At 68.0% G+C, this 111,688-nt stretch carries 118 protein-coding genes, 3 tRNA genes and 2 pseudogenes (1 of these 123 running past the window's edge); 88 read left to right on the top strand and 35 right to left on the bottom strand.

What is annotated here, in order from left to right:
- The 4 genes from paaC (DFQ14_RS01650) to DFQ14_RS01635 all read left to right on the top strand — a co-directional run.
- Positions 1–49, top strand: partial view of a 1,2-phenylacetyl-CoA epoxidase subunit PaaC gene (gene paaC / locus DFQ14_RS01650; protein WP_114451214.1) — the end only. Its footprint begins 842 nt before the window's first position; 49 of the gene's 891 nt are visible here — the last part of the coding sequence; its start codon lies beyond the left edge, outside the window; it ends in the stop codon at positions 47–49.
- A complete protein-coding gene (gene paaD, locus DFQ14_RS01645; RefSeq protein ID WP_114451213.1) occupies positions 43–567 on the top strand; it encodes a 1,2-phenylacetyl-CoA epoxidase subunit PaaD in 525 nt (174 codons plus the stop codon). The genes paaC (DFQ14_RS01650) and paaD overlap by 7 nt, the downstream gene beginning before the upstream one ends.
- A gap of 3 nt (positions 568–570) precedes the next feature.
- Complete coding sequence (paaE, locus tag DFQ14_RS01640) at positions 571–1,659, top strand: 1,2-phenylacetyl-CoA epoxidase subunit PaaE (RefSeq protein ID WP_114451212.1); 1,089 nt, start codon at positions 571–573, stop codon at positions 1,657–1,659.
- An 88-nt stretch (positions 1,660–1,747) separates the two neighbouring features.
- Positions 1,748–3,055, top strand: coding sequence for a hemolysin family protein (locus tag DFQ14_RS01635; protein WP_114451211.1), 1,308 nt, complete (start codon positions 1,748–1,750; stop codon positions 3,053–3,055).
- Between the two features lie 7 nt (positions 3,056–3,062).
- On the opposite strand, the gene DFQ14_RS01630 is transcribed toward DFQ14_RS01635, so the two are convergent.
- Positions 3,063–3,692, bottom strand: a complete 630-nt coding sequence (locus tag DFQ14_RS01630; protein WP_114451210.1) for a YigZ family protein — start codon at positions 3,690–3,692, stop codon at positions 3,063–3,065.
- Positions 3,693–3,904: 212 nt separating this feature from the next.
- Between DFQ14_RS01630 and DFQ14_RS01625 the strand changes: the two genes are divergently transcribed.
- Entirely contained in the window at positions 3,905–4,105 is a 201-nt protein-coding gene (locus DFQ14_RS01625) for a hypothetical protein (RefSeq protein ID WP_114451209.1), read from the top strand.
- Positions 4,106–4,177: 72 nt separating this feature from the next.
- On the opposite strand, the gene DFQ14_RS01620 is transcribed toward DFQ14_RS01625, so the two are convergent.
- The gene (locus tag DFQ14_RS01620) at positions 4,178–5,299 is read right to left on the bottom strand and encodes a 5-methyltetrahydropteroyltriglutamate--homocysteine S-methyltransferase (RefSeq protein ID WP_114451208.1); all 1,122 of its coding nucleotides are present in this window, start codon (positions 5,297–5,299) and stop codon (positions 4,178–4,180) included.
- A 220-nt stretch (positions 5,300–5,519) separates the two neighbouring features.
- Here DFQ14_RS01620 and DFQ14_RS01615 point away from each other — a divergent pair, with 220 nt between their 5' ends.
- Entirely contained in the window at positions 5,520–6,659 is a 1,140-nt protein-coding gene (locus DFQ14_RS01615; RefSeq protein WP_114451525.1) for an FAD-dependent monooxygenase, read from the top strand.
- Between the two features lie 36 nt (positions 6,660–6,695).
- Here DFQ14_RS01615 and DFQ14_RS01610 read toward each other — a convergent pair whose 3' ends face one another.
- From DFQ14_RS01610 to ctaD, 3 genes are all read right to left on the bottom strand, one after another.
- Positions 6,696–7,526 (bottom strand): aldo/keto reductase, encoded by an 831-nt coding sequence (locus tag DFQ14_RS01610; RefSeq protein WP_114451207.1) that lies wholly within the window; start codon positions 7,524–7,526, stop codon positions 6,696–6,698.
- 130 nt (positions 7,527–7,656) lie between these two features.
- Entirely contained in the window at positions 7,657–8,883 is a 1,227-nt protein-coding gene (locus DFQ14_RS01605) for an MFS transporter (RefSeq protein ID WP_114451206.1), read from the bottom strand.
- A 270-nt stretch (positions 8,884–9,153) separates the two neighbouring features.
- Positions 9,154–10,914, bottom strand: a complete 1,761-nt coding sequence (gene ctaD / locus DFQ14_RS01600; RefSeq protein ID WP_114451205.1) for an aa3-type cytochrome oxidase subunit I — start codon at positions 10,912–10,914, stop codon at positions 9,154–9,156.
- A 132-nt stretch (positions 10,915–11,046) separates the two neighbouring features.
- Here ctaD and DFQ14_RS01595 point away from each other — a divergent pair, with 132 nt between their 5' ends.
- Positions 11,047–11,862, top strand: coding sequence for a DUF427 domain-containing protein (locus DFQ14_RS01595; protein WP_114451204.1), 816 nt, complete (start codon positions 11,047–11,049; stop codon positions 11,860–11,862).
- Positions 11,863–11,907: 45 nt separating this feature from the next.
- On the opposite strand, the gene DFQ14_RS01590 is transcribed toward DFQ14_RS01595, so the two are convergent.
- Positions 11,908–12,513, bottom strand: coding sequence for an SACE_7040 family transcriptional regulator (locus tag DFQ14_RS01590; RefSeq protein ID WP_114451203.1), 606 nt, complete (start codon positions 12,511–12,513; stop codon positions 11,908–11,910).
- A 107-nt stretch (positions 12,514–12,620) separates the two neighbouring features.
- On the opposite strand from DFQ14_RS01590, the gene DFQ14_RS01585 reads away from it, so the two are divergent.
- From DFQ14_RS01585 to DFQ14_RS01575, 3 genes are all read left to right on the top strand, one after another.
- Entirely contained in the window at positions 12,621–14,234 is a 1,614-nt protein-coding gene (locus tag DFQ14_RS01585) for a carboxyl transferase domain-containing protein (RefSeq protein WP_114451202.1), read from the top strand.
- Positions 14,235–14,343: 109 nt separating this feature from the next.
- On the top strand, positions 14,344–16,410 hold the full coding sequence (locus DFQ14_RS01580) for an acetyl-CoA carboxylase biotin carboxylase subunit (protein WP_246195737.1): 2,067 nt from the start codon (positions 14,344–14,346) through the stop codon (positions 16,408–16,410).
- Positions 16,411–16,455: 45 nt separating this feature from the next.
- A complete protein-coding gene (locus DFQ14_RS01575; protein WP_114451200.1) occupies positions 16,456–17,616 on the top strand; it encodes an acyl-CoA dehydrogenase family protein in 1,161 nt (386 codons plus the stop codon).
- A gap of 118 nt (positions 17,617–17,734) precedes the next feature.
- Here DFQ14_RS01575 and DFQ14_RS01570 read toward each other — a convergent pair whose 3' ends face one another.
- Positions 17,735–18,214: a hypothetical protein gene (locus tag DFQ14_RS01570; RefSeq protein WP_114451524.1), complete on the bottom strand. Its 480-nt coding sequence runs from the start codon at positions 18,212–18,214 to the stop codon at positions 17,735–17,737.
- 557 nt (positions 18,215–18,771) lie between these two features.
- On the opposite strand from DFQ14_RS01570, the gene DFQ14_RS01565 reads away from it, so the two are divergent.
- From DFQ14_RS01565 to DFQ14_RS01540, 6 genes and pseudogenes are all read left to right on the top strand, one after another.
- Entirely contained in the window at positions 18,772–19,011 is a 240-nt protein-coding gene (locus DFQ14_RS01565) for a hypothetical protein (protein WP_114451199.1), read from the top strand.
- 314 nt (positions 19,012–19,325) lie between these two features.
- The gene (locus DFQ14_RS01560) at positions 19,326–19,958 is read left to right on the top strand and encodes a ScbR family autoregulator-binding transcription factor (protein WP_114451523.1); all 633 of its coding nucleotides are present in this window, start codon (positions 19,326–19,328) and stop codon (positions 19,956–19,958) included.
- Between the two features lie 373 nt (positions 19,959–20,331).
- Positions 20,332–20,404, top strand: a tRNA-Glu gene (locus DFQ14_RS01555).
- Between the two features lie 15 nt (positions 20,405–20,419).
- Positions 20,420–20,496, top strand: a tRNA-Asp gene (locus tag DFQ14_RS01550).
- A gap of 29 nt (positions 20,497–20,525) precedes the next feature.
- A tRNA-Phe gene (locus DFQ14_RS01545) sits at positions 20,526–20,599 on the top strand.
- 163 nt (positions 20,600–20,762) lie between these two features.
- Positions 20,763–21,128: pseudogene (locus DFQ14_RS01540) on the top strand (formylglycine-generating enzyme family protein); the annotation flags it as partial.
- A 304-nt stretch (positions 21,129–21,432) separates the two neighbouring features.
- On the opposite strand, the gene DFQ14_RS01535 reads toward DFQ14_RS01540, so the two are convergent.
- Entirely contained in the window at positions 21,433–22,704 is a 1,272-nt protein-coding gene (locus DFQ14_RS01535; protein WP_114451198.1) for a flavin monoamine oxidase family protein, read from the bottom strand.
- Between the two features lie 68 nt (positions 22,705–22,772).
- Between DFQ14_RS01535 and DFQ14_RS01530 the strand changes: the two genes are divergently transcribed.
- From DFQ14_RS01530 to DFQ14_RS01520, 3 genes are all read left to right on the top strand, one after another.
- Positions 22,773–23,354: a TetR/AcrR family transcriptional regulator gene (locus DFQ14_RS01530; protein ID WP_114451197.1), complete on the top strand. Its 582-nt coding sequence runs from the start codon at positions 22,773–22,775 to the stop codon at positions 23,352–23,354.
- A gap of 165 nt (positions 23,355–23,519) precedes the next feature.
- Complete coding sequence (locus DFQ14_RS01525; protein WP_114451196.1) at positions 23,520–24,083, top strand: dihydrofolate reductase family protein; 564 nt, start codon at positions 23,520–23,522, stop codon at positions 24,081–24,083.
- Between the two features lie 391 nt (positions 24,084–24,474).
- Positions 24,475–25,638 (top strand): GtrA domain-containing protein, encoded by a 1,164-nt coding sequence (locus DFQ14_RS01520; protein ID WP_179951458.1) that lies wholly within the window; start codon positions 24,475–24,477, stop codon positions 25,636–25,638.
- A gap of 486 nt (positions 25,639–26,124) precedes the next feature.
- Here the strand turns inward: DFQ14_RS01520 and DFQ14_RS01515 are convergent, their stop codons facing one another.
- Together DFQ14_RS01515 and DFQ14_RS01510 are read right to left on the bottom strand one after the other, a co-directional pair.
- Positions 26,125–26,886 (bottom strand): metallophosphoesterase family protein, encoded by a 762-nt coding sequence (locus tag DFQ14_RS01515; protein WP_114451195.1) that lies wholly within the window; start codon positions 26,884–26,886, stop codon positions 26,125–26,127.
- A gap of 381 nt (positions 26,887–27,267) precedes the next feature.
- Positions 27,268–28,083 (bottom strand): DUF899 domain-containing protein, encoded by an 816-nt coding sequence (locus tag DFQ14_RS01510; RefSeq protein ID WP_114451194.1) that lies wholly within the window; start codon positions 28,081–28,083, stop codon positions 27,268–27,270.
- On the opposite strand from DFQ14_RS01510, the gene DFQ14_RS22525 reads away from it, so the two are divergent.
- On the top strand, positions 27,970–28,536 hold the full coding sequence (locus tag DFQ14_RS22525; RefSeq protein WP_338072556.1) for a GNAT family N-acetyltransferase: 567 nt from the start codon (positions 27,970–27,972) through the stop codon (positions 28,534–28,536). The two genes, DFQ14_RS01510 and DFQ14_RS22525, sit on opposite strands and share 114 nt — an antisense overlap.
- A pseudogene (locus DFQ14_RS01500) lies at positions 28,437–28,667 on the top strand (transposase); the annotation flags it as partial. The gene DFQ14_RS22525 and the pseudogene DFQ14_RS01500, both read left to right, overlap by 100 nt.
- Positions 28,668–28,719: 52 nt before the next feature.
- On the opposite strand, the gene DFQ14_RS01495 reads toward DFQ14_RS01500, so the two are convergent.
- On the bottom strand, positions 28,720–29,100 hold the full coding sequence (locus DFQ14_RS01495) for a VOC family protein (protein WP_114451192.1): 381 nt from the start codon (positions 29,098–29,100) through the stop codon (positions 28,720–28,722).
- Between the two features lie 281 nt (positions 29,101–29,381).
- On the opposite strand from DFQ14_RS01495, the gene DFQ14_RS01490 reads away from it, so the two are divergent.
- On the top strand, positions 29,382–29,816 hold the full coding sequence (locus tag DFQ14_RS01490) for a VOC family protein (RefSeq protein WP_114451191.1): 435 nt from the start codon (positions 29,382–29,384) through the stop codon (positions 29,814–29,816).
- Positions 29,817–30,371: 555 nt separating this feature from the next.
- Here the strand turns inward: DFQ14_RS01490 and DFQ14_RS01485 are convergent.
- Positions 30,372–31,046, bottom strand: a complete 675-nt coding sequence (locus DFQ14_RS01485) for a haloacid dehalogenase type II (protein ID WP_114451190.1) — start codon at positions 31,044–31,046, stop codon at positions 30,372–30,374.
- Between the two features lie 89 nt (positions 31,047–31,135).
- Between DFQ14_RS01485 and DFQ14_RS01480 the strand changes: the two genes are divergently transcribed.
- Entirely contained in the window at positions 31,136–31,726 is a 591-nt protein-coding gene (locus DFQ14_RS01480) for a TetR/AcrR family transcriptional regulator (protein WP_114451189.1), read from the top strand.
- A gap of 686 nt (positions 31,727–32,412) precedes the next feature.
- Here DFQ14_RS01480 and DFQ14_RS01475 read toward each other — a convergent pair.
- Positions 32,413–33,279 (bottom strand): NAD(P)-binding domain-containing protein, encoded by an 867-nt coding sequence (locus DFQ14_RS01475; RefSeq protein ID WP_114451188.1) that lies wholly within the window; start codon positions 33,277–33,279, stop codon positions 32,413–32,415.
- A gap of 192 nt (positions 33,280–33,471) precedes the next feature.
- Here DFQ14_RS01475 and DFQ14_RS01470 point away from each other — a divergent pair, with 192 nt between their 5' ends.
- The 4 genes from DFQ14_RS01470 (at position 33,472) to DFQ14_RS01450 (ending at position 36,170) form a co-directional block, all read left to right on the top strand.
- Positions 33,472–34,311: an amidohydrolase family protein gene (locus DFQ14_RS01470; RefSeq protein WP_114451187.1), complete on the top strand. Its 840-nt coding sequence runs from the start codon at positions 33,472–33,474 to the stop codon at positions 34,309–34,311.
- 41 nt (positions 34,312–34,352) lie between these two features.
- The gene (locus tag DFQ14_RS01465; RefSeq protein ID WP_114451186.1) at positions 34,353–34,544 is read left to right on the top strand and encodes a hypothetical protein; all 192 of its coding nucleotides are present in this window, start codon (positions 34,353–34,355) and stop codon (positions 34,542–34,544) included.
- Positions 34,545–34,896: 352 nt separating this feature from the next.
- The gene (locus DFQ14_RS01455) at positions 34,897–35,421 is read left to right on the top strand and encodes a GNAT family N-acetyltransferase (protein ID WP_114451521.1); all 525 of its coding nucleotides are present in this window, start codon (positions 34,897–34,899) and stop codon (positions 35,419–35,421) included.
- Between the two features lie 170 nt (positions 35,422–35,591).
- Entirely contained in the window at positions 35,592–36,170 is a 579-nt protein-coding gene (locus tag DFQ14_RS01450; protein ID WP_114451184.1) for a dihydrofolate reductase family protein, read from the top strand.
- Here DFQ14_RS01450 and DFQ14_RS21980 read toward each other — a convergent pair.
- Entirely contained in the window at positions 36,167–36,871 is a 705-nt protein-coding gene (locus DFQ14_RS21980) for a hypothetical protein (RefSeq protein ID WP_170206371.1), read from the bottom strand. The genes DFQ14_RS01450 and DFQ14_RS21980 overlap by 4 nt on opposite strands.
- A 298-nt stretch (positions 36,872–37,169) precedes the next feature.
- On the opposite strand from DFQ14_RS21980, the gene DFQ14_RS01440 reads away from it, so the two are divergent.
- Positions 37,170–37,460 carry a hypothetical protein gene (locus DFQ14_RS01440; protein WP_141921377.1) on the top strand — a complete coding sequence of 97 codons (291 nt, stop codon included), beginning with the start codon at positions 37,170–37,172 and terminating at the stop codon, positions 37,458–37,460.
- 141 nt (positions 37,461–37,601) lie between these two features.
- Here the strand turns inward: DFQ14_RS01440 and DFQ14_RS01435 are convergent, their stop codons facing one another.
- From DFQ14_RS01435 to yczE, 5 genes are all read right to left on the bottom strand, one after another.
- Positions 37,602–38,042: an acyl-CoA thioesterase gene (locus tag DFQ14_RS01435; protein ID WP_114451182.1), complete on the bottom strand. Its 441-nt coding sequence runs from the start codon at positions 38,040–38,042 to the stop codon at positions 37,602–37,604.
- A gap of 432 nt (positions 38,043–38,474) precedes the next feature.
- Positions 38,475–38,723 (bottom strand): hypothetical protein, encoded by a 249-nt coding sequence (locus DFQ14_RS01430; protein WP_246195766.1) that lies wholly within the window; start codon positions 38,721–38,723, stop codon positions 38,475–38,477.
- Positions 38,724–39,108: 385 nt separating this feature from the next.
- Positions 39,109–40,137: a magnesium/cobalt transporter CorA gene (gene corA, locus DFQ14_RS01425; RefSeq protein WP_246195736.1), complete on the bottom strand. Its 1,029-nt coding sequence runs from the start codon at positions 40,135–40,137 to the stop codon at positions 39,109–39,111.
- Between the two features lie 58 nt (positions 40,138–40,195).
- Positions 40,196–41,032: a hypothetical protein gene (locus DFQ14_RS01420; protein WP_114451180.1), complete on the bottom strand. Its 837-nt coding sequence runs from the start codon at positions 41,030–41,032 to the stop codon at positions 40,196–40,198.
- A 7-nt stretch (positions 41,033–41,039) separates the two neighbouring features.
- Positions 41,040–41,681 carry a membrane protein YczE gene (yczE, locus tag DFQ14_RS01415; protein WP_114451179.1) on the bottom strand — a complete coding sequence of 214 codons (642 nt, stop codon included), beginning with the start codon at positions 41,679–41,681 and terminating at the stop codon, positions 41,040–41,042.
- A gap of 61 nt (positions 41,682–41,742) precedes the next feature.
- Here yczE and yczR point away from each other — a divergent pair, with 61 nt between their 5' ends.
- The 4 genes from yczR to DFQ14_RS01390 all read left to right on the top strand — a co-directional run bounded on the left by yczR (position 41,743) and on the right by DFQ14_RS01390 (position 46,348).
- Entirely contained in the window at positions 41,743–43,188 is a 1,446-nt protein-coding gene (gene yczR / locus DFQ14_RS01410) for a MocR-like transcription factor YczR (RefSeq protein WP_114451178.1), read from the top strand.
- 790 nt (positions 43,189–43,978) lie between these two features.
- The gene (locus DFQ14_RS01400) at positions 43,979–44,563 is read left to right on the top strand and encodes an RNA polymerase sigma factor (RefSeq protein WP_246195735.1); all 585 of its coding nucleotides are present in this window, start codon (positions 43,979–43,981) and stop codon (positions 44,561–44,563) included.
- Between the two features lie 133 nt (positions 44,564–44,696).
- Complete coding sequence (locus DFQ14_RS01395; protein ID WP_246195734.1) at positions 44,697–45,050, top strand: hypothetical protein; 354 nt, start codon at positions 44,697–44,699, stop codon at positions 45,048–45,050.
- Positions 45,051–45,058: 8 nt separating this feature from the next.
- The gene (locus tag DFQ14_RS01390; RefSeq protein ID WP_170206369.1) at positions 45,059–46,348 is read left to right on the top strand and encodes a CHAT domain-containing protein; all 1,290 of its coding nucleotides are present in this window, start codon (positions 45,059–45,061) and stop codon (positions 46,346–46,348) included.
- Between the two features lie 191 nt (positions 46,349–46,539).
- Here the strand turns inward: DFQ14_RS01390 and DFQ14_RS01385 are convergent, their stop codons facing one another.
- On the bottom strand, positions 46,540–46,731 hold the full coding sequence (locus DFQ14_RS01385) for a DUF397 domain-containing protein (RefSeq protein ID WP_114451176.1): 192 nt from the start codon (positions 46,729–46,731) through the stop codon (positions 46,540–46,542).
- Complete coding sequence (locus DFQ14_RS01380; RefSeq protein WP_114451175.1) at positions 46,728–47,582, bottom strand: helix-turn-helix domain-containing protein; 855 nt, start codon at positions 47,580–47,582, stop codon at positions 46,728–46,730. The genes DFQ14_RS01385 and DFQ14_RS01380 overlap by 4 nt, the downstream gene beginning before the upstream one ends.
- Before the next feature lie 117 nt (positions 47,583–47,699).
- On the opposite strand from DFQ14_RS01380, the gene DFQ14_RS01375 reads away from it, so the two are divergent.
- The 8 genes from DFQ14_RS01375 (at position 47,700) to DFQ14_RS01350 (ending at position 51,993) form a co-directional block, all read left to right on the top strand.
- Positions 47,700–47,927, top strand: coding sequence for a hypothetical protein (locus tag DFQ14_RS01375; protein WP_114451174.1), 228 nt, complete (start codon positions 47,700–47,702; stop codon positions 47,925–47,927).
- Positions 47,924–48,106, top strand: a complete 183-nt coding sequence (locus DFQ14_RS01370; protein WP_114451173.1) for a hypothetical protein — start codon at positions 47,924–47,926, stop codon at positions 48,104–48,106. Before DFQ14_RS01375 ends, DFQ14_RS01370 begins: the two co-directional genes overlap by 4 nt.
- Positions 48,103–48,225, top strand: coding sequence for a hypothetical protein (locus DFQ14_RS22140; protein ID WP_257233535.1), 123 nt, complete (start codon positions 48,103–48,105; stop codon positions 48,223–48,225). Before DFQ14_RS01370 ends, DFQ14_RS22140 begins: the two co-directional genes overlap by 4 nt.
- Positions 48,222–48,500 carry a hypothetical protein gene (locus DFQ14_RS01365; protein WP_114451172.1) on the top strand — a complete coding sequence of 93 codons (279 nt, stop codon included), beginning with the start codon at positions 48,222–48,224 and terminating at the stop codon, positions 48,498–48,500. Before DFQ14_RS22140 ends, DFQ14_RS01365 begins: the two co-directional genes overlap by 4 nt.
- 578 nt (positions 48,501–49,078) lie before the next feature.
- Positions 49,079–49,216: a hypothetical protein gene (locus DFQ14_RS21975; protein ID WP_170206368.1), complete on the top strand. Its 138-nt coding sequence runs from the start codon at positions 49,079–49,081 to the stop codon at positions 49,214–49,216.
- Between the two features lie 12 nt (positions 49,217–49,228).
- Positions 49,229–49,573 carry a hypothetical protein gene (locus tag DFQ14_RS01355; protein WP_114451170.1) on the top strand — a complete coding sequence of 115 codons (345 nt, stop codon included), beginning with the start codon at positions 49,229–49,231 and terminating at the stop codon, positions 49,571–49,573.
- A gap of 675 nt (positions 49,574–50,248) precedes the next feature.
- Positions 50,249–50,878 carry a hypothetical protein gene (locus DFQ14_RS21615; RefSeq protein WP_141921374.1) on the top strand — a complete coding sequence of 210 codons (630 nt, stop codon included), beginning with the start codon at positions 50,249–50,251 and terminating at the stop codon, positions 50,876–50,878.
- Positions 50,869–51,993: a helix-turn-helix domain-containing protein gene (locus DFQ14_RS01350; protein ID WP_246195733.1), complete on the top strand. Its 1,125-nt coding sequence runs from the start codon at positions 50,869–50,871 to the stop codon at positions 51,991–51,993. The genes DFQ14_RS21615 and DFQ14_RS01350 overlap by 10 nt, the downstream gene beginning before the upstream one ends.
- 368 nt (positions 51,994–52,361) lie before the next feature.
- On the opposite strand, the gene DFQ14_RS01345 is transcribed toward DFQ14_RS01350, so the two are convergent.
- Positions 52,362–53,531 carry a pyridoxal phosphate-dependent aminotransferase gene (locus DFQ14_RS01345; RefSeq protein ID WP_114451515.1) on the bottom strand — a complete coding sequence of 390 codons (1,170 nt, stop codon included), beginning with the start codon at positions 53,529–53,531 and terminating at the stop codon, positions 52,362–52,364.
- 179 nt (positions 53,532–53,710) lie between these two features.
- Between DFQ14_RS01345 and DFQ14_RS01340 the strand changes: the two genes are divergently transcribed.
- Positions 53,711–54,919, top strand: a complete 1,209-nt coding sequence (locus DFQ14_RS01340; protein ID WP_114451514.1) for a DUF445 domain-containing protein — start codon at positions 53,711–53,713, stop codon at positions 54,917–54,919.
- Between the two features lie 35 nt (positions 54,920–54,954).
- Here the strand turns inward: DFQ14_RS01340 and DFQ14_RS01335 are convergent, their stop codons facing one another.
- Positions 54,955–55,548, bottom strand: a complete 594-nt coding sequence (locus tag DFQ14_RS01335; protein ID WP_246195732.1) for a CGNR zinc finger domain-containing protein — start codon at positions 55,546–55,548, stop codon at positions 54,955–54,957.
- A gap of 115 nt (positions 55,549–55,663) precedes the next feature.
- Between DFQ14_RS01335 and DFQ14_RS01330 the strand changes: the two genes are divergently transcribed.
- The 6 genes from DFQ14_RS01330 to DFQ14_RS01305 all read left to right on the top strand — a co-directional run bounded on the left by DFQ14_RS01330 (position 55,664) and on the right by DFQ14_RS01305 (position 59,069).
- Positions 55,664–56,068, top strand: a complete 405-nt coding sequence (locus DFQ14_RS01330) for a VOC family protein (protein ID WP_114451168.1) — start codon at positions 55,664–55,666, stop codon at positions 56,066–56,068.
- Between the two features lie 126 nt (positions 56,069–56,194).
- Complete coding sequence (locus DFQ14_RS01325) at positions 56,195–56,623, top strand: helix-turn-helix domain-containing protein (protein ID WP_179951479.1); 429 nt, start codon at positions 56,195–56,197, stop codon at positions 56,621–56,623.
- A gap of 4 nt (positions 56,624–56,627) precedes the next feature.
- Positions 56,628–57,338 carry a hypothetical protein gene (locus DFQ14_RS01320; RefSeq protein WP_114451167.1) on the top strand — a complete coding sequence of 237 codons (711 nt, stop codon included), beginning with the start codon at positions 56,628–56,630 and terminating at the stop codon, positions 57,336–57,338.
- Between the two features lie 77 nt (positions 57,339–57,415).
- Positions 57,416–57,709, top strand: a complete 294-nt coding sequence (locus DFQ14_RS01315; RefSeq protein WP_114451513.1) for a DUF2516 family protein — start codon at positions 57,416–57,418, stop codon at positions 57,707–57,709.
- Positions 57,709–58,467: an alpha/beta fold hydrolase gene (locus DFQ14_RS01310; protein ID WP_246195731.1), complete on the top strand. Its 759-nt coding sequence runs from the start codon at positions 57,709–57,711 to the stop codon at positions 58,465–58,467. The genes DFQ14_RS01315 and DFQ14_RS01310 overlap by 1 nt, the downstream gene beginning before the upstream one ends.
- A 44-nt stretch (positions 58,468–58,511) precedes the next feature.
- Entirely contained in the window at positions 58,512–59,069 is a 558-nt protein-coding gene (locus DFQ14_RS01305; RefSeq protein ID WP_114451166.1) for a YbaK/EbsC family protein, read from the top strand.
- Between the two features lie 47 nt (positions 59,070–59,116).
- Here DFQ14_RS01305 and purU read toward each other — a convergent pair whose 3' ends face one another.
- From purU to DFQ14_RS01290, 3 genes are all read right to left on the bottom strand, one after another.
- Positions 59,117–59,995, bottom strand: a complete 879-nt coding sequence (purU, locus tag DFQ14_RS01300) for a formyltetrahydrofolate deformylase (RefSeq protein WP_114451165.1) — start codon at positions 59,993–59,995, stop codon at positions 59,117–59,119.
- Positions 59,996–60,058: 63 nt separating this feature from the next.
- Entirely contained in the window at positions 60,059–60,811 is a 753-nt protein-coding gene (locus DFQ14_RS01295) for a maleylpyruvate isomerase family mycothiol-dependent enzyme (RefSeq protein ID WP_246195730.1), read from the bottom strand.
- Positions 60,812–61,089: 278 nt separating this feature from the next.
- Positions 61,090–61,620, bottom strand: a complete 531-nt coding sequence (locus DFQ14_RS01290) for a DUF2505 domain-containing protein (protein ID WP_114451164.1) — start codon at positions 61,618–61,620, stop codon at positions 61,090–61,092.
- A 37-nt stretch (positions 61,621–61,657) separates the two neighbouring features.
- On the opposite strand from DFQ14_RS01290, the gene DFQ14_RS01285 reads away from it, so the two are divergent.
- Both DFQ14_RS01285 and DFQ14_RS01280 read left to right on the top strand, forming a co-directional pair.
- Positions 61,658–62,773: a UDP-N-acetylmuramate dehydrogenase gene (locus DFQ14_RS01285; RefSeq protein WP_114451163.1), complete on the top strand. Its 1,116-nt coding sequence runs from the start codon at positions 61,658–61,660 to the stop codon at positions 62,771–62,773.
- A gap of 77 nt (positions 62,774–62,850) precedes the next feature.
- A complete protein-coding gene (locus DFQ14_RS01280; protein WP_114451162.1) occupies positions 62,851–63,864 on the top strand; it encodes a hypothetical protein in 1,014 nt (337 codons plus the stop codon).
- A 45-nt stretch (positions 63,865–63,909) separates the two neighbouring features.
- Here the strand turns inward: DFQ14_RS01280 and DFQ14_RS01275 are convergent, their stop codons facing one another.
- Positions 63,910–64,626, bottom strand: a complete 717-nt coding sequence (locus tag DFQ14_RS01275) for an SDR family NAD(P)-dependent oxidoreductase (RefSeq protein WP_246195765.1) — start codon at positions 64,624–64,626, stop codon at positions 63,910–63,912.
- 271 nt (positions 64,627–64,897) lie between these two features.
- On the opposite strand from DFQ14_RS01275, the gene DFQ14_RS01270 reads away from it, so the two are divergent.
- From DFQ14_RS01270 to DFQ14_RS01215, 12 genes are all read left to right on the top strand, one after another.
- Complete coding sequence (locus tag DFQ14_RS01270; RefSeq protein WP_246195729.1) at positions 64,898–66,049, top strand: L,D-transpeptidase; 1,152 nt, start codon at positions 64,898–64,900, stop codon at positions 66,047–66,049.
- A gap of 311 nt (positions 66,050–66,360) precedes the next feature.
- A complete protein-coding gene (mshA, locus tag DFQ14_RS01265) occupies positions 66,361–67,656 on the top strand; it encodes a D-inositol-3-phosphate glycosyltransferase (protein WP_114451160.1) in 1,296 nt (431 codons plus the stop codon).
- The gene (locus tag DFQ14_RS01260) at positions 67,653–68,171 is read left to right on the top strand and encodes a type III secretion system chaperone family protein (protein ID WP_114451159.1); all 519 of its coding nucleotides are present in this window, start codon (positions 67,653–67,655) and stop codon (positions 68,169–68,171) included. The genes mshA and DFQ14_RS01260 overlap by 4 nt, the downstream gene beginning before the upstream one ends.
- Positions 68,172–68,687: 516 nt before the next feature.
- Complete coding sequence (locus tag DFQ14_RS01255) at positions 68,688–69,119, top strand: OsmC family protein (RefSeq protein ID WP_114451158.1); 432 nt, start codon at positions 68,688–68,690, stop codon at positions 69,117–69,119.
- A gap of 275 nt (positions 69,120–69,394) precedes the next feature.
- A complete protein-coding gene (locus tag DFQ14_RS01250) occupies positions 69,395–70,144 on the top strand; it encodes a phosphoglyceromutase (protein WP_114451157.1) in 750 nt (249 codons plus the stop codon).
- 270 nt (positions 70,145–70,414) lie between these two features.
- On the top strand, positions 70,415–71,683 hold the full coding sequence (locus tag DFQ14_RS01245; RefSeq protein ID WP_420810115.1) for a sensor histidine kinase: 1,269 nt from the start codon (positions 70,415–70,417) through the stop codon (positions 71,681–71,683).
- Positions 71,680–72,360, top strand: a complete 681-nt coding sequence (locus tag DFQ14_RS01240; protein WP_114451155.1) for a response regulator transcription factor — start codon at positions 71,680–71,682, stop codon at positions 72,358–72,360. The genes DFQ14_RS01245 and DFQ14_RS01240 overlap by 4 nt, the downstream gene beginning before the upstream one ends.
- 292 nt (positions 72,361–72,652) lie before the next feature.
- Positions 72,653–73,783 carry a hypothetical protein gene (locus DFQ14_RS01235; protein WP_141921373.1) on the top strand — a complete coding sequence of 377 codons (1,131 nt, stop codon included), beginning with the start codon at positions 72,653–72,655 and terminating at the stop codon, positions 73,781–73,783.
- 108 nt (positions 73,784–73,891) lie between these two features.
- On the top strand, positions 73,892–74,755 hold the full coding sequence (locus DFQ14_RS01230; protein ID WP_114451153.1) for a sugar phosphate isomerase/epimerase family protein: 864 nt from the start codon (positions 73,892–73,894) through the stop codon (positions 74,753–74,755).
- 77 nt (positions 74,756–74,832) lie between these two features.
- Entirely contained in the window at positions 74,833–75,648 is an 816-nt protein-coding gene (gene proC, locus DFQ14_RS01225; protein ID WP_114451509.1) for a pyrroline-5-carboxylate reductase, read from the top strand.
- Positions 75,649–75,829: 181 nt separating this feature from the next.
- A complete protein-coding gene (locus DFQ14_RS01220; RefSeq protein WP_114451152.1) occupies positions 75,830–76,864 on the top strand; it encodes an NAD-dependent epimerase/dehydratase family protein in 1,035 nt (344 codons plus the stop codon).
- An 11-nt stretch (positions 76,865–76,875) separates the two neighbouring features.
- Positions 76,876–77,859, top strand: coding sequence for a lysophospholipid acyltransferase family protein (locus DFQ14_RS01215; protein WP_114451151.1), 984 nt, complete (start codon positions 76,876–76,878; stop codon positions 77,857–77,859).
- 63 nt (positions 77,860–77,922) lie between these two features.
- Here the strand turns inward: DFQ14_RS01215 and DFQ14_RS01210 are convergent, their stop codons facing one another.
- Both DFQ14_RS01210 and DFQ14_RS01205 read right to left on the bottom strand, forming a co-directional pair.
- Complete coding sequence (locus tag DFQ14_RS01210; RefSeq protein ID WP_246195728.1) at positions 77,923–78,810, bottom strand: HAD family hydrolase; 888 nt, start codon at positions 78,808–78,810, stop codon at positions 77,923–77,925.
- A 344-nt stretch (positions 78,811–79,154) separates the two neighbouring features.
- Complete coding sequence (locus DFQ14_RS01205; RefSeq protein ID WP_170206370.1) at positions 79,155–79,856, bottom strand: sigma-70 family RNA polymerase sigma factor; 702 nt, start codon at positions 79,854–79,856, stop codon at positions 79,155–79,157.
- A 401-nt stretch (positions 79,857–80,257) separates the two neighbouring features.
- Between DFQ14_RS01205 and DFQ14_RS01200 the strand changes: the two genes are divergently transcribed.
- From DFQ14_RS01200 to DFQ14_RS01120, 17 genes are all read left to right on the top strand, one after another.
- Positions 80,258–80,503: a glutaredoxin family protein gene (locus tag DFQ14_RS01200; protein ID WP_114451507.1), complete on the top strand. Its 246-nt coding sequence runs from the start codon at positions 80,258–80,260 to the stop codon at positions 80,501–80,503.
- Between the two features lie 320 nt (positions 80,504–80,823).
- Positions 80,824–81,696 carry a redox-sensing transcriptional repressor Rex gene (locus tag DFQ14_RS01195; RefSeq protein ID WP_114451150.1) on the top strand — a complete coding sequence of 291 codons (873 nt, stop codon included), beginning with the start codon at positions 80,824–80,826 and terminating at the stop codon, positions 81,694–81,696.
- The gene (locus tag DFQ14_RS01190) at positions 81,693–83,114 is read left to right on the top strand and encodes a glutamyl-tRNA reductase (protein WP_114451149.1); all 1,422 of its coding nucleotides are present in this window, start codon (positions 81,693–81,695) and stop codon (positions 83,112–83,114) included. The genes DFQ14_RS01195 and DFQ14_RS01190 overlap by 4 nt, the downstream gene beginning before the upstream one ends.
- Positions 83,111–84,046, top strand: a complete 936-nt coding sequence (gene hemC / locus DFQ14_RS01185) for a hydroxymethylbilane synthase (RefSeq protein ID WP_114451148.1) — start codon at positions 83,111–83,113, stop codon at positions 84,044–84,046. Before DFQ14_RS01190 ends, hemC begins: the two co-directional genes overlap by 4 nt.
- Positions 84,047–84,064: 18 nt before the next feature.
- Entirely contained in the window at positions 84,065–85,597 is a 1,533-nt protein-coding gene (locus DFQ14_RS01180; RefSeq protein ID WP_114451147.1) for a bifunctional uroporphyrinogen-III C-methyltransferase/uroporphyrinogen-III synthase, read from the top strand.
- Between the two features lie 246 nt (positions 85,598–85,843).
- Entirely contained in the window at positions 85,844–86,845 is a 1,002-nt protein-coding gene (gene hemB / locus DFQ14_RS01175; protein WP_114451146.1) for a porphobilinogen synthase, read from the top strand.
- Position 86,846: 1 nt separating this feature from the next.
- The gene (locus DFQ14_RS01170; RefSeq protein WP_246195727.1) at positions 86,847–87,434 is read left to right on the top strand and encodes a hypothetical protein; all 588 of its coding nucleotides are present in this window, start codon (positions 86,847–86,849) and stop codon (positions 87,432–87,434) included.
- 94 nt (positions 87,435–87,528) lie between these two features.
- Positions 87,529–88,227: a hypothetical protein gene (locus DFQ14_RS01165; RefSeq protein ID WP_141921372.1), complete on the top strand. Its 699-nt coding sequence runs from the start codon at positions 87,529–87,531 to the stop codon at positions 88,225–88,227.
- 29 nt (positions 88,228–88,256) lie between these two features.
- Positions 88,257–88,712 carry a hypothetical protein gene (locus DFQ14_RS01160; protein WP_114451144.1) on the top strand — a complete coding sequence of 152 codons (456 nt, stop codon included), beginning with the start codon at positions 88,257–88,259 and terminating at the stop codon, positions 88,710–88,712.
- Positions 88,691–89,185: a hypothetical protein gene (locus tag DFQ14_RS01155; protein ID WP_246195726.1), complete on the top strand. Its 495-nt coding sequence runs from the start codon at positions 88,691–88,693 to the stop codon at positions 89,183–89,185. Before DFQ14_RS01160 ends, DFQ14_RS01155 begins: the two co-directional genes overlap by 22 nt.
- 576 nt (positions 89,186–89,761) lie before the next feature.
- Complete coding sequence (gene hemL / locus DFQ14_RS01150; protein WP_246195764.1) at positions 89,762–91,105, top strand: glutamate-1-semialdehyde 2,1-aminomutase; 1,344 nt, start codon at positions 89,762–89,764, stop codon at positions 91,103–91,105.
- Positions 91,102–91,737, top strand: coding sequence for a histidine phosphatase family protein (locus DFQ14_RS01145; protein ID WP_114451142.1), 636 nt, complete (start codon positions 91,102–91,104; stop codon positions 91,735–91,737). Before hemL ends, DFQ14_RS01145 begins: the two co-directional genes overlap by 4 nt.
- Positions 91,734–92,330, top strand: a complete 597-nt coding sequence (locus tag DFQ14_RS01140) for a TlpA disulfide reductase family protein (protein ID WP_179951457.1) — start codon at positions 91,734–91,736, stop codon at positions 92,328–92,330. The genes DFQ14_RS01145 and DFQ14_RS01140 overlap by 4 nt, the downstream gene beginning before the upstream one ends.
- A gap of 77 nt (positions 92,331–92,407) precedes the next feature.
- Positions 92,408–93,190: a cytochrome c biogenesis CcdA family protein gene (locus DFQ14_RS01135; RefSeq protein WP_114451141.1), complete on the top strand. Its 783-nt coding sequence runs from the start codon at positions 92,408–92,410 to the stop codon at positions 93,188–93,190.
- Positions 93,190–94,836 carry a cytochrome c biogenesis protein ResB gene (resB, locus tag DFQ14_RS01130; RefSeq protein ID WP_114451140.1) on the top strand — a complete coding sequence of 549 codons (1,647 nt, stop codon included), beginning with the start codon at positions 93,190–93,192 and terminating at the stop codon, positions 94,834–94,836. Before DFQ14_RS01135 ends, resB begins: the two co-directional genes overlap by 1 nt.
- Complete coding sequence (ccsB, locus tag DFQ14_RS01125) at positions 94,836–95,852, top strand: c-type cytochrome biogenesis protein CcsB (RefSeq protein WP_114451139.1); 1,017 nt, start codon at positions 94,836–94,838, stop codon at positions 95,850–95,852. Before resB ends, ccsB begins: the two co-directional genes overlap by 1 nt.
- Positions 95,853–96,106: 254 nt before the next feature.
- Positions 96,107–97,525 carry an AAA family ATPase gene (locus DFQ14_RS01120; RefSeq protein ID WP_420810125.1) on the top strand — a complete coding sequence of 473 codons (1,419 nt, stop codon included), beginning with the start codon at positions 96,107–96,109 and terminating at the stop codon, positions 97,523–97,525.
- Between the two features lie 17 nt (positions 97,526–97,542).
- On the opposite strand, the gene DFQ14_RS01115 is transcribed toward DFQ14_RS01120, so the two are convergent.
- Together DFQ14_RS01115 and DFQ14_RS01110 are read right to left on the bottom strand one after the other, a co-directional pair.
- A complete protein-coding gene (locus DFQ14_RS01115) occupies positions 97,543–97,731 on the bottom strand; it encodes a hypothetical protein (RefSeq protein WP_114451137.1) in 189 nt (62 codons plus the stop codon).
- A gap of 122 nt (positions 97,732–97,853) precedes the next feature.
- On the bottom strand, positions 97,854–98,078 hold the full coding sequence (locus DFQ14_RS01110) for a BldC family transcriptional regulator (protein ID WP_246195724.1): 225 nt from the start codon (positions 98,076–98,078) through the stop codon (positions 97,854–97,856).
- Positions 98,079–98,302: 224 nt separating this feature from the next.
- Between DFQ14_RS01110 and DFQ14_RS22135 the strand changes: the two genes are divergently transcribed.
- The 3 genes from DFQ14_RS22135 to DFQ14_RS01095 all read left to right on the top strand — a co-directional run bounded on the left by DFQ14_RS22135 (position 98,303) and on the right by DFQ14_RS01095 (position 100,454).
- Positions 98,303–98,647 carry a DUF4229 domain-containing protein gene (locus DFQ14_RS22135; RefSeq protein WP_338072554.1) on the top strand — a complete coding sequence of 115 codons (345 nt, stop codon included), beginning with the start codon at positions 98,303–98,305 and terminating at the stop codon, positions 98,645–98,647.
- Entirely contained in the window at positions 98,644–99,747 is a 1,104-nt protein-coding gene (gene cds1 / locus DFQ14_RS01100; protein WP_420810114.1) for an L-cysteine desulfhydrase Cds1, read from the top strand. The genes DFQ14_RS22135 and cds1 overlap by 4 nt, the downstream gene beginning before the upstream one ends.
- Positions 99,748–99,896: 149 nt before the next feature.
- Positions 99,897–100,454, top strand: coding sequence for a DUF3558 family protein (locus DFQ14_RS01095; protein WP_114451134.1), 558 nt, complete (start codon positions 99,897–99,899; stop codon positions 100,452–100,454).
- A gap of 79 nt (positions 100,455–100,533) precedes the next feature.
- On the opposite strand, the gene DFQ14_RS01090 is transcribed toward DFQ14_RS01095, so the two are convergent.
- The 3 genes from DFQ14_RS01090 to DFQ14_RS01080 form a co-directional block, all read right to left on the bottom strand.
- Positions 100,534–101,406 carry a 1,4-dihydroxy-2-naphthoate polyprenyltransferase gene (locus DFQ14_RS01090; RefSeq protein ID WP_114451133.1) on the bottom strand — a complete coding sequence of 291 codons (873 nt, stop codon included), beginning with the start codon at positions 101,404–101,406 and terminating at the stop codon, positions 100,534–100,536.
- A 28-nt stretch (positions 101,407–101,434) separates the two neighbouring features.
- A complete protein-coding gene (gene menE, locus DFQ14_RS01085; protein WP_114451132.1) occupies positions 101,435–102,664 on the bottom strand; it encodes an o-succinylbenzoate--CoA ligase in 1,230 nt (409 codons plus the stop codon).
- A 161-nt stretch (positions 102,665–102,825) separates the two neighbouring features.
- Positions 102,826–103,749 carry a 1,4-dihydroxy-2-naphthoyl-CoA synthase gene (locus DFQ14_RS01080; RefSeq protein ID WP_114451131.1) on the bottom strand — a complete coding sequence of 308 codons (924 nt, stop codon included), beginning with the start codon at positions 103,747–103,749 and terminating at the stop codon, positions 102,826–102,828.
- Between the two features lie 79 nt (positions 103,750–103,828).
- On the opposite strand from DFQ14_RS01080, the gene menD reads away from it, so the two are divergent.
- Complete coding sequence (gene menD / locus DFQ14_RS01075; protein WP_114451130.1) at positions 103,829–105,508, top strand: 2-succinyl-5-enolpyruvyl-6-hydroxy-3-cyclohexene-1-carboxylic-acid synthase; 1,680 nt, start codon at positions 103,829–103,831, stop codon at positions 105,506–105,508.
- A gap of 76 nt (positions 105,509–105,584) precedes the next feature.
- Here the strand turns inward: menD and DFQ14_RS01070 are convergent, their stop codons facing one another.
- Positions 105,585–106,991 (bottom strand): isochorismate synthase, encoded by a 1,407-nt coding sequence (locus DFQ14_RS01070; protein ID WP_246195723.1) that lies wholly within the window; start codon positions 106,989–106,991, stop codon positions 105,585–105,587.
- A gap of 223 nt (positions 106,992–107,214) precedes the next feature.
- Between DFQ14_RS01070 and DFQ14_RS01065 the strand changes: the two genes are divergently transcribed.
- The 6 genes from DFQ14_RS01065 (at position 107,215) to DFQ14_RS01040 (ending at position 111,564) form a co-directional block, all read left to right on the top strand.
- A complete protein-coding gene (locus DFQ14_RS01065; protein WP_246195722.1) occupies positions 107,215–107,622 on the top strand; it encodes a DUF3592 domain-containing protein in 408 nt (135 codons plus the stop codon).
- Positions 107,623–107,836: 214 nt separating this feature from the next.
- A complete protein-coding gene (gene paaC / locus DFQ14_RS01060; RefSeq protein WP_114451128.1) occupies positions 107,837–108,778 on the top strand; it encodes a 1,2-phenylacetyl-CoA epoxidase subunit PaaC in 942 nt (313 codons plus the stop codon).
- 94 nt (positions 108,779–108,872) lie between these two features.
- Positions 108,873–109,586 (top strand): hypothetical protein, encoded by a 714-nt coding sequence (locus tag DFQ14_RS01055; RefSeq protein ID WP_179951456.1) that lies wholly within the window; start codon positions 108,873–108,875, stop codon positions 109,584–109,586.
- Between the two features lie 9 nt (positions 109,587–109,595).
- Entirely contained in the window at positions 109,596–110,288 is a 693-nt protein-coding gene (locus tag DFQ14_RS01050) for a demethylmenaquinone methyltransferase (protein WP_114451127.1), read from the top strand.
- A 256-nt stretch (positions 110,289–110,544) separates the two neighbouring features.
- Positions 110,545–111,009, top strand: coding sequence for a helix-turn-helix domain-containing protein (locus DFQ14_RS01045; RefSeq protein WP_114451126.1), 465 nt, complete (start codon positions 110,545–110,547; stop codon positions 111,007–111,009).
- 3 nt (positions 111,010–111,012) lie between these two features.
- Positions 111,013–111,564: a PIN domain-containing protein gene (locus DFQ14_RS01040; protein WP_114451125.1), complete on the top strand. Its 552-nt coding sequence runs from the start codon at positions 111,013–111,015 to the stop codon at positions 111,562–111,564.
- Positions 111,565–111,688 lie beyond the last annotated feature (124 nt).

The raw sequence follows: 111,688 nt of genomic DNA, 5'->3' as shown, positions 1-111,688 counted from the left end.
CGCCGAGATGCAGAGCCTCGCCCGTGCGCACCCGGAGGCGACATGGTGACCGCGTTCGATACCGGTGTCCGGGCCGATACCGCCCGCAGCGTTGCCGAGACGGTGACCGACCCGGAACTGCCCATGCTCACGCTGGCCGATCTCGGTGTCCTGCGCGACGTCGAGACTCCCGAGCCGGGCCGGGTGATCGTGACCGTCACCCCCACCTACTCGGGCTGCCCGGCCATCAGCGAGATGCGTGCCGATCTGCACCGCACGCTCACCGAGGCCGGCTACACCCGCGTGGAGGTGCGCACCGCACTGGACCCGCCGTGGACCACCGACTGGATCAGTGACGCGGGCCGCCGCAAGCTGGCCGAGCACGGCATCGCCCCACCCGGCCGGGCACCGCACACGCAGCAGGGGCCGGTGCCGCTGACGTTGGGACCACCGCGCAGGCACGCACACTGCCCGAACTGCGGGTCGGAGGCCACCGACGAGCTTTCGGAGTTCAGCGCGACCGCGTGCAAGGCGCTGCGGCGCTGCCGCTCGTGCTCCGAACCGTTCGAGCACATGAAGGAGATCTGAGCAGTGACGTCTACAGTGGAGCTTCCGGCCAGGAGGCGCTCCGGATTCCACACCCTGCGCGTCGCGGACGTTCAGCGGCTGTGTGACGACGCCGTCGCCGTGACCTTCGACGTTCCCGAGGCCCTCGCCGAGGAATTCGCCTTCCGGCCCGGCCAGTCGCTGACGCTGCGGCGGCGGGAGGAGCACGGAGAACAGCGGCGGTCCTATTCGATCTGTGCGGCGTGGGGACACAAGCCCCGCATCGGTGTGCGGCTGGTCCCGGACGGGCTGTTCTCCGGCTGGCTGACCGGCGAGGTTTCGGCGGGGGACGAGGTCGACGTGCTCCCACCCACCGGTTCGTTCACGCCCGATCTCACCCGCTCCGGGCGCCACGTACTCGTCGCCGCCGGGTCGGGGATCACACCGGTGCTGTCCATCGCGGCGTCGCTGCTGGCCGAGACCGACTCGCAGGTGACCCTGATCTACGGCAACCGGCGCAGCGACACCGTGATGTTCGCCGACGAGCTCGCCGATCTCAAGGACACCTATCCCGCACGGCTGGAGCTGGTGCACGTGCTGTCGCGGGAGCCCCGCGAGTCGGAGCTGGTTTCCGGTCGCCTCGACGCCGACAAGCTGCGAGGACTGCTGGGCACGCTCGTGCCGTTCGAGGGCGACGAGCACTGGTGGTTGTGCGGGCCGTACGGAATGGTCACCGGGGCGCAGGAGGTTCTCGACGAGCTCGGGGTGCCCGACGGGAACGTGCACCGCGAGCTGTTCTACGTCGACGACGTTCCGCCCGAGCCGGTCCGGCACGAGGAATCCGGTATCGACGGCCCCTCCAGCGAGGTCACCGTGACACTGGACGGGCGCTCGACGCCGCTGTCGCTGCCGCGCGACACCCCCGTGCTCGATGCCGCGCAGAAGATCCGCTCGGACCTGCCGTTCGCGTGCAAGGGCGGGGTGTGCGGGACCTGCCGCGCCAAGGTCACCGAGGGCGAGGTGCGCATGCGGCGCAACTTCGCGCTCGAGCAGTCCGAGGTCGATGCCGGATTCGTGCTCACCTGCCAGTCCCTGCCGGTTTCCGAGACCGTCACCGTCGACTACGACGCCTGAGGTGCGGGGCCGCGCGGGTGGCGGCTTCCCGGCAGGAGGACCTGCGTAACCCGTGCGGGAACGCGCGTGAATGTGACAATCCCGGGTTGTGGACAGCGTCGCGGTGAACCTTGCCCTGGTACTGCTTTTCGTGCTGATCGGAGGATTCTTCGCCTCGTCGGAGATCGCGCTGGTCTCGCTGCGGGAAGGGCAGGTGCGCAAGCTCGCCGAGCAGGGCCGCCGGGGTGCCCGGGTGACTCACCTGCGTGAGGACTCCAACCGGTTCCTGTCGGCCGTGCAGATCGGGGTCACCTTCGCCGGTTTCTTCGCCTCCAGCTACGGCGGAGCCACCCTCGCCGTGCGCCTCGAACCACTGCTGGAGGATTGGGGCGTTCCGGCCGGGGTGGCTGCCACGCTGGCCCTGGTGCTGGTGACCGTGCTCGTCTCCTACCTGTCGCTGGTGCTGGGCGAACTGGCACCGAAGCGACTGGCGCTGCAGAAGCCCGAGGGCGTGTCCCTGTTCTCCGCCGGTGTCCTCGACAGGATCGCCACCGTGTTCCGGCCGCTCATCTGGCTGCTGTCGAAGTCCACGAACGCGGTGGTCCGCATGCTGGGAGTCAGTCCGACCACCGATCAGGGCTCGGTCAGCGAAGAGGAACTCCGCGACATGGTCCGCACGAACGAGCAGCTCACCGTCGAGGAACGCCAGCTGGTCACCGACGCTTTCGAGGCCGGTGATCGGGTCTTGAGCGAGGTCATGGTTCCCCGCACCGAGGTGCACTTTCTGGATGCCACGATGTCGTTGTCCGACGCGGCCACCGAGCTCGCGGGCAAACCGCACTCGCGGTACCCGGTGGCCCGGGACTCCGCCGACGACGTGATCGGTTTCGTGCATGTGCGGGACCTGTTCGCCGCCACTCACGGCAGCCACCAGGACTCGCGCACGGTCGGCGACCTCGCCCGGCCCATCGTCGCGCTGCCGGGGAGCAAACCCATGCTCGCCGCGCTGGGCCGGATGCGCCGGGGCGGGGGTCACCTGGTCCTCGTCGTCGACGAATACGGTGGCACCGACGGCATCGTCACCATCGAGGACCTCGTGGAAGAAGTCGTCGGCGAGATCTACGACGAGTACGACCCTCGTGCCACACCACCGAAGACCTCCGGTGACGGCCTCTTCGAGGTCGACGGGCTCCTGCATCTCAACGATGTCGAGGAGCAGACCGGTATCGCGCTGCCCGAAGGGCCCTACGACACTCTCGCCGGTTTCGTGCTCAGTCGGTTCGGACGCACCCCCGCCGAAGGGGACTCGATCGAAGCTCTCGGGTACCGCTTCACGGTGCTGGAGATGGACGGGCGTCGCATCGCCCGGCTGCGTATCGAACGGCTCGACGGCAGCGGTGGGAACCGGGTGCAATAGCGTGGAACTACGTCCCGGTGACGGGTACTTCGGTGTGGACGGACCCGCCGAGACCGATCGTGGCGGCACCGCCGGTGGCTTCGGCCAGCCATGTCTCGAACCCGGCCACGTCGGTTTCCGGGATGTGCAGATCGAAACGGACTCGGGCTCCGTAGTGCACGTCGGCGACGAGGTAGTCCGAACGGCGCAGATCGTTCTCCAGCTTTCCCGCGACACCGTGGTCCACCGTCGTCGACACGACCCGCATCTCGCGCCGCTCGACGAGTCCGACGTGCTCGAGAGCCTCGGACACCGCACCACCGTAGGCTCGGATCAGTCCACCGGCGCCGAGCAGCACTCCACCGAAGTGGCGCGATACCACCGCCACGGTGTTCGTGATGTCGTTGCGCCGCAGCACTTCCAGCATCGGGACTCCGGCCGTGCCCGCGGGTTCACCGTCGTCGCTGGACTTCTGTGTCTGTCCGTCGTCACCGAGGACGTAGGCGGAGCAGTGATGCCGGGCTTCATGATGCAGCCTGCGCCGGTGCCGCACGAACTCCCGGGCCTGTTCTTCGGTCGTCACGCGAGCCAGCGCGCACAGAAAGCGCGACTTCTTCACCTCGAGCTGGTACTCACCCGGCTGCCCGATCGTGCGCATGCGCCTCCCTCCTGCCGCCGAAGCCTGCTGAGCCGACGACCACGGTGTGTAATATTTGCGGAATCAAGTGAGTTCGACCACTCCGGCTTGCGAGCACGCCGCTCGCTGGCTCCGTACGCACCGAGAACGGACATCCCTGGGCACAAGATCAACACGAACATCACTCGGATGCGGTTTTCCGTTCGAACCACGCGACACGTACCGTCCACCTTATGGAGCAGTCATCGAGTCCGTTGGAGCCCGGCACGAGGGTGCGCGCCTCGTTCGGTCGGTTTCAGGATCAGATCGGCACAGTGGTCGAAACCGCTCAGGGGCTACCGGACGTGTTCGACGGGCCCGTGCTGTGGGTCCGCTTCGATGGCGACGAGGAGCCCGGCCTGGTGGCCGGCCGGTTTCTCGAGCCCACCGTCTGATCAACCGGAAACAGGGCGAACCGGTGGCCTGCCGGGGCGAAGCGGCCCCGGCAGTGCCACCCGGCCCCGGCGTCACCCCCAGACTTCGCGGGCGGTTTCGGTGACCAGACGCAACTTGGCGATCTCCTGCTCCACGGTGAGCGCGTTGCCCTCATGGGTGGAGGCGAACCCGCACTGCGGTGACAGGCAGAGCTGATCGAGATCGATGTAGCGCGTGGCCTCCTCGATCCGGCGCTTGAGAGCATCTTTGGACTCCAGCTCACCGCGCTTGGTCGTGACCAGTCCCAGCACCACGACCTTGTCCCGGGGGACGAACCGCAGAGGCTCGAAGCCGCCGGATCGCTCGTCGTCGAACTCCAGGAAGAAGCCCTCTACGTCGAGCTCGCCGAACAGCGCCTCGGCCACGAATTCGTAGCTGCCTTCGGCGGCCCACGACGAGCGGTAGTTGCCCCGGCACATGTGTGTGGTCACCGCCATGCCGTCCGGGCGGCCCGCCAGTGCGGCATTCATGAGCTCGATCGTGCGCAGATGTTGCGTCTGCGGATCACCACCTCGCGCGGCGAACTGCGCTCGCTGATCCGGGTCGTTGAGGTAGGCGAGGCTGGTGTCGTCGAGCTGCAGGTAACGGCAGCCCAGTTCGCCCAGTGCGCGGATCTCGGCGGCGTAGGCCGCTGCCAGGTCCGCGCGGAACGCGTCGAGGTCCGGATAGACGCTCTCGTCGATGGCGGCCCGGCCGCTGCGGTATTCCACCATGCCGGGCGAGGGCAGCGTCAGCTTCGGTACGGCGGTCGTGGTCCGCTGGGCCAGAGCGGTGAAGTCGTCGGTGAAGATGGTGCGGCCCAGGCCGATCCTGCCGGAAATCCGCATCTCGGGTGTGGTGAACTCGATGTCACCGTCGGCATTGTGGAACCGCACGGTCAGCCGGGAGTCGTCGTTCCTGCTGATCCCGTCGAGCTGGTAAAGGAAATCCATGTGCCAGGCGCTGCGGCGGAACTCTCCGTCGGTGGCGCTGGACAGGCCGATCTCCTCCTGCATGGCCACCACGTCGGTGATGGCCTCGTCCTCGAACTCCCGCAGCTGCTGTCGCGTGATCTCGCCTTCGGCGAGTCGTTTGCGGGCATCGAGAAGTGCGGGCGGCCGTAGCAGGCTTCCGACGTGATCGGCGCGGAAGGGAGGCGTCGTGCGTCGACTCATGCCGCTCGAACATACGAGCTTCGTGCCGGTTCGGCCAGGATCGCCGTGCGCCGCCGGCCGTGGTCCGGGAAGGCCCCTTTCCCCGATGGGTGTGAGCAAGGACAATTCGGGATCGCCCGATAGGGGTGGCTAAAATCGCCGTGCGCAGCCCGCAACTCCAGCGAGGCAGGCTGTGAGAAGAATCACCTGGCGAGTGCGCAGTACCGGATGGATGGAGACGATGCGAGTTCTGGTTATCGGGGGTGGTATAGGAGGACTCGCCGTTGCCAAGGGATTGCTCGGCCGGGGACATCACGTCCGTGTCTACGAGCACGCCGACGCTCTCCGCGAAGGTGGGGCCGGGGTCACGATCTGGAGCAACGGAACTGCCGCGCTGCGCGATCTGGGAGTCTCGCTGGAGGGAATCGGCCGCCGGCTGCACAGCTTGCGCTCACTGACCGGGAACGGCCGCCTGCTGTGGGAAGCCGATCTCGACGAGGTCACCGAGCGTCTCGGTGCCCCGACCGTGGAAACCCCGCGCCGCGCTCTGATCACGCGGTTGGCGGACACCCTTCCTGCCGGGACGGTCCGATTCGGACGCCGTTGCGTCGATGTGCGCGAGTACCCGGACCGGGTCGTCGCGGACTTCGCCGATGGCTCCTCGGCCGAGGGCGACGTTCTCGTCGGTGCCGACGGGCAGCGCTCGGTGGTCCGGCGCAAGGTGCTCGGCGGGGAGCCGGCGAGGCTGACCGGTTGGGCGAGTTGGCAAGGCCTCACCTACAGCGACCTCCCCCTCGCGCACGGTTACCAAACGCTCAACATCGCAGGTCGTGACGGCCACTGCGGTCTCATTCCGGCCGGAAACGGGTTGCTGCACTGGTGGTTCGACACCCCCTGGAGTGAAGGGCACCCGGACCTGTCCGTGGCCGATCTGCGCAACCTGTTCGACGGGTGGCCGGAGCCGGTCGGTGCTCTGCTGTCCACGGTCACCGACAACGACCTGGGTTTCTTCCCGCACATTCGCCACCAGGTGCCGAGAGTGTGGGGTGGCCCGCGCACGACGTTGCTCGGTGACGCCGTCCACGCGATGCCGCCCGCGGTGGCTCAGGCCGCCAACCAGACCCTGGAAGATGCCTGGCTGCTGTCGAGCCTGCTCACCGACGTGGAGGGGATTCCCACGTCGAGGTTGCGCCGGTACGAGCGGGAACGGCGACCCAGGGTCGCGAAGGTCTCCCGGCAGGCCGCACTGACCTCCGCGCAGCGTCGTACCCCGCTGCAGCGGCTCGGCCGGTTCCCGAAGTGGGTGGCCACCCGTACTCAGGTGGTCTCTCTGCGCTCGGGCAGCAACGTGCTGACACCGGCACGGGTCGGAATCGCGTGAGCCTTGCGGGCTCGGAACCCGCAAGGCTCGTCGCTGTCACGCCCCGAACACGTCCGGGTCGGGGCCGACCCTGGTGCCGGTTTCCAGGCCGGCGATGACCTTCATGTCGTCCTCGGCGATTTCGAAGTCGAAGACGTCGAGATTCTCCCGCACGCGGGACGGCGTGACCGACTTCGGGATCGCCACGTTTCCCAACTGCATGTGCCAGCGCAGCACGATTTGAGCCGGAGTTTTGCCGTACTTGTCGGCCAGGGAGGTCAGCGTGGTGTCCTCCAGCAGACCCTTGCCCTGACCGATCGGGCTCCAGGCCTCGGTGGTGATGCCGTGTTCGGTGTGGAACGCGCGCAGGTCGGGCTGCTGCAGGTTCGGGTGCAACTCGATCTGATTGACGGCGGGCACCACGTCGGTCTCCTCCAGGACCCTGCGCAGGTGCGGGATCTGGAAGTTCGACACGCCGATCGACTTCGCCCTGCCGTCGGCGTGCAGCTTCTCGAACGCCTTCCACGTGTCGATGTAGAGGTCCTGGCCCGGCGCGGGCCAGTGGATCAGGTAGAGATCCACGTAATCGAGACCGAGCTTGTTCAGACTCGCGTCGAAGGCGCGCAGGGTCTCGTCGTAGCCCTGCTGGTCGTTCCACAGCTTGGTGGTGACGAACAGCTCCTGGCGAGCCACGCCCGATTCGGCGATGGCCCTGCCGACGCCCTCTTCGTTGCCGTACGCGGCGGCGGTGTCGATGCTGCGGTAGCCGGCCTCGATGGCCGTGCGCACCGGTTCGAACACCTCGTCGGGCGGAACCTGGAAAACCCCGAAACCGAGCTGCGGAATCCGGGCGCCGGAGTTCAACGTGACGGTCGGAGTCTGGCTCATGTGTTCGTTCCTCCCAGGGGTATTGCTGGAGCTGCCTCGATGATCAACCACCGCAGTCGATCGCGGATTCCGACCTGTGCTCCCCATCACAGCACGGCCGCACCGCGTGGGCGAGCCGGGCGGGCGAGTCTCAGTCGACCGAGCTCGGTTCCGTCCGTTGCTGTGCCGGGGCGTGTTCCTGCCGATGGGTGGCCACGATCTCCGATCCGTGCGGGGAACGGTGATCGAGCCGCCCCGACAGCAGTGCGAAACCGAGTCCGATCAATGCCAGGATCGCACCCGTCCAGCTCGGTGCCACGAAGCCGAAGCCTGCGGCGACGACCGCACCACCGAGGTAGGCACCCAGCGAGTTCGCGATGTTGAACGTGGACTGGATGCTCGCCGAGCCCAGTGCGGGCGCCTCCTTGGCCTGATCGAGGATCCGTGCCTGGATGCTGGGGATCGCGGCGAAGCCGGCCACACCGACCAGGAACACGTTGATCGCGGCGAGCACCATGCTGTCCGCGGTGACCAGGAACAGCGTCAGTGTCCCCGCCAGCGCGGTCAAAAACACGTACAGGGTGCGCATCGGCGCGCGGTCGGCGAGCCGCCCGCCGATCACCGTGCCGGTGGTCATGCCGATACCGAACAGGGCCAGCAGGCCGGTGGTGGCCGTCGGGGTGTATCCCGCGACCTGGGTCAGCAACGGCTTGATGTAGCTGTAGAAGGAGAAGGTCGCGGCGAATCCGAAAACCACCACGGCGAACGCCAGCCACACCTGGGGGCGTTTGAAAGCCGTGAGCTCGCCGCGCAAGCTGACTTCGGTGGGCTTGGGTTGCTGCGGTACCAGCGCGGCCACGGCCACCAGGGCGACCAGACCGATCACGGCCACCAGCCCGAACGTCCAGCGCCAGCCCAGCTGCTGCCCGAGCAGGGTGCCTGCCGGAACACCGACGATGTTGGCCACGGTGAGACCCACGAACATCAGCGAGATGGCGCGAGCGCGCTTGTCGTGCGCGACCAGGCTCGCGGCGACGACGGCGCCGATGCCGAAGAAAGTCCCGTGCGGCAGCCCGGCGAGAAACCGTGCGGCCAGCAGTGATTCGTGGGTGGGAGCCAGGGCCGTGAGCGCGTTGCCGACGGCGAACAACCCCATCATGCTCAACAGCATGGTCTTGCGGCGCACGCGCATTCCCGCCGCGGTCAGCACCGGCGCCCCCACGACGACGCCCAGCGCGTAGAGGGAAATGTAGCCGCTTGCCGTGGAGATCGGCGTGTTCAACGCGGAGGCCACTTCGGGCAGCAGCCCCATCATCACGAATTCGGTGGTACCGATGCCGAACGCTGCGATGGCCAGTGCCAGCAGGGCAACAGGCAAGAGGTATCTCCTCCGGTGGGGGCCGTGGACGTTCGAAAGGTGGGCCGCATCTCGCCCGGGAGCACGTGAGGCGGTGGCTGCGCCGGCACGCGCCTCTGACATCGAAACGGTAGCCCGCACGCGGTTGTTCCTGTATCGGTTATGAACAGCGCCACTCGATGCGTGGCGAAAGAGGACCCGTTCGGACCAGTGCGAGGGGCGGGCAGCGTCCTCGCCCGGGGTGGTGTCCGGCCGTGCTCGTCCTGAACGCGGTGCCGGCGCCGAACACGGTTACGACGAAGGGCCGCGTTCGCCGGATCCGCCCTGTCCCGGATCCCCGCTGGGGGTGGTCGTGGTCGGCGTGTGGCCCACCGTCACGTGCGCCTCGGCCGCCAGCCGCTCGCTCATGTGCGGATAGTGCAGCTCGAAAGCCGGGCGGGTCGAGCGGATGCGGGGCAGCTCGGTGAAGTTGTGCCGCGGCGGCGGGCAGGAGGTGGCCCACTCCAGGGAGTTGCTGTGCCCCCACGGGTCGTCGACATTGGCCACGACGCCGTAGCGGTAGCTTTTGAACACGTTCCACAAGAACGGCAGCATCGAGGCGCCCAGGATGAACGCGCCTGCCGAGGAAGCCATGTTCATGGCCGTGAAGTTGTCCGTGGGCAGGTAGTCGGCGTAGCGCCGGGGCATGCCCGCGTTGCCCAGCCAGTGCTGGACGAGGAACGTGGTGTGAAAGCCGATGAACGTCAACCAGAAGTGCAGCTTGCCGAGGGTGTCGTCCATCATCCGGCCGGTCATCTTCGGGAACCAGAAGTAGAGCCCGGCGAAAACCGCGAACACGATCGTGCCGAACAGCACGTAGTGGAAGTGCGCGACCACGAAATAGGTGTCGTGGACGTGGAAGTCCAGCGGTGGTGAGGCCAGCAGAATTCCGGTGAGCCCGCCGAGCAGGAAGGTCACCATGAAACCGACGGACCACAGCATGGGGGACTCGAAGGTGAGCTGGCCGCGCCACATGGTGCCGGTCCAGTTGAAGAACTTGATTCCGGTCGGGATCGCGATCAAGAACGTGGTGAAGGCGAAGAACGGCAGCAGCACCGCACCGGTGGCGAACATGTGGTGGGCCCACACCACCACCGACAGGCCGGTGATACCGAGCGTGGCGAACACCATCCCGGTGTAGCCGAACAGCGGCTTGCGGCTGAACACGGGGATGATCTCGGTGATGATGCCGAAGAACGGCAGCGCCACGATGTAGACCTCGGGGTGGCCGAAGAACCAGAACAGGTGCTGCCACAGGATCGCGCCGCCGTTGGCGGGATCGAACACGTGCGCCCCCAACGTCCGGTCGGCCAGCAGGCCGAACAGCGCGGCCGTCAGGATCGGGAACGCCAGGAGGATGAGCACGCTCGTCAGCAGGATGTTCCACGTGAAGATCGGCATCCGCCACATCGTCATGCCCGGTGCGCGCAGGCACACCACCGAGGTGATCATGTTGACGGCACCGAGAATCGTGCCCAGACCGCTGACGAGCAGCCCGGTGATCCACAGGTTGCCGCCGTAGCCCTCGCTGTACTGGGCGCGCGACAGCGGCGGGTAGGCGGTCCATCCGAAGTCGGCCGATCCTCCCGGCATGATGAAGGCGCTGATCACGATCAGCCCGCCGAACAGGAACAGCCAGTACGAGAACGCGTTGAGCCGGGGGAAGGCGACGTCGGGTGCGCCGATCTGCAGCGGCAGGATGACGTTGGCGAAACCGAACACGATCGGCGTCGCGAACAGCAGCAGCATGACCGTGCCGTGCATGGTGAACAGCTGGTTGTACTGCTCCTCCGAGAGGAACTGCATCCCCGGCACCGCCAGCTCACCGCGGATCAGCAGGGCCATCGCGCCGCCGATGATGAAAAACGCGAACGCCGTGACGAGGTAGAGCGCACCGATCTGCTTGGGGTCCGTCGTGCGCGTCAGGGCGACCAGACGCGCTCCCTTGGAGGTGTGCGCTACCTCGGACGCCCGCGTCGGAACCGGCGTCGGACGGGTGCCGAGCGTGGTCATGCTGCCTCCCTCGTTGCGGGACCCGACCGCTCCAGTCTTGCGCCGTCACCGTGTCGGCGCAAAGTGTGTCCGCCTCTTGAGTGATCTTGTGTGCGTGGTGACGATGAGAGGCACCGACCAACGGAGGCGCTCGTGGCACTGACGCTCGGCGGCGGACCGCTGGCCACCCGGCCACCCGGGACCGCCAACTACCGCATCGACGGCCCCGCACATCGCCTGCTCCGGCACGATTTCCCCCGCCGGGTCCGCGCGCTGTTCGGCGGCGAAGTCGTCGTCGACAGCGACAGCGCGACTCTGCTGCACGAGAGCAACCTGCTGCCCCAGTTGTACGTGCCGTTCACGGATGTGCGGACCGACCTGCTCGAAAGCACCACGCACCACACGCACTGCCCGTTCAAGGGCGACGCGAGCTACTGCTCCGTCCGGGTCGGTGACCGTCTGGCCGAGAACGCCGTGTGGAGCTACCCCGCACCGACCGCGGAAGCCTCCTGGTTGAGCGGCTATGCGGCGGTGTACTGGGCGTCGATGGACGCGTGGTTCGACGAGGACGAGGAAGTCTTCGGCCACATCCGCGACCCGTACCACCGGGTGGACATCCGCAGCACCAGCCGCCTCGTGCAGGTCCTCGCCGACGATCTCGTCGTCGCCGAGAGCAGACGGGCGAAAGTGCTTTCCGAGACCGGCCTGCCGAATCGGTACTACGTGCCCGCCGAGGACGTGCGTCCGGAGCTGCTGGGACCCAGTGCGACCCACACCGTCTGCCCGTACAAGGGCACCGCCTCGTACCGCTCGCTGTACCGGTCGCCGGGCGATGCCGATGGCGGCGTCATCGGCGACGCCGCCTGGAGCTATCCGGACCCGCTCGACGGGGCCGGGGCGATCGCCGGGTATCTCTGCTTCGTCGCCGAGGGGGTCGAGACCAGGGTCGACGGTGTGCGGGTGAGCTGAGGTGGGTGCTCGCTCGAGAGGCGAAAGCCGTGCGGGACCCGTGTCTCACGTCCCCGATCCGGCGGAGAGCGCTCCCAGGGCCATCCGGTGCAGGAGCGCGGACATGGCCGTGGTGTCCAGGTGGGTGCTGTAGGGCGTCGAGTTGATCAAACCGATCACGGCGTGTGCGGCGGCTCGCGCGGTGTGCTCGTCCAGATCGGCCCGGACCGCGCGCAGCACCCGGACCCACACCTCGACATAGGCGCGCTGCGACTCCCGGACCCGGTGCTGGTCCGGTTCGGAGAGGCTGTCGAGGTCGCGCAGGTGCACGGTGATCAAGGCCGGATTCGTCAGGGCGAACTCGACGTGCCAACGCACCAGTTCCTCCAGCGCGGCATCCGGTCCTGCGGCCGCATCGACCCGGCTGTGTCCTCCCAGGAGCAGTTTGTCGCTGATCTCGGTGAGCATCTCCGCGAGCATGGCTTCCTTGCTGCGGAAATGCCGGTACAGCGCGGGGCCGGAAACACCGACGGCCCCTCCGATGTCGTCGATGCCCACACCGTGAAAGCCGTACCGGGCGAACAGCTCGGCCGCGGCTTGCAGGATCTGCTCGCGGCGCGACAGCGCCGAACCGGCCGGGCCGGGCTCCGTGGCGGCGACTTCCTCGGTCATCGCGGGCCATGCTAGACGAAGTGGGTTAGCCAGCGTTAACATCGCCCTTGCGGTTAACGATGACTAACACAACTGGGGAATCCGGAACGGAAGGTGCGGTGAAACGAATGGATGCGCCGGTCCTGTCCACAGCCGTCGACCCGGCCTCGGAGACCTACGCGCGCTACGCCGAGCACCATGCCCAGCTCGTCGACGACCTCGACGCCGAGCACGACCGCGCTCGCCTCGGTGGCCCGGAAAAGGCCCGGCAGCGCCACGTCGAGCGCGGCAAACTGCTGCCCCGTGACCGCGTGGACGCGCTGCTCGACCGAGGGTCTCCGTTCCTGGAGCTGTCCACTCTGGCCGGGCACGGGCTCTACGACGACGAAGCGCCGTCGGCCGGGATCATCGCCGGAATCGGCAGGGTCAACGGGCGCGAATGCGTCATCGTCGCCAACGACGCCACGGTCAAGGGCGGCACCTACTACCCGATGACGGTGAAAAAGCACCTCCGGGCCCAGGAAGTCGCCCTGCACAACAACCTGCCGTGCCTCTACCTGGTCGACTCCGGAGGGGCCTTCCTGCCCCGCCAGGACGAGGTGTTCCCCGACCGCGAGCACTTCGGGCGGATCTTCTACAACCAGGCCACCATGTCCGCGCGCGGCATCCCGCAGATCGCCGCCGTGCTCGGTTCCTGCACCGCGGGCGGGGCCTACGTCCCGGCGATGAGCGACGAGGCCGTGATCGTGCGCGAGCAGGGCACCATCTTCCTCGGCGGGCCGCCGCTGGTGAAGGCCGCGACCGGGGCCGAGGTCAGCGCCGAGGAACTCGGCGGGGGCGAGCTGCACGCACGCACCTCCGGGGTCACCGACCACCTCGCCACCGACGACGCCGACGCGCTGCGCATCGTGCGCTCCATCGTCAGCACCTTCGGGCCGCGATCCGAACGCCCGTGGGAGGTCGCACCGGTCGAGGAACCGGCCGTGGACCCCGATCAGCTCTACGGGGTGGTGCCGCCGGACAGCCGCACCCCCTACGACGTGCGCGAGGTGATCGCGCGCATCGTCGACGGCAGCAGGTTCGCCGAGTTCAAGCAGGACTACGGCCAGACCCTGGTCACCGGTTTCGCCCGGATCCACGGCCATCCGGTGGGGATCGTGGCCAACAACGGCATCCTGTTCGGCGAGTCGGCACAGAAGGGTGCGCACTTCATCGAACTCTGCGACCGGCGCAGCATCCCGCTGGTGTTCCTGCAGAACATCTCGGGCTTCATGGTCGGCAAGGACTACGAGGCCGGCGGGATCGCCAAGCACGGCGCGAAGATGGTCACCGCCGTGGCCTGCGCGCGTGTTCCGAAGTTCACCGTCGTCATCGGCGGCTCGTTCGGGGCGGGCAACTACTCCATGTGCGGCCGCGCCTACTCGCCCCGGTTCCTGTGGATGTGGCCCAACGCCCGCATCTCGGTGATGGGGGGTGAACAGGCGGCATCGGTGCTGGCCACCGTGCGCCGCGACCAGCACGAGGCCAAGGGGGAGACCTGGTCGGCCGAGGACGAGGAAGCGTTCAAACAACCCGTGCGCGACCAGTACGAGCACCAGGGCCACCCGTACTACTCGACCGCCCGGCTGTGGGACGACGGGGTGATCGACCCGAAGCAGACCCGAAGCGTCCTCGGCCTGGCGCTCGCGACCTCGGCGAACGCCCCGCTGGAGCCGGTGAACAACGGTGTCTTCCGGATGTGAGAAGTGGGCGCGAGGGCACTGTCGCGGGACATCGACGTGCCCTCGCGGGGCGGCCCGCCACCCCGTGCGAAACCGCACGACCGACAGGTGAGAGGACGAGGAGACCACGATGCAGCCGTCGACAATGCGGCGCCCGGACACGGTGCTGGTCGCCAACCGCGGTGAGATCGCGGTACGCGTGATCCGAACCCTGCGGCGGCTCGGCATCCATTCGGTCGCGGTCCACAGCGATGCCGACACGCACGCACGACACGTCACCGAAGCCGATACCGCCATCCGGATCGGCCCGCGCAATGCCGCCGAGAGCTACCTGTCCGTCGAGCGGATCCTCGATGCCGCACAACGCTCGGGCGCCCAGGCGATCCACCCCGGATACGGCTTCCTGTCGGAAAACGCCGCGTTCGCCCGCGCCTGCGCCGCCTCCGGTATCGCGTTCATCGGCCCGTCGCCGGAGGCCATCGACGCGATGGGCGACAAGATCCGCGCGAAGCAGACCGTGCGGGACGCGGGAGTCCCACTGGTCCCCGGACGCAGCGACCCCGGTATGTCCGATGCGGACGTTCGCGAGGCGGCCCTCGAGGCCGGTCTCCCCGTCCTGCTCAAACCCTCGGCCGGTGGCGGTGGCAAGGGAATGCGTGCCGTCGCCGATCACTCCGCACTGGACGAGCAGATCACCTCGGCCCGCCGGGAAGCACGTGCCGCCTTCGGCGACGACACGTTGCTCGTCGAGCGCTACGTCACACGGCCGCGGCATATCGAGGTCCAGATCCTCGCCGACACCCACGGCAACGTGGTGCATCTCGGCGAGCGCGAGTGCAGCCTCCAGCGCAGGCACCAGAAGATCATCGAGGAGGCCCCCTCGGCACTGCTCGACGGGGATACCCGGCGCCGGATCGGCGCCGCCGCCGTGGAAGCCGCACGCTCGGTCGGCTACGTCGGGGCGGGCACCGTCGAGTTCATCGTCTCGGCCGAGAAGCCCGAGGAGTTCTTCTTCATGGAGATGAACACGCGGCTTCAGGTGGAGCACCCGGTCACCGAACTCGTGACCTCGGTCGGCGGGCAGCGGGGCATCGACCTCGTCGAGTGGCAGGTGCGGGTCGCCTCCGGGGAGGTGCTGCCGTTCACCCAGGACGATCTCGCACTCGACGGGCACGCGGTGGAGGCTCGCGTCTACGCCGAAGACCCCGCTCGCAACTTCCTGCCCACCGGAGGAACCCTCCTGGCCGTGCACGAGCCCTCCGGCCCGGGAGTGCGGGTGGACTCCGGGGTGACCGCCGGAACCGAGGTGGGCTCGGACTACGACCCGATGCTGGCCAAGGTCATCGGCCGGGGAACGGATCGTCCGGAGGCCCTGCGTCGGCTCGATGCCGCGCTGGCCGATACCGCGATCCTGGGGATCGGCAGCAACATCGCCTTCCTGCGCGCCCTGCTCGGCCACCCGGAGGTGCGCGAGGGGACCTTGGACACCGGGCTGGTCGAGCGGGACCTGGAATCGCTCGTCGCCGCGAACCGGACACCCCCGGACGAGATCTACATCGCCGCCGCTCTGCAACGCCTGCTCGCCTCGGAACCCGACGGGCCCGTGGTGGATCCGTGGGATGTGCCCGGCGGGTGGCGAATGGGGAAACCGGCCTGGAGCGTGTGGCGGTTCGCCGCTTCCGGCGAGGAAAGGGAAGTGCGGATACGCGGGCGCGCAGCAGATGCCGACGTGTCCGTGTGCTCACCGCCTCGTGAGGCCACGCAGGGCGAAAGCGAGCCCGCCGGGACCGCACCCCCGCCGAGCCGGGCGAGCGTCCACGCCGACGGTGACCTCCTCACCGTCACCGTCGACGGGCGCACCCGGCGCTACCGCTACGCACATGCCGACGGCATCACCTGGCTGGCCGTCGACGGGCAGGCCTGGGCCCTGACCGAGCATCGGTTGCTGGCCGACCGCGCCGACTCCGCAGCGGGCTCCGGCGGTGTCGTGACCAGCCCCATGCCCGGAACCGTGCTCGTCGCCGATGTCGAGCCCGGGCAGCAGGTGCGGGTCGGGCAGACCCTGTTCGTCGTCGAGGCCATGAAGATGGAGCACACCATCACCGCGTCCGTGGACGGCACCGTCACCGAAGTCCATGCCACCAAGGGGCAGTCGGTCGGTCTCGATCAGACGCTGGCCGTTCTCTCCGAGGAATAGAGCTGTCCACAAGACGGTCGTGAAACGGATGCTTGGAGGTCCGAGATGGTCGATCACCGGCTCAGCGAGGAACACGAAGCACTGCGCCAGAGCGTGGAAGCCTTCGCCCGCAAGGAGGTCGCCCCGGTCATCGGTGAGTACTACGAGCGCGCGGAGTTCCCGTATCCGCTGGTGCGCGGTATGGCGAACATGGGCCTGTTCGGGCTTCCCGTGGCCGAGGAGCAGGGCGGGATGGGAGGCGATTACTTCGCGCTGTGCCTGGCCCTGGAGGAACTCGCCCGCGTGGATTCCTCCGTGGCCATCACTCTCGAGGCGGGGGTGTCCCTCGGCGTGATGCCGATCAGCCGATTCGGCAACGAGCAGCAGAAGCGGCAGTGGCTGCCGCGATTGGCCTCCGGCGAGGTCCTCGGCGCCTTCGGGCTGACCGAGCCCGGCGGCGGTTCCGACGCCGGTGCGACCCGGACCACGGCGGTGCTCGACGGGGACGAGTGGGTCGTCAACGGTTCCAAGTCGTTCATCACGAACTCGGGCACCGACATCACCGCACTCGTCACGGTCACCGCCGTCACCGGCGAGAAACCCGACGGCGGCAAGGAGATCTCCACGATCCTCGTTCCCGCGGGCACTCCCGGCTTCACCGTGGCGCCGAAGTATTCCAAGGTCGGTTGGAACGCCTCGGACACCCACGAACTCTCCTTCGACAATTGCCGTGTACCGGCGGAGAACCTGCTCGGCGAGCGTGGGCGCGGGTACGCGCAGTTCCTGTCGATTCTGACCGAAGGGCGGGTGGCGATCGCCGCGCTCGGTGTCGGACTCGCGCAGGGCTGTGTCGACGAGTGCCTACGCTACGCCGGTGAGCGGGAAGCGTTCGGCCACAGGATCGGCGGCTACCAGGCGATCCAGTTCAAGCTCGCCGATATGGAACTGCGCACGCATACCGCGCGTCTGGCCTACTACGACGCCGCGTCGCGGATGTTGCGCGGTGAGTCGTACCGGAAGCAGGCGGCCGCGGCCAAGCTCGCCTCCTCCAACGCCGCCATGGACAACGCCCGGGATGCCACGCAGATCTTCGGCGGGTACGGGTTCATGAACGAGACACCGGTCGGCCGCTTCTACCGGGATGCCAAGATTCTCGAGATCGGAGAGGGCACCAGCGAGGTGCAGCGCATGCTCATCGCCCGCGAACTCGGGCTGCCCTCGGCCTAGCAGGGGTTGTCTGACCTCGCGGGGATCACCGGCCCGGCGAGCTGCACGGCCGGGATACGTCCCGGGCCTTGGTGAATGCTGTGGAGCACAGCCTTCATCAAGGCCCGGAATCGTCGGTCTAGTAGTACCGGTGCTGGCCGTGCGGAATGGTGATCTCGGTGTCCGCCTCGGCCGGGCGGGGCGGGGCCGCGTGTCCCGGCGGCTGTGGGGCGGACTGTTCGGGGTAGAGATCGCCCGTGTACTGCTGATCCGGTGAGGGGCGTGCCTGCTGATCGTTCTGCGGCCACGTCGGGGCCTGCACCGGGCCGCCTTCGTCGGACAGGTGCTGCATGATCCAGTCCTTGGCCAACGCGTCCGGTGACGTTCCCCGCTGTGCCGCGAGTTCCTTGAGCCGTTCGTTGGCCATCAGCGGCAGGCGGAGCTGGTAAACCTGTGACGAACCGAAGCGGCGGCCGGTACCGGTGGTCTCGAGTTCCTCCTCCGGTGCGAGTGCCGCGAGGTAGGATTCGAGCTCACGATCCGGTGTTTCCGCCTCCTGCTGGTCCGCGAACGTCTCCGCCCGCTGCCGGCGTCCGATCTTCGTTCGTCCTAGAGCCACGCAGCCACGATAACGGTTGTATTGAGAACCGGCAGTTTCTGTGGTTTCCGTCACGCCGTGCGTCCGGAGGTCGGCAGCGGCGGCGGTGATGGTGTGGAGTGCTCCCGCGCCGGGGGAGCGCGGGAGCACGGAGGGATCTCCACAATGCTGACCGGGGGGATGTCAGCGGTTCGATTGTGGCAGCTGCCACGGGGATTTGTGGAGAGCACGCGAGACGGGATTCGACGCTGCGGACTCGCCGGAGACTTGCCCGCGATGGCCGCACCGCTGCCTGCGGGCGGGGATGAGCTGCCCCGGTCGGCCGGGACGGCCGTGCTCGTGACCACGCACCGTGCCGGTACAGTTGCTCCGAGACACGGATCCACGGCATGTATAGTGATGAACATCACAGTGCGTCTCGGTCGAGTTGTAGGCACGGAATGGCCGCTTATGGCTCGTGCAGCGGATCAAGGACGTGCCTGTGATTACTCTGCGTTGGATCAAATCACTCTCCAGGGGGCTTTGGGTCCTGGGGGAGGGTGGATAACCTGCGGCCACATTCGAGCCGGGGAGGCGCCATGTACGGGTCGCTCGACGTACGAAAGTTCCTGGGACAGCAGGAAGAAGAGTCCATGCGGTCCTCGGGTGGTGTTCCTGCGCCACGGGCCGGCGAGCCCGGCCGGGTTTCACCGGAGCAGGTGCATCGCGCACGGCTGGCGGTCGCGCGCAGTGCGGACAACGCCGAGGACTGCAAACTGCTGCTCGACATGCTCGGTCTGACGCCGGACGAGGACGGAGAACCGCCGGTCGCGCGCTGAAGTGGCTCTCCCCCGAGACGCACACCCCCCGTGGAGCGTCTCGAGGGAGGGCCGAGCCCGCCGCAACGGGATCATCGAAAACATACCGCCCGGTCTTTTTTCGTGTGCATGAGGTCTCCTGTGGAAGTGCTTCACCAGGGAGAACGTGTGCAGGGGCGGTCGTCGGGATGATCATCGGATAGCCGAACACGAGCGCTGCACGGTAACTTCCGCGACGGAGATGATCATCTGTCCGTGGGGCGGTGTGGCTCGTGCGCGGTGCTCGTGGCACCGGGCGGGGCGCCGTCCGCATGTCACCTGTCGGAGCCGTGCACATGCCTCAGCAGCGCCGGGCGCAAGCCACTCGTCGTGCCATCGTCGTGGCTGCTGCCGAGGAGTTCGAAGACGCCGGCTATGACGGCACACCGCTGAGCGCGATCCTGCGCCGCAGCGGTGCCACCAAGGGCGCCTTCTACTTCCACTTCTCCTCGAAGGAGGCGCTGGCGGTCACGCTCGTTCGGCTCCAGGGTCGGCATTGGCCTCGCCTGCGGCAGCGCTGGCTCCGGCGCAGGCTCGATCCGCTGTCCATCGCGGTCGGGATGGCCGACGAGGCCAGCCGCCTGTTGGAGAACGACGTGGTGATCCGAGCCGGGACCAGGCTGGCACGGCACCGCATCGGACGTAACCTGGCGGCCCATCGAGCCGCGGCGGAGTGGGAACAGGTGCTCACCGAGCTTCTGCAGCGCTCCGCCGAACACGGCCTGCTCCGGGCGGGGGTGAATCCCGTCGAGGTCGCCCGGGTGATCCATGCGGCCATGGTCGGTGTCCGAGTGGTCGGTGCCGATGTGTCCCCCGGGCCTGGGGTGGGCGCGCGAGCCGCGGAGGTCTGGCAGGTCATCCTGCAGGGGATCGCCACCGCGGAGTGGCTGCGGAGCAATCGGTTCCTACGTACGGTGCACCTGCCCTGACTCGGCTCGATCGGGTGAACGAGCCGTGGGGGTGACCGGACGGCCGAATGCCGTGTCGGGTGTCACAGTTCCCGTTCTGTGGGGTCTCGTGCCTCCGCCGGCCCCGGATGCGGGTGCCGGCGGAGGGCCCTCGGTTGCTTGGCCGAGGCCTGCAGAGGCTTTGAAAGTCCTGTTCAGGGCGGTATGATCGTGTTGCGGAGCGCCTGAACGCCCGGGCGGGAGGGTGCTGCGAAGGTCGTACGCGGCCTTGAGGACCCCCCCGTTTGGGTGCCGCTGAAGGCATGACGTAAGCTTTTAATCGCTCCCAACGGGGCGCCCCCGAAAAGGGAAAGCCGGTTGGAGGCAAGGCCGGGTCGGTTGGCTGATCGGCCAAGCCCCCATCGTCTAGAGGCCTAGGACGCCGCCCTTTCAAGGCGGTAACGCGGGTTCGAATCCCGTTGGGGGTACGCACAACAACACATGGCCCAGTGGCGCAGTTGGTTAGCGCGCCGCCCTGTCACGGCGGAGGTCGCGGGTTCGAGTCCCGTCTGGGTCGCCAGAGCGATCGGCCACGAGCCGGGCGCGAACGGCCAGGTAGCTCAGTTGGTACGAGCGTCCGCCTGAAAAGCGGAAGGTCGGCGGTTCGACCCCGCCCCTGGCCACCGCTCAGAGCTGCAAGAACGGCCCCTGCCGGAGACGGCGGGGGCCGTTTTGTATCGGGGCAGTCTCAGTTCGTCTCAGTGCGAACCTTTCACCACTGTTGCAGCCGTCTCGCCAGCCACTACGTGAGCAGCGGGAACGAGACCGTGAACAGTGAACCGCCGATCTGCACAGCAATGGGAGAAGACCGCCCGCGGCACCAGAGGGAACGTCTATCCCTGGGGTGGCCAGCCCACACCCGCGAAGTGCAACGTCCGAGAGAACGGAGTCGGTGCCACCACTCCCGGCGACCGGTACCAGAGTGGCGTCAGCCCGTACGGGGTGTACGACCTCTGCGGCAACGTTTGGGAGTGGTGCTCGACGGAGTCGAAGCCAGGTAGGTACGAGCTGAAGGGTGGCGCTTGGACGAGCCCGTTCAACCGAGCGACCCCGTCCTCGTTCAACGACGCGGCGGCGACCATGTGTGATGACGACACGGGGTTCCGTTGTGCCGTCTCGGCTGACGCGCTGGAAACGCTGCTCAAACGTTGAAGCCCTGCCCCCGCTGCCCCCGCTGTCCCCGCTGTCCCCGGAGTCCACAAACCTGTTCTGACCTGCTCAAATGGACATCACCTGCGGGGGCACCCTGTCCCCGCAGGTGTCCCCGCTGTCCCCGAGTGGATGCGGCATGCTGACGTCTTCAACAAGAGCTGTAACAGTGGGGGGCGCGAGCGTACGGTTAGCCCCCGCTCAGTGAGAATTTCACCGTACGGGGTTACTGAGACATCGCAGGTCATGGACACCACATACTCGGCCTCAGGAGGAGTCGCATCCAGTTGGGGTTCCTTCGCGGACTTTAGCCGCTGAGGATGGTGCGTGCTGCGTTGATGCCGCTTTCCACGGCGCCTTCCATGTTGTTGGGCCAGCTGCTGCGTTCTGCTCCAGCGAAGTGGATGTGTCCGTGGGATCGAGTGAGATGAGGGCCGTGGCGGCGGAGTTGCCCAGGAGAGAATCCGATATCGCAAGCGGGGATATGGGGGTGCTCGCTCCACCGGTACACGGTGCGGGCTCGCAGGTTCTCCGGAGTGATATGGAACAGCGCGGCGAGGTCAGCGGTCAGGATGGCCTCGTCGGCTTCGGCGTAGTCGGGTGCGGCGAAGCCTGTGATGCGGCGGTTGGCGCGCCAGGCTGCGGCCACAGTGGTGCCGCCGATTGCGGCCCGGTGCCGTACATGGTGCTCGTGCGGCAGCAGGCCGGTGACCTTGGTGCCGGGCTGGCCTCGGAGTTCGTCGAGGGCGGCTAGCGTTTCAGGCAGCGGTGGGTCGAAGTCGAGGTGTGCCAGGGCGCCGACTGGTGCAGTGACCACGGTATGCCGTGCTTGGATGGCGACTCCCTCGATAGTCTCGACGTGTACTTGATCGGCATCGGAGATGCGGCGAACCGCAGTGTTGAGCGTGACTCTGTCGCCCAGTTGCTCCGCCAGACGGGCAGTGATGCTCTGTGCACCTTCGACCACGGTGTAGGCGAACGTGGTGTGCAATGTGCGCAATAGGCCCCGACCTCGTGCGAACCACCACAGCACATGTAGCAAGGAGACGTGTTCAATGTCGGCAGACATGAGCGCGCCGACCACGATGGACAAGTACCTCAATCCGTCCCCGTCCACACCCTGGGCGCGTAACCATGCTGCGAAGGCATGCGAATCCAGCGCGTCGGCCTCGGCCGACAGCCATGGCTGCACCGGATCCACGGTTCTCGCAAGCTGGTTCAGTCGCCAGCACGCCCGCAGCAGGGCCCACTGCTCGGGCATGGATAGCGCCGGAATCCGCCGGATCAAGTTGCGCCGCGCACCACGCCACAAGATCGGATGCCCCAACTGCTTCGCGGGCTGTAGGTGCAGCCCGAGCTCATTCACCAAGCGCTGCATGTGCCGATGTTGCGGACCGACCCATTCGCCGCCGAACTCGGTCAGCACTCCGTCTGCCAGCTGCCCTGTACGGGTGCGGCCGCCCACCTCGGGTTCCACCTCGAGCACCCGCACCGTCTGACCGTTCGTCGTGAGGGTGTGTGCCGCACTCAGCCCAGCCAAGCCCGCACCCACAATCACCGTGTCCACTACCTCCGTCATTGCGCACCTCCTGGTACGATCGTCTCAGACGAACGTACCAGGACGCCAAGAAGGGAAACCATAACTCGATGGCCACAAACCGGGACGCCCTGCTGCAGGCGGCCATCCAGTGCTTGCAGGAACGCGGCTACGCCAACATCAGCGCCCGCGATCTCGTTGAGGTCTCGGGAACCAACCTCGGCGCGATCGGTTACCACTTCGGCTCCAAAGAAGCCCTGATCAACGAGGCGATTACGCACAACATCCGAGAGTGGATCGACGCGCTCGGCGCGCTGCTTCGTCGTCACGTGGGCCAGGGTGGCGGCCTGCGGGCAGCCCTCGAAGAGCTCATCACAACAGTCGGTCAGCACGAGTCGCTCGTGACCGCGTTCTTCGATGCACTCGCGCAAGCAGGCCACAGCAGCGAACTGCGAAGGCAACTGGCAGCCCACTACGAGCAATTCCGCAACGACGTGGCCGAAGCTTTTAGGCCGGTGCTTGACCAAGTCGCCACAAGCTCCGACTCTCAAACGCTCAGTACACTGCTCGTCGCCGTAGCTGATGGCCTGATCATTCAGCGCATGCTCGGCCCCACCCACCTACCCACCAGCACACAGCTCCTGGCATCGCTGCGTACGCTATCCCAGTTGGCCGATATCGAAGATGCCTGAACGTCTCACTGAAGGATGGTGTCCGTACGTACGGCAGGGGTTCCCTTCCGTACGCAGCATCCGCTTGGCGCGGTGGTCAACCGGCTCTCGGTGTGGTCTGACCGATGAATCTTCCGCGCCGTGTTGGTCTGTACGCCGAATACGGACTCACGGGAGGCTGACGCTATGCGGAAACTGACCTTCGGCATGAACCTGAGCCTGGACGGCTACATCGCCGCGCCCGGCGACGACCTCGGCTGGAGCGTGCCGAGCGACGAGCTGTTCCAGTGGTGGTCCGACCGGGTGGGGGCGACGGGCCTGGCGCTGTACGGGCGCAAACTGTGGGAGACGATGAGCTCTCACTGGCCGACCGCCGACCAGCAGCCGGGCGCCACACCGGCGGAGATCGAGTTCGCCCACCGCTGGCAGGACATGCCGAAGGTGGTGTTCTCCTCGACGACCAGCGCGGTCGACTGGAATGCCCGCCTGGTCACCGGCGACGCTGTCACCGAGATCACCCGGCTCAAGACTGAGGATGGCGGCCCCATGGACATCGGCGGCGCCACCCTCGCCGCGGCGGCCATGCGGGCCGGCCTGATCGACGAGTACGTGCTGGCCACCGCGCCGGTCTTGGTGGGCGGCGGCACGCCGTTCTTTACGGCCCTGGACAACTGGGTGAACCTGACCCTGGTGGAGACCCGGACGTTTCCCGACGGCGTGGTCCTGACCAGGTACGAGACCAGGCGCTGAATACTCGACGTCGGATCGGCGCGGGCTCGGGCCACCCAAGGATCCCGTGGCCGTTAGGGGATCGGCGGATCTCTTGCGGACGTTTAGTGGGTGGTGATTGTCGCCCGTGTGTCACATCCGAGGCTTCGTCGCGTGTCTGATGGGTAGTAGGCAATCAACTCGGCAGGACTGGCTAGGTGTGCTGTCCCGGGACAGCACACCTAGGTTACTGAGACGTCCCTGGTCAACGACGTGCCAGCTCGTAGCTTCGCCCCGCGTCCGCGGCGACTGAGTAGCCCTGTCTCAGTGGGGGTTGGTTTGCGGAGATGGTGCGGGGCTCGAGCTGCGTGGGTCGTTGGATAGGGCTGTGGTGGGTAGACGTGGGGCGTCGCCGAAGGTGGGGAGTGCTGCGATGACGATGCCGGAAGATGCGAGGAACGGTTCGATCGAGACGGTGACTGTGGGGGTGGTGGCTGATCCGGTGGCCGCGCCTGCGCAGATTGCTGAGCAGCTCGCCCATGATTTGCCGGGACTGCTGTCCGAGCAGTTGGAGGACAACTGCGTGTGGCGCGTGGAGGTGCACCGCGAGCAGTTGCCGCCCAGTGACGACCGCCATACCGAGATGATGGACGTCGCCGGCAAGCGGATGCGGCAGTATGGGTGGAATCTTGCTGCGTGCATCACGGATCTCCCGCTGCGTAGCGGCCGGCAGCCCATCGTGGCCGATATGAGCAACGAGCGCAGGGTCCTGGTGGTGTCGCTACCGGCATTCGGAGGCATGGCGTTGCGCCGCCGGGTGCGAGGTGTGGTGATCCAACTCGTCGCCGACATGCGCAGCCGGGGTACTCCCTCGGAGGGGACCGAAGAGCACCGGCGTCGCCGACTGCCCTGGCTGGCCAACCGCTTCCAGCGGGTCACCCCGGAGCAACGCGACGTCGACGTGCGCGTGCTGGCCTCGCGAGGCGTGGTGCGGCTATTGATCGGCATGGTTCGGGACAATCGTCCGTGGCGGCTGGTGTTCGGCTTGACCGGGCCGCTGGTGGGGGCGTTCGCGTTCAGCGCGTTCTACTTGATCAATACGTCGGTCTGGCGACTGGCCAGCACGATGGAGCCACTGCGCCTGTTGGCCGCGGCGCTCGGGTCGGTGGCTGTCATGGTCGCTTGGCTCATCGCCTATCACCGGCTGTGGGAGCAGACCATGGGCCGACCCACACACGAACGCGAGCAGGCGGTGTTGTTCAACGCTTCCACGGTACTGACCCTGGTCATCGGAGTGGGGTGCATGTACGGGGCGCTCTACGTCGTCAACCTGATCGCGGCCGGTGTTGTCCTCACCCCTGAGGTGTTCGGCCAATACGTCGGGCCCGGTCTCGGATTCGGTGACTATGCCGTCGTCATGCTGCTGGTCACCGCGGCGGCCACTGTTGCCGGTGCCGTCGGCTCCGGCTTCGAAAGTGAAAACTCGATCCGCGAAGCCGCCTTCAGCTACCGCGAACGCGAACGCCGCCAGGCCCTGCACAACACACAGACCCGACGTGAACGGCAAGAAGGCCGTGGCGGTTCCGCGGAAACATAACCGGTTACTCTTACTCCACCGACGGTTCCCTCCAGCAGCAAACGTCCGCTTACGGTAGGGGATCCTCTTCCAGGCACCTCGGTACCGGGCTGTGAGAACTTTCTGTACGTCTTCAAGCCGCCCCGCGAGGCGGGGCGGACGCGGCCAAGAGCCGGGCGACCTGGCGCGCCGTTCCGGCAAGCTCCGCTCTGCGCCGGTCGGTCGAGCCCGGCTTGGCACGCGGAAGGAGCACGCGCGCGGGATCGGACGTGAAGCGGAACAAAGTTGCGCACAACGCGACCAACCGGCCGGGTTCGCCCTGGTAAGGCCGTCCATCCTGCTGTCGTCGCATCATCAAAGCCGGGAACATCGGCGTCAACCCGGAACCAGCGGGCAGCCGGTGCCGGTTGCGTAGGTGGCGGTTCCAGGTTGACTCCGATAACCCCGCCAGTGAAGCGGCAAGGACAGCGGGATGGAGGCGAGTGCGCGTCGACTGCCAGCGGTGTCTTACGGCTCTTGCGCTCGTCCGTCGCGTGGCCCGAAGACCTCCAGCGCTTCTGCATCGGAAGCGGTGGCGCGTAGAAAGTCGTTCGCCCAGGCGGCGGCCTCTGGATATGCCGACTCCCGGGCGGTGCGATCTATCGCCGACTGAAGATCGAACTCGGTACAGCGAAGATCGACACCAGGACCGAGCAATGCCCAATGCGCTCCCGCCCGACCGTAGGGCATTCCGACGCTTCCAGGGTTGATCACGAGTCGTCTGTGCGCGAGGCGAACGAAGGGCATGTGTGTGTGGCCGCAAACCACGGTTCGAATGTCCGGATCAAGATCCTCGAAGACCTCCGACCATCGACCGAGCCGGGAGTCGACCAGCACAAGCTCTTCGTCGTCACGGGGGGTCGCGTGACAGAACAGCACTTCCCCCATCCCCGTTATCGACAAGGGCCACGACAGCGGCAGCCCAGCAAGAAGGTCGAGGTGATCCTGTCGTAGCTGTTCAGCGGCCCATGGAGCGATCGGGTCGGGAATCGATGTATTGCGCTCACGTCGGTACGTGACAAGCTCGCGATCGGCGTTACCGTTGAGCCACACCACCCAGTCGCCGAGTCCGATCAACCGGTCGAGGACTTCAGTTGGCTGGGGTCCTGCAGCGATATCGCCAGTCAGCACGATGCGATCAGCAGCAGCTACATCGGGTTCGGCAAGCACGGCTTCCAGAGCTGGCAGGACGCCGTGGATATCGGAGAGAACAGCGACTCGGTTCAGCATAGCCGCAACTGTGCATGAAGTTGCCCACCAGCACACGCACCCACACGCGACTGCGTTGCTGTAGCGACCGCTGTAGCAACTGGTCCCGACGCCCCTGACCCAGCAAGAACCTTGGCAAGATCATCAGTGCAGCTCACGGACGAATCTGAACGAGCCGCCGATGGTGCTCTGTGCCTGAAAAGCGGAAGGTCGGCGGTTCGACCCCGCCCCTGGCCACCGCTCGGAGCTGTGAAAACACCCCGTCGGTACGTCCGGCGGGGTGCTCTTGTAGCAACGGCTGTAGCACCCCGCTCAGTCGAGGTACTCCTCCAGCTTCGCCGACGCGGCCCGTTGCTCGTCGAGCGAGGCGTGCGCGCAGATCCCCACCGTCACGCGTGTGTCTCAGTGGTGGTGGCCGTGCCGGCCGAGGGACTCCACGGGGGTTGCGCCAGGGCGAGTCCACTGCGGAACGGGGCGGCTGGTCGGGCCCCAGGTGGCGACGCCGTCGGCGTCCGTGCGCCAGTACCAGCAGATCGGCGAGCCATGCCCACCGACCGGCGAGTCGGTCTGAGGGGCGTCGGGCCAACCCTCGGGGTTGTCCTCCCACGCCTCGCGGCGGCCGTAGGGCGTCATGTCGAGCAGACCGAGGGACCCGTTGACCGGCTCGTTGCCCCGGGCGGTCGTGGAGTAGGTGAGGAACACGCGGTCGCCGTCGCGCAGGAAGCAGGTGATGTGCCCCATTTCTCCGCCGACCGGTGCGTCCACGTCGCGCACCGAGTACCAGGGCTGGGCGTAGCCCATGAACTCGACGTAGGAGGCCACCTCGTCCCAACGGCCCGTGGTCAGGACGGCGAACGAGACGCCGCGGGCGTTGAGGTAGGCGGCGTCCTTCACGTGCCAGGCCGTGGTGGTGCAGCCCTCGCACTGCCCCTGGTGTGGCGCGCCGTCGTACCACATGTGCTTGTAGACCACGAGCTCGTCGCGGCCCTGGAACAGGTTCAGGAACGGGACCGGGCCGTCGGGTCCGACGACCTCGACCGTCCCGTCGAGCTCCACCATCGGCAACCGTCGGCGAGCCGCGGCGATGGCGTCGCCCTCGCGGGTGTGGGCCTTCTCGCGGACCAGAAGCTCGTCGCGGGCGGCCTGCCAGGTGGCCGGGTCGACGACGGGCGGGCGGCCGGGCAGCGCAGTGCTCGGGTCACTCGGCATGGTCGTCATGGTGTCCTCCGTGGTTTCTCGTGCTGGGCAGCGTCATACGACGCCCTGGGACGGTCACCAGAACAGACGCGCGACCCGGCCGGAACTCATCGCGGCAGGGGGCACCCTCGGTCGAGCCCAGCCGGCCGCCTACCTGGGCCGCCGGCCGTAGTCAGCAGCACGCATCGCGACCTCGGGGGCGGCAGAGGCTTCAAATCTCGGCTCGCAGACCGGGAGGACAGCGGCGAAGCGCAGTGGCGGGCACGTTTCGAGATGCTCGACTCGTACAACGTGGTTGTGCTGTTGAATCATTGCCCCGTAGGCATGGTCGGCGGGATTCCCGGTGGCCACGGGACCGGCGAGCTCAAATCCGTGTGGGTCGGTCCACAGGCTCGGGGCCGAGGTGTCGGAGACCGGCTCGTGATTGCCGTGCAGGACCGGGCCGTTCGCCGATACGGAATCGGCGGCAGCTGATCGACGGCATACGGCTTCGTACTCGCACCGGCGTCCCGTGGCGGGATGTTCCGGAACGGGACGGCTCCTGGGCACGGGTGTATGACTTCTGCCGCCGCTGGCAGCGGGACGGCACTTGGCAGCGGGTCCTCAACGAGTGGCTGTGACCAGTGCCGGCAGGGCTGTCGACCTGGTGTCCGCGCCTCAAGACATCGCGGCGCGATCGGACTCGCTGCGAAGAACGCAGAATTCGTTACCTTCAGGGTCTGCGAGGACGGCCCAGCCCGTACCGTCGGGTTCTCGGCGATCGGCGACGAAGGCGGCACCGAGGCTCAGTAGCCGCTTGACCTCCTCCTCGCGCGAGGTCTTCGGGCGCAGGCACAGGTGGATCCGGTTCTTGACCGTCTTCGGTTCTGGCACCTGGTTGAAGTGCAGCAGTGGACCCTCCGGCAGCATCACGTCAATCTCCGGGTCGCCCGGTTCGTCCTCTGGATGCAGTGGGCAACCGGTCACCTCACCCCAGAACCGTGCCAACTCATAGGCATCAGCACAGTCGATCGCCACGTTCTGCAACACCGAGACCATGCAAGTGATCCTGCCCTGGCACCGGCACACCGTTCAAGCTCCGGTGCCACACGGCACGAGCCCTTCTGATACACGCCCGAGGGCGTGTCTCCCATATCGGGTAAGCCATGCGGTGTCCTGTCTCATCGAAGGCAGCACAGTCTCACTGAATCCCGGCGGGATTCAACGGCTGGATGCGGCCCGGCCCAGCGCGTCACCAACTCATGGCACGCGAGACATCGACCCGCGCGGCGATGACATCCGGGGTACCGGTGAACAGCACGCTCCCCTAAGGTGGGCCGATGGCGTCGATCAAGCAGTTCCAAGTCACCTTCGACTGCGCAGAACCCGAGCGCGTCGCTCGTTTCTGGTGCGAGGTGTTGGGGTACGTCGTACCGCCGCCACCGGATGGGTTTGCTACGTGGGACGATTTCGATCGCTCGCTGCCGCCTGAGGATCAGGGTTCAGCGTTCGCCTGCATGGATCCCTCGGGTGTGGGCCCGCGACTGTTCTTCCAGCGCGTTCCCGAAGGCAAGGTCGTCAAGAATCGGCTGCATCTTGATGTGCGGACCGGCACCGGGCTCGTGGGTGAAGAGCGCCTCGCCACACTCGAGGCCGAGTGCGCACGACTGGTCGCGCTCGGCGCGGTACGCGTGCGGCTGCTGCCTGCCGATGACGACAACGAGTCGTGCATCGTGATGCAGGACATCGAGGGAAACGAGTTCTGTCTCGACTGAGGGGCCGCGAACGTGTCTTCGTTCTGTCCCCATGGGCCAGGACGAAGAACCATCTCCGAGCTGTCAGGGCGCTGTGGCGCAGATCGCTGGATCAGGCGCTCGGGACGGGCGAGTCGTCCGGCCGGTTCGACGGATTACGGCCGAGTTCGATGAGACGGAGCCGGTGTGCTGGGGCTCGCTGAATCCGGGGCACCGCAGCCCAGCGGCGACGGCAGCAACGGCTCGATCTGCTCCTGCTGCGCATCGGACGACGAACGGAACCGCGACGAACTCACCCGCGATCATGCGCGCCTCACCGCGCATATGGGGACACGCCCTGGCCGGTCGCGCTGGTGTAGCGACGGTTGTAGCAACCGAGGTTGATTTCTGCGGCCGGCGCCGGACCGGGCCGTGACCATCCGTGCAGCTCACGGGCGGATCTGAACGAGCCGCATGGGGTGATCCGTGCCTGAAGCGGAAGGCCGGCGGTTCGACCCCGCCCCTGGCCACGCTCCTTCAGCTGCGAGAACGGCCCGCACCGGACCCGGTGGGGGCCGTTCTCGCGTCGGACGGACCTCAGCTGGAGGGGAGCTGCAGCAGGCGTTCGGCGACCTGGACGAGATCGGGGCCGCTCACGTCGGGTGCGGTGAAGACGTCGCCGTAGCGGCCTTCCAGCCGCTCGCACCACCCAGCGAGACAGCCCGCGCGCTTGGCTCCGTGGCAGTCCCAGGCGTGCACCGCGACCAGCGCCATGTGTGCGGGTGTCGTCCCGAGTTCGTGGGCTGTCACGCGGTAGATGGACGGGGCGGGTTTCCAGATACCTGCCTGCTCCGCGGTGACCACCTGGTCCACGTGGCGCGCCAGTCCCGCTCGTTCCAGGAACCGTGCCGTGTTCTCCGCGCTGCCGACGGTCAAGCAGCCGACCCGCAGTCCGGCTTCGGACAGCAGACGCAGCGCGGGCTCGGCATCGGGGTGTGCGGGTAGTTGGCCGAACCCCTCCAGGACATGGTCGATGTCTGCTTCGGTGGCGGTGTGCCCGGTGTCGGTGCGCAACGCCTGCCGTGCCACCGACTCGAACGTTCCGAAATCCCCGCTGAGGGTCAGCGCCATGGAGTCGCGCTGGAAGCGCATGAACCACGGCTGCAACAGCTGCGCAGGTTGGCCGATCTCCTCCAGCCGCGCGCGGAGTGGATCCAGGTTCAGCAGTGTTTCGAGCACATCGAAAGCAACGGCGTGCGGACGAGTGGACACGGGTCCTCCTTCGGTTGGTGCTCGGCTTCCCGAGCAGTACTATACATACAGGTTTGTATAGTTCGACTCGATGTCAGGGGAGAGCCGCGGTGGCAGCAACACAACGACGGACCGGCGATGCACGTTCGGCGGCGGAGCGCATCCTGACCACCGCTTCACAGCTGTTCTACGAGCACGGCATCCGAGCGACAGGGGTCAACACCATCGCCGAACGAGCCGCGGTCACCAAGGTCACCCTCTACGCCCACTTCGGTTCCAAGGACGGGCTCGTGGCAGCGCACCTGCGCGCCCGTGACCAGCGGTGGTGGGCCGAGTTCGACGAGTTCCTCGCCGGATGCACGACTGGGGCGGACCGCTTGAGAGCGATGTTCGACGCGTATCAGGCCTGGGCACTGGCGGGCGGCTTCCGCGGGTGCGGCTTCGTCAACGCCGCCACCGAGCTCACCGCTCCCGAGCATCCCGGCCACGCCATCATCAACGACCACAAGGAAGGTATCCGGCGTTCCCTCGAAGCATTCGCCGCCGAAGCCGGATGCACCCACCCGGCGGAGGCAGCGGAGGAGTGGTTCCTCCTGCTGGAAGGAGCCACCGTGACCGCATCGCTGCGGCACAGCACCGAACCCCTCCACCGAGCTCGCCGAGCCGCACTCCGGCGGCTGGACTCGGCGAGCCCGCAATAGCCGTCGCTTCCTCTCACGGAACGGGCTCCACGAGATCGAAAACGACGTGGGGGGTGCTGACGTTGCAGCGGACAGCTCAGCAGCAGCCTGCAGCGCGACGTCGCGAGAGGGGCGGGACGCCGGAAAGGGGTCGCGCCGAGGGATCGGTGCTGGTTAGGGCAGGTATCGGGAATACCTTTCCGGTAGTACGCACCGAAACAGCCGTTCGCAATAATCTCGCTCGAGTTTTACCGGCGGCAGCCGGAGCATGTTGTCGGACCCCTGCGTCAGGCCGGGTTGGTCGTCCGAGCTCAACTGCTGCGCGAGCCCGATGACGACGGAGACTTCCCGGAAGGAGCACCACAGGGCTTCACCCTCGCCGGAAACCGGTCCACACGGGGTCTGACTGATGCCTTCTGAGCATGCGGTGAGGCTATGTCGGGGTATGGGCGGGGAAACCGACAGAGGTGCATACCCGTGAGCAGGAGCAGCGACAGTTGGCCGCGGTGGATCTCTTTGAACAGGGCGAGTGGTTGCAGTCGAAGATCCGACCCACGCCGACCTGGTCCTTCCACAACCGACAACCTGATCAGAAAGACTCAATGAGCGTTCGGTTTTCTCGGGTGCGCGGACAAGAGAGCCGGTCGCTGTTTTTCTCGTTTGGGTCCGATCCCTCGGTGAGACGCCAGTGCCTGCTTGTCGGGGCGTTACTCGATTATGGTGGTGAGTCCTTCGCGACCATGGCCCAGTTCGATGCGTTGCTGGACGAGATGGTGTATGTGGTCGAGAGCACCATTGCCAAGATGCTGGCCGCGTCGGAGCTCGATGAGTTGCTCCAGCACGGGGCCGTGCTCGGTCAGGTCGGCGGGTCCCCGCGGGAATGACCTAGTTTTGACCTCGTGTGCGGTGCCAGCGGTGGCGTGCACGACGTGTCCCAGTTGGGTGGCGGCCAAGGGGGCGAAGTCCTCGACATCGATGCCTGTCGAGCGGATGGTCTCCAGGGCTCGCAGATAGGCGACTTGGGCGTCGTACCAGAGCCCAAACAGGGTGAGGTCCTGCACGGCTGCGGCGGCGGGATCAGCTCCCAGATACTGCGCCGAGCCGAGGGTCTCGAGCGTGGCGCGGTGCTCCTCGAAGGCGGATCGCGGGCCGCTGTAGAGGAATGTGGCGGCGTTGCTTCCGATGTTCTCGGGCTCGGTCTGGACCCCGCCGTCGAGATAGGCGGCTCCGGCTTGCTCGGCTTTGTGGGCTGCTTGATGCGCTTCCGCGGGCGAACCGGTGGTGAGCGCGACGATCGTCCGCCCTGCGATCGTGTCCGCGGTGGCTTCGAGTACCGCATCCACCGCCGCGTAGTCGGTCACGCACACGAGCACCAGCGGGCTCGCGGCCACTGCCTCAGCCGCTGAGGGTGCGCGGGCCGAACCTCGAGCGGCGAGTGCGTCGGTCCGCTCTGGGGTGCGGTTCCACACAGTCACGGTGGTACCGGCTGCGAGCATGGTCTGTGCGATCTTGCCACCGATGGCGCCGGTGCCGAGGATGCTTACTGCTGTAGCGGATCCAGTGCTCTCGATCATGACTGTGCCCCACCTTCTGACTCGGGGTTCTACCTTCCGGACTGGAACCTAAAACTTCAAGCAAACATGAAGTCAAGGCTTGGCGATATTTCCGTGACGCTGAACCACTTGTGGACCTCAGTCGTACGTACGCAGGGGATCCTGAAGCGAACCCGATGAGACGGCGATGAAGGTGGCGGGATACTCACGGGCATGACGATCGATGTGTGGATGCAGCATCCGACCCGTCGGTTTCTTGCGCACGAGATGTTCGCGTCGCTGCGCCGGTGGACTGGCCAAGAGGTCCCCGCCGAGGAGATTCCGTTGGCGGCGACGGTGACGGTGATGGATCAGGCACAGGTCGATGTCGGCCTGCTCAGCGCGTGGCAAGGCCCGCACGGCAATGTTCTGATCTCCAACGACGAGGTGGTCGAGTGGGTGGCGGCACGCCCCGATCGCTTTGCCGGGCTGGCCACGGTCGATCTGGCCCGTCCCATGGAGGCCGTGCGCGAGCTGCGCCGCTGCGTCATTGACCTCGGGTTTCGCGGGTTGCGGGTGGTGCCGTGGCTGTGGGAACTGGCGCCGACCGACCGGCGCTACTATCCTCTGTATGCCGCTTGCGTGGAACTCGGTGTTCCCTTCTGCACCCAGGTCGGCCACACCGGACCGTTGCAGCCCTCCGAGACCGGCCGGCCCATTCCCTACATCGACCAGGTCGCGCTGGACTTTCCCGAGCTGACCATCGTGTGCGGCCACGTCGGCTATCCCTGGACCGAGGAGATGATTGCGCTGGCACGCAAGCACGCCAATGTCTACATCGACACCTCGGCCTATACCAGTGCTCGGCTGCCGCAGGAGCTGATTGCCTTCCTGCACACTCGCACCGGTAGCTGCAAAGTGCTCTTCGGCACAAACTACCCCATGATCAAGCCCGACCACGCGCTGGCCGATCTCGACGACCTCGGCCTCAACGCCGAAACCCGCCAGCTGTATCTGCACGACAACGCCGCCCGCATCTTCGGTCTCGCGACATCACCAACGGAATCTCAATAGAGGAATCGCGGATTCATTCGGTGGTTGTAACACACCTGGTCATGACAGGACTGTTGATCATGGTGATGCTTTCCGAGCGGATGGTGCCGGAGCGGGTGCAGGTTTTCTGGGCGGCGCTGCAGCGTGGTGCCTTCATCATCGACGCGGCGGCCGGAGCTGGAACCCACCGGGGGCGAGGACCGGCGGTAGCTCGTGGCAGAAGGGTGTTCGCCCGCGACGTGGCCGCGGGCTAACGGGACGCTGTTCGACCTTTGCTGAGCGGGAGGAGAGCGCGCTGGGTCGGGCTCGAAAAGGAATCGGTGCGCACGATCGCTGCTCGGCTGGATCGGTATCCGTCGACGGTCCCGCGGGAGCTGCGGCGCAACAAGTCCGGGCTCGCCTGGGACAGGTGCTCGTGCAAAAAACGGGCAGGGTCGATACTGGGATGCGCGATCATCGCGTGGGATTCCTCGCTCATGAGCGGGAACCCGCTACTGAGGATCACGCGGTGACTCCGATCTGTTGGCTGTTCGCTGGTGCTCATGGAGAGCCGCAGATGTTGTCGTGTTCGTCGGGGGCGGCATGAAGGAACAGAGCAGGGGCCTCGTGACCTACAGCCATCGTCTCGCCACTCGTGAGGACCTGCCCGCGATCGTCGACATCTACAACTCCGCGATCCTGGAGAAGGCGAGCACCTGCGACCTGGAACCGGTCAGTGTCGCCTCCCGGAAGGCGTGGTTCGACGAGTCACGTCCTGATCACCGCCCCATCTGGGTCGGCTACGAGACGGATCGCCCGCAGACGGTCACCGGGTATCTGACCTTTGATCCCTTCCTCAACGGTCGTCCCGGATACGACGTGACTGCCGACGTCGCCGTGTACCTCCACTCCGACCACCGCAGCCGAGGACAGGGGACCTACCTACTGGGTGAGGCGGTCGCGCACGCTCCAAAGCTGGGGGTGCGGACCCTGGCCACCACGATCTTCGCCGCCAACGCGGCCAGCCTCCGGCTCTTCTCGTCCCACGGCTTTCAGGAGTGGGGGCGCCTGCCGGGGGTGGCCGACCTGGGAGGCGACGTGATCCACGACGTCGTCCTCGTCGGACGACCGGTGGGCGATACCGCGCAGTGAAATTCTCGGCCACGACTCCCAGAAGTAGGTGTTCAGGCGGTCGGGGCGCCGAGGACGAGAAGCACGGTTGCGGCCGCATGGCTGCTTGGATCGGCCGCCCGAGAGATGAGTTTTTGTCCCGCCATCGGTCATCACTGGCACAGCAGATCTGCAGAAAGAAGGGAAGCCCGATGTCAAGCCTGATGGTGGACTTCATCATCTCACTCGACGGTTACGCGGCTGCGGACGACTGGCCCGGCTACTGGGGCATGGAGGGTCCTGAGTACTTCGCCTGGCTCAAGGAAGGAGCCGAGCACGAGCACACTGCCCTCATGGGTGCGACGACGTACCGGGTGATGTCCGAGGTCGCCGCCGAGATACCCGACGATCCCGGCATCGCCGCACTGACAGCGATGCCCAAGGTGGTGTTTTCCTCCACTTTGGAGGCACCGCTGTCGTGGGCCAACACCGAGTTGGTCGACGGGGACTCCGTCGAAGCCGTGCGGAGCATGAAGCGGCACGACTCGCGACCTCTGCGCACCATCGGCAGCCTCAGCCTGTGCCGGTCACTGCTCGAAGCCGGCGTGGTGGACCGCTTCCGCGTGGTCGTCTTCCCGGTCATCACCGGCGCCACCGGAAGGGATCGCATCTTCGACGGGTATCCCGACATCACCCTCGACCTGGTCGACAGCCGCACGTTCGACGGTCGGCTCCAGTTGCTCGAGTACGTTCCCACGGTGCTCGACGGGCCGCCCGGCGTCGGAGACTAGAAGGGCTGCTCGGCGTCCGGGTCGGCGCAGACCACGTCGAGGCGTGCGTCGTTGACGAGCTGTTCGATGACGTGCGTGTCCGCGCCGATCCCGGCCCAGTGCGGATCGACGTCACTGGCAACGCACCAGGCATGATCGGCAGGCCAGACGAACGCAGGTACGGGCGCGTCCAGCCGGGTCTGTCCCACCCACAAGTCGGCGTCGTCCCAGTTGTGGCCATCGGCCAGCCGGCCGTGAAAGAGAAAGTAGGCACGGTTCGGAACGACGACCTGTGGTCCTGGCGGTACCGATCGCGGCCCCGGGTACTGCGCAGGCCGTGCAGGTGACGTGGGTGGCGGCATGCTTGCCGGGGGGAAGTCGGGATCGCGGTAGACCTCGGGCATCTCGCCTGGTTCGAAAGGGAGGGTCTTCTTCCCGCTGTCGCTGAAGCCTTCCCAGACGCAGAAGTAGCAGTTGTCGGGTGTCGTCGTATGCGAGGCCAGTACCTGCAGCAACGTGGTCATGTGGTCACTGTCCAGCCAGTCGTCGTCGACGTCGGCGTGGTTCTCACTCGGGCCTTCGTAGGCTGGATCGGGCAGATACCGCAGCCGTGCGTAGCCCGCGAAGCCGGAGGGCCCGAACCCGACCAGCCGCTGCCACGGCAATGCGCTGTCGACGATCCAGTTGGCCGGCGACACGTCCGAGCGGAAAGTCAGCGACACACACTGTGTCTACCAGACCGGTGCGCAACGGCGCCGGCGAACGACGCGCGACAGCAAAGCCAATCACGGCCACTGCCGACCATCACCTGAGACCGGGATGTCAAGTATCTACCGAGACCGCACACTCACACGGGTGTTCCGGCTGATGAACGTGCATCCCGTGGGCAGGCCGGTGCCGGTAGCGTGAGCGGTGGTGCGCGGGTTGCCCCCGATAGCCCCGGCAGTGAGGCGGCAGGGACAGCGGGATGGAGACGTCTCGTTCGGCGCTGGCGCCGGCTGGTCTTACAGGTGCTGACCGGTGAGGGAGACGGACAAGACCATGGGCACGGCACGAGAACTTCCGGCCGAGAACCGTCCCGGCAAACAAGCATGGCTCGGACCGATCTCATTGGCTCTTGGGCTGGTCAGCTGGGTGATTCCAGCCGCAAGCTGGCTCGTCGCCCTGGGAGCGATCGTCTGCGGTGCCGTGTCGATGTCTACCAGGACGGAATACCGCGTCGACTGGACGGCTGTCGTCGGAATCGGTGCGGGTGCCGCCCGCGGGTTGGTCTCCTTGCTGGTGCTGATCATGACTGCGAGCGGCTATTGAAAACACCGCTGCAGCGACCGGCTCCGATACCTACGGCCCAGCCGGGATCAGCCCGCGGCCATCCGTGCAGCTCGCGGACGAAGGTGAACCGCCTGCTCGAGCGGCCGGGTGGGTAAGGCTCGTCGAGGAGGTGGAGCCCTGCTACGACGGCACGGACCGCGTGAGCGTCTCGCGGACGTCGTCCGGCGGCGGCGCCGGTCGCAGAGTCTGCGTATCGACCCACGCGTAGCGGTTGGTGATCTCGGTGACCAACTCCGCGCCCCGCCGGATCTCGAAGCGCAGGACGAGCGAGGTGGTGCCGATTCGCTGGGTGAAGACCGCCACGGCGAGCTCGTCGTCGAAGCGGCAGGCGGCGAGGTAGCGCACGTTCGATTCGGCAACCACCAGATCGACGCCGCGCTCCACGAGCTCGGTGTGCGACCCGAACAGCGCCTTCAAGTATTCGAAGCTGGCCATGTCCGCGTACGCGAGGTAGTGCGCGTTGAACACCACCCCCTGCGGGTCGCACTCGTGGTAGCGCACGCGCAGAGGCATCCGCGCGGCCGGTTCGGGAGAGGCGACCGGTTCGGGAGAGTCCGTCATGCCGCGAACGTACCGCCGGCCGGATCGGGGGCCTCAGGCCGCCGCCGCCCCCTGAGGCCCTGGCTGTGCTGTTCCGTACCGCGCTGCCGGCACGAGCGGGTGTGCAGCCGGGCCGACGCGGACAGGTGGTGTCGCGCCGGGCGAGTTGTTTGCTGCGATCGGCCTCGGGTACCGCATTGCCATGCGCATCGGCAATACGGAGATCAGACCTCTCGGCGGCGGGGCCGGGTGCCTGACCATGATCCTGCTGTCCATCCTGCTGTCGGTCCTGCTCACGGTCGCACTCAATCTGCTGCTGTGAGCTCGACGCCTTCGAAGAGGCGCCCTCGCACGCACAGGCCCACCGGATGTACCCGGGCTTTTCCGGGGCTTTCAGCGTGCGTGCCCCACCGGGTCGGTCGCGATCGATCCGGCCCGGTGGGCTCGCCGGAGTCAGTGGGTCACGTGATTTTCGGGCTGGACCGAGTGCGAGTTCGCATACTTGTACACCCACAGATCCCGCCCCTTGCGGTGGTCCCTCTGGTACCACGCCACCTCCTGGGAGCCCTCCGCCGCGGGCTCCGCATCACCGCGCGGTGACGGCACCGGCAGTGGCGAGAGGGGGGATCCTTCCGCTCCGATCGGCAGGGTGATCTCGCGACCGTCCTCGGGCCCCCCGAACAGTTCGATCTGGACGTGCATGTTCACGGGTCGTGCCTCCCCGGGTTTTACGGTGCTCCTGTATACATACTGACCAGTTACCACGCCGTTCCGTTCCCCATGCCACCCGATCGGGCGAGCATTTGTTCCTCCGGTGTCCCGCTGTGGGATGTAGGGGGGCAGGTGTGCACTGTGTACCCGCGGCACGGACCGGAGCGCAGGAGGAACTCCGCCTTCCTGGCACCGGGGCCTGCGTTTCCCCGTCGAAGTGGGGGCGCCCCCGCGCTCGACCGGCCTGGGGGTCACCGGGAGTGCGGGGGCGCCAAGTCCACCCCTGGGGGTCAGGTGGACCGCCCGAAAGGTTACTAGGAGGTACCGCTGATGTCTCTAGGTGTGGCTACTTTTCCGATCAACTCGCCCGTTCGGGTTAAAGCCATCCGCGCCGTCGAAACACCACGTACAGGGCCACCGCGACGATCACCATGAGTCCCAGTGCCATCGGGTATCCGAAAGCCCAGTCCAGTTCGGGCATGCGGGTGAAGTTCATCCCGTAGACGGTGCCCACCACTGTCGGGGTGAACAGGATCGCTGCCCAGGACGAGATCCGTTTCATGTCCTCGTTCTGCGTCAGACTGGTCTCGGTGAGCCGTGCCGCCTGCTCGTTCTGGCGTTGCGCGTGCAGGGACGCGTTGACGGTGAGGATGCCGGACAGCAGCTGCCGATGTGATTCCACGCGTTCGACCACGTCGGAGGCGTGATCGCGTACGTCGCGCAGGTTGCGCAGCAGTTCCACGTCGACCTCGCGGCGGGTGAAGTGCGTCTCCAGCGTATCCAGCAGCTCCAGCAGGGGGCGGCTCGCACGCTGGAACTCGATGACTTCCCGGGACAGCCGGTAGATGCGTGCCGACACGGCGGGTTCGCCACCGAAGACCTCGCTCTCGATCTCGTCGAGGTCGTTCTGCAGCCCTCGCTCGACCGGGACGAGATCGTCGACCACGCGGTCCAGCAGTGCGTACAGCACCGACTCGGGGCCGTGTCCGAGAAGAGCGGGATCCTGCTCCAGTCGTTGCCGCACGGGTGCGAGATCGGGTTTCTCGGCATGTCGCACCGTGATGACGAAATCCGGCCCGACGAAGACGTGGATCTCGCCGATCTCGACGTCCTCCTGCTCATCGAGGTAGCGCGCCGGGCGCAGCACCATGAACAGGATGTCGTCGTAATGCTCCACTTTGGGGCGCTGATGTGCGACGACGGCGTCCTCGACCGCGAGCGGGTGCAACTCGAACTCCTCGGTGATCGAGGCAACCTCCTCCTCGTCCGGCCGGAGCAGCCCGATCCAGGAGAACCTGTCCGGGCGTGACGGTCCCGAACGGAGGTGGCGATATGTCGCTGCGAGCGTGTCGCAGTCGTGCTCGCGCAGACCGCTCGCATAGATCGCGCTGTCGACCATCACCATGGCGAACCATTCTCCGGGATCCGGGGCCGATCGGAACGTCGCATCCCGTGACGCGGGATCAGGGTCGGAACCGCACCAGGGCCAACGCCTGGTCGTCGTGTCGCTTCGGACGCGGCCACCGGCGGCCGTCCGGATCCGATTCCTCGGCGGCCCGGACCCGATCGAGTACGGCATGGGTGCCGTTGTCGTTTGCGTGTTCGTACAGCGCCGACCAGTTCCGGTAGATCCCGTAGTCGTCCACTCCACAGGAGACCCCATCACTGGCCAGGACCGCGGCGCGCACACGGGCACGCGACCAGGAGGCACGGACGGCCCGGTGTGCGGCACGCGGCTCGGCTTCGGCCACCCAGAATCCTCCCTCGACATTGCGCCACCGGCCGGTTGCATCCACCGCTGCTCGCAGTTCCTCGTCGTGTTCCTGCCCGAATCCGCCGCCGGAGCGCAACCGCTCGCGGTAGCCGCCCCGGCCTTCGGAACGCAGCTCGGTCAGCCTGTTGTCGGTGACCGGATGCTCGCCGGAGTCGGTGAGCACCACGATCGGGCTGTCGGCCAGGACGAGCGCCTCGACGGTGCTTGCGTCCCAACGCAGCACAGCGACGGTGCTGGAGGGGGCGTGGCCGGGTTGAAGGCCGTGCGTTGTGGCGACTTCCGCGATGGCCTCGGCCAGCAGATCGGCGAGGTCGGCCCGCGTGTGGGCGCGGCCTCCCGGATCGGTGCGCGCGGTGAGCCGGGGACGCAGCGCTGCGGCGAGCTCGCCCGCATACCAACCACCGGTGCAGGCGGTCGGTCGCAGTGAGGTCGCGCCGTCGAGCAGCGCCACGGCATTCGGCAGGGTGAGCACGACGTCCTCGCTGTGCTCGGTGCCCGCCTGCTCGGCGACTTCGACGCTCGGCATGGGTCGATTATCGGCGTCGCGGGCCGCGTACCGCCACGGCGGGCAGCGCCAGCTGGGTCAAGGGGCCGATCGCGACGGCGAACAGCACCGTGCCGATCCCGACCGTGCCGCCGAGCGACCAGCCCGCGGCCAGGACGGAAATCTCGATTCCGGTGCGTACCAGCCGGATCGAGGCCCCTGTTCGCTCGTGCAGCCCGGTCATCAAGCCGTCGCGCGGCCCCGGCCCCAGTCGCGCGCCGACGTAGACGGCGGTGGCCAGCGCGTTGAGTGCGATCCCGGTGATCAGCAGCGCGATCCGTGCAGCGAGCGGGTCCGGAGGCGGGAGCAAAGCCAGGGCGGTATCGACCGATATGGCGATGACCACGACATTCGCCACGGTGCCGATCCCGGGGCGCTGCCGCAGCGGAAGCCAGGCCAGCAGCACCAGTCCGCCGGTCAGGACCGTGACGCTGCCGAAACTCCAGCCCAGGTGTGTCGCCAGACCCTCGTGCAGGACGTCCCAGGGCGACAGTCCCAGCCCGGCCCGCACCATCAGAGCCATGCTCGTGCCGAACAGCACCAGTCCCCCGAGAAGCTGCACCAACCGGGAGGTGGGGCGCATGGTGATCGGGAGGGGTGAGAGGTCCACCTTCGTCGCAGTCGAGCCCATGCGGTTGTTTCTATCCCGAATTGGCTTTTTCTTCGAGAGCCAATCTGGAAGTATTGGACTGATGGTGCAGTCCGAATCGGTACGAGTGAGAGGCCACAAGCTGGCACAGCTCCTCGGGACCTGGTCGGCGGGGCAGCGCCCGTCCTCGGGAGCCCTGCACAGCGCGCTACGCCAGTTGATTCTGGACGGGCGGTTGGCTCCGGGGACGCGGCTTCCCGCCGAGCGCGAGTTCGCGGACGTCCTCGGCGCCAGCCGGACCCTGGTCGCGAGCGCGCTGGAAAGTCTCCGCGAGGACGGCTTCGTCGCCAGCCGGCGTGGTGCCGGATCGTGGGTGACCCTTCCGGAAGGGCGCAGTGCGGCCGCTACCGGCGGGTGGTTCCCGCCCGAGGACGGGGAGACCATCAATTTCGCGCAGGCCATCCCGGGCCCTGTTCCCGAACTCACCAATGCCGTCGACGCTGCGCGTGCCCGGTTCGCCGAGCAGGCCACCGGGCACGGCTACCAGTTGCACGGGCTGCCGGCACTGCGGGAGCGGATCGCCGAGCGCTTCACCCGGCGCGGGTTGCCGACGGGAGAGCAGCAGATACTGATCACCAACGGGGCGCAGCACGCATTCGCGCTGGCATTGCGCCTGCTGGTGTCCCCGGGTGAGCGGGTGCTGGTCGAGCATCCCACCTATCCGAACGCGCTGGAGGCCATCCGGGCGGTCCATGCGACCCCGCTGCCGGTGCCGATGGCCGACGGAGGTTGGGACCCGGAGCTGGTCGAGGCGACCCTGTCCCAGGGCTCGCCCCGGATGGCCTACCTCGTCCCCGACTTCCAGAACCCGACCGGGGCGCTGATGAGCGGCCCGGTGCGCGGGCGAATCGCCGCAGCGCTGCGCCGTACCCGCACCACCGCGGTCGTGGACGAGACGCTGGTCGACATCGACCTGTCCTCGGACGGGGTTCCGCCGCCGATGGCCGGGTTCGCGGAGAACCAGGTGATCACCGTCGGCTCGGCGAGCAAGTCGTTCTGGGGTGGCCTGCGGCTCGGCTGGATCCGCGCCCCGGAGGAGTTCGTGCAGCGCCTGGTTCACGGCAGGGCGGCCGTGGACCTCGGCAGTCCGGTGTTCGAGCAACTCGTGCTCTCCGAGATCCTCGACGGTGCCGATTCCCTCCTGCGCTCGAGACGCGCCGAGTTGGTCGAACGTCGTGACGGGCTCGTCGCCGCAGTTCGGGAGATGTGTCCGCAGTGGAAGTTCCGGGTGCCGGATGGAGGCCTGTCGCTGTGGTGCGACTTGGGACGGCCGGTCGGCAGCAGGCTTGCCGTGGCCGCCGAGCAGCACGGGGTCCGGTTGGCTCCGGGCGCGCGGTTCGCCGCGCGCGGTGCGCTCGAGCGGTATGCGCGCCTGCCGTACACGCTGCCGGTCGAACGGTTGCGAGCGGCCGTGTCGAAACTCGCGCTCGCGTGGGAGGCCGTGCACGACACGGGAGTCGTCGACCCCTGGCAGGAACCGGTCACCTGAGTGTCTGTCTTTGGTCTGGTTCTTTCGCTCGAATGATCAGCCTGGGCAGGGTGACCCGCTCCGGCGTTTCAGGCGGATGCATTGCAAGGCAGTTGGCCATGTGGTGTAGGTGGCTACTCGATGTGGCCTGCAACGCCGCAAGGCGCCGCCTGAGACGGCGGTTCAACAACCACCTGACCAAGTCCCAAGACGGGCTCTGAGGAGCCACCCGCCGGCACGGCCCCTCGTCGTGCCGGTGGGTGGCTCTCACCGAGGTGACCCCGGTGTCGCAGGGGCATTGCGACACCGGGGCCGGGGCACCGACATCGTCGGATCGTGGAAGTGGTGCCCCATCCGACCCGGCCGGGCGCAGACGGCGGATCGGAGCTGTGTTGCCGAACGGGGCTTGCCAGCAGTGTCCTACGGATCCGCGAAGAACACGGCGTGGCTCCGGAGGCCCCGCCACCAGCCTCACCCGGACGTGTGAAAGCTGTGGTGCGCTGCGCCGGTCCCGCCTGCCGGAGCGGCGAGGCAGAGACCGATGCATGCGGTATTCACCATGCGTCGGACGTGTTCACCGGTGTTGCACCGCCTCCCCGAGAATCGCGGCGATGTGCGAGAACCCACCGATGTGACCGGCAGATTTCCTCACGGGTTTCGATCACGCCCTGAGTAGGAACACCCGAGTCTTTCGTCCATTCGAGGGATCATCGCGCTCGATGTGAATCCGGGTCCCCTCCCGCCCTCTCTCAATCCGTACAAGGCCCGACCGGACGGGTCGGGGTCGGCAGGAGACGGAGGTGTGTGGGTAGTGCACGAGATCGGTGACGCCGGTGAGATGACCACTCTGCTGGCCAGGGCGTCCGCGGGGGACGATCGGGCCTGGCGCGAGCTGGTCGACCGCCACGGCGGCCTGGTGTGGGGCACCGCCCGGGCGTACTCGGCCAATCGCGTCGACGCGGAAGACGTCTGTCAGGCCACCTGGCTGCTGCTGACCGAGAACCTGGGGCGGGTGCGTGAGCCGAACGCACTGCCCGGCTGGCTGGTCACCACCGCCCGCCGAGAGGCTCTCCGGGTGATCAAGGCACGCAGACGTGAATCGCCGGCCGCGATGGACCATCTCCTGGCGGACATGCCCGACGGCTCCGAGGGGCCGGAGAGCACGGTGATGCGCACGGTGGCCGCGGGCAGGCTCGGGCAGGCGTTCGCGGAACTGTCCCAACGTTGCCAGCAATTGCTGCGTGTGGTGGCGGTCGCCCCCGAAGCCAGCTACGCCCAGGTCGGCGCTGCCTTGGGGATGGCGCGCGGAAGTATCGGCCCGAAGAAGAGCCGGTGCCTCACGGCGCTGCGCAACAGCATGACCGCACTGGGGATGCCGGAGGAGGCAGCCGGATGAGCGAGACGTTGCCTCCGGAGCTGCTGGTGTTGCGAGAGCTGTTCCACACCCGCGATCCCGCTCCGGAACACGTGATGACCGGTGCGTACGGGCGCCGGAACGGGTTCGTGGCGACAGCACCCCCGATACCGCCGTGCTGGAACTGGTCAGTGATTCGGCCCAAGCCCCCGCATCCGGTGCCCTGCGCTGCCGGCCCGCGGGCAGGGAGACGAGAGAGCTCACCTTCGTGCTGCCCGGCCGCCTCGTCGAGCTCGACCTCGTCTCGACCGTGCCCGGCATGTTCCGCGCCTGCGGGATGGTGATCAGCCGCGCGGGTCAGACCGTGCCCACCGGGGAGGTGGTGCTGCGCCATCCGGAGGGGCAGTGCGTCGGCGAGTTGGACTCGCATGGTGGGTTTCGCGTCGAGGATGTCCCCGCCGGCCCGCTGAGCGTGGTACTGCGAACCGCGCGGTCCGGCTGCGCCGTCGCCGATTGGCTGGTCTGTTGAGCACCGGCGTGGCGAGGAGATCGCTGTCACCGGCGGCCTCCTGCCGCGAGGAGGAGGCCGCGCTCGGTGCCGCGTGGCGGGCCGCCGATCCCGAGCTGGTACTGCGGTGGAGTGAGCAGTACCGGTCCGGTGCGCTGCCTCGGCAGGCTCCGGCCCCGCGCGGGGGTCCGGAGCTGGCTGCGGTCCTGGACGAGCTGCGAACCACGGTGGCACGGATGCGGCCGGAGCGTTCCCGCGACCGTGCGGCGCGGGTGGCGGAGCTGGAGGACCGGGTGTGCCACCGGGCGATGCCGGTGGGCGGTGACCCGGGAGGAGACACGCCCTCCCTCGAACTCGACGACCTCCGGTCGCGGCTGGCGGGAACCGTCCTGGTGAGCTACGTCGTCCACCGAGGACAGCTGTGGTCGGTGTCGATGGTGGACGGTCGGGTCAGGACGACTGTCCACGGCTGTGCCGAGGAGGTGAGTGCCGATGTCGACAGGCTCCGATGGTGCCTGGGGCGGCAGGCTGCGCAGGGACGGTCTCCCGTGGTCGCAGCCTTTTCCGAAGGAGTCCGGCACGCTGCCGAGTCCCTCGAACGTCGGCTGCTGGCACCGGTGCTGCCGGGATGGGCGCACGGCCGCGCGCTGGTGGTCGTACCGACCGGTCGGCTCCACGCGCTGCCCTGGGCGGCGCTGCCCGGTTGCCGGGGCAGGAGTGTGACCGTGACCCCGTCACTGCGGTGCTGGCTGCGCGGGGCGCGAGACGCCCGCGATGGTGCGCGGGGCCGGCGCCGGGTGTGGGTGGGGGGGCCGGCGCTGGAGCATGCCGCCCGCGAGGTGCACGCTTTGCGAGCCATGTCGGGTGGGCGGTTGCTGCTCGGCGACGATGCCACCGCCGGTCGGGTGCTGGAAGCCATGGACGGAGCCGGGACCGTGCACATCGCCGCGCACGGCTGGTTCCGTGATGATCGGCCGCTGCTGTCCTGCTTGGACCTCGCCGACGGACCGCTCTACGGCTATGACCTGGATAGGCTGCGGCGCGGGCCCACGACCGTGGTGCTCGCGGCGTGCGAGGTCGGCCGGTCGGTGGTCGGCCGCGGCGACGAGCTCCGGGGGTTGGCGGCAGCCCTGCTGGGGCGGGGAACCGCGACCGTGATCGCGGGGGTCGTCCCCGTCCCGGACGAGCGCACCGCCGAGCTCATGGTCACCCTGCACGCCGCGCTGCGCGCGGACCTCACTCCCGCGGCGGCGTTGGCGCACGCCCAGGCCCGGCACGGGGAGTCGGGGTTCATCTGTCTCGGCTACGGGGGAGGTTGATGCGGTACCGGCCGCGGTGGCTTTCGGGATCGGTTTGCCCGGCGATTCCCGGTGGGCCTCGGCGAGCCTTGCCCCGTACCCGCCGGGCCAATGCCACTGTGGACAGCACTCGACGATCGAGTAGCGCTCTGCCGACGTGAGACGGCCCCCGGTACTGCCGGGTACCGGGGGCCGCGTTGCACTCGCTGGTGTCAGGCGCTGAAGCGGTCGGATTTCACCGCCGCCACGAACGCTTGCCACTGCTTGCGGTTGGCGGTGAAGTAGCCGAGCGACCGGTCCTTCGTGTCGCGCACCGCGGCACCATCACCGACGCGGCCGACCTCGACACACGAATCGTTCGGGTTGGACACACTCGACTTCCGCCAACCCGTTGGTACCGTCATACTTGGGAACTCCTTTCAAATTGTTCAGCGATTGCGGCCATGAGCTCGGTTGACTCGTCCTGGCTCATGGCCGCGTCCGTGAAGGTAACGAGCGCCTTTCGATACGCCTCAACATCCTTCTGGTCGTAGATGAACGCCGGCCCGCGGTAGTGCTCCAGGTGCACGATCGGGGACGCCTTCGCGAACTCGAACAGCACAAACGATCCGTTGTGTGCCAACGTCCATCGCTGCAGACGACTCGGCAGGATCCGCACGTGGGCTTGGCCGGCTTGCGCCGTGGCCACCAGGTGACGCAGTTGCTCAGCGAGCACACTGGGGCCGCCGATGTCGTCATGAAGTACGCGCTCGCAGATGACCGCTTCGAGTTTCTGGGAGGCGAGCACCGCGCCGCTTCGGGCCATGCGTAACTCGAGTCGGATGTCACGCTCTTCGCCGGTCAAGCTCGACATGATCTGCTCTGCGTAGCTGCGTGTCTGTAGTGGCCCTGGGATCACCATCGGGGCGACATGCACGATCCGTTCGGCGGTGCGCTCGAACTCGGCAAGGTTGAGCAAGTGCTTGTGCAGCCCGGAGCGGCTGTCGCCGATCACGTTCGGTTCCGATGAGCGTCGAGCCAGCTCCATCAGCTCGTCGTAGCGTTCACTGGGCGCACCCAAAGCGGTCAGGATGCGCGCGAGCATGTCGACGGCCGGAGAGCGCACTCCTGTCTCATAGCGAGAGACAGCAGCGTGCCCAACCTGCAAGCGAGACGCGAGGTCACGAACCGTGAGGCCGGCCTCTTTGCGCAGCTCACGCAATTCAGCGCCGAGTAAGCGTGCTTGTGGGGAGTGGTGCTCGATGTCTCCGGCCATGCACCAACCCTAGCCTCTCAATCGAGATGTATTGATCACTCGGATGGGGTATTGCCTAAATGTTTCCGGAAACACATGATGTTTCCGGAAACAAAATCGACATCCGGAGGTTACGCCATGACAGCGCCGAGCACGTGGGCCGTGCCCGATCTCCATCCGGAGGTGTGGCCGCGGTGGTTGCCCGCGCCGCACCTGCGTGACCGCACCGTGCATCTCGCTGAAGACCGGAACGGTCCTGGCCTGTGCGGCCAGCCGGTCATGTGGGCCAAACCCGGCCATCCCTGCACCCAGCGCCCCTGCTGCCCGGACTGTCTCGAGGCGGTCGCCACCGGGGAGGGCCAGTGAGCAACGAAGCCACCTTCAAGCCGCACATGAGGCAGCGGCCCGGCGAGTCCGTCGAGCAGTGGCGCGACCGTCTGGCGCACTCCTGCTACCGGTGCGGCTGGTACGAGCCCCACACAGCCGTGTTGGACACGCACGAACAGACCTGCGACGGCGCCCCGCAGAAGGGACAGCGCTCGTGACCGCGCTCGTGCTCGGTGCCGTGCTGCTCGCGATCGTCGCAGCCCTGCTCGGCATCGAGAGCGCCCTCGACTGGATGCGCCGCCTGACGCGGGGCTGCACGAAACGGAGACGCAGATGATCGCCCCCCTTGTCGCTGCCGTCGCGCTGACGCTGGCCACGGCCGCTCTCGCCCTCGCGTGGAGCCTGCAACCCCAGCCCGCCCACGCGGGCGGCGGAGTCGGCGCGCTCACCGTGGCCCAACTCCTCGAACAGGAGCGTCCCACCGAGCGCATCCCGCTCATGTCGACGGCCGACGAGAGCATCGTGTGGCCCACCGTCGACCCGGACGCGAGCGGATGGTCGACCGACATGCCCACCCTGCGCCGCGTGCTCGACGCACTCGAGCGCCTCTAGTCCCGGCCCGGCGCCGATGTGCCCCGAACTTTCCGGCGCCGGGCCGCTGCTGCCGGGCGGCGCGAGCCCTCCCCCGACCGCGTCGCCCGGCAGCCTCCATTCGCCGAGCCGGACAGTTCTCCGGCCCATGTGGCCGATGAGGAACACCTCGACCGAGATCACGCGGCCGATCACCTGGTCGCGTCGCGTGGCGACAGCATCCATGCCGATGTGCGCCGCGAGAATGGCCGCCTCTATCTCTGGGCGGAGGCGGTCACCTCAGCCGAGTGCCCAGGACATGAGGAGACATTGACCCCAGCATGACGACAGCGACCGCGCCTGGAAGCCGTACACTCCCGCAGCAAGCAACTGCCCATGCCACGCGCCCATCCCGGTCTGGGGCGGTGGCGGCAGCGAGCGCGCCAAGTGCGGCGCCCTCTGCCGAGATGCGCCTGCCAGGAGACACAACCTCCCCCGCCGACGCGCGGGTACGACGTAGCAGCCCATACCCGCCCGTGAAGGTAGCCGCGGCCCTGCCAATGTTGCCAGGGCAGCGGCGCCGGCTCGTCCGATCGATGCACCAGCACAGGAGGACCGCCATGTCCGACTACCCTCGATGCAGCGTGTGCGGCCAGTACGTCGGAGGACCGTCCGACCCGCCCGGCACGCCCGCACCCATCCACCGGCAGCCCGGTGAACAGGGCCAGTGCCCCGGCAGCGGACAACCCACCCAGTGAGGAGACCAACCGATGAGCGACAGTCCGAAGCAGACGACCCTCGATGGGCTCGCAGAAATTCACCGCGCAGGCGTCCCGGACGATGCCACCGAGCAGGCCGCACGGTGGCTCGACAAGCGCGCCCGCATGGCCGCCCCGATCGAGCCGCACGTGCCCGTCACGGCTGAGCAGATCCGCCACACCGGCCGCGTGCCCACCGAAGCCGCCGCGGCGATCGCGGACGTCATCGCCACCGACCTCGACCGCCCCATCGAGCCGGACGAACATGGCCAGTGGCCCACCGGGTGGCTCGCCGCGGACATGGCCGCTCTCGACCTCGCCAAGGCTGTACTCGCCCACGCGCCCGCCGCGGCGTAGCCACCACACACGAGAAGAGCACCATGTACGCAGTCCACGCTGTCCGCGAGACCGGAGCGAGCCTGTACGTCGTCGACGACGAGGGCACCGAGCTCGGACAGGCCACCGTGGGCAGCGGCCTCGACGAGCAGCTCCAGACGCTGGGCTACGCCCGCCTCGGCGAGCAGGAGCGCGAGCAGCCCGACGCAGACGCCACTGTCGAAGTGGCCATCATCCGAGGTCCTGGGCAGGAAAAGGCGCCCCGCACTCGACCGGCTAGGGGGGCGGCCGGGAGTGCGGGGCGCGGATGTCCACCCCTGGGGGTCAGGCGGACATCGGACAGAGTAGTGATCAACACGGGCTGTGTCGATCTTCGGGGGGCATCATTCGATCGGCGTCGGTGCCGCGCACATTCCCCGCTGTGGTGCGAAGCTGATCCGGTGCACGCTCCAGTGCTGTGCACAGCCCCGGAGGGTTCGCCACTGACACGCGGACACCGCCTCCTCCGGGATGGGCAGTGACCAGGGAGGGCCACTGCCCGGAGGTCCGGCCTGCCCCACCATCGTGCCGGCTCGCGCAGGCCGGGGCTCACCTTCCCTTCGCACACGAAAACGCGCCCTGACTCCTGCTTTACGTTTCGCCACCTCATTTGAGGTATGATTTCGTAAAGGCCATATACTAGCTGGAGGGTGCAGCGTGGCGGTCGTTGTCGAAGGACAGAATGCAGTCGATCATCTGAGCCGTATGGGGTTGAGTGTCGCCCCGTTCCATCAGGCTCTACGCGCTGGGTACGCCGAATCGTTGACTCCCTCAGGCTTCGCTCCCCCTGGCTTCGCCAACTACCTGCTGGATGGATGGACGGCCGAGGCGCTCCGGCGCATCCTGTGCGGTCGACGCGACAACCCGTGGACTCCTGACGACACGTACAACCTCCGACGTGTGGTTGAGCCAACCGGAGAGTTCGGGATCATCCCTAGTATCGGCACCGCAACCACTGGCCGTTCCAGAAGCACCCCTACCACCCACAACGAGCGAGGACCCGCCACCAGCCGAGCCGTCTCCGAGAACCAACTGGCGCTTGATCTTGCCTTGCGCATGACGGACGACGAACCCGAGCCGATCACCTGGAATTTTCTGTACTACGTTGATGAAGGCGAGCGCGTCATCCGTAGCGAGCTGTCGTTGCCCCGCAGGATCTGGCGCTCACGTGTTCGCTCGTGGAAACCACGGATCTTGCTGCCCGAACTGAACCTAGATGGACCTGCCACTCTGGAAGACGACCAGCCCGCTCCTGACCCGATCGATGTTTCCGTAGCATGGCGATGACCACCGCAAGCACCGTATTGACACCGTCCCGGCTGGCTCTGGCCCGCAAGCGACGGCGACTGACCTTGACCCGCTTGGCCGAAGTCAGCGGGATCAGCCGTATAACTCTGTCCGGCTACGAGAACAGCAGGGCGACACCGGGGCCTGAGGGCTTGGCGACACTGGCGGACGCCCTTGGAGTACGGCCGGAGTTTCTCGTCGGATCCGACTTGGAAGAGATTCCCGAGGGGGCCGTAAGCTTCCGCGCCAAGAGCAAGTTGACTGTGGCCCAAAAGGATGCCGCACGCGGAGCAGGCCGTTACGCACTGCTGCTCAACGAGTGGATTGAGGATCACTTCCAACTACCAACCCCGGACGTGCCAACCCTCACGAATCACGATCCCGAACAAGCCGCTGAGATTGTTCGTGCCCGGTGGGGCCTTGGTCGGGCAGCGATCCCCAATGTGGTGCATCTACTTGAGGCGCACGGCGTCAGGGTCTTCACTCTCGCTGAGGACTGTGCAGATGTTGATGCCTACTCACTGTACTGGTACGGGACTCCGATCGTCGTGCTCAATACCGGCAAGAGCGGTGAACGCGGCCGGTTCGATGCAGCCCACGAGTTAGGTCATCTCGTCCTTCACGGTGAGCAAGCCACACCGCATGGACCATCTTCCGAGAACGAGGCCAACCGATTCGCAGCCGCGTTCCTGATGCCTGAAGCTGATGTGCTCTCTCGTGGGCTGCAACATGCGACGGCACAGCGAATCCTTCGTGATAAGCAGAGGTGGACGGTTTCCGCAATGGCGCTCACCCATCGACTACATGAGCTGCAGCTGCTCACTGACTGGGAATACCGCTCCGTCTGCGTTCATCTGTCCCGCCGCGGGTACCGCCGTGGCGAACCTGACAGTGCAGCCACCGGTGAGACGTCACAGTTGCTGCAGAAGGTCTTCAAGGCTGTTCGAGAGCAGGGGAGTCTGAAAGACATAGCGGATCACATCAGCTTAGACTGGGAGGAACTCAACCGTCACGTGTTCGGACTTGTGCCACTGGGACTGGCAGGCGGACGAACAGAACGTTCGACACCGCTCGAAGACGATCGTCCCAAGCTGGAGCTCGTCACCTCGAACTGACGAAACGCCTCCGCACCCGACCGGACGTGCCTGCAGGATGTGGGGCACTCGTGTGCTAGAGAGCGGGCGAAACCATCTCTCATTCGCTCTGCTCGGTTCCATGCTCTGCCCGTCCGCGGAGGCATGTCGATGCCACCGCGGCAGGTGCCCGAGGACCAGGGGCAGGCCGATGGCAACCGCAATCCGAATTGGTGCAAGCAGGCGAGTTCCCTGGGAAGCGGCGGGGTGTAGTACTTGGGTGACGATGCCGGTCGCGGCGACCGCGCGCACCGGCAGCGTGAGCGTTCCGCCGTGCTGCCACAGGTTTCCGGCATTGCTCGTGGTGCAGCGCCGGACGCGTCAAGCTGAGAGGTGACTGCCTGTCGCCGTCAGCGCAGCTTGTGCAGCCGTGTGAGGGCCTCGTCGAGGACCTTGTCGCGCTTGCAGAAGGCGAAACGGACGAGATGGCGCACCGCATCGGGGTTGTCGCAGAACACCTGCAGCGGGATGGCCGCGACCCCCGCCCGCTCCGGCAGCGAGCGGCAGAACTCCGCACCGTCGTCGAAGCCGAGCGGGCGTACGTCGGCGCAGACGAAGTAGGTGCCCTCCCCGGCCAGAACCTCGAAGCCGACCTCGGAAAGACCGTTCGCAAGGCGATTTCGCTTGCGTTGCAGGTCCTCGCGCAGCCCGCGGACCCAGTCGAGTTCGGTGCGCAGGGCATGGGCCACCGCGGGCTGGAAGGGCGCGCCGCCGACGAAGGACATGAACTGCTTGGCCGAACGCACGGCGGCGACCAGTTCCGCGGGGCCGCACACCCAGCCGATCTTCCAGCCGGTGACGCTGAAGCTCTTGCCCGCGCTGGAAATGGACAGTGTCCGCTCGGACATGCCGGGCAGCGTGGCCAGCGGGGTGTGCCCGCGCCCGTCGAAAACCAGGTGCTCGTAGACCTCGTCGGTCACCGCGATCACGTCGTGTTCACGGCAGACCTCGGCGACCACCGCCAGCTCCGCATCGGTGAGCACGGTCCCCGTCGGATTGTGCGGCGAGTTCAGCACCAGGACCCTGGTCCGCGGGCCGACCGCGGCACGCAGGGCCTCGGTGTCCAGTTCGAAACGGTGATCCGGGCTCTGCCTCAGCCCCACCGTGCGGCGCACGCCCCCCGCCAGGGACACCGCCACCGGATACGAGTCGTAGTACGGCTCGATCACCACGACCTCGTCGCCCGGCTCCACCAGGGCGAGCATCGAGGCCGTGATCGCCTCGGTCGCTCCGACGGTGACCAGGACTTCGCCGTCCGGGTCGTGCTCGACGCCGTAGTGGTTGCGGCGCTGCTCGGCGATGGCCTCGCGCAACGCGGGCTCTCCCGTGCCGGGTGAGTACTGGTTGACCCCGTCGGCGATGGCCTGTCGAGCAGCTCGCAGCATGCTCGCGGGGCCGTCGGTGTCCGGGAAGCCCTGCCCGAGGTTGACGGCTTCGGTCTGCTTCGCGAGCTCGGTGATCTCCGCGAAGATCGTGGAGGTGAACGGGCGCAGCCGGGAGGTCAGAGCAGGAGTACGCACGGCCCGGAGGGTATAGGAGCGGGCGGTACCCGCCTTCGAGGTGGTTGCCGGTCCTGCGGCACCCGGACGCCGCGGGCGGACCGATTCGATCACACCATGATCCCCTCGAAAGCTGTCACAATCGAGTGGTGGTGGACACAGCGGTGGCCGAGGCCGAGCGGCGACGAGGCCTGCGGCGGATGAAGGGCATCGCCACCGGACTACTGCTGCTGGCCGTCGCGATCTACGTGGTCACGCGGTGGCAGGAAAGCATCGGCGCTCCCGCCTGGGTCGGGTACGTGAACGCGGCCGCCGAAGCCGGCATGGTCGGTGCGCTGGCGGACTGGTTCGCCGTGACGGCCCTGTTCCGCCACCCGCTGGGACTGCCCATCCCGCACACCGCCATCATCCCGACGCGCAAGAACGTCCTCGGTCACAGCCTCGGGGATTTCGTGGGCACGAACTTCCTGTCGGAACAGGTGGTACGCGACAAACTGCACCGTGCCGAAATCACGCGGCGCGTCGGGTCCTGGCTCGACGATCCCGAGCACGCCGAGCGGGTGACCGCGGAGCTGGCAACCGCCGTGCGCGGGGCCGTGCAGGTCCTGCGCGACGAGGACGTGCAGGAGGTGTTCGAGCAAACCCTCGTGCGCAAAGTGCTCGATCGGCCTTGGGCGCCGCCGCTCGGCAGGATCCTCGGGCGGGTCTTCGCCGACGGGTCCCACCACAACCTCGTCGACCTCGTCTGCGACCGCGCCTACGACTGGATCCGCGACAATCACGAGACCGTGCTGCGTGTGGTCAGTCAGCGCGCACCCTCGTGGTCGCCGAGATTCTTCGACTCGCTGGTCGCCGACAAGGTCTATGCCGAAGTGCTGTCCTTCGCGTGGGCGGTCAAGACCGACCCCGACCACCAGATGCGCAAGGCCGTCGACCGGTTCCTGGTCGAGTTCGCCGACGACCTGCAGCACGACCCGAAGACCATGGCCACCGCCGAACGGATCAAGCAGCAGGTACTGGAGCATCCCGAGGTGCGTGCTCTGATCTCCTCGGCCTGGTCCACGGCGAAGACGATGCTGCTGGACGCCGCCGAGGACCCGGCAGGCGAGCTGCGGGTCCGCGTCCGCGACGGGCTGCGTTCGATGGGGCGGCGGCTGGCCGAGGAGGCCTCCCTGCGCGCCAAGGTGGACGGCTGGCTGGAGGGCGCGGCGGTGTACGTGGTCTCGCACTACCGCTCGGAGATCACGACACTGATCACCGACACCGTGGAGCGCTGGGACGCCGAGGAAACATCCCGCAAGATCGAGTCGCACGTCGGGCGGGACCTGCAGTTCATCCGGATCAACGGCACGGTGGTCGGCGCGCTGGCCGGACTCGTCATTCACACCGCCTCCCAGCTGCTGTGGTAGCAAGCCGGGAGCTGCCCGGGCCCGGTGGCCGTGCCTCAGCCCGCGGTACGGCGCTCCCGCCAGGAGCGGGCTTTTTCCCGGTTGCCGCAGACGCGCATCGAACACCAGGTGCGGGAACGGTTGCGGGAACGGTCGTAGAACGCCCACAGACAGTTCTCGGCGGGGCAGATCTTGATCCGGTCCCAGTGGCCGGTGGTCACCAGGCGGGTGGCGGCAGCCAGCACGCTGCCCACCGCGTCGGTGCCGGTCAGCACCGGCACGCCGCCGTGCAGCACCACCCGTATCGGCCAGGCCGGGGAGGCCGATGTCCCGGTTGCCTCGGTGCGGTCCGCGGGCGGGGTGTTCCGCGGTGAGCCGGAACCGCAGACCACCGAGGCACGCATGGTGTCGCGGATCTCGCGGGCGGCCTCGGTGTCCGGCGCCGAGCTCAGACCTCGCTCGGCGCACCACTGCTGCCAACCGGCGGGGTCGTCCATGAGCTCCGTGCCCGTCTCGACATCGCAGGTGTTGAGGAAGTCCAGGAGGAGCCGGAGGTCCTGCTCGGTGTCGAGTTCCACGGACTTCCGGGCGGCCGGTGGCGTCCTGTCGGGCGCGGCCGCGCTGTTCGCTCCGACGGCTTCGGTACGCACAACACCATCGTAGGCGTCTCGGGGGTTGCCGCCGACATGGCGAACCAGCATAATTACTTCACCGGTTAGTAACCGGCAAAAGAAGAAAAGTGGTTAATCCGGGAGGGATGCGGCGATGGCGGAATCAACGGAATCGGCGGACGCCGGTGTGCTGCGGCTCGCGGCTGTCGTGATCGACTGCCCGGATCCGCGGGAGCTCGCCGGGTTCTACGTCGGGTTGCTCGGGTGGTCCGTCGACGAGGACGCATCGGACGACGACTGGGTGGAGGTGGCCGACCCCGCCGGTGGTGCGAACCTGGCCTTCCAGCGTGATCCCGACCACCTGCCGCCCACCTGGCCGGACCGGGAGCGGCCGCAGATGCTGCACCTCGACGTGCGGGTGTCGGACCTGTCGCCGACGCACGAGCGTGCGCTGGAAGCCGGTGCCCGGCAACTGCCTCAGCCGCAGGATCGGCTGGACGCGAACTTCCGCGTGTACGCCGATCCCGCAGGCCATCCGTTCTGCCTGTGCGCGTGCTGACCCCGGCGGGATGATCCTCGAGCAGGTGGCGCGGACAACACCCGATAGGGTGCAAGCAGAGTGCTTGCAAGAGTTAGCACACGGGCTTATCGTGGTGATCACAGGAAGGTGGCTGCCGTGGACCGGATGGACAAAACCGTGAACAGTGCGGTGAACCAGGCGGTCAGCGACCTCGGCAGCTACATCCGGACCCAACGTGCCAACGCCCAGATCTCGGTCCGCCAGCTGGCCAAGCGAGCCGGAGTGTCCAACCCGTATCTGAGCCAGGTCGAACGGGGATTGCGCAAACCGAGCGCGGAGATTCTGCAGCAGATCGCCAAGGCGCTGCGGATCTCCGCCGAGGCGTTGTACGTGCAGGCCGGAATCCTGGAAAGCCGCGAAGGCGGCCCGGTCGTGGACGCCGTCCTCGCCGATGCCGACCTCAGCGAGCGGCAAAAACAAGTTTTGCTGGACATCTACGCCTCGTTCCGGCGCGAGCAGGACGGTGAACCCGGCCACCCCGCCCCAGGGAACTCACACCGGCCCGAGGCGACGACACCGGAGATCGAGGAGTGACACCATGCCGACGTTGCCCACGGTGCAGGACATGAACAAGGCGCGCGAGCAGGCCGGCCATGCCCTGGAAGGCGCCGCTCACCAAGCCCGCACGCCGCTGATGGCCGCGCTCGGCGCCGGAGACCTCGCCGCGCGCGCCGTCGCGGACACCGTGAAGCAGGTGCGAGAGCAGCTCAACGAGAGTGCCGGGTCCGCCCGCGAGGGTCTCGGTGAGATCCCCGGGGAACTGTCCTCCTTGCGCCATCGGCTGGATCCGGCCGAACTGCGAAAGCTGATCGACTCCTACACGAACTCGGCGGTGCGGGTCTACGGAGACCTCGCCGGCCGGGGCGAGGACGCCTTCGGGCGGTTGCGGCAGCAGCCGCGGGTCCAGCGCGCGGTCGATCAGGTCGGCAATGCTCAGGAGCGCTTCGAAGGAGCCGTCGGTGACGCCCGGGACCTGGCCGACGACGTGCTCGGCCGGGTGACCACCACCACCCGCTTCTTCGGTGAGAAAACGGCGCGGCAAGCCGAGAGCACCGCCAACGGGGCCGCGGCCACGGTGCGGAGCACCGCCGAGGACACGGCCGACACGGTCCAGGAAGCCGGAGCCAGTACCGCGTCGACGACCCGCAGTGCAGCACGCAAGACCGCCAACCGGACCGCTGCGGCCAAGACCAACGGCAGCGCCAAGCCCCAGCCCAAGTCGGCGGCCCGCAAGAACAACGGCAACTGAGACGTCGCCACCCCTCCCGGCGCGGGTGCCGTCAACCGGGCCCGGGCACGTAGTCTGGAGCCGTGTCTGGAGCCGCACTGCTATTGGAACTCTGGATCCTGCGGATCCTCTGGTTGGCGAGCCTCCCGCTGGGGGTGTACGCGTTCGGGCATGCTGCGATGCAGCGCGCCGACGCGTTCACCGCGGCGGACAAGATGAGCAAACCGGCCTGGCTGGGCATCACCGGTGGCGGAATGCTCGCGCTGGGACTGTCTCAGGGCCCCGGCGGAGGGGGCATGATCTTCTGGATCGCAGGCCTGGTGGCGGTGCTGGTCTACCTCGTCGACGTCCGCCCCAAGGTGATCGAGGTGCAAAAGGGAAGTTCCTGGTAGTGGCTCCGGGTTCGGGGGCCGTGTGGAAGGCCCGAGGAAGTGGGACACCGGTCACGCTCGTCGTGCACGGTCTCGGTGCCACCGAAGGCGAAGCGCGGATCCCGGCCTCGGGCGTGCGTGGAACTCGTGTCGTCGTCACCCTGCCCGGGCACGGCGATGCTGCCGAGGCACCGCCCGGGTACTGGGACTACGGCCGTGTCGCCGAGGACGTGCTCGCGATCGCCGACGAGGTGCGGGCGACTCGCGCGATCGGTGTCTCCCTCGGGGCGGGTGCCCTGACCCGTGCCGCGGCGCGGGACCCGCACCGATTCGAACGTCTCGCCCTCCTGCTTCCCGCCGCACTGGATCGATCGCGCGACGAATCGGCACGAGAACCGTTCGTACGGCTCGCCGAAGCCGTCGACGCCGCCACTTCGGACGGTGGCGCGAGGCTGCGCGCCCTCGTCGCCGATGATCTGCCGAGCGGAACGGAGGTCGGCAACTACGTCGAGGACCGTGCCGCCGCACTGATGCGGCTCGGGGACGCTCTGCGTACGCTGCCCGAGCAGTGCCCGCTGGCCGATGCGGCCTCCCTGGCGGAGGTGACCTCGGACGTGCTGGTCGTCGGAGCCACCGGGGACGAACTGCACCCGGCCGAGGTCGCCGAGGACGTGGCCGGTGCCTTCCCGCGTGCCAGGCTGGAGCTGCTGCCCTCGGCCGCGCCGATGCTCACCCACCGGCACGAGCTCCGCCGCCTGGTGACCGGCCTGCTGAACTGAAGGCGGATGGTGAGTGCGGCCCCGCGGACTCGTAGAGTCGCGGCATGGTTGTTGACTGGTCACCGGCTGCCGGGACACTGGATCCCTCACCCGCGCTGGAGCGGCAGGACTTGCTTGCCGACCGGGTCGTTCCCGCCGTTCGCGAGTTCGAGGCCCCCGAGTCCGTCGGTGTCGCCGAGATCGATCCGGAACTGGCCGATACGGCCGCGTTCTGTGCGCAGTACGGGTCGCCGCCGGAGTTGTCGGCCAACTGCGTCGTGGTTTCCGGCAAGCGCTCCGGTGAACTGCGGTACGCCGCCTGCGTGATCCTGTCCACCACCCGTGCCGATGTGAACGGCGTCGTCAGGCGCAGGTTGGACGTGCGCAAGGCTTCCTTCACACCGATGGAGGAGGCGGTGAGCCTGACCGGGATGGAGTACGGCGGGATCACCCCGTTCGGCCTGCCTGCCGAGTGGCCGCTGCTCGTCGACGCTGCCGTGGCCGAGGCCCCCGCCGTCGTCGTCGGCAGCGGGTTGCGCCGCAGCAAACTCATCGCTCCGGGAGAGTTGCTCGCCCGCCTGCCGGGGGCCGAAGTGGTGGACGGCCTCGGCCGAGTGGAGTGAACGGAACTTTCGTCACTTCTATGCGAGTGAAAGTTGGCGTTCACTCGCTAGAAGATGACGGTGCGCTGATCGTGCACGAGAACACGATCCTCCACGTGGGCGCGAAGGCCGCGGGCGAGCACGATCTTCTCGATGTCGCGGCCCTTGCGCACCATGTCCGGAACCGAGTCCGTATGGTCCACCCGCGTGACGTCCTGCTCGATGATCGGGCCCGCGTCCAGATCCGCCGTGACGTAGTGGCAGGTCGCTCCGACCAGCTTCACTCCGCGCTGATACGCCTGGTGGTACGGGCGGGCACCGGCGAACGACGGCAGGAAACTGTGGTGAATGTTGAGGGCACGGCCCTGCCATGCCCGGCACAGTTCCGGTGGTAGTACCTGCATGAACCGGGCGAGCACGATGGCGTCCGGATCCTGAGCCTCGACCAGCTCCCCGATCCGGGCGAAGGCGTCCTGCTTGCCTTGCGGGTCCTTGCTCGACGGGAAGGGGACGTGGTGGAACGGAATACCGTGCGCTTCGGTGATCGGACCCAGGTGGGGATGGTTGCCGATCACCGCGCGCAGGTCCACGTCCAGTTCTCCCGAGCCGACCCGGCCGAGCAGGTCGTGCAGGCAGTGGCCCTCCTTCGACACCAGGATCACGACCCGCCGCCGCCTGCCGGTGTCGGAAACGTGCCATTCGGTGCGCTCGTCCAACTGGTCGGCCACTTCCGCGAACCGCTCTCGCAGTTCGTCGACTCCGAAGGGCAGCGAGTCCGCACGAACCTCCTGACGCGTGAAGAACCAGCCGGTGTCCGGGTCGGTGTGATACCCCGCCTCGATGATCCAGCCGCCTCGCTCCGCGAGGAAGGACGCGATGCGGGCGACGATGCCGGTGCGGTCCGGGCAGCCGAGGGTGAGGACGTACCGTCGTTCGTTCGGTGGCATGGGCACCGATTGTCGCAGCTCATCACCGTCCGGGCTGCCTCGTTTCCGTGTGGCGCGGGCGGGTCAGCGGCCGCTGATCAGTCCCGCGAGAACGCTGTCCCCACTGACCACCGCGGTGCTCGGCCGTCCCCACACGCGCCGGTAGATCGCATCGGCCGTTCCGGCGACCGTGGCGTCCACGTCGGGCCTGCCGAGTGCGGCGTCGTGGAGTGCGCCGGTTTCGGGTGGCTGCTCGGAGCGGAAAGTCACCATCCACGTCCGTTCCGCATCGGCCGCGTGGAACAGCACCTGGCCGTCACCGTGCTGTTCCTCCCACCGGCGAGTACCGGACAGCAGCACCGACAGCATCTCGTCGACACCGTCGGCGGCGAAGACCGGATCGAAAAGCAGCTCGTGCACCTGGCCGACACCGCTGTCGGCCAGCGCCTGCTCCGCGTCGAGCCGGTGGATCGCGGTCTCGTGCGCCATTCTGCGGGCCCAGGACGACGGGGTACCACCCGGGAAGAACGACCACACGGAGCGGTCGGACTCGCCCGTGCGAAGCTTGTCGGTCAGCTCGGCCAGTTGATCGTCCCACCAGGCCAGCGCCTCGGTGAAGTCCTCGGGGGCGGCGGGTGCTCGCGGGGTGGGGCTTTCCGGTTCCGTGTCCACGGCGAGATTGGCCATGGCGTACACGCGGGCGAGATGACGCACCATCTTGCGCATGTCCCAGCCCGGGCAGTTGGACACGGTGGCGTCCGGTCCGGCCAGCACGGCCCTCTCCCGGAACGCGGCGGCCTGTTCGGTGAGCTCGTGATGATGGGAGTCGCTCATCATGCCCGGAGTCTAGAGGTGACCCACGGCCCGTGTGGATGGCCGTGAGCCGCTCCGCTCACCTCTCAGTGTCTGTCTTTGGTCTGGTTCTTTCGCTCGAATGATCAGCCTGAGCAGAGTGACCCGCTCCGGCGTATTCGATCGGAATGCCCGCAGGCGGGCATCAGCAAGGCAGTTGGCCACGTGGCGTAGGTGGCTACTCGATGTGGCCTGCAACGCCGCAAGGCGCCGCCTGAGACGGCGGTTCAGGAACCACCTGACCAAGTTCCAAGACGGGCTTCTCAGTGCTGCCGGGACAGCCAGTGGGAGATGAACCGCATCTCCTCGGCGAGCAAGCTGCTGATCCGGTCGGCAACCAGCTCTTCCAGTTTGCTGCCGGCGAAGGGGACGTTCGAGGTGACACTGCCGCACACCACGAACTCGCTGACCGCGCTCCCGTCCGCGGGCCGCTCGGACTCGGGCAGGTCACGCAACCACATCGACCCCGTGATGGAACCCGGCACCCGCGGAATCGCCGCTGCCACCTCGCCCGTGTAGTGCCCCGGTTCCGCCGGGCGCCATGCTTCGCTGCGGTCGATCGTCAGGTTCTTGCCGAGCACGGTGCGCACCATCGGTGGCAGTCGGTCGGCGGGCACGCCCTGGCGCACCTGGAACCGCACGCCGCCCTCGGTGGTCGAATGATCCACCACCTCCGTGTTCTCGCCGCTGAACTCGCTCAACCGCTCCTCGAGGTGATCGATGTCGATCAGCGCGTCGTGCACCCGGGACGCGGGCCACACGGAGGTGCTGCGGTGCTCGATGCGGCGTGCCATGCGGTGAAGGTTACCTTTGGCAGTCGTGACCCCCTCGATGTCCGGCGCGTCCCGGCCCAGCGGTATCGCCCGCCCCGACGACTCCTCCGGGGCCGGCGGCGCACTCGCGCGCTACACCACTCTGCGGCTGGGAGGCCCGGCCGCAGAGTTCCTCGTGGCCGAGCATGCCGATGAGCTGACCGAGGTCGTCCGTGCGGCCGACTCCTCGGGCATGCGGCTGCTCGTGCTCGGCGGCGGATCGAACCTGGTGATCGCCGACAGCGGTTTCGACGGGCGGGTGGTGCGTATCGCCACCCGCGGCCACCGGTTCGACAGCGCCGGGGACGGGGTCGTGCGGCTGACCGTCGAGGCCGGCGAGGACTGGGACGAGATCGTGGCCGAAACCGTGCGGCAAGGACTCGGCGGGTTGGAGTGCCTGTCCGGTGTCCCCGGGCTCACCGGTGCCACACCCGTGCAGAACGTGGGGGCCTACGGTGTCGAGGTCTCCGAGATGCTGACCTCGGTGGACCTGCTGGATCGCCGGACCGGCCGGGTGCGGACCCTGCCCGCCGAGGAACTCGGGCTGGTCTACCGCAGCAGCCTGCTCAAGCACACCGAGACGGCAGTCGTGCTGCGGGTGCGCTTTCTGCTGCGGGAAGGGGGGTTGTCCGCGCCCATCCGCTACGGCGAGCTCGCCCGCACGCTCGGTGTCGAGATCGGTGACCGGGCTCCCGTCGAGCAGGTGCGCGAGGCCGTGCTGAACCTCCGGCGCGGCAAGGGCATGGTGCTCGATCCGCACGACCACGACACCTGGAGCGCCGGTTCGTTCTTCACCAATCCCGTGCTGGAAGCCGGCGAGCTCGCGGACGTACTGGACCACATCGCCACCCGTCTCGGTGGTGAGCAGCACGTTCCCCGGTATCCGGCGATGGACGGGCGCACCAAGCTCTCCGCGGCGTGGCTCATCGAACATGCCGGTTTCGCCAAGGGCCACCGGGGTCCCGGTGGGCGGGTCGGACTGTCCACCAAGCACACTCTGGCGCTCACCAACCGAGGCTCGGCCAGTACCCGTGACCTGCTCGAACTGGCCGCAGAGGTGCGGGACGGCGTCCGCGATCGCTTCGGCGTGTCACTGGCCCCCGAGCCGGTACTCGTGGACTGCGCGCTGGAATGAGTGGCATGAACAATCGTAAGAGTGACTCTTAGTGACTATTGCTCACCCTGTGTGTTAAATGGTGGCGGAGGGCTGCCATGCTGAACATCAGGGAGTTACGCGACCGGGCTCTCATCCGCCCGGTCAAACGAGCCGTGGAGGACCAGCTCCTGGATCTGCCCGGTGTCGTCGCGGTCGACATCGGAGACAAGCACGTGGACATGTGCTCCACGGGGGAGCAGGCCATTGTCGTCTCGGTCCGCCGCAAGGAACGGGACGAGCGCCTCGCCACCGGTGCCCGCGTTCCCTCCAGCGTTCTCGGTATCCCCACCGATGTCATCGAGGAACAACCCGTGCTCCAGCACGAGCACCGCCCGCTCCGGCAGGTACCGATCGGATGCCGGCCCGGTGAGCAGGCACCCACCCGTGGCGGCCACGGCATCGCACCGTGCAGGCCGATCGTGCTCGGAGATCGCGCGGCCTCCGACGATGGCCGGTACCGTCGGGTCGGCACGCTCGGCGCACTGGTCGTCGGCCGTGCGCGGGATCCGGTGATGATGGGGCTCACCACGTTCGATGTGGCCTGCATGGACGACGCGTGGGCGGTCGGTGATCGGATGGCCGACCCGGACACCGGGCGCGTGTACGCCGGGCTGGCGCGTGCCGCCCTGTCGGGGCGTGTCAACGTTGCCGCCGTGGCGATCCACAGCGGTGTCGAGTGCTTCCGCGGGATCTCCGGCCTCGGCCCGATCACCGGGCAGTGTGCGGCCCACCCCGGTGAGACCGTGCACAAGAGCGGCCGCGGCACGGGAGTGACCACCGGCACCGTCGTCTCGACCGACACGACGGTGCGAGTCGACCACGGTGACGCGCTCGGGGTGCGTGTCCTGCGCGAGCAGGTACGCGTCTGCGAGTCCTCCCACGGCTCCCCGTTCACCGGGAACGGGGATGCGGGAGCCGTGCTGGTCAATTCCGACGGGTGCGTGGTCGGTCTCTGCTTCGGAGGCAGCCGCGACGGGACGGTCGGTTTCGCCTGCCCCATCGCCGACGTGCTCACCGAACTCGACGTGGATCTCCGTGCCGATCCCCACCGGAGGGGAAACGTCCGGTGACCTGCGTGGGCGGTTTCGCGAACCGCCGCCCCGGCAGGGACCTGTTCAGGGCTCCCGGTGGGCGCGGGTGGCCGATGCCTGATCGCGGGGCTTGAGCACGATCTGGTCCAGGTTGACGTGCGCGGGCCGGGTCGCCGCGAAAGCGATCACGTCGGCAACGTCCTCGGCCGTCAACGGCGTCAGACCACGGTAGACCGCTGCCGCACGCTCGGTGTCACCGCCGTAGCGGACCTCGGAGAACTCCGTTTCCACCAGCCCGGGAGCGATCTCGGTGAACCGGACGGGTTCGCCGAGGTGTTCTCCGCGCAATGTCCGGTGCAGCGCGGCCTGGGCGTGCTTGGCCGAGGTGTAGCCGGAACCGTTGTCGTAGGTTTCCAGGGCGGCGACCGACGTCACCGTCAGCACGTGCCCGTTTCCACAGGAGACCAGCTTCGGCAGCAGCGCCTTCGTCAACCGCAACGTGCCCAGCACGTTCGTCTCCCACATCCACCGCCAGTCGTCCTCGTCGGCCTCGGCGACCGCGGCCGTGCCCTTCGCGCCTCCCGCATTGTTGACCAGGACATGGCATTCGGGGACACGCTCGACGAAAGCCGCCACCGAATCCGCGTCGGTCACGTCGAGTTCGACCGCCAGGCCCCCGGTCTCCTCGGCCAGTCGTTCCAGCCGTTCGACCCGTCGAGCTCCCATGACGACGCGGAAACCTTCGGTGGCGAGTCGCCGCGCGGTGGCTGCGCCGATACCCGAACTTGCTCCTGTGACCACCGCCCAACGTTGCTGGTCGGGCGAGGTGGAGGTTCCCGTCGCGTCGGGCGAGCCCGTGCTTGCTGCCGTAGACTCCGGTGTAGTGCTCACGTGGTGATCCTCCCGCAGATGTTGTGGACGAGTTGGGCGCATTCCGGCTGTTGTGATCCGCATCATGTGCGGGCCGAGCATCCTGCCCTCCTTGCCAAGCGTCCTCCGAGGAGGGAGTGCTGCGCATCCGCAGCGATGGCTGAAGTGAGAACGGATGTCGAACGTCGGGAGTCGGTCACAAGTGCGGTCAGTGCGAATTCTGCTCACCGGAGTGCTGGCGGTGATGCTGTTGGTATCCGGTTGCGGGGTCGGGGGTCGGACCACGAGTCCGGATTCGCAGGAAGCGGATCCTCCTCCACCGCAGGTTCGACTCGAACCCGCGGACGGGGCGACGGACGTCAACCCCACCGCACCGGTGGAGGTTTCGGTGGCCCGCGGCCACTTCGAGGAGGTCGTGCTCACCAACGAAAGCGGCGAGAAGGTGAAGGGCGAACTCACCGAGGACGGCACGACGTGGCGCACCAGCGAGGATCTCGGCTACGGCAAGACCTACACCTGGAGCGGCAGCGCGGTCGGCGCGGGCGATACGACGGTTCCGGTGCGGGGAAGCTTCACCACCGTGCAGCCGAAGGAGGTCGTGCGCGCCACGATCACCCCCGTCGACGATGTGACACGGGGCATCGCGATTCCGATCAGCATCAAGTTCGATGCGCCGGTGGAGAACAAGGCCGCGGTCCAGCGTGCCCTGGAAGTGGAGACCTCCGAACCGGTCACCGGGTCCTGGGCCTGGTTGCACGACAAGCAGGTGGACTGGCGCCCCAAGGAGTACTGGCCCGCGCACACCGAGGTCAGCGTGCGGGCGAACCTCTACGGTGTGAACTACGGCGACGGTGAGTACGGCAAGGCCGACCTGACCACGGAGTTCACCATCGGTCGTGCCCAGATCGTCAAGGCCGATGTGGACAGTCATCGCATCGTGGTCATGCGCAACGGCGAGCAGTTCGCCAGCTATCCGGCCAGCTACGGCAGGCCCGGCAACCCCGAGCTGCACACCCACAACGGGACCTACATCGTCATGGCCAAGCACCCGGTCGAGATCATGGACAATCCCGAGTACGGCTACACCGACGTGAAGAAGAAGTGGGCCGTGCGGATCTCCAACCACGGTGAGTTCATCCACGAAAACGAGGAGAACCGCGCCAACATCGGCAGGCGCAACACCTCTCACGGCTGCATCAACCTCACCAACGCCGACGCGAAGGAGTACTTCCACAGCGCCCTGATCGGCGACCCGGTGGAGGTCACGGGATCCAGCACGGACATGCCGCCCCGCTACGCGGTGTACGACTGGATGCTCAGCTGGCAGCAGTGGAAGTCCATGTCCGCCCTGTAACGCCGACCGTTCGGCCGGGCGAGCCGGGAGTGTGGTGAACGACACTTCCGGCCGGTGGCCTCTCGTCGTGTGACCCGCAGGCGTCCGCCCTCGCGGCGGGGCAGAACTGCCGGGTGAGCTGCTCTGCCCGCACCGGTTGTCCGCATCGGATCCGGACACGAAAAAGCAGGAACGCGAACACGAATCGTGGTGATCGCCCTCCGCTGACCCCGGTGGCCCTTCCGTCCCGGAATGTTTCGAAGGCTGGCAGTGTCGGGACTCGATGGGCCCGAAGGTCTCGGCTCGCCATGACAGGCTTCGATGGGCAGTAGATGACTACCACCACACTCCGAATGCGTCCGCGGCGCGTCGCCGTGTTCTCGTTGCACACCTCGCCGCTGGAACAACCGGGAACCGGTGACGCGGGCGGCATGAACGTCTACATCACACAGACCGCCACTCGGATGGCCGCGCTCGGCACCGAGGTCGAGATCTTCACCAGGGCGACGTCGTCGGAGACTCCCTCGGTGGCGGAACTGGCTCCCGGCGTGACGGTGCGCAGCGTCGTCGCAGGTCCCTTCGAGGGGCTCGGCAAGAACGACCTGCCCGCGCAGTTGTGTGCGTTCGCCGCTGCGGCTCTGCGTGTGGAAGCACGTCACGAGCCCGGCTACTACGACATCGTGCACTCGCACTACTGGCTGTCCGGCCAGGTGGGGTGGCTGGCGAGGGAACGGTGGGGCGTTCCCCTGGTGCACACCGCCCACACGTTGGCCAAGGTCAAGAACAACGCGCTGGCCGACGGGGACACGCCCGAACCACGGGTCCGCGTCGTCGGTGAGGAACAGGTCGTTGCCGATGCCGATCGGCTCGTCGCCAACACCGGCGTCGAGGCCGGGGAGCTGATCGATCTCTACGATGCCGATCCGGGCAGCGTGGCCACCATTCCGCCGGGAGTGGACCTGCAGCGGTTCACACCGGGCGACCGAACCCGGGCCCGGGCCGCATTCGGACTCGGGCAGGATGCCGTCGTGCTCGCTTTCGTCGGCCGGATCCAGCCGTTGAAGGGGCCCGATGTCCTGCTGCGCTCCACGGCCGAGCTGCTGGCTCGGCACCCGGAACTGCGGAGTCGCCTGCTCGTGCTCGTCGTCGGCGGGCCGTCCGGCAGCGGAATGGAGCGTCCCGAGTCCCTGCACCAGCTTGCCGCCGAACTCGGGATCGCCGATGTCGTGCGGTTCCTCCCCCCGCAGGGCGGACAGGAGCTGGCCGAGGTGTACCGAGCCGCCGACGTGGTGGCCGTACCCAGTTACAGCGAATCCTTCGGTCTGGTCGCCCTGGAGGCGCAGGCCTGCGGTACGCCGGTCGTGGCTGCCGAGGTCGGTGGGTTGCCCGTGGCGGTCGACGACAACGTTTCCGGCCTGCTGGTGTCCGGGCACGGTACGGAGCAGTGGGCCGATGCGCTGGGATCGGCCGTGCTCCGGCCGGAGTGGCGGGCACGACTGGCCGCGGCGACCACCGCCCATGCCGCCCGGTTCTCCTGGCAGCACACGACCGAGGCGCTGCTGGAGACCTATGCACGGGCGAAGATGGCATTCCATCACCGGTTCCGACTCCAGGAGGCGACGGCGTGACTTCCACGGCGCTCGACACGGTCATCCAGGCAACGCTGGACGCGAGTTCGCTGCAGTACGAGCACGCGGACGAGGGCAGGTTCTTCGTCACGCTGCCCGGAACCCGCAAGTTGCAGACCAACTGCTGGCTCATCGTCGCCGAGCACGCCCTCCTGGTGGAGGCGTTCGTGTGCAGGCAGCCGGACGAGGCCCACGAGGAGGTCTACCGGTACATGCTGCAGCGCAATGCCCGCCTCTACGGTGTGCACTACACACTCGACAGCACCGGCGACATCTACCTGATCGGGCGGGTCGGGTTGCATGCCGTGACCGAGACCGAACTCGACCGGCTCCTCGGGCAGGTCCTGGAAGCCGCCGACGGCGACTTCAACACCCTGCTGGAACTCGGCTTCGCCACGGCCATTCGACGCGAATGGGGTTGGCGCGAGTCGCGCGGGGAGTCGCTGGCGAATCTGCAGGCGTTCCGCCAACTCGTCGAGCGCGACGGTCCTGTACCGCCCCTCTCCGAGAGGTAGTGAGCGCACGGATCGGGTCCGGTCGGGTTCGGGGCCTTGCACGCTCGCCGAATCTCGGCGGGAGCCCGCGCGGGGCGGCTCGGGAGAGAGGGGGAGTCGCGAGCTCGAGCCGCCCCGCGATGGGTTCCGCCATAGCGGGCCTTACGGGCGGGGGGTGCCCGTGACCCGGCGGGCGCGGCCCGAAGGGGGAGACGAACCGCGCTCACACCCTCACGCGATCGGGGAGTGCGTGGGAGCCGATCACGAAAGGGCGCTGTCAACTTCGCAGAGTCAAGCGGTAGCCACAAGAGCACCGCTTTACTCCGTTCGAGTGATGTTTGCCCGAAAAAGTAACGCTGCGAGGCAACACTGTCCCTACTTGCCGGTGATTAGTGACAGACACCACGTTTGGGGTAACGCCATGGCGGTTATTCGGTAACTGTGCGATCACACCTGCGCTCTCGTGCGGGAGCTCGCACGGTGCGGCAGGCTGGTCGCGAAGCCGGACATCGACACGAACGTGAACGGAGTACCGCGATGGCCGATCGCAACGCGACCACCACCTGGAGCGGAGACCTGAGTTCCGGCTCCGGAACCGTGACGCTGGACTCCTCCAACTCGGGCCGGTTCCCCGTGTCGTGGTCGAGCCGCACCGCGGAGCCGGAGGGGCGGACCAGCCCGGAGGAACTCGTCGCCGCTGCGCACTCGTCCTGCTACTCGATGCAGCTCTCCGGCCTGCTCACCGAGGCGGGCACCCCGCCGCAGACGATCGACACCAGCGCCGAGGTCACCTTCGGCCAAAGCGGTGGTGGCTACGCCATCACCGGGATCGCGCTGACCGTGCGGGCCACGGTGCCGGGAGCCGACCGGACCACGTTCGACGAGGCCGCGCAGAAAGCCAAGGAAATCTGCCCGGTCTCGGCCGCGCTGGCGGGGACCACCATCACCCTCGACGCCACGCTGGTGTGAGGAGTGCTTTCATGATCGGCCTGGCGCGGTGGTCGGTGAACCGCCTTCTCAGATGGCGCCTTGCGGCGTTGGAGGCCACATCAGGTAGCGACTCTCCATCACGCGGCCCCCTGCCTTGCATATGCCCCAGCTGGGGCAACGAACTGAAACAGCCGGAGCCGGTCGCTTTGCTCAGGCTGATCACTCGTGCAAAACCATTCTGACAAGGACCCGTAAGAGGACGGCTGCCCCACCGCCGCCCTTCGAGCCGTGGTCGCCGGGGATAACCTGAGGGTATGACTGCTGTCGGGACCCTGGTGCTGCTTCGGCACGGTGAGAGCACGTGGAACGCCGAGAACCTGTTCACCGGCTGGGTGGACGTTCCGCTGTCGGAGAAGGGCGAGGCGGAAGCACAACGGGGCGGTGAGCTCCTGCGGGAAGCGGATGTGCTCCCGGACGTGCTGCACACCTCGCTGCTGCGCCGTGCCATCACCACCGCCAACATCTCCCTGGACGCCGCCGACCGGCACTGGATTCCGGTGCGGCGCGACTGGCGCCTCAACGAGCGCCACTACGGTGCCCTGCAGGGCAAGAACAAGAAACAGACGCTCGAGACCTACGGCGAGGAGCAGTTCATGCTCTGGCGGCGTTCCTACGACACTCCGCCGCCGGAGATCGAACCGGGAGACGAGTACAGCCAGGACTCCGATCCCCGCTATGCCGACCTCGGCACCGACATCCCGCGCACGGAGTGCCTCAAGGATGTCGTGGTCCGGCTCCTGCCGTACTGGGAATCGGTGATCGTCCCCGACCTGCGGGCAGGCAGGACGGTGCTCGTCGCCGCGCACGGGAACTCGCTGCGCGCGCTGGTCAAGCACCTCGACGGGATCTCGGACGAGGACATCTCGGGGTTGAACATTCCCACCGGGATCCCGCTGCGCTACGACCTGGACGACGACCTGGTTCCGACGGTTCGCGGTGGCACGTACCTCGACCCGGAGGCCGCCGAGGCGGCGGTGGCTTCGGTGGCCAAGCAAGGCCGCTGAGCGGCCGGTGGTTCCGGCCCTGCCCGGTGCCGGGCCGGAACCACCCCGCCCACACGGCCGAACCGGCACGGGTGGCACCCGAACGAACAACGAGGCGCGGGTGTGTGTCCGGCACGCGTCGATGGGGAGTCGCTCACCCGACTTCCGGACGGACCGACGCCGTACCGGAAGTGAACCACGGGTGAAATCGCCCACTTCGGGTGTCACAGGCATCACTGAATGGCCCTGAAGGGTGGTCCTGCCCCGGTAGTACCTGCTTACGATGCGGGTGTGACCGTATTGGGCTATGCCGCCCTGTTGCTCGGCGTGCTGATGCTTGGTTTGGTGGGTGGCTTCTGGCTCGCCCACGCTCGACACCGATACGACCGCAACCGACCGCAAGGCCCCACCGTCGCCGAACTTCTCCAGCGGCTGGTGCACTCCACCAACAACGGTGTGGTCGTGCTCAACAGGTTCGGCGACGTGGTGGTCCACAACCCGCGCGCCGACGAACTGGGCTTCATCACCGACAACCGGGCCGACGCGCGCGCTCGCGAGGCCGCCGAACAGGCGCTCGAGTCCGGTGAGCCGGTGACGGTGGACCTGTCACCGAGGGAGCGGACCGCACTGGCCGGCAGAACACCCTCCGCGGTCCACGGCGAGGCGCGGCCTCTGGGGGACGGGTTCGCCGTCGTCGACGCCGCCGACGAGTCCGATGCCGTGCGGCTGGAAGCGACCCGTCGTGACTTCGTCGCCAATGTCAGCCACGAGCTCAAAACCCCCGTGGGCGCGCTCGCCCTGCTCGCCGAGACCGTGCTCGACGCCGCCGACGACCCCGAGGAAGTCCGCCACTTCGCCACCAAGATCCTGCACGAGTCGACCCGCCTCGGAACCCTGGTCTCCGAACTGATCGCCCTGTCGCGCCTGCAGGGAGCGGAATCGCTGCCCGAACTGAACACCGTCGACGTCGACGGGGTCGTCGAGGAAGCTCTCGAGCGCTGCCGCGTCTCCGCGGAATCCGCCGGAATCGACATCACCGTCGACGAGTCCAGCGATCTGCTTCTGGACGGCGACCGCACTCTGCTGGTGACCGCGCTGAGCAACCTCGTCGACAACGCCGTTTCCTACTCACCGGACGGCAGCCCGGTCTCGATCAGCAGGCGGCTCAACGGTGACTTCGTCGAAATCGCCGTCACCGACAGAGGCATCGGGATCGAGCCGGAGGACCAGCAGCGCGTCTTCGAACGTTTCTTCCGCGTGGACCCGGCCCGCTCCAGGGCCACCGGGGGGACCGGACTCGGGCTGGCCATCGTCAAGCATGTTGCCGCCAACCACGGCGGCGAAGTGGCGTTGTGGAGTCGCCCCGGCACCGGCTCCACCTTCACGCTCAGAGTGCCTCGGCACTCCGCGAGCGAGAGCGAGACCGTACCGGCGGCCGAGGACGCCCCCACAGCCGATGCTGCCTCTGCCGCCGAGCCCGGTGGCGCAGTGGCAGCCGTACATTCCATGGTCGAAAGCGTGGACGGGTTCAGAGCCGTCGAAACGGGAGGAGTCCGGTGACCAGGGTGCTGATCGTGGAGGACGAGGAGTCCTTCGCCGACCCGCTGGCCTTCATGCTCCGCAAGGAGGGCTTCACCCCCGCGGTGACCACCGACGGGCAGCAGGCCCTGGAGGAATTCGACCGCAACGGTGCGGACATCGTCCTGCTCGACCTGATGCTGCCCGGGATGAGCGGTACGGACGTGTGCAAGCAGATTCGGCAGCGTTCGGCGGTACCCGTGATCATGGTGACCGCGCGGGATGCCGAGATCGACCGCGTCGTCGGTCTGGAACTGGGTGCCGACGACTACGTCACCAAGCCGTACTCGGCACGCGAACTCATCGCGCGGGTGCGGGCCGTCCTGCGGCGTGGCGGAGAGACCGAGGACCCGTCGAACCGGACCCTCGAAGCAGGCCCCGTGCGGATGGATGTCGAACGTCACGTGGTGACCGTCTCCGGCGAGGAGGTCAGCCTGCCGCTCAAGGAGTTCGACCTGCTCGAGTACCTCCTGCGCAACGTCGGGCGCGTCCTCACTCGCGCGCAACTGATCGACCGGGTGTGGGGCGCCGATTACGTCGGCGACACCAAGACCCTCGACGTGCACATCAAACGGTTGCGCTCCAAGCTCGAGCCCGATCCGGCCGACCCCCGTCACCTGGTGACCGTGCGAGGACTCGGTTACAAGTTCGAGATCTGAGGGGCCGCTTGCAGCGCTCCGTGACGGTGGTTGCCGACTCGTCGTCCGGCGGCGACCGGTAGCGTGGTAGCTCAGGTCACCGTGCGAGCTCCGCCACTCGAGGAGTTCGGCATCCGCCCCCGGGCGCTGCGGCGGAGAGCGGTCCTGCGGCGCTCGGACCACGCGAACGGTGACGACCGTGCTGCGAGATCGCTGCCAATGTCGCACCCTGGCAACAGGGGGATACTCGCAGTGACCGGCAAGCGGATAGGCAGACTGGACGGAAAGCCCAGCACAGGGCACGGTGGAGTCGATGAGTCGGGACAGCGGGTCCGAGCACCCCAGCCAGCGCACTGTCGCCGAGCTGCTCGCCCAGCACGGTGGTGGTTCACAACGCAGCGCCCGTCGGCGTCGCAGGCGGGCCGAGGACCCGACCGATACCGCCCCGCAGGCGATCATCGAGCGGGTGAACTCCGACAGCGGGCGGATGCGTCCCGTGCCGCCCCAGGAAGAAACACCTCAGGCCGAAGGGCCCCATTTCACCCGCGGCAGCGGTAACGGCGTAGGCACGGCTCCTTCCCCGCAGCCCGGTGCGGCGGCCGAGCCGGCATCCGCGGACGTCGAGACCACGGCACAGCAACCGGCCGTGTCCGAGCGCCCCGAACCACCCCCGGTATCCCCGTCACCGGTACCGGCGGACACCTCCGCCATACCGGCCGTCTCCCCCCCCGCCCCCACGGGAGCGGCGGGACATGACGGAAGCGAGATCGCTGCGCCCGTCCGGCCCAAGGACGAGAGTGCCACCGAGCAGTTCCCCTCGGTCCACGGCACGGTGCAGCAGGCACCGGGCGGCACCGACGGTGTGCAGGGATCCAACGGCGCGCGGGGGCATGCAGGGGGCGCGAACGGCACGGTCCTGCCGGGCAGGCAGGACACCGGGGAACTCGTCGAATCCGGCGGCGCATACCAGGACGAGTACGCCCTCTTCGACGGCGAGGTCGAAAGCGGCGCCGCCGATGGCCACTTCTTCGGTGACGAGGGCCTCGACGAAGACGACCCCGACGGGGACTTCGGTGGCCGCTATTCCCGCAATATCTCCACGGAACTGCCTGCGGGAATGGATGCCGAGGATTACCTCGACGAGGAGTTCGAAACCGAGGAGGGGTACTCCCCCCGGCATTCTCCGCTCCGGGAGTGGCTCACGCTGATCACGCAGGTCGGTGCCGGCCTGCTCGGTGGTGGTGCGGTCTGGGTCGGCTTCCGCTGGTTGTGGACCGCCATTCCGGTGGCCGCACTGGTCGCCGCACTGGCCGTCACCGGTGCTCTGGTGCTGATCGCCCGCAGGTTCCTGCGCACCGACGATCTGCAGACGATCCTGCTGGCCGTGCTGGTCGGTCTGGTCTGTACCGTCTCACCCGCGGCATTGCTGCTGGTCGGGTATTGATGCTCTCCGGTTGACGGAGCGCATCAGCACCGCGGGATCGGATACGATCACTCCGAAACGACCACACCTGCACCATCCGTACACCTCCTCAGTCACACTTGGCAGGACATGACTGCCGAAACATTCCCCGACTCGGTGGCCGGAGCTCGCCGGACACCCATACCCATCGGACTCTCGAGCGCGTCGGTCTGGCCGCAACCGGTCGGTGCCGCATTCGAGATGGCGGCGGATCTCGGCTACGACGGAGTCGAGGTCATGGTATGGGCCGATGCGACGAGTCAGGATGTCGCCGCGCTGCGGCGCCTGTCCGAGCAGCACGGCATGCCCATCCTCGCGATCCACGCACCGTGCCTGCTCATCACTCAGCGAGTGTGGTCTCCCGATCCGGAGGAGCGGCTGCGCGGGGCCGTCGTCGCCGCCAGCGATCTCGGTGCCTCCACCGTCGTGGTGCACCCGCCCTTTCGCTGGCAGCGGCGCTACGCCGACAACTTCGGCGAGCTCGTCTCCGAGCTCGAGGAGACCAGCGGCATCAAGGTCGCCGTGGAGAACATGTTCCCGGTTCGCCCGCCGCACACCTGGGACAGGATCCGCGGAGGCAAGGCGGCGGGTCTGTCCGCCTTCCGGCCCTCACCGGACCCCACCGAGGTCGGCTATCGCAACTACACCTTCGACGTGTCCCACGCGGCGGCCGCGCACGTCGACCCCGTCGAACTGATGCAACGGATGGGCAGCGGACTGGCCCACGTCCACCTGGCGGACGGCACCGGCGCGCCCCGTGACGAGCACCTCGTTCCCGGGCACGGTGCCCAGCCGTGCGCCGAGATCTGTGAGGCACTGGCCACCACCGGGTTCAGCGGAACCGTCGCGCTCGAGGTCAACACCCGGAAGGCGAGGAATCCCCGGCAGCGGGCCGCGCAACTCGCCGAAGCTCTGCTTTTCACCCGGCTGCATCTGGAGCCGCTGCGTGCCTGACCTGACGGGCCCGCGCACGGCAGCACGCCGGACAGGGGCTCGTCGGGGCATCGCGAAGCTCTGAGATGCTGACCGGTATGACGACCATTGCCGTACTCGGGGCCGGAAGGATCGGAGAGTCGCTGCTGTCCGGTTTGCTCAACACCGGCCGCCCCCCGGAAGAGCTCCTGTTCACCGAACGCTCTCCACAGCGAGCGGCCGAGCTGACCGAGCAGTACGGAATCGAGCACGTCGACGTCCCCTCGGCGGCGCGCCGCGCGGACATCCTCGTCGTCGCCGTCAAGCCCCAGGACATCGAGCCGCTGCTCGACGAGATGGTGCCGGTGGTCGCCCCGGACAAGCTGGTCGTCTCGTTGTGCGCGGGGTTGCCGACGAAGGTGTTCGAACGCCGCTTCGCGGAGGGAACACCGGTGGTGCGGGTCATGCCGAACACGCCCATGCTCGTGGGAGAGGCCATGAGTGCCATCTCCGCGGGGGCACATGCCGGAGAGGCCCATCTGGAACTCGTCGAGGAGATCCTCGGCAGTGTGGGACGGGTCGCGCGAGTGCCGGAGACCCAGCAGGACGCGGTCACCGCCTTGTCCGGTTCGGGGCCTGCGTACTTCTTCTACCTGGTCGAGGCCATGGTCGACGCGGGGATCCTGTTGGGGCTCCCGCGCTCCCTGGCCGCCGAACTGATCGTGCAGTCGGCGGTGGGCGCGGCCGCGATGCTCCGGGAAGGCGAGGGGCATCCGGTCATGATGCGGGAAGGCGTCACCTCCCCGGCCGGAACCACCATCTCGGGGATCCGTGAGCTCGAAAAGCACGGCGTCCGCGCAGCGTTGATCGACGCGATCGAGGCGGCGCGCGATCGGTCCCTGGAGCTCGGTCGCGTCCACGAGACCGACGAGTAGGAGGGTGTGGGGAATGCCCTAGCAGGCCGCGGCGAGCACTCTTTCGTGCGGTTTCGCGCGGGAGTCGGCGTGTCTTGTCCCCGAAGAGCCGCGATGTCGGCGGTAGTATCGCAGACGTACGTCCCACATCGAAGACGCATCCTGTGGCTCGGTTGTGCGGGATGCGAGTGCAGGGAGATACATGGCGCCGAATGTCGTGCTGGTGACCGGCGTCAGCCGGTTCGTGGGCGGAAGTCTCGCGGCTCGTCTCACGGCCAACCCTGCCGTCGAGCGGATCATCGGAGTGGACACCGTCCCTCCGCACCGGGAGCTGCTCCGGCGGATGGGCCGTACCGAGTTCGTCCGCGCGGACATCCGCAACCCGCTGATCTCGAAAGTCATCACCAACTCCAAAGTGGATACGGTGGTGCACGTGTCCATGGGCGACCACAGCAACTCGGGGAACCGGTCCGTCCTCAAAGAGATGAACGTCCTCGGGACCATGCAATTGCTGGCCGCATGCCAGAAATCGCCCACGGTGCGCCGGATGGTCGTGAAGTCCACCAGTGCGGTATACGGAGCGAGTCCGCGCGATCCGGCGATGTTCACCGAGGACATGGGTCCCAAGGACCTGCCGTTCTCCGGCTATGCGAGAGATGCGGCGGAAGTGGAGGGCTATGTCCGCGGATTCGGCCGCAGGAGGCCGGATGTGGACATCACGATACTGCGCTTCACGAATCTCATCGGCCCGCGGATCGATACCGTGCTCACCCGGTACTTCGCATTACCCGTGATCCCGACGGTGCTGGGTTACGATGCCCGGTTGCAGATGCTGCATGCCGAGGACGCGCTGGAGGTACTGGAAAAGGCCACCGTCGAGAACATTCCCGGCATATACAACGTCGGCGGTGACGGGATCCTGATGTTGTCCCAGGCGATTCGCCGGGCGGGCAGGGTCGCGATGCCGGTGCCGAGTTTGGCGATCTCCCCGGTGAGCAGTTTCTTCCGAAGTGCGCGACTGGTCGACTCCTCACCGGAACAGGTGCGTTTTTTGAACTTCGGTCGGGTGGTGGATACCACCAGATTGCGCGAGCAGTTCGGTTTTACTCCCGGATGGACGACCCGCCAGGCTTTCGACGATTTCGTGCGCGGTCGCGATCTGCGGCCGGTTGTCGCTCCCGACCATGTTGCGGCAGTGGAACGTGGAATCGCAGGTGCGGTCGCGAGGCTGCGGTGAGAGAGGGGTCGATGGCGGACGCGAGAGTGATTCCCCTGTACCCGGGAAGCGGGAATGTGGCGCGGCAGACCGGACGCAGCGGCAGCGGAGGGGACTCGTCGTCGCGCCCGTACGATGCCACCGCTTCCGACGAGGGTTCGGGCGAGGGGCGAATGTCGTGGGACGAAACCGTGGCGGAAGCGCTGGCTTTTGCGCGCCGCCGGGTTCTCGGCGACTACGAGGTCGACGAGTTCGGATTCGATGCCGAGTTGACCGATCACCTGCTCCTGCCCTCCCTGCGACCGTTCTACGAGAAATGGTTCCGGGTGGAGACGATCGGGCTGCACAACGTTCCCGCCGAATCCGGTGCTCTGGTGGTCGCCAATCATTCGGGAACATTGCCGTGGGACGCGTTGATGACCACGGTCGCTCTCCGGGACCATCACCCCGCGTCCCGGCAGTTGCGAATGCTGGGAGCCGACCTGGTCTTCCGCATGCCGGTCGTCGGTGCCCTGGCCAGGAAGTCGGGGCAGACGCTGGCGTGTAATCCGGATGCCGAACGGCTGCTGGGCGGTGGCGAACTGGTGGGGGTGTGGCCGGAGGGGTTCAAGGGGATCGGGAAACCGTTCCGGGACCGCTACAAACTGCAGAGGTTCGGCCGTGGTGGCTTCGTCTCCGCCGCGATACGGGCCGGTGTGCCGATCGTTCCCTGCTCGATCGTCGGCGCCGAGGAGATATACCCCAATCTCGCCGACATCAAGCCGATCGCGCGGCTTCTGGGACTGCCGTACTTCCCGGTGACACCGCTGTTCCCGCACTTCGGCCCGCTGGGAACGGTCCCGCTTCCCTCGAAGTGGTATATCGAGTTCGGCGAACCGATCGACACCTCGTCGAATCCGGAAGGGGCGGAAAACGACCCGATGCTGGTTTTCAATCTGAGCGACCAGGTCAGGGAGACGATTCAGGAGACCCTGTACCGCTTGCTGGCCCAACGCCGGAATGTGTTCCTCGGCTGACCGTGAGAGGACGGCCACCCGATACTGTCTGCTGCAATGCGGGCTGTCGCGCTGTTCCGCCGTTCACACGTGGTCCCGGCGACGGTAGGCCAGTCCCGCGGCGACGGCCCCGGCGAGCGCGCCGGCGCCGAGCATCGAGTGCACTCCGATCCGTGCGGCCTTGCGTCCCGTCCGGAAATCACGGATCTCCCATCCGCGGGAGCGGGCGGACTCGCGGAGCCGCTGGTCCGGGTTGACGGCGACTGCGGTGCCGACGGCGGAGAGCATCGGGATGTCATTGGAGGAGTCCGAGTAGGCGGTACAACGCCGGAGATCGAGTCCTTCGCTGGCGGCCAGGGCGCGCACGGCATGCGCCTTGGCCTTGCCGTGCAGCATTTCCCCGACGAGGCGCCCGGTGTAGAGCCCTTGCGAGCTCTCGGCCACGGTCCCCAGAGCTCCGGTGAGTCCGAGGCGTCGGGCGATGATCTGGGCCAGCTCGACGGGTGTGGCGGTGACCAGCCAGACGCGTTGACCCGCGTCGAGATGCATCTGGGCGAGTGCCCGGGTTCCTGCCCAGATGCGGTCCGCCATGAGCTCGTCGTAGATCTCCTCGCTGAGCTCCACCAGATCGGCGACATCGCGTCCGGCGACGAAGGAGAGTGCCTGCTCACGGCTGGCCTGCACGGTCTGGGGATTTTCCGTGCCACCGATCCGGAACTTGACCTGCTGCCATGCGAATCCCGCCAGGTCACCTGCCTTGAAGAATTTCCGTGCGGCCAGGCCTCGGGCGAAGTGGAACAGCGAGGCGCCCATCATCATCGTGTTGTCGACGTCGAAGAAGGCGGCCGCGGTGAGGTCGGTGGGAGCGGCCGACGAATCGCCGGAGTCCGGTACCGCTGTGACGGCGGCTTCGGCCGACGCGTGGCCGGCGAGTTCGGCGCTGTCCAGGGGAGCCGTACTGGGGGCGGGCACACTCCCGTACTGCGCTTGCCCGTGGTTCGCGCCATCGGCTGAGCTTTGCCGTGTCGGCACCGCCACGCCTCCCGGTGTTCCTCCGGTGTTCCTTCGGTTCGGTCCTGTTGAATCAGGACTTCCGACCAGGTTACTGAGCAATCGCCCAGTGGCCCGGTCTGCGGCTCTCCAGCTTAGAGCCTGTGGTCGGTATCTTTGTTGACCCAGGCTGAATGGGGAGTGTTGTGTCGGTGAGCAGGGCGGTGGGCAGGACTCGATCGGCCTGCAACGCAGTTCGAGGTCCGCGAAGGCCACCGCCCGGTACGGCGCGGCTCGGAACCCGTGCACGCACGTCGCAACAGTGTCTACCCGAGATCATCGGGGAGGAGTTGGGCGAGCCTGCGGATGGCGCGGTGCTGAAGAGCTTTGACCGCTCCCTCGTTGCGCTGCATGGCTTCGGCGGTTTCGGTGACGGACAACCCGCGGAGGAACCGGAGCCGGATGCATTCGCGCTGGTCCGGATTGAGTCGGCGGACACAGTCCAGCAGTTCTCCGTGGGTGATCTCGGTCAGCACGTGCTGTTCGGGACCGAGTTCGCAGGAGCGTGTGACGGGTGACGTGTCGGCGAGGTCGGCGGTGGGGACTTCCAGCCGGTGCCTGCTGGATTTGATGTGGTCGAGGACGAGGTTCTTGGCGATGGTGATGAACCAGGCCGCGACATCGCGGCCCTGGTAGCTGACGGAGGCGATCCGCCGGAGAGCGCGCAGGAAGGTCTCGCTGGTGATGTCCTCGGCCAGGCAGTGGTCACTGACCCGGGGCAGCACGTAGCGGTAGACCAGGTGGGCGTACTGACTGTAGAGCTGTCCGAACGCGTGGCTGTCCCCGCTCTGGGCGGCCCGGACGTGGGCCCAGTTGTCCGGATCGGCGGGTGGCTCGGCATGTTGCTGGGTGGCCCTCCTGGTCACGGTGGAGGCAGTGACCTGCAGACCGGTTCCGCTGCTTCGGGCCGGGGCATGCCGGTGTGCGAGGCGCACATCGGGGAAGCCGAGAGTGTCGACGGCGGTCATTGGCGCGGCCCGCCTTCCACCAGGATGGTGCCTCGGGCCTGCCGGAGTGATGCACGTGCGGGCGAGCGCCGCAGTGCTGCGTGATGGTGAACCGTGGCCTGGAACATGTGCTGGTCCCTGGAGTCTTCGGGTGCGGACGTGCGGCTTCGTTGGCGTCGGTGTACAGGTCTTCGGGTCTGGTGAGCATACGTGTTGTTACTCCTCGGTAGGTAGTGTCCGAGTGATATGGATTCGCCTTGATTCGGGAATCGAGCACTTCCGCCCTGCGCCGGCCGGTGATTTCGGACACAGTGACGGGTGGGTCTCGGGCGAGGAGGAATCTTCCGGCCGCGGGCGCGGGAGTCGGGGTGCGTACCGTGCCGGTGAACGATGCCGGAGGCGAACGACGAGTGAGGACGGCGATGAAGCCCGAGCACGAGGTGACGTTGATGGTTCGTGCCGACTGTCCCGCGTGTGATGCGGCTGCCGAGGACATCCACCGCATCTGCGCCGAGTTGGAGGTGCCCTGGCGGACCGAGGACGTCGACTCCGATACCGAACTGCGTGCGGAGTACGGGGACCGTGTTCCGGTGATCCTGATCGACGGCCGGGAGCACGGTTACTGGAAGGTGGAGGAGCCACGTTTCCGGGCGGCTCTGCAACGCTGAATCGGGACCCTTTTTGGCACGTCGGGGACCTGTCGGGGATGATGTCGACCGAAGGGTGTGGGTCTGGTTACTCGACCTCCCGCCGACTTTGTGCATGCATTCACAAATAGCTACGGTGGGCAGGGTCGGCTGCCGGGCTGCGACAGTGGGTCCGTCGGCCGGTGTGGATCGGTGCCGGTCGCACACGGTCCGGTGGTCGGTACGGGCTTCGAAGTTTCCATCGCCCGCAGGTGGGCGATCGGATGTGCAGTGCGAATCCCGGTGGCGGACGCGCCGACCGGGCACGGCGAAATTACTGAGCAGGTCAAGGGAGAGCCAGCGTGACGGCCCACGGAGAGGGCGTGGCCGACGGCGACGCGGGGAACCCGTCGACGTCCCGACAGTCGTCCGAGGCGGTCGACGAGCCCGAGGCCAGGGAGCGTGCCCGGGTGATTCCGGAGGCGGCCGTCGCGCGGCTTGCGGTGTACCTGCGGGTGCTGTCGGGGATGGCCGACCAGGACGTGAGTACGGTGTCCAGCGAGGAACTGGCGGTTGCTGCGGGGGTGAACTCGGCCAAGCTCCGCAAGGACCTCTCCTACATCGGCTCCTACGGCACGCGCGGTGTGGGCTACGAGGTGGCGGTGCTGATCGGGCAGATCGAACGCACGCTCGGGCTGACCCGCAAGCACAGCGTTGCCGTGGTGGGGATCGGCAACCTCGGTCACGCGCTGGCCAACTACGGGGGATTTCCGAGCCGGGGCTTTCCCGTCTCGGCCTTGTTCGATCTCGATCCGGACCTGATGGGTGTGCCGGTGGGCGGGATTCCGGTCGATCACATCGACGACATCGTCCGGGTGTGCACCGAGCGGGAAATCACCATCGGTGCGATAGCCACACCCGCCAAGGGTGCCCAGGAGGTGTGTGATCGTTTGGTCGAGGCCGGCGTGAGGTGCATCCTGAATTTCGCACCCGTCGTCCTGCAGGTTCCCGAGGAGGTCGAGGTGCGCAAGGTGGACCTGGCCGTGGAGATGCAGATCCTGTCGTTCCACGTGGCTCGCCGTGGTCAGGAAGCAACGGAATTGTCCGAGCCGGAAGCAGCCGGGCCGGAGAAACCCGAGAACGGAGCGGAGAGTGGTGGTGCTGCGATGACGGCAGCGGACCACCGCATGAATGCCGGGGGCGACCCGGTGGACGGGATGGTGGTTCGGCCGTGAATCTGCTCAATGTCGGACTGTCGCACAACAGTGCCCCCGTCCGGGTGCTGGAGCGTGTGTCGGTCGGTGCGGACGAGGTCACCAAACTGCTGGACGAGCTGCTGCACAGCGACAACATCACCGAGGCGTTTTTGGTCTCGACCTGCAACCGGGTGGAGGTGTACGCGGTTGCCGAGACCTTCCACGGTGGTCTCGACGATGTGACATCCGTACTGTCCCGGCATTCCGGCACCGAGGTCTCCGAGCTGGCCGACCACCTGTACGTCTACTACGCCGGTGCCGCTGTCGAGCACCTGTTCTCGGTGGCCGCGGGCCTGGATTCGATGGTGGTCGGTGAAGCCCAGATCCTGGGGCAGATCCGGCAGGCCTACGGCGTCGCCGACGAGGCGGGCACCGTGGGCAAGACGCTGCACGAACTGGCACAGCAGGCGTTGCGGGTCGGCAAGCGCGTCCACGCCGAGACCGAGATCGACTCCGCCGGTGCTTCGGTGGTCTCGGAAGCGCTGACCGATGCCGAGTCGGTGCTCGGCGGGATGGCCGGGCGCAGTGCGCTGCTGATCGGTGCGGGTTCGATGGGGGCGCTGGCGGCTTCCCGGCTCAAGCGCGCCGGTATCGGTGAAATGGTGATCGCCAACCGCACCGCCGCGAATGGCGAGCGGCTTGCGAACTCCCTGCGGGACGAGGACATCGAAGCCCGGACCGTCTCGCTGTCCGAGCTCCCCGCCGCGCTGGCCACCGCGGACCTCGTGGTGACGTGCACCGGTGCGGTCGGTGCGGTGGTGACCTCCGACGTGGTTGCCGAGGCCCTGTCCACCCGTACGGCGGGAAACCCGCTGCTGTTCTGCGACCTGGGTCTTCCGCGGGACACCGCTCCGGAGGTGGCCGACCTGCCGGGTGTGACCGTGGTGGACCTGGAATCCCTGCAGCAGCGGCTTGCCGAGCGCAGCGGCGGCAGCGAATCCGAGCGCGCGGCGGGAATCGTCGCCGAGGAAATGCGTTCCTACCTCGCAGGCCAGCGCTCGGCCGAAGTGACTCCGACGGTGACGGCACTGCGACGGCGCGCCGCCGAGGTGGTCGATGCCGAGCTTCTGCGGCTGGATTCGCGGCTGCCCGAGCTGGACGGAAACGTGCGGGAGGAGCTCACGCGTACCGTTCGCCGCGTGGTGGACAAGCTGCTGCACGCGCCGACGGTCCGGGTCAAGCAGCTTGCCTCGGTCCCCGGCGGCTCCGATTACGCCGAAGCTCTCCGCGAACTGTTCGAACTCGATCCGCAGACCGCTGCGGTCATCGGCACGCCGTCGGGCGATGACGCGCAAGGGCCGGGGGAGGGTTCCGGAGTAACCGTGTCGCGAGCCCGGCCGTCCCAGGCGTCCGCGGTGGTGCGCGAGCACCCGGAACAGGACGGTGAGGACCGTTGAACAAGACCCTCCGCATCGGCACCAGGGGAAGCGCCCTGGCGATGTCGCAGAGTTCCACGGTGGCCGAGGAGTTGGAACGCGCCGGGTATGCCACCGAGCTGGTCCGGGTCTCCACACCCGGTGACCGCTCTCGCGCACCGATCACCGAGATCGGCGTCGGCGTGTTCACCTCCGCCCTGCGGGAATCCCTCGCGCACGGCGAGGTCGATGTCGCGGTGCACTCCTTCAAGGACCTGCCGACCACACCGGATCCCCGGCTGTCCCTGGCCGCCGTCCCCGTTCGGGAGGACCCGAGGGACGCACTGGTGGCCCGGGACGGCCTGACGCTCGGCGAGCTGCCCCCGGGCTCCGCTGTGGGCACCGGCTCGCCGCGTCGTGTCAGCCAGCTCGAAGCCCTGGGCTTGGGGCTGGAAGTGCGCGGTATCCGCGGCAACGTGGACACCCGGATGCGCAAGGTGACGGACGGCGAGTTGGATGCCATCGTGCTCGCCCGCGCCGGGCTGGCCCGCGTGGGCCGCCTCGAGATGATCACCGAATCGCTCGATCCGTTGCAGATGCTGCCCGCCCCCGCCCAAGGAGCGCTGGCGGTGGAATGCCGCGTCGAGGACGTGGATACCGAGCACCTGCTGCAGTCCGTCATGGACGATTCGGCCAGCCGCACCGCGGTGGCCGCCGAGCGCGCCATGTTGGCCGCGCTCGAGGCCGGCTGTAGTGCACCTGTCGGTGCGCTGGCCGGAGTGGTGGAGGACCTCGACGAGGACGGACGCTCCGTGCAGCGACTGTCCATGCGTGGAGTGGTGGCAACCGACGACAACGAATTGTTGCGTGCCTCCGCCACTGGTGAGACGACCGCCGCCGAGCAGCTGGGTCGGGATATGGCCGACCAGTTGCTCGATGCCCGGGCCGCCCTGCTCGACGGCCCCGGCACGTAGTTGATGGGGAGTGCCCTGATGACCCGAGCACAGAAGACCCCCGGACGAGTTGCTTTCGTGGGCTCCGGTCCCGGTGATGCGGGACTGCTCACCGTCCGGGCCCGGCATCTGCTCACGCACGCTTCGCTCGTGGTGACCGATCCGGATGTTCCCGCCGACGTGGTCGGCCTGGCCGACGAGGGCGCCGAGGTGCGCCCTGCCGTGGGCGACCCGTCGGATGTGGCCGCCAACCTGGCCACCGAGGCGAAGACCGGACGCCCTGTGGTGCGTCTCGTGGCGGGCGACCCGCTGAGCTCCGACGCGGTGGTTCGCGAGGTCCGTTCGGTTTCCGAGACGGATGTGGCGTTCGATGTGGTTCCCGGCGTCGCGGCCGGTACCGCGGTACCGGCGTATGCCGGTGTGGCGCTCGGTGCGGTACACGCCGAGATCGACGTGCGTGGCGAGGTGGACTGGGCCGCGGTGGCCGCCGTGCCGGGCACGGTGGTGCTGCACGCGACGGGAAGTCACCTGGCGGAAGCGTCCTCGGCGCTGGTGGAGCATGGTGTGGCTCCGCAGACACCGGTTGCGGTGACCGCTTCGGGCACGACGGTGTCCCAGCGCACGATCGACACCACCCTGGCTTCGCTGCCTGCCGATGCCGGGGAGTTGCAGGGACCCCTGGTGGTCACGATCGGTGCCGCCGCGGGGAATCGGAGCGGGCTGTCCTGGTGGGAGTCCCGCGCCCTGTACGGCTGGAAGGTCCTGGTGCCGCGCACCAAGGAGCAGGCCGGGGCGATGAGCGAGCGGCTGTGGTCGCACGGTGCCGTCTCGCACGAGGTGCCGACGATCTCGGTGGAGCCGCCGCGCAGTCCGGCACAGATGGAGCGAGCGGTCAAGGGACTGGTCGACGGTCGCTACCAGTGGATCGTGTTCACCTCGACCAACGCCGTGCGTGCGGTGTGGGAGAAGTTCCACGAGTTCGGTCTGGACGCGCGGGCCTTCTCCGGCGTCAAGATCGCGTGCGTGGGAGAGGCGACGGCCGACAAGGTGCGCTCCTTCGGCATCATGCCGGAGCTGCTGCCCTCCGGTGATCAGACGAGCGAGGGATTGCTGCAGGACTTCCCGCCGCACGACGACGTTCTGGACCCCGTGGCCCGTGTGCTGCTGCCGCGCGCCGACATCGCCACCGAGACGCTGTCGGCCGGTCTGTCCGAGCGTGGCTGGGAGGTCGACGACGTGACCGCGTACCGGACGGTGCGCGCTGCGCCGCCGCCCGCCGAGACCCGCGAGATGATCAAGAGTGGCGGGTTCGACGCGGTGTGCTTCACCTCCTCGTCGACGGTGCGCAACCTGGTCGGTATCGCCGGTAAGCCGCACGCCCGCACTCTGGTGGCCTGTATCGGACCGAAGACGGCGGAGACGGCCAAGGAGTTCGGCCTGCGGGTCGATGTCCGGCCGGAGGTGGCCCAGGTTCCGGCACTGGTGGACGCACTGGCCGAGCACACCGCCCGGCTGCGTGCCGAAGGTGCCCTGCCGCCGCCGAAGAAGGCCAAGCGCGCCCGCCGCTCTTGAGGGAATGCTCGGATTGGTTTGCGTGACGGTGCCGGTGGCGGGACCTCCGGCGTCGCCACGCTGCGGGATCCGGAACATCGAGTAGTCACTACGCCACGTTCCGGCTGCCTTCGCGAGGCTGTGCCGGAGAACCCGCGGCGGTGCCGATTGCTTACGCGGTAAAAGCGGTGACGCCGTTTACCCGACGGCCGATATGGCCGAAACAGTCGGTTTCCCAATCCGCCCGGTATTGAGGAGTTTTTGCCCATGTATCCGTCCCATCGTCCGCGGCGGCTGCGCCGCAACGCCGCCGTGCGCAGGATGGTCGGGGAGACGAGCGTCGAACCCCGGCACCTGGTGCTGCCGATGTTCGTCCGGGAAGGTGCTGCCGAGCCGAGAGCGATCCCGTCGATGCCTGGAGTGGTCCAGCACAGCAGGGAGTCCCTGCGCAAGGCTGCGGCCGAGGCCGTCGCCGCCGGGGTCGGCGGCCTGATGCTGTTCGGTGTTCCCGAACGCAGGGACTCCACCGGTTCCGGTGCCACCGACACCGACGGGATCCTCAACGTCGCGCTGCGGGATGTCGCCGCCGAAGTCGGGGACGACGCGGTGCTGATGGCCGACACGTGCCTGGACGAGTTCACCGACCACGGTCACTGTGGTGTGCTCGACGACCGCGGCAATGTCGACAACGACCGCACACTGCGGCTGTACGGGCAGATGGCGCTGGCGCAGGCTTCTTCGGGAGCCCACACGGTGGCACCCAGTGGCATGATGGACGGGCAGGTGGGGGTGATCCGGGAATCGTTGGACGCCGCCGGCTTCACCGACACCTCCATCCTGGCCTATTCCGCCAAGTACGCGTCGGCCTTCTACGGCCCGTTCCGTGATGCGGTGGACTCCCAGCTCACCGGTGACCGGCGGACCTACCAGCAGGACCCGTCCAACGGCAGGGAAGCGCTGCGGGAGACCGAGCTGGATCTCGCCGAGGGCGCGGACATGGTGATGGTCAAACCGGCGCTGTCCTACCTGGATGTGCTTCGGGAGGTGTCCGGGATCGCCGATGTTCCCGTTGCCGCCTACCAGGTCTCCGGGGAGTACTCGATGATCGAGGCGGCCGTGGGCAACGGTTGGCTGGATCGCCGGAGCACCGTGCTGGAATCGTTGACCACGATCCGCCGTGCGGGTGCGGATGTCGTCCTGACGTACTGGGCCGCGGAGGCCGCGCGGTGGCTCCGGCAGGAGCAGGGCGGGACGGAACGCGGGGCCTGAGGTGACCGAACCGAATCGGGAGCGGCCCCGGACCGGAGAGATGACCGGCCGGGGCGGAATGCCGACACCGCCGCAGTGGGTGCAGCTCGCATGGTGGCTCTGGCTCGCGAGCGTCGTGGTGGGGCTCGTGCGCACCGTGGTGCAGCTCAGCGATCGCAGAATGCTGATCGACCGGCTACGGCAGGTACAGCCGGAGCTGTCGCAGAGCGAGGTGGACGCCGCCGCGAACACCGGCATCATGTTCGCCCTGCTGTTGGGGCTGCTGATCGCCGGCGCGTTCGTGCTGCTGGCGAACCGGATGGCGCAGGGGCGCAACTGGGCGCGGATCGTGATCCTCGTCTTCGCGGCGTTCAATGTGGTCAGCACGGTGTTCACGCTGTTCGGGCTGGCCGTGCTGGGCTCGACGGTGACCGTGCAGGACACGACTGTGCAGGTCGATGCCTGGAATATCGTGTTCAGCCTGGTCATCGGTGCGCTCGACGCGGCCGTGCTGGTGCTGTTGCTGCGTCCGGACGTGAACACGTTCTTCCGGGAGGCGAGGCGGCGGTTCCACGAGCAGAAGGCAGGTCGTACCGGCGGGCACGGCTGAGCCGCAGCCGGTGCCCGCTGCGGCGCGGTGTCCGGAAGATCACGATTGCTGCCGTCGAGTGGACATCCGGTGGGGTGGTTTCTACGGTTTGCGCGTGACGTCGCCACAGGATCCTTGGCAGCAAGACCCCCGCTCGCCCGGCGGGCAGCAACCTCCCGGGCAGTACCCTCCCGGACAACAGCCGCCCGGGCAGTACCCCCAGTATCCCGGCCAACCCCCGCAGGGCGGGTACTCACCGGTCAACCCGTACGCGGCACCGCCGGTGCCGCCGCACGAAGCGGGCGGTGTGCCGCGGCCGAGAACGATCGAGGTCGCGTTCTGGATCGCCGTCGTCGTGCCGCTCGTGGCGACGGTGTTGATCGCGATCAGCGCGTGGTTCGCCCAGGGCGTGATGCAGCAGGTGATCGAGGCCGAGGGCCCCGAGGCTCAGCAGCTCGCGAATGCGGCCGCACTGGTCGGGGTCGGGGTCGTCATATTCGTTTTCGCGGTGCTGACCGCACTGTGGATCCTGTTCGCGTTCAAGATGCGCGCGGGCAGGAACTGGGCGCGGATCACCCTGACCGTGTTCGCCGGGTTGTGGGTGATGAATGCCCTTTCCGGCCTGCTGACCAGCCCGAGCGGTTCGAGTTTCAGCATGGCGGGCATGCCCGCTGCCACGGTCGAGATACCGGCTGCGATGGTCGCGCTGGGATACACGCAGAGTGCGCTGGGCCTGGTCTCGATGGTGGCGTTCCTGGTACTGGTGTACCTCCGGCCGTCCAACCGGTTCTTCCAGGCTGCCCGGTACCGGTAAGGGCAGCGCGGGACAGTGAGCATGTGAGCATGGCTGCCCTCTTTTCCGGCCGGGGCGACACCGGCGGCACTCCCCCGCCGACGATCCTGCGTGTCGCGCTCGCACTGTGGGGGGCGCTGGCCGTCCTCCTGATTGTTCGCGCCGCGGTGAGCTGGTCCGACTTCGACCGGCTGCGTCGGCGGCTGCTCGGGCAGCAGGGGATGACACCGGCGGAGGCGGGTTCGGCGGCGCAGACGCTGTTGCTGGTGAACCTGGCGATCGCCGTGGCGCTGGCCGCCGGCTACGCGGGTCTGGCCTGGCTGGTTCGCAAGCGGCAGTGGTGGGCGCGGATCGCCGTGACCGTGCTCACCGTGCTGCACCTGGTGATGATCCTGGGCACGATGTCGATGTCCGCGTCGAATCTGGTCGTGTCGGTTCTGGCCCTGGGAGCATGGGCGTGCTCCTGGCGTGCGGAGAGTACGGAATGGTTGAACGGCGATCGATGACGGGCAGCGAGGAAATCGACAGCGAGCAAACCGGATCCGTGCTCCACGTCGAGCCCGGGGCGAGCTGGTGGCCGGTGTTGTGGGGACCCGGCTTCGCCGTGCTCGGCTTCGCCGTGGAGATGGTCACCCGCGGGCCGGTACACGGGATCCAGTGGCTTCTGCTGGCGGGTGCGCTCGCGGTGACCGCAGCGGCGTGGGTGTACGGCCGCCGCCGCTGGTACTCGGTGCGGTTGACTCCGGCCTCGCTGACCGTGGGAGGCGAGTCCGTGCCGATTGCGCGGATCGCCGCCGTGCTCGAGGAGGAAGTACCGGTGGGTACGAGAGTGCTCGGTGGCGGTTGGACGACCCCGAAGGGCACCACCGCGGTGCCGCTGCGGTTGCACGGTGATCACCAGGACGGCGGGAGCGCGGTGCTGGCATGGGCTCGACACCCGGAGCAACTGACGCGTGCCCTGCACCGCCTGGTTCCGTAGTGGGTGCGCGGACCGGCTTGCGTGGCGGTATCCGATGTCGGGCGCGTGGTACCGGCCATGAGATCCTGTTTCTCCGTGAACACCCCTGGTCCTTCCACCGGTTCGTCCGTTGCGGTCGGTGCGGAAACCGGCAGGACCGCGACAGGCTCCCGCACACGGTGGTCCCAGGTGTGGCACGCCGTGCAGGCTGCGATGGAGATACTGGCCGCGGCCCTGCTGACGTTCGCGGCACTGTGGGCATGGCAGCGAGCCGTCGTTCCGATCGACGTGCCCGGGTTGCCCACCTCGCCGGGTGGGGTGACTCGGTTGCTGGGTGACTGGATCGCGCTGTCCGTCGCGGCGGTGACGGTGTCCGGGCTGCTGGTGCTGGACGCGGCTCGCCGGATCGTCCTGGCAGCGCGGGTGCGACGGCGCCATCGCCGTGACCGGGGGCAGGCCGGATCGGCCACCGAACAGGCGCAGGTGGCGCCCGAACCCGATACGGGCGACTCGATTCGGGGCAACGCTCACCCGGACGGTATGGCGGTGGCCACCCACCCGGCTTCCGCGAGCGCTCCTGCCTGTCAGACTGGAGACGTGACAGCCGAAACTTCCGCGAATCCGACCTCGGACCCCGCCCCCCGGTCACGGCAGCTGTTCGACCGTGCCGAGGCGGTGATTCCGGGCGGTGTGAACTCACCGGTCCGCGCCTTCCACTCGGTCGGAGGCAGCCCGCGATTCATGGTGCGCGGCGAGGGCCCCACCCTGTGGGACGCCGACGGCAACCGGTATGTGGATCTGGTGTCCTCCTGGGGGCCGATGATCAACGGCCATGCCCATCCGGACGTCGTCCGCGCGGTCCGCGAGGCGGCGAGCGACGGCCTGTCCTTCGGCACGCCCGGCGTCGGGGAGATCGACCTCGCGCAGGAGATCATCGACCGGGTCGAGCCGGTGGAGCACGTCCGGCTGGTCAACTCCGGTACCGAGGCGACGATGAGTTCGGTGCGGCTGGCTCGTGCCTTCACCGGCCGCAACAAGGTGGTCAAGTTCTCGGGTTGCTACCACGGCCACGTGGACTCGCTGCTGGCCGGCGCCGGATCCGGTGTGGCGACGCTGGGCCTGCCCGCCATTCCGGGGATCCCGGAGGCGCAGGCCGCGGACACGATCGTGCTCCCCTACAACGACCTCGACGCGGTGCGGCAGGCCTTCGCCGAGTACGGGGACGACATCGCGTGCGTGATCACCGAGGCGGCCGCGGGCAACATGGGGGCGATCCCACCGCAGCCGGGATTCAACGCCGCGCTGCGCGAGATCACACGCTCGGCAGGGGCGCTGCTGGTGATGGACGAGGTGATGACCGGCTTCCGCGTGTCGGCGGCCGGATGGTACGGCCTCGACGGTGTCGCCGGTGATCTGTACACCTTCGGCAAGGTGATGTCCGGCGGTCTGCCCGCAGCGGCGTTCGGGGGACGCGCCGACGTGATGGATCTGCTCGCCCCGACCGGACCGGTGTACCAGGCGGGCACGCTGGCCGGGAACCCCGTCGCGGTCGCCGCGGGCCTGGCGAACCTGCGTGCGGCGGACGCGGACGTCTACGCCGCGCTCGACCGCAACGCCCAGCGGCTCGGCGAACTGCTGGGTTCCGCGTTGTCCTCGAAGGGCGTGCCCCACCGGGTGTCGTTGGCGGGCAACCTGGTCAGCGTGTTCTTCAGCGAGTCCGAGGTGCACGACTTCGCCGGTGCCCAGGCACAGCAGTCCTGGCGGTTCCCGCCGTTCTTCCACGCGCTGCTGCAGCGGGGCGTGTATCCGCCGCCGAGCGCCTTCGAGTGCTGGTTCGTCAACGCCGCGATGGACGACGCCGCGTTCGAGGTGATCGAGCAGGCACTGCCGCACGCCGCCGCGGCAGCCGCGGAAGCCACTCCGCCGGAGGCGTCCGAGTGAGCGCGAACAGGACCGTGGTGCACTTCCTGCGCCACGGTGAGGTGCACAACCCGGAGGGCATCCTCTACGGCAGGCTGCCGAACTTCCACCTGTCCGAGGAAGGGGAGCGACAGGCCAAGCTGGTCTCGGAGTTCCTCGCCGATCGCGACCTCGCGCACGTGGTGGCCTCGCCGATGCAGCGAGCGCAGCAGACGGCGTCACCGATCGCCGCGGCCCACGGGCTGGAGGTCACCGTCGACGAGCGGTTGATCGAGGCCGACAACCGGTTCGAGGGGTGCAAGGTCTCGGTGGGTGACGGGGCACTGCGCTCACCGCGGCACTGGCCGAAGCTGTGGAACCCGTGCCGCCCCTCGTGGGGTGAGCCCTACCGCGAGATCGCGCACCGGATGCTCGGCGCGGCGCATCGGGCCCGTGCCGCGGCCGTGGGCCGGGACGCGGTGTGCGTCTCCCACCAGTTGCCGATCTGGATTCTGCGGCGGTTTCTGGAGAGCAGGCCCCTGTGGCACGATCCTCGCAGGCGCCGCTGCTCACTGGCCTCGCTGACGAGCCTGGTGTTCCACGACGAGCAGCTCGTGCGGGTCGCCTACGTCGAACCTGCGGGCGAAAGCGATCCGGAGGCGAGTGGGGCATGACACGGCTGATGCGACTCCTGGCGGTCTCCGCCGCGATGATGCTGACCCTGGTCGCCGGCTGCGCCACGGAGGACGCGGTCTCCCAGGGCGGCGAGTTCACCTTCGTCTCGCCCGGTGGCAAGACCCGGTTGTTCTACTCGCCGGACGAGCGGGGCCGGGTCACGGGACTGCACGGCGAGAGCTTGCTGAACAAGGGTGAGCAGATCCGCCTGTCGGACTTCCGGGGCGAGGTCGTGGTGCTCAACGTCTGGGGATCGTGGTGCGGCCCGTGCCGCGCGGAGGCCGACGACCTGCAGGCCGTCCAGGACCGGCTCGGCGATCGCGGCGTGCAGGTGCTGGGCATCAACGTCAAGGACGATCGCAGCTCGGCCGCGGATTTCGTGCGCAACTACGGCATCACCTTCCCCTCGATCTACGATCCGTCGGGGCGCTCGATGCTGGCCCTGGACGGTTTTCCCCGCAGCACCGTGCCCGCCACGGTGGTGCTGGACCGCAAGCATCGGGTGGCGGCCATCTATCTGACGGAGATCACCAAAGAAGGACTGTTGCCGAAGGTCCGTACGGTCGCCGGGGAGCAGTCCCCCAGCCGATGACCAGCCTTGATGACGGTGTGTCACCGATCACCCGGGGTGGTGCCTCCTGATCGGAGAGGTGTGCCTACCCTCGAACCATGGACCCCGCCCAGCTCGCCCAATCCGGCCCGCTGCTGTTCGCGGTCGGCATTGCGGCGCTGGCCGGTGTGGTCAGTTTTGCTTCTCCCTGTGTCGTCCCGCTGGTTCCCGGCTACCTGGCCTACCTGGCCGGTGTCGTGGGGGCCGAAACTCCGGCGGTGAGCGCCTCGGAAACCGGAAAAGCCCGCCGGGGACGCTGGCGGGTGGCGGGCGCGGCGGCTCTGTTCGTCGCCGGGTTCACCGTCGTGTTCGCCGCCGCGACACTGTTGATACTGGGCCTGGCGGATACCCTGCTGGCGAATCAGCCGCTGCTGCGCAGGATCGGTGGCGTGGTGACGGTGGCGATGGGACTGGTGTTCCTGGGCCTTGTTCCGGCCTTGCAACGCGACGTTCGCATCCATCACGTCCCGAGGACGGGAGTGTGGGGAGCTCCGGTGCTCGGTGCCGTGTTCGGCCTGGGATGGACGCCGTGTCTGAGCCCGACGTTGACCGGGGTCATCTCGGTCGCCTACAGCACCCAGCTGGGTAGTGGGATGGTGGCACGCGGTGCTGTCCTGGTCCTCGCCTATTGCCTGGGCCTCGGAGTCCCGTTCGTGCTGCTCGCGCTGGGAGCGCGGTGGGCGGTGCGCAGCGCCGGCTGGCTACGGCGGCGCGGCCGTGCCATCCAGTTGGCGGGCGGGGCGTTGCTCGTCGTCGTGGGTCTGATGCTGGTCACCGGATTGTGGGGAGAGTGGATCGCGATGCTTCGTGGCCCGATCGCCGGTTTCGAGTTGCCGATCTGATGCGCATTTCCTCGATCACCGCCGCCCTCGCCTTCCTGCGCAACACCTGGCGCGGGCTGACGTCGATGCGCACCGCCCTGGTGCTGCTGTTCCTGCTCGCGCTGGCCGCGCTGCCGGGAGCCCTGCTGCCGCAGCGGCCGCTGAACCCGGCCAACGTGGAGAAGTTCTACGACGAGCACCCCACGCTGGCGCCGATCCTGGACGCGGTCGACGCGTTCAACGTGTTCGGCTCGGTGTGGTTCGCCGCGATCTACGTGCTGCTGTTCGTCTCGCTGGTCGGTTGTCTGGTTCCGCGCTGCCTGGAGTACCTGCGCCAGCTCCGCGCCAGGCCGGTGCGTACTCCGCGCAACCTGGGCCGGATGCCGCACCACGAGCAGGCCACCGTGGACAGTTCCGTGGACGAGGTGATGTCCGCCACACGCCGGAGGTTGCGCGGGTGGCGCACGAGCGAGCACACCGAGGCCGACGGCGCCCGCTCCATCAGCGCCGAACGCGGCTACGCCCGCGAGGCGGGCAACCTGGTGTTCCACTTCGCCCTGCTGGGCCTGCTGATCGCCGTCGCAGGCGGTGAGCTCTACAAGTACGAGGGCCAGGTCATCGTCATGGCCGACGGTTCGAGCTTCTGCAATTCGGGCACCTACAACTACGACTCGTTCCGCGCCGGCCTCACCGTCGACGGCACCGAGTTGAGCCCGTTCTGCGTGCGGGTGGACGACTTCGACGTGAAGTACCTGCACAGCGGGCAGCCCAGCGAGTTCCGGGCCGACATCTCCTACCAGTCCGGCGAGTCGCTGGAGACCGGTGTCTGGAAGCAGCACGACCTGGAGGTCAACAACCCGCTGCGCACGGCGGGAGACCGGGTCTACTTGACCGGCCACGGCTACGCCCCGCGGTTCACGGTCACGTTCCCGGGCGGCGAGACCCGGACCCAGACGGTCCAGTGGCAGCCGATGAACACGACGACGATGCTCTCGCAGGGAGCGACGAAGTTCGACCCGCCCGGCATGCCCGACGAGCAGCGGCGACAACAGAACCAGATCGCGATCACGGGGCTGTTCGCCCCGACCGCCGCCATGGACGGCAAGGTGCTCAGCTCGGGCTTCCCCGCCCTGCGGGACCCGGCCGTGGCCGTGGACGTGCTCAAGGGACAGCTGGGGGTCTCGACGGGGCGCGGCCAGTCCATTTTCAGTGTCGACCAGTCGATGGTGGAGTCGGGCAAGCTCGAACGGGTCGCCCGGGAGAACCTGCGCGTGGGTGAGGAGATCCGGCTCGACGACGGCACCGTGGTCCGCTTCGACGGTGTCCAGCGGTGGGTGAACCTGCAGGTTTCGCACAACCCCTTCCAGCCGTACGTGCTCGGTTGCGCCATCGCGATCGTCGTCGGGCTCGGTGCGTCGCTGAGCATCAAGCGCCGCCGGGTGTGGGTGCGTGCCGCGCCCACCGGTCCGTCCGGCTCGGACCCGACAGGCGGTGCGGCGGCATCCCCGCGTACGTTGGTCGAAGTCGGCGGACTCGCCCGTACTGATCAAGCCGGATACGGCGAGGAGTTCACCCGGTTGTCCGGCGAGCTTCTCGACTCGGTGGGTGGTTCTCCGGGCTCGGCGGAGAACCACGAGGCGGTATCCGCACGCGGAAGGAACAGTTGATGCCGGTCAACCAGGTACTGTCCACCTACAGTGACATGGCCTTCGCGACCTCGGTCGCGATCTACATCCTGGCGATGTTGCTGTACTTCGGCGAGTTCGCCTACGGCAGGACTCGCGCCGAGGTCCGGGAGCGCACGGCCGAACCGGCCATGGCCGGTACCGGCGGCACCGGCTCGGTCGATGCGCCGCAGCAGCCCGTGGTCGGCCGGATCGAGACCCCGAGCAAACGCCCGTGGCCGGAGCGCCTCGGTGGTATGGCCGTGTCGACGACCGTGCTGGGTGCGCTGGTGCACGCGGCCTCGCTGCTGTTGCGCGGGCTCGCCGTCGAGCGCGTCCCCTGGGGCAACATGTACGAGTTCGGATCCGCGATCTGCCTCGCGGCCGTGCTCGCCTGGCTGGTCGTCCTGCTGCGCCAGTCCCGTGCGGTGCGCCGGGATGCCACGCCCGCCCAGTTGCGCGGGCTCGGTGGTTTCGTGCTGCTGCCGATGGTGCTGTTGCTGTTCCTGTCCGGCACGGTGCTCTACGCCGAAGCCGCCCCCCTGCAGCCCGCGCTGCAGTCGTACTGGATCTGGATCCACGTCTCCGCCGCCGTGGTCTCCAGCGGAGTGCTGCTGTTCGCCGGTGTGGCGAGCTTGATGTTCGTGCTGCGCGTCCGGCACGAGAACAACCCGCTCAAGCTCGCGCGGCTGGGTGGTCGCCTGCCGGCAAGCCAGGTGCTGGACCGGCTGGCCTACCGGGCCACCGTGGTCATCATGCCGGTGTGGACGTTCGCGATCATCGCCGGCGCGATCTGGGCCGAGGCCGCGTGGGGCCGTTTCTGGGGCTGGGATCCGAAGGAGACCACCGCGCTCGTGGCGTGGATCATTTACGCCGCCTACCTGCACGCACGTGCGACTTCCGGCTGGCGGGGCGTGCGCGCGGCGTGGATCAACATTCTCGGTCTCGTGGCGATGCTGTTCAACCTGTTCTTCATCAACATCGTCATTACCGGCCTGCACTCCTACGCCGGCCTCTGAGGGGGTACGGCTGAGGGCCGAGTGCCGGTGTCGCACCCATCCGACTCCGATGCGGGCTTGGATCTCGGGTGTCTCCGGAGCTACCGTCGCGTGCGGATCGGGAAGGTCCCGATCCGTTCTTGGAGGGGGCTCGAACGGTGACCGCACGATACGAGGAGCCCGAAACGGTACGCGGTTCGAGACCGGTGTCTCCCGGCGCTGCCCCGGAGTCCGGAACCGAACAGGGTGATTCCGGGAAGTGGCATACGGAAGCCGTGGTCGCACCGGGCAATGGCGCGGAGCAGGGGGACGCGCCGCCGGACTACGGTGACAGCGAGTACGCGGCCGAGCGCTATGTCGAGCCCGAGACCGATCCGAGTCGGCCCCGGCCGGCGACCGGCCCGACTCCCGCACCGCCGGCCGGGGATCCCGTGCCTTCCGCCGGAGGACCGGCGCCGGAGCCACAGCCCGGCCCGCAGCAGCACACGACTTCTCCGCAGCCCTCCCCGGCACAGCAGGCTCCCTCGCCGGGAGACGTTTCCGCCGCTGCTCCGCATCGGTTCGGTGGGACGCCCGGTCCGTACCCGGTCGCCGGGGACGGGGCCGGTGCGCACTCCCCGGAGGGCCGGCCACATGTGCCTCCGGTGCAGCCCGGCATGCAGCAGCCCCAGCCGAGTCCCACCCAGCAGCCGTATCCGTTCCCCGCGCCACCACAGACTCCCGGTGCTGCGGGTCCCGGTGAGCAGCCGTTCGGTCCTGACCTCTCCTCGGCGCAGCTGCTTCGGCGAGCCAAGCGGCCGCCGCAGTCCGGTTGGCGCCGGGCTGTGTACGTGGCCAGCGGCCGCACCATCAATCTCGGTGAAAGTCCGGCGGACCTGCATCGCAGGGAGTTGACCGAGCGCATCAACCAGCCACTGCACGGCTGCTACCGGATCGCGATGTTGAGCCTCAAAGGCGGTGTCGGCAAGACCACGGCGACGGCGACGTTGGGTTCCATGTTCTCCTCGCTGCGCGGCGATCGGGTGGTCGCGGTCGACGCCAATCCCGACCGGGGCACGCTGAGCCAGAAGATCCCACTGGAAACCACGGCCACCGTGCGCCATCTCCTGCGGGATTCCCAGCGGATTCGCAAGTACAGCGACATCCGGTCCTACACGTCCCAGGGGCCGAGCCGCCTGGAGATCCTGGCGAGTGAACAGGACCCGGCGGTGTCGGAAGCCTTCAGCGAGGACGACTACCGGCGCACCGTGACGCTGCTGGAACTGTTCTACAACGTGGTGCTCACCGATTGCGGCACGGGGCTGATGCACTCGGCGATGAAGGGTGTGCTGGACACCGCTGATTCCCTGGTGATCGTGTCCTCGAGCTCCATCGACGGCGCGCGCAGTGCCTCGGCAACGTTGGACTGGCTGGATGCCCACGGCTACGGCGATCTGGTGAGCCGCTCGGTGGCGGTCATCAACTCGGTGCGTCCGGGATCGGGCACGGTGGACGTGGACAAGCTGACCGCGCACTTCGGCTCACGCTGTCGCGCGGTATCCAGGATCCCGTTCGATCCCCATCTGGACGAGGGTGCCGAAGTGGAGCTGGATCAGCTCGCGAGCCCGACCAGGCTGGCGCTGCTGGAACTGGCCGCGATCGTGGCCGATGACTTCCCGTACGCATTCGGACGCCGGCACCGGACCGGTCCGTGAGGCCGGTCCCGGGTATCTCAGCTCTCGTCATCGCGCTGCTTGCGCCGTTGCTCGTCCAGACGACGAAGAAAGTCGGGATCGTCGTCGGGGGCCACCGGTTGTGAGCGGTCGGTTCGATCGTTGACCGCGTCGCGGACGGGTCCGAACGCTTGCCACATCAGCACGATGAGGGTGATCGTGCCGATTGCTGCCAGGATGTAGATCATGCGTGGCCACCTCCTTCCCCAGATTAGCGAATGCTTCGGGGAAAGAGGTGGTCCGGCGAGTCGTGAATCGGGGCGGTGACTCCGAAGGTGATCGAGGTGGGCCTCGGATGGCTCCCTCGGGGTCAGCGGCTGCTGTCCGCGTCGTGAGTCAGCTGCGCGAGCAGAGTACGGACCTCCGATTCCCGGAACCGGCGGTGCCCGCCGGGAGTTCGGATGGACCCGATCCGTCCTGCGGCGGCCCAGCGAGTCACGGTCTTCGGATCGACCCGGAACAGTGCGGCGACCTCACCCGGGGTGAGCAACTTGTCCGGGTGGTCGTGGCGGGTCTGCTGGGTCGGCGCGGTCACGAGCGGCCTCCACGGTGCGTCTCTGCGGGCATTTCGGGCATTGACGGTCAGCATCCTGGCATCGAGGTGTTCGGGTACTCGAACATTTGGGTGCAGGTAAAGGGAAGGTAAGGGACGAACGGGGCGCTTCGGACGTGCGGTCTCCTCCGATGGCCCCGATTCGGCGACCGCCCGGGCAGCGGGCGCCCGCCTGCCCGTGTTCCGTTTGCTCTACCCTGGCTGACGTGCAGGAACAGGAGGAAGTCGTGGGCGGGGGTGCGCGCACCCACGAGAGTGAGCCGTCACGGAGCCTGGCGTTCGACATCACTCTTTACACTGTGGCGCGTTTCGGTATGCTCGCCGCGCTGACCGCGGCGCTGGTGCTGTTCGATGTTCCGCTCCTGGTCGCCCTGGCGGTTTCGGTCGTGGTGGCAATGCCGTTGTCGCTGTTCGTGTTCGGTGGCCTGCGCCGTCGGGTGGCCACCGGAATGGCACAGCGCGCCGAGCGTCGGCGGGCGCAACGGGCGCACCTGCGGGCACAGCTGCGAGGATCCCGTGAAGGGGGAGACCCCGGCGAGGAGGAACGGTGACCGGCGGCATCGTGGACCGCTCGTCCGAGCGGACGAGAGCGTGGACCTGTGAGGCCGTCCGCATGATCGAGGCGGATGCCAATCGCAGCGCCGACACGCACTTGCTGCGCTATCCGCTCCCGCCGGACTGGGGAATCGACCTGTATCTCAAGGACGAGTCGACGCATCCGACCGGTTCGCTCAAACACCGGCTGGCGCGCTCCTTGTTCCTTCATGCGATCTGCAACGGGTGGGTGGTGGAAGACACCCCGGTGATCGAGGCTTCTTCCGGCTCGACCGCGGTATCGGAAGCGTATTTCGCCAAGCTGCTGGGATTGCCGTTCATCGCGGTCATGCCGCGCTCGACCAGTGCGGAGAAGGTGACACTGATCGAGTGGCACGGCGGTAAGTGCCATTTCGTCGACGAGCCGAGTGCGATCTACGACGAGTCCCGCGCTCTGGCGGCGAGCATGGGCGGCCACTTCATGGACCAGTTCACCCACGCCGAGGGAGCCACCGACTGGCGGGGAAACAACAACATAGCGGAATCGACCTTCGAGCAGATGGCGCTGGAGCGTTACCCCGAACCGGCTTGGATCGTGGCGGGAGCGGGCACCGGAGGTACCAGCGCGACGCTCGGCCGCTACATCCGTTACCGCAGGTACAGTACTCGTCTGGCAGTCGTGGATCCGGAACATTCGGTTTTCTTCGACGCGTGGCGCGATGGTGACCCGACGCGCACCGGCGAGCGAGGGTCGCTGATCGAGGGGATCGGCAGGCCGCGTGTGGAGCCGTCGTTCGTCGGGCAGGCCATCGATCGGATGATCAGGGTGGACGATGCCGCCTCGATCGCCACGATCCGGTGGGCGGAGGAGGTGCTCGGGAGGCGCGTCGGTGGCTCGACCGGGACGAACCTGTGGGGGGTCTTCGGGTTGGTGGCGCAGATGCTGCAGCAGGGACAGCGCGGCAGCATCGTGACGCTGTTGTGCGATGGCGGTGAGCGCTACGCCCACACCTACTACGACGACGAGTGGGTCGCTGCGCAGGGATTGTGCCTGGAGGAACCGCTGCGGACACTGGAGCGGTTCCATGGCACCGGCGAGTGGATCACGACGGGATAGAATTCGTCGTCAGTCTGTTCGGGTGGTGACCGAAGCCCCGGAGCCGGTTACGCGGTCCGGGATGATCGCTCAAGCGAAAAGTATGCCGCAGCCTCACATGCAGCACGTGTGAGGGAGCGTGGCGCCGAGTGCGACGAAGGGCGAGTGCGATGAGAAGCCGGGCCGCGTTGCTCGTGGCCGTGCTGATGGGGACCGGCGTTCTGTCCGCCTGCACCTCGGGTGAGCGATCGGCGGACTCCGGTGAGCCAGCACCGTCGGCGAGCGAGACGCCTCCGGCGCCCCCGTCGATGACCCGGCAGGTGCCTGCGGCGGAACGAGTGCGGCTCGATGCCCTGTCTGCGGACCAGGTGTGCGACCTGGTGAGCACCGAGACACTGGGGCGGCTCGCTTTTCCGGTTCAGTCCGGTCAACCACGCGAGGTCGGTTCCGAACCACCCGTGCGCGGGTGCTCGTTCGATGCCGCCAGCGGTACCCGCTCGGTGCTGATCGCCACGCAGCCGGACGGGTTCGACCGGCTCGGGGCCGAGGAGGTCGACCTGGGGAAGTTGCGCGGCTCGCGGATCCTGCACGTCAATGACTGCACGGTGCTCGTCGGGGTGTCCCGGGCGACACTGCAGGTGTCGGTCACGGCCGCCGAGGCGGGCACCGACCAGTGCGACACCGCGACGGACGTCGCGGGCTACGTCGCCGAAGGTCTCGTCCGCTGACGGTCACCGGCGTTCGCCCGGCCGCTTCCGGGCGCCCGCGGCAGTACGAGGGCGTGCTGCGCGTTCCCGACGCCGAGCGCTACCCGAAGGCGAAGGCGAGCCCGGTCAGGGCGGCCCAGGCGAGCATGGCCAGCCCGGTGTCGCGCAGCACGGGCAGCAGCGCCGTCCCGGTGTCGCCCCGGGTCACCGTGCGCAGGGACGCCAGCAGCGGTGCCAGGGCGAGGAACCCCAGCAATGCCAGGGAATTGCGCAGGCCGGTCAGGGTGGTGATGACGAACGGCGCGAGTACCAGTCCGATGTAGAGGGTCCTGGTGTCGCGGTCGCCGAGAAGCACGGCGAGCGTGCGCTTGTCGGTGGTCGCGTCCGTGGGGATGTCGCGCAGATTGTTGGCCACCAGGACCGCGCTGGAGAAGGTTCCGACCGCCACCGCTGCGCCGATGCCGGAACCGGTGATGGTGTCGGCCTGGACGTAGAGCGTGCCGAGCACCGCGACGGGGCCGAAGAACACGAACACGGCGAGCTCGCCGAACCCGGCGTAACCGTACGGTCGCCTGCCCCCGGTGTAGAACCAGGCCCCCACGATGCACACGGCACCGACGGCGATCATCCACCAGTGTCCACTGAGGACGACAACTCCCAGGCCGGCGATCGCGGCGAGGCCGAAACAGGCGAATGCCGCTGCCCGCACGGTACCCGGCGGGGCGGCCCCGGAGCCGACCAGACGTTGCGGGCCCACCCGGTCGGCGTCGGTGCCGCGGATCCCGTCGGAGTAGTCGTTGGCGAAGTTGACCCCGGTGATCAGCAGCAGCGCGACCACGAGCGCGAGTGCGGCGAGCGGAAGGCCGAAAGCGTCGGTGCCCGCCGCGGCCCCGGACCCGGCGAGCACGGGTGCGATCGCGTTCGGCCAGGTTCGTAGCCGGGCTCCTTCGACCCACTGCGCGAATGTCGCCATGCGAATCATCTTCGCGCATCGGCGTACGTCAGCTTCCCAGGGCCTGCCGGAGTGCGTGCCGGTCGGGCTTGCCCGGGCCGCGCAGCGGGAGTTGCCGGAGGAAGGTGATGCGTTTCGGTGCCGCGGCACTGCCCGCCTGCTCGCGCACGGCAGCGCGGAGGATCTCGGCAGGCGGTGGTGCATCCGGGTCGGCGGGCACGACGGCGGCGGCCACGGCCTGTCCCCACTCGGGATCGTCCACACCGAGCACGCAGGCCTCCCGCACCGCTGCGTGCTCGGTCAGGACACGCTCGATCGGGCCGGGGGCGACGTTCACCCCACCGGTCACGATGATGTCGTCGGCGCGGCCGAGGACCTCCAGCCGTTCACCGTTCCTGCGGCCGAGATCTCCGGTCCGGAACCAGCTGTCGGTGAAGGCCGTGGCATCCGGCAGGTGCCGGTAGCCGCGGGCCAGCATCGGACCGGACAGGCTGATCACGCCGGAACCGTCGCCGGAATGACCGTCGTCGATGTGCACGGACACCCCTTCCATCGGCACGCCGTCGTAGACGCAACCTCCGGCGGTCTCGCTCATCCCGTACGTGGTGACCACACGGACACCCGCCTGCCGGGCACGCCGGAGCAGGGCGGGCGGGGTGGCGGCACCACCGAGCAGCACGGCATCGAACGCGCACAGTGCCCGCAGGCCCGCGCCTGCGCCGCTGTCGCCGGGGGTGTCGCCGTCGTCGAGCAGCCGGGCGAGCTGCGTCGGCACGAGCGCGGTGTAGCGCGGCCCGTCGGTAGTGGGCATCCGGCGGGCCGCGTCGGCGAAGGCGTCCGGTCGGAAACCTCCGGCGGTGTCCACGGCGGTGGGTGCCGTTCCCGCCACCAGGGAACGGATCAGCACCTGGATTCCTGCGATGTGGTGGGCGGGCATGGCCAACAGCCAGTGCCCGGGACCGCCGAGGTACCGGTGGGTGGCCTCGGCCGAGGCACGCAGTGCCGAGGCGCTCAGCAGGACTCCCTTGGGCGTGCCCGTAGAACCGGATGTGGCGATGACCAGCGCGGTCGGGTCGGCCGGATCGTCCTCGCCGGGCTCCAACGGCTCGTCGACCCCCAGGGCCTCGGTGGTGCGCCGAGCCGCGGTGGGCTCGTCCGCGGCCACCGGCAGCAGAGCCGGGCCGTCCCCGTCGAGTGTGCGACGCAGCGCGGGCAGGATCTCCGGCGCTCGCATCCCGGTCGGGACGGGCAGTGCCTGGAGTTTCCGCGCGTCGGCCATGCCCTCCATTGTCGCGCCGCGCGTACCGGTGCGTCGGAGGCGGTGAACCAACCGGGTCATCGGCGCACGTGGTCACCTGCTTGTGCGACCACGTGTTCGACTGACGACGGTGGGAGCCACCACGGCGCCGGGTCACTTCCGAGAGGACTCCGAAGCACTGTTCAGTAGTACCAGGGGTGGTCGGACCAGTCTGGTTCGCGGCGCTGCAGGAATGCGTCGCGCCCTTCCACGGCCTCGTCGGTCATGTAGGCCAGTCGGGTCGACTCGCCGGCGAAGAGCTGCTGGCCGACCAGCCCGTCGTCGAGGGCGTTGAAGGCGTACTTGAGCATCCGCTGGGCCGTGGGGGACTTGCCGTTGATCTCGGCCGACCACTGCAGCGCGGTGCTTTCGAGTTCGGCGTGGTCCACGACCTCGTTGACCATGCCCATCTCGTGAGCCTGCTCGGCACTGTAGGGGCGCCCGAGGAAGAAGATCTCGCGGGCGAACTTCTGGCCCACCTGCCGGGCGAGGTAGGCCGAACCGAACCCGCCGTCGAAACTGCCGACGTCGGCGTCGGTCTGCTTGAACCGGGCGTGCTCGGCGCTGGCCAATGTGAGATCGCACACCACGTGCAGGCTGTGCCCACCCCCGGCGGCCCAGCCGCCCACCACGGCGATGACCACCTTCGGCATGAACCGGATCAGCCGCTGCACCTCCAGGATGTGCAGCCGCCCGGCACGGGCCGGATCCACCGTCTCAGCTGTCTCCCCCTCGGCGTACCGATACCCCGAGCGCCCCCGGATGCGCTGATCACCTCCCGAGCAGAACGCCCAGCCGCCGTCCTTCGGTGAAGGCCCGTTTCCGGTGAGCAGCACACAGCCGACGTCGGAGGTCGTGCGGGCGTGGTCCAGCGCCCGGTACAGCTCGTCGACGGTGTGCGGGCGGAACGCGTTGCGCACCTCGGGGCGGTCGAAGGCGATGCGCACGGTGCCTGCGGCCCGCCCTTCGGCGACACACCGGTGGTAGGTGATGTCGGTGAAGTCGAAGCCCTCCACGGGGCGCCAGACATCGGGGTCGAACAGCTCTGAAACAGGTGAGTTCTGCACGCCTGGGAGGATAAGCACGCAACCGGGCGGTTTTTCCGACCACCCGCGAGGACCGAGTACTGATCTCTTGGAGTGAGCGGTGAATCCCTCCACGGCCCAGGCCGAGGTGCTGGTGGACGAGCTGGTGCGCAACGGCGTTTGCGAGGTGGTGCTCTCGCCCGGTTCGCGCAACGCGCCGCTGTCCTTCGCGCTGCACCGCGCCACGGAGGCGGGGCGGCTGCGGCTGCACGTGCGGGTGGACGAGCGCAGCGCCGGGTTCCTGGCACTGGGACTGGCGGCCCGCAGCGGTCATCCGGTCGCGGTCGTGTGCACCTCGGGAACGGCCACCACGAATCTGCACCCGGCGGTGAGCGAGGCATGGCACTCCGGTGTGCCGCTGATCGTGCTGACCGCCGACCGGCCGCCGGAACTGCGGGCGGCGGGGGCGAACCAGACGATCGATCAGCACCGCCTCTACGGCACGGCGGTGCGCCTGTTCGACGAGCTGGCCGTGGCCGAGAACCGTCCCGGGCAGAACGCCTACTGGCGCACCCAGGTCTGCCGCGCGTGCCACGCCGCAGGCTCGGCACGGGGCCGGGGTGGCCCGGTGCATCTGAACGTGCCGCTGCGGGAACCGCTGGTTCCGGACGGTGACCCCGACTGGTGTGAACCCCTGCGGGGGCGGCCGGACGCCGAGCCGTGGACCCGCCTGGCCGGGGACGAGTCCCCGGCCTCGGCGCTGTCGTCGGTGCGTTCCCCGCACGGTGTGGTACTGCTCGCCGACGACCACGGCGACGAGGCGGCGCAGTGGGCCGAGCAGCTCGGCTGGCCGGTGCTGAGCGAGATCGGCGGTGTGGGGCTCGGCGGGGCGAACGCCGTGGCCGCCGGGATGTGGTTGCTCGACCTGCCCGGTTTTCTCGACGACCACCGGCCCGAGCAGGTGGTGTGTGTGGGGCGCCCGACGGTGTTCCGCCAGGTCCAGCGCCTGCTGGCCGACCGCGGTGCCGAGATGCTGCTGGTGCACGGCGCGGGCTCGGGCTGGCCGGCTCCGGGGCAGGATGTGCGGGAAGTGGCACAGACGCTGGGCAGTGCCGATGTCGCCGTCGATCCCGGATGGTTGGCCGCGTGGCAGCGGGCCGATCACAAGGTCCGCGCCGCCCTGCACGCGGCCCTGGATGCGGAGGACTGGGCGAGCGGCCCGGTGGTGGCCCGGGACGTGATCGATGCGTTGCCCCCGGAAGCGCTGTTCGTGCCGGGCTCGTCGAATCCGGCGCGGGACGTGGCGCTGGCCGCACGGCACCGGCCGGATGTCGTGGTGCACCGCAACCGTGGTGTCGCGGGCATCGACGGCACGGTTTCCACGGCGATGGGCTCCGCCCTCGCCCACGGCGGTCCCGCGTACGCGCTGCTGGGCGACCTGACGTTCCTGCACGACAGCAACGGTCTGTTGCTGGGTCCCGCCGAACAGCGGCCGGACCTGACGATGGTGGTGTTCAACGACGACGGCGGGGGGATCTTCTCGCTGCTGGAACAGGGCGGCCCGGAGTACGGGGAGTCGTTCGAGCGGATCTTCGGCACCCCGCACGGCACCGACCTCGCGGCGTTGTGCGCGGCGCACGGTGTCGAGCACGTGGCCGCACATCGGCGCTCGGAACTGCTGGAGGCGCTCCGGCCCCGCTCCGGCCTGCGAGTCGTGGAAGTCCGTTCCGATCGCGCGCGGCTGCGCGGTGCGCACGAGCGCCTGCGCGCGGCCGTCTCGTCGGCGTTCCCCGGCGAGTGAACGGAACTTTCGCGCGGTCTATACGGGTGAGAGTTCCGTTCACTCACATCCGCTGCGCGTCGCGGGGAGACGCGGATCACTGCACACCTTCGAGGGCTTCCCGGATGGGCAGGAGCTTCGCCTGAGCTTCGGCGACCTCCTCGTCGGGGTCGGAGTCGGCCACGATGCCGCATCCGGCGAACAGCCGGACCGTGCTGCCTTCCGGGGAACCGCCTCCGGAGTCGCCGCGCGGCGGCTCGGCGGCCCCTGACGCACCGGCTGCCGTCGCACCGGTCGCCTGCCGCCGGACCGGCGCCTGCGGCTGGATCTGCGCGCACCGCAGCGCGATGCCGAACTCGCCGTTGCCGTCACCGTCGACCCAGCCCACCGGGCCGGCGTACCGCTCCCGATCCATGTCCTCGAGTTCGTCGATCAGACGCACGGCATCGGCGGTGGGAGCGCCACCCACGGCCGCGGTCGGATGCACGGCCGAGACGATCCGCAGCAGCGAGGCACGCCCGTTGCGGGCGCAGTGCTCGTTCAGCCGCCCCGATACGTCGGAGGCCAGGTGCATGACATTGCGCAGCCGTAGCACATCCGGTCGCTCGGGAATGCTCAGTTCGTCACAGTACGGACGCAGGGTCTCGGCCAGCGATTTCACGGCGTAGGCGTGCTCGCCCAGATTTTTCGGCGAGTCGAGCAGTTCCTTGGCCAGGTGGTCGTCATCGGCGCCGTCGCGGGGCCAGCTCGTGCCCGCGAGCACGCGCGACTGCACGCGGTCGCCGTTGCGTTCCAGGAGCAGTTCCGGGGTGGCCCCGACCAGGCCGTCCACCGCGAACGTCCAGCAGCTCGGATAGCGCTCGGCCAGGTTGTGCAGCAGGAACCGCGCGTCGAGTGGCTCCGAAGTGGTGGCCAGCAGGTCGTGCGCCAGAACGACCTTGCTGATGCGCTCGGGGCCGCGCATCCGCCGGACGGCCTCGGCCACCGCCGCACGGTAACTCGTGGCGGGTAACCGGCCGTCGCTGTAGCGGACCGGCCCGGGGCGGCGGACCGGTGTGACGGGTTTCGGTTCCGCGGCTTCCCCGATGGTGGTGATCCACCGCACGCCGCCGCGTTGCCCGATGACGACTTCCGGTACCACGAGTGCCGATCGGCCCGGTTGGTCGTCGAAGGCGATGCTGGCGAAGGCGACCGGTCCCGTACCGGGCAGTCGGACCGTGTCGTCGACCTCCATCCGGGTGCACAGCCGTTGCCACTGGTCGTCGGTATCGGTGAAACGATCCGGCCCGGCGGTGTCGATGCGCGCCACTTCCCCCCAGCCGACGAGCCCCTCACCGTGGCACACCCAGCTCAGTGACGCGTCCCGGATCTGGACCGGGGCGGCGGAGTCGCCCTCGACCTGCCTGCTGTCGGGGAGCAACTCCAGCAGGTTCGGGTCGTACAGGGGATCGCCGGAGCGGATCTCGCGGGTACGGACAGTCAGAACACGCGGGGTAGTGGCCACCGTTCGAGGGTATGTGGAGGGACTCGCCCCGCGAGGCTGCCCATGGGATCGAGTTGGGTGGAACACTCGCCCGTCCACCCGTGTCCGAGCGCTCGCCATGGTGAGGATCCCCCTACAATCGCCGACTGTGGCGAGCGATGCGGTCTTGCGGAATGCGGCCGGCGCGGCGACCGGTACGAACACGGACAGTGATGCAGTGTTGACAGGGTGGTCTCGGGGACGGGTGAGGAGGTCGGCGTCGCGGCTGGTCCTCGCACTGGGCGGGTTGTGTACCGCCCTGCTGCTGGCGATCCTGCTGGCCTGCTTCATCAACGACCGCACCATCGAGGGCTCCCGTGGTACCGCCGTTGCCGAGGTGGTGGAAACCTCGTGGACGCGCACGGTCGTGCGGTTCAACACCGAGGACGGGCGGGTGTTCATCCCCTCGGGTGGCGTTCTCTACCCGTCCGGCCTGCACGAGGGGCAGCTCGTGCGGGTCGAGTACAACAGGCAGGACCCGGATCTCGTCCGGGTCGCCGGCCGCACCGTGACGGTGGCGCTGCTTCCGGTGTTCGGGGCTCTGGCGGTCGTCTGGGCGGCACTGGGGCCGGTGTACTGGCTGCTGCGTCGTTCGGCGTCGCCCTCTCGCTGAATCGTCCTCGGGTCCGCGTGACGTGCTGTAGTCATTTGTGCCTGTGCTGCTGCACTGGAGTGACGTGCTCTTTCGCTCGTTCGCGATGAGGTGTGACACTGGGTGCCCCGCGGAGGATCGGGGGATTTCCGCAGGTGAGCGGTGAAGCCGAGAGTGACGGCGCCGGGCACCGGCACTTCGCACTCGGCTGCAGCACCGCACAGGTGAGGTTGCCATGAGCTCTTCGAGTGCCGACGCCCATTCCGGCTCGGACGTCGCCCCGCCGGGCGGGACGGAAACGCAGGGCGAGGCGGAGACGCCGACTCAGCGGTGGGTGCTGGGGCCCGCACCCCGGGATCCCATGCTGGCGGTGCCGCGGTACGTGCCCGAGGGGGTGTCCGGCGTGGACCTCTCCTGCTACTGCCTGATGCTGGCCGATGACGCGCTCGTGCTGTCCCAGCGGCTGGCCGAGGTGGCGTACCGGGCACCGGAGCTGGAGGAGCACGTCGCTCTGGCCGAGATCGGCCTCGACCTGCTTCGGCAGGCCCGGACTCTGCTCGGCAGAGCCGGTGAGTTGGACGAGGACGGGCGTGACGAGGATCGGCTGGCCCATTTCCGGGTGGCCGACCAGTTCCGCAACGTGCGACTGGTCGAAATCGACTGCGGTCCGGGCGCGGGAGGGGACTTCTCCGCCGGGATCGCCCGGTTTCTGCTGTTCGCCGTGTGGCGGGTGGAATTGTTCCGGCGGCTTGCCGACACCCGTGACCCCGTGCTGTCGGCCCTGGCCGCGAACTGGCTGCCCCGGTCGATCGAGCATCGCGACCACGCCGCCCAGTGGGTGATCCGGCTGGGTGATGCCACCGAGGTGTCGCGGCAGCACATACTGGCCGGTCTGTCCCGGGTGTGGCCGTTGGCCGGCGAGCTGTTCGCGCCGCATCCGGTCGAGATGCGGCTGACCGAGGTGGCATGCGCTGTGGACCCGTCCGCGCTGCTCGAGGAGTCGCTGTCCTTCCTCGACCAGGTGATGTCGGTGGCGCGGTTGGAGTCACTCGATGTGCGGGAACTCGACTACGCCGTGCCACCCGGTGGCCGCGACGGCGTGCACACCGAGGCTCTGCAGTTCCTGCTGGCGGAGATGCAGTACATCGCCCGGTCGGAGGCCGCATCCGGATGGTGAGAGGCCGCAGCACACGGTGCGGCGGCACCGAAGCACGGCCGATTGAGTAGTTCTGCGCAGGTGTGAGTGGTGCCTGCGCGGGCATGGTGGTGTGGTGGGGGCTTTCTGGGTGCAGGTGGTGCTGGTGGCGGGCGCTTTCGCGGCGATCGCGGTGCTGGTGGCATGCGGGCAGCGGTCCGGGCCCCGGACGCTCGGGGCCTCCGGGAAGGAGTCCGTGCGGTACCAGGAGGATCGGGGCGGGCACACGCCGGACCGGGTGGTGCGGGATGTCCGGGTGGTCCGGGATACCTGGATGGTGCCGTTGAACCGGTGCGAGCAGGCCGTGCACCGCGCGAGCCGTGCTGTGGAGGCGATTTCCTCCGTGCGGGCACGTCGTGGGCTGAGCGGTGTGGTGCACCGGATGGCGGCCGAGTTGCCGAACGTGCGTGCGCTGGTGGAACTGGGGCGCGGCCTGGAGGCCGGCGGAGCGCGGGGGGATGCACCGAAGGTCGCCGGGCAGCACGACATGGCTCGGCACATCCACCAGCAGCTCGCGGAGGCCGCAACCCGGTTCGGCGCGGTGACCGACGCCCTCCTGGTGTCCGTGCTCGATCTGGTGGCCCACCCCGACCTTTGCCGCTTGTACGAGCAGACGAACACCTTGCGCGATCAGTTCCCGCTGTTGCGACCGATGTCGGCGATACTCGGTCCGGATGTGGCGGCACAGGCCGCACCAGCACCGTTCGACACCGCCGTGGGCGGCGGCATGGGACGTGCCCGGCCCGGGCAGTCCGGATCCCCGATCGGAGCGCACCGGGGAGATACGTAGGCTGCGGGTATGTCCCGGGCCGGTTTGGACAAGGATCCTCGCGAGGTCGCCGCGATGTTCGACGGTGTCGCGCGGCGCTACGACCTGACCAACACCGTCCTGTCCTTCGGGCAGGACCGGCGCTGGCGGGAGATCACCCGTCGCGCACTGGATCCGAAGCCGGGTGAGCGCGTCCTCGACCTCGCCGCCGGGACCGGTGTGTCGACGGAGGAGTTCGCCCGCTCCGGTGCGGATTGCGTGGCGGCGGACTTCTCGCTGGGGATGCTGTCGGCAGGCGGGCACCGCGGCCTGCCGATGGTCGCCGCCGACGCCCTGAACCTGCCGTTCGCCGATGGGGCCTTCGACGCCGTGACGATCCTGTTCGGCCTGCGGAACCTGACGGACACGATGGCGGGGCTGCGGGAGATGGCCCGTGTCGTGCGGCCGGGTGGGCGCCTGGTCGTCTGCGAGTTCTCCACCCCGACGTGGTCGCCGTTTCGCACGGTCTACATGAACTACGTGATGCGTGCGCTTCCGCCGATCGCACGCAGCGTGTCGTCCAACCCGGATGCCTACGTCTATCTCGCCGAGTCCATTCGTGCCTGGCCCGACCAGCGCGCTCTTGCCGGAAAGATCGCCGGGGCGGGGTGGAGCGGCGTCACGTGGCGCAATCTCACCGGCGGTGCCGTGGCCGTGCACCGGGCCGTCAGGCCGGCGAGCTGACTGCCGAGTCCGGGTTCGGGGAGCCGTTCGACCGCAACTGCGGACCTTCGCGCGTTCTCGTCTGCGGGAGAGGCTCGCTGTGCCCGGTGCCGTTGCTCGGCAGCCCGACCGGGTGGTGACCCCACCTGCGTGAAGTCCCCGCGGAGCGTGTGAGTGCCCTGGTGCCTTCCTGCGAGTCCACTGCGCTTGTTGCGCTTATTGCACTTGTTTCGGATACTGTTCGAGTAGGTGACGTGCGGAACGAAGGGACGCGACAATGGCTCTGCTCGCGCTCGACTCGATCCAGCCGGACGGGGCTGACGTCTCCACCGCGGACGAAGCGCTCCGACATGTCCGGGACTACCTGGACCGCCATCCTGACGACCAGGGAAATATTCACCTTGTCGTCGACGACGAACACGGTCGCGAGGATCTCTCCGTTCCTCGCGGTGCCGTCGAGTTGCTCGCGCGGATCCTTGCTCATATGGCCTCGGGCAAGGGTGTATCGGTAGTGCCGTCGAATGCGGAACTCACGACTCAGCAGGCGGCCGACATGCTGAACGTGTCCAGGCCCTTCCTGGTCGGTCTGCTGGAAGCAGGGGAGATCGACTACCGCAAAGTCGGGACACATCGACGTGTCAGGGCGGACTCCCTCCTGAACTACATGCGCCACGACGATCAACGTCGTCGTGATGCGGCGGAGGAGTTGACTGCTTTGACGCAGGAAATGGGCTTGGACTAGGGCATGGGTTTCGTCGTTCTCTATGACGCCAATGTCCTGTATCCGAGCGTCTTGCGAGATCTTCTTATCCGGGTTGCGCAGGCAGGGATGGTGCAAGCGAAGTGGACGCACCAGATCCTGGACGAGATGTTTCGCAATCTGCGCATCAATCGTCCTGACCTCGAGGACAAGGCCTTGCAGAGAACACGTGAGCTCATGCTCGCAGCGGTTCGGGATTGCCTTGTCACAGGGTATGAACCTCTCATCGATGCTGTCACGCTGCCCGATCCCGACGACGAACATGTATTGGCTGCGGCAATCAAGGCTCGTGCTCAACTGATCGTGACGAAAAATCTCAAGGACTTCCCGGGTGAGATCGTGAGGGCTTGGGACATCGAGGCCAGGCATCCCGATGCGTTCCTGCTCGATCAGGTCGATCTCGATCGGACCGCCGTCTACGGTGCGGTTCAGCGCATCGCCGACTCGTGGCGAAATCCTCCGGGCACGATCAATGACGTCATGCTCCGGCTGGAGCGCGACGGTCTCGTGGAAACCGTGGCTGCACTGCGGAACTGATCTCGCCGTACCGGCGGTGCCGTGGCCGTGCACCGGGCCGTCAGGCCGGCGAGCTGACTGCCGAGTCCGGGTTCGGGGAGCCGTTCGACCGCAACTGCGGACCTTCGCGCGTTCTCGTCTGCGC

Origin of the sequence: Halopolyspora algeriensis (genome assembly GCF_003337235.1) — a bacterium.
GTDB lineage: Bacteria > Actinomycetota > Actinomycetes > Mycobacteriales > Pseudonocardiaceae > Haloactinomyces > Haloactinomyces algeriensis.
Note: the sequence above shows the minus strand (reverse complement) of the source record. Positions and strands in the feature narration are given on the sequence as shown.

Coding starts and splice junctions, on each gene's coding strand:
- proC (WP_114451509.1), top strand. CDS start 74,833: ATGACGACCATTGCCGTACTCGGGGCCGGAAGGATCGGAGAGTCGCTG.
- DFQ14_RS01575 (WP_114451200.1), top strand. CDS start 16,456: ATGGTCGATCACCGGCTCAGCGAGGAACACGAAGCACTGCGCCAGAGC.
- DFQ14_RS01625 (WP_114451209.1), top strand. CDS start 3,905: ATGGAGCAGTCATCGAGTCCGTTGGAGCCCGGCACGAGGGTGCGCGCC.
- DFQ14_RS01385 (WP_114451176.1), bottom strand. CDS start 46,731: ATGACGGTACCAACGGGTTGGCGGAAGTCGAGTGTGTCCAACCCGAAC.
- DFQ14_RS01135 (WP_114451141.1), top strand. CDS start 92,408: ATGGACCCCGCCCAGCTCGCCCAATCCGGCCCGCTGCTGTTCGCGGTC.
- DFQ14_RS01090 (WP_114451133.1), bottom strand. CDS start 101,406: ATGGCGACATTCGCGCAGTGGGTCGAAGGAGCCCGGCTACGAACCTGG.
- DFQ14_RS01215 (WP_114451151.1), top strand. CDS start 76,876: ATGGCGGACGCGAGAGTGATTCCCCTGTACCCGGGAAGCGGGAATGTG.
- DFQ14_RS01200 (WP_114451507.1), top strand. CDS start 80,258: ATGAAGCCCGAGCACGAGGTGACGTTGATGGTTCGTGCCGACTGTCCC.
- DFQ14_RS01320 (WP_114451167.1), top strand. CDS start 56,628: ATGCCGACGTTGCCCACGGTGCAGGACATGAACAAGGCGCGCGAGCAG.
- DFQ14_RS01530 (WP_114451197.1), top strand. CDS start 22,773: ATGGCCACAAACCGGGACGCCCTGCTGCAGGCGGCCATCCAGTGCTTG.
- corA (WP_246195736.1), bottom strand. CDS start 40,137: ATGGTGATGGTCGACAGCGCGATCTATGCGAGCGGTCTGCGCGAGCAC.
- DFQ14_RS21975 (WP_170206368.1), top strand. CDS start 49,079: ATGTCCGACTACCCTCGATGCAGCGTGTGCGGCCAGTACGTCGGAGGA.
- DFQ14_RS01525 (WP_114451196.1), top strand. CDS start 23,520: ATGCGGAAACTGACCTTCGGCATGAACCTGAGCCTGGACGGCTACATC.
- DFQ14_RS01380 (WP_114451175.1), bottom strand. CDS start 47,582: ATGGCCGGAGACATCGAGCACCACTCCCCACAAGCACGCTTACTCGGC.
- paaD (WP_114451213.1), top strand. CDS start 43: ATGGTGACCGCGTTCGATACCGGTGTCCGGGCCGATACCGCCCGCAGC.
- menE (WP_114451132.1), bottom strand. CDS start 102,664: ATGGCCGACGCGCGGAAACTCCAGGCACTGCCCGTCCCGACCGGGATG.
- DFQ14_RS01160 (WP_114451144.1), top strand. CDS start 88,257: ATGGCTGCCCTCTTTTCCGGCCGGGGCGACACCGGCGGCACTCCCCCG.
- DFQ14_RS01350 (WP_246195733.1), top strand. CDS start 50,869: ATGGCGATGACCACCGCAAGCACCGTATTGACACCGTCCCGGCTGGCT.
- DFQ14_RS01045 (WP_114451126.1), top strand. CDS start 110,545: ATGGCTCTGCTCGCGCTCGACTCGATCCAGCCGGACGGGGCTGACGTC.
- DFQ14_RS01580 (WP_246195737.1), top strand. CDS start 14,344: ATGCAGCCGTCGACAATGCGGCGCCCGGACACGGTGCTGGTCGCCAAC.
- DFQ14_RS01095 (WP_114451134.1), top strand. CDS start 99,897: ATGAGAAGCCGGGCCGCGTTGCTCGTGGCCGTGCTGATGGGGACCGGC.
- DFQ14_RS01355 (WP_114451170.1), top strand. CDS start 49,229: ATGAGCGACAGTCCGAAGCAGACGACCCTCGATGGGCTCGCAGAAATT.
- DFQ14_RS01560 (WP_114451523.1), top strand. CDS start 19,326: ATGCCTCAGCAGCGCCGGGCGCAAGCCACTCGTCGTGCCATCGTCGTG.
- resB (WP_114451140.1), top strand. CDS start 93,190: ATGCGCATTTCCTCGATCACCGCCGCCCTCGCCTTCCTGCGCAACACC.
- DFQ14_RS01290 (WP_114451164.1), bottom strand. CDS start 61,620: ATGGCACGCCGCATCGAGCACCGCAGCACCTCCGTGTGGCCCGCGTCC.
- DFQ14_RS01140 (WP_179951457.1), top strand. CDS start 91,734: ATGACACGGCTGATGCGACTCCTGGCGGTCTCCGCCGCGATGATGCTG.
- DFQ14_RS01295 (WP_246195730.1), bottom strand. CDS start 60,811: ATGATGAGCGACTCCCATCATCACGAGCTCACCGAACAGGCCGCCGCG.
- DFQ14_RS01115 (WP_114451137.1), bottom strand. CDS start 97,731: ATGATCTACATCCTGGCAGCAATCGGCACGATCACCCTCATCGTGCTG.
- DFQ14_RS01585 (WP_114451202.1), top strand. CDS start 12,621: ATGGATGCGCCGGTCCTGTCCACAGCCGTCGACCCGGCCTCGGAGACC.
- DFQ14_RS01250 (WP_114451157.1), top strand. CDS start 69,395: ATGACTGCTGTCGGGACCCTGGTGCTGCTTCGGCACGGTGAGAGCACG.
- DFQ14_RS01155 (WP_246195726.1), top strand. CDS start 88,691: ATGGTTGAACGGCGATCGATGACGGGCAGCGAGGAAATCGACAGCGAG.
- DFQ14_RS01340 (WP_114451514.1), top strand. CDS start 53,711: ATGAAGGGCATCGCCACCGGACTACTGCTGCTGGCCGTCGCGATCTAC.
- DFQ14_RS01495 (WP_114451192.1), bottom strand. CDS start 29,100: ATGGTCTCGGTGTTGCAGAACGTGGCGATCGACTGTGCTGATGCCTAT.
- DFQ14_RS01330 (WP_114451168.1), top strand. CDS start 55,664: ATGGCGGAATCAACGGAATCGGCGGACGCCGGTGTGCTGCGGCTCGCG.
- DFQ14_RS01435 (WP_114451182.1), bottom strand. CDS start 38,042: ATGACGGACTCTCCCGAACCGGTCGCCTCTCCCGAACCGGCCGCGCGG.
- mshA (WP_114451160.1), top strand. CDS start 66,361: ATGACTACCACCACACTCCGAATGCGTCCGCGGCGCGTCGCCGTGTTC.
- hemB (WP_114451146.1), top strand. CDS start 85,844: ATGTATCCGTCCCATCGTCCGCGGCGGCTGCGCCGCAACGCCGCCGTG.
- DFQ14_RS01230 (WP_114451153.1), top strand. CDS start 73,892: ATGACTGCCGAAACATTCCCCGACTCGGTGGCCGGAGCTCGCCGGACA.
- DFQ14_RS01475 (WP_114451188.1), bottom strand. CDS start 33,279: ATGATCGAGAGCACTGGATCCGCTACAGCAGTAAGCATCCTCGGCACC.
- ctaD (WP_114451205.1), bottom strand. CDS start 10,914: ATGACCACGCTCGGCACCCGTCCGACGCCGGTTCCGACGCGGGCGTCC.
- DFQ14_RS01220 (WP_114451152.1), top strand. CDS start 75,830: ATGGCGCCGAATGTCGTGCTGGTGACCGGCGTCAGCCGGTTCGTGGGC.
- yczR (WP_114451178.1), top strand. CDS start 41,743: ATGGTGCAGTCCGAATCGGTACGAGTGAGAGGCCACAAGCTGGCACAG.
- DFQ14_RS01515 (WP_114451195.1), bottom strand. CDS start 26,886: ATGCTGAACCGAGTCGCTGTTCTCTCCGATATCCACGGCGTCCTGCCA.
- DFQ14_RS01430 (WP_246195766.1), bottom strand. CDS start 38,723: ATGCACGTCCAGATCGAACTGTTCGGGGGGCCCGAGGACGGTCGCGAG.
- DFQ14_RS01610 (WP_114451207.1), bottom strand. CDS start 7,526: ATGAGCCAGACTCCGACCGTCACGTTGAACTCCGGCGCCCGGATTCCG.
- DFQ14_RS01040 (WP_114451125.1), top strand. CDS start 111,013: ATGGGTTTCGTCGTTCTCTATGACGCCAATGTCCTGTATCCGAGCGTC.
- DFQ14_RS01325 (WP_179951479.1), top strand. CDS start 56,195: ATGGACAAAACCGTGAACAGTGCGGTGAACCAGGCGGTCAGCGACCTC.
- DFQ14_RS01620 (WP_114451208.1), bottom strand. CDS start 5,299: ATGAGTCGACGCACGACGCCTCCCTTCCGCGCCGATCACGTCGGAAGC.
- DFQ14_RS01450 (WP_114451184.1), top strand. CDS start 35,592: ATGTCAAGCCTGATGGTGGACTTCATCATCTCACTCGACGGTTACGCG.
- DFQ14_RS01365 (WP_114451172.1), top strand. CDS start 48,222: ATGATCGCCCCCCTTGTCGCTGCCGTCGCGCTGACGCTGGCCACGGCC.
- DFQ14_RS01375 (WP_114451174.1), top strand. CDS start 47,700: ATGACAGCGCCGAGCACGTGGGCCGTGCCCGATCTCCATCCGGAGGTG.
- DFQ14_RS01050 (WP_114451127.1), top strand. CDS start 109,596: ATGTCCCGGGCCGGTTTGGACAAGGATCCTCGCGAGGTCGCCGCGATG.
- purU (WP_114451165.1), bottom strand. CDS start 59,995: ATGCCACCGAACGAACGACGGTACGTCCTCACCCTCGGCTGCCCGGAC.
- DFQ14_RS01520 (WP_179951458.1), top strand. CDS start 24,475: ATGACGATGCCGGAAGATGCGAGGAACGGTTCGATCGAGACGGTGACT.
- DFQ14_RS01590 (WP_114451203.1), bottom strand. CDS start 12,513: ATGACCGAGGAAGTCGCCGCCACGGAGCCCGGCCCGGCCGGTTCGGCG.
- DFQ14_RS01565 (WP_114451199.1), top strand. CDS start 18,772: ATGTACGGGTCGCTCGACGTACGAAAGTTCCTGGGACAGCAGGAAGAA.
- DFQ14_RS01420 (WP_114451180.1), bottom strand. CDS start 41,032: ATGCCGAGCGTCGAAGTCGCCGAGCAGGCGGGCACCGAGCACAGCGAG.
- DFQ14_RS01235 (WP_141921373.1), top strand. CDS start 72,653: ATGAGTCGGGACAGCGGGTCCGAGCACCCCAGCCAGCGCACTGTCGCC.
- paaC (WP_114451128.1), top strand. CDS start 107,837: ATGAGCTCTTCGAGTGCCGACGCCCATTCCGGCTCGGACGTCGCCCCG.
- DFQ14_RS01470 (WP_114451187.1), top strand. CDS start 33,472: ATGACGATCGATGTGTGGATGCAGCATCCGACCCGTCGGTTTCTTGCG.
- ccsB (WP_114451139.1), top strand. CDS start 94,836: ATGCCGGTCAACCAGGTACTGTCCACCTACAGTGACATGGCCTTCGCG.
- DFQ14_RS01615 (WP_114451525.1), top strand. CDS start 5,520: ATGCGAGTTCTGGTTATCGGGGGTGGTATAGGAGGACTCGCCGTTGCC.
- DFQ14_RS01510 (WP_114451194.1), bottom strand. CDS start 28,083: ATGACGACCATGCCGAGTGACCCGAGCACTGCGCTGCCCGGCCGCCCG.
- DFQ14_RS01535 (WP_114451198.1), bottom strand. CDS start 22,704: ATGACGGAGGTAGTGGACACGGTGATTGTGGGTGCGGGCTTGGCTGGG.
- DFQ14_RS01285 (WP_114451163.1), top strand. CDS start 61,658: ATGTCCGGCGCGTCCCGGCCCAGCGGTATCGCCCGCCCCGACGACTCC.
- yczE (WP_114451179.1), bottom strand. CDS start 41,681: ATGGGCTCGACTGCGACGAAGGTGGACCTCTCACCCCTCCCGATCACC.
- DFQ14_RS01630 (WP_114451210.1), bottom strand. CDS start 3,692: ATGCGCACGATCGGGCAGCCGGGTGAGTACCAGCTCGAGGTGAAGAAG.
- DFQ14_RS01180 (WP_114451147.1), top strand. CDS start 84,065: ATGACCCGAGCACAGAAGACCCCCGGACGAGTTGCTTTCGTGGGCTCC.
- DFQ14_RS01205 (WP_170206370.1), bottom strand. CDS start 79,856: ATGACCGCCGTCGACACTCTCGGCTTCCCCGATGTGCGCCTCGCACAC.
- DFQ14_RS01280 (WP_114451162.1), top strand. CDS start 62,851: ATGCTGAACATCAGGGAGTTACGCGACCGGGCTCTCATCCGCCCGGTC.
- DFQ14_RS01490 (WP_114451191.1), top strand. CDS start 29,382: ATGGCGTCGATCAAGCAGTTCCAAGTCACCTTCGACTGCGCAGAACCC.
- DFQ14_RS01255 (WP_114451158.1), top strand. CDS start 68,688: ATGGCCGATCGCAACGCGACCACCACCTGGAGCGGAGACCTGAGTTCC.
- DFQ14_RS01465 (WP_114451186.1), top strand. CDS start 34,353: ATGACAGGACTGTTGATCATGGTGATGCTTTCCGAGCGGATGGTGCCG.
- DFQ14_RS01305 (WP_114451166.1), top strand. CDS start 58,512: ATGGTTGTTGACTGGTCACCGGCTGCCGGGACACTGGATCCCTCACCC.